Source organism: Anaeromyxobacter sp. Red801 (assembly GCF_049201065.2).
Lineage (GTDB): Bacteria > Myxococcota > Myxococcia > Myxococcales > Anaeromyxobacteraceae > Anaeromyxobacter.
Genome location: NZ_CM181236.1, coordinates 1065339 through 1178443 on the forward strand (window position 1 = coordinate 1065339; position 113105 = coordinate 1178443).

Here is a 113105-nt window from a genome sequence, read left to right on the forward strand (position 1 = left end):
GCGTGGTCGGCCACGGGCCGCGCATGCGCGAGGTGCTGCGGCTCGTCTCGCGCGTCGCGCGCAGCCGCGCGACGGTGCTGCTGCGCGGCGAGAGCGGCACCGGCAAGGAGCTGTTCGCCCACGCCATCCACGACGCCAGCCCTCGGGCCGAGCGGCCGTTCGTGGCGGTGAACTGCGCGGCGCTGCCGGAGACGCTGGTCGAGTCGGAGCTGTTCGGGCACGAGAAGGGCGCGTTCACCGGCGCGGCGGCGGCGCGGCCCGGGCGCTTCGAGCAGGCCGACGGCGGGACGCTCTTCCTCGACGAGGTGGGCGAGCTGGCGCCGGGCGCGCAGGCGAAGCTCCTCCGGGCGCTGCAGGAGCGGCAGTTCGAGCGCATCGGCGGGCGGCGGACGGTCACGGTGGACGTGCGCCTGGTGGCGGCCACCAACCGCGACCTGGAGGAGATGGTGCGGGCGGGGACGTTCCGCCTCGACCTGTACCACCGGCTGTCGGTGGTCGCGCTGGAGCTGCCGCCGCTGCGCGAGCGTCCCGAGGACCTGGCCGCGCTCGCCCAGCACTTCCTCGCCGGGCTGGCCGAGGAGCACGGCCGCGCGGCGGCGCTCGGGCCGGGCGTGCTGGACGTGCTGCGCGCCTGCCGCCTCTCGGGGAACGCGCGGCAGCTCCGGAACTGCCTGGAGCGCGCGCTGGTCTCCTCGACCGAGGACGCGCTCGGCCGCGAGGACTTCCCGTGCGCGCGCGCGGGGGGCATCCGGTGCATGCTCGAGCGCGTCCTCGAGCCCGTCGCGGCGCTCGGCCCCACGCCCCCTGCCCCGGTCGCCCCGCCGCCGCCGCCCCTCGCGTCCACGCCGGCCGATCCGCCGCCTGCGCCGTCCGCCGGCGAGGAGGCGGACCGGGCCCGCGTGCTGGCGGCCCTGGAGCGCTGCGGCTACGTGCAGGCGAAGGCGGCCCGGCTCCTCGGGATGACCTACCGGCAGGTCGCGTACCGCGTGCGCAAGTACGGCATCCCGATGGAGCGGCTGTAGCCGGTGCATGGAGCCGCCCACCTCGTTCAACCGCTGCAACCTCCCGCCCTGGGTGATCGCGTCGGCGGAGTTCAACGACGACCCCCGGCCGATCGAGGTGCAGGGGGTGCGGGCGTCCAACGCCTGGCTGTTCCGCGCGCTCGACGGCATCGACGATCCGGCCGAGCGCGCCCGCCGGCTGGACGACTGGATCACGGTGCGCTTCCAGCTCCACCAGTGGCAGGCGCAGGCGACGTCCTCGGCGCGGCGCAGCCTGCGGAACGGCTACCTGCGCTTCCTGCGCGGCTGGGGCCACGACTCCAGCTCGGTGGAGGGGGCGGTGCTCAAGGCCTGGGTGCAGAGCCGGATGGGCATCCCGCCCACCTGGCACCACGGCCGCCTGGACGATCCCGCGGGCGAGCCGGCGCGCCGCTTCGCCGTGGACCGGACCGCCGGCAGCGCGCGCACCAGCGCCATCTTCGACCAGTTCGACCTCGTCTACGCGTTCACGCAGTACGAGCTGGCCCGCACCCGGCCGGCGGCGCGCTGGGTCACGCTGTGGCGCGGCCAGCACGAGGTGGGCCCGGGCGAGGTGATCGCGGCGGGGCCCGGCCGCGAGCAGCTCGTGCGGCTCAACAACCTGTGCTCCTTCACCGACGACCCGGAGCGCGCCTGGGAGTTCGGCTCCACGGTATGGGAGGCGCGGGTGGCGGCGCCGCGGATCTTCTGCGCCTCCTGGCTGCTGCACGGGGTGATGCGCGCCGAGCGCGAGGCGCTGGTGATCGGCGGCGAGATGCGGGTGCGGCGGGTGATGGGGTAGTCAGCGGCGCAGCGCCACGAGGCGCGTGCGGCGCCAGCGGAGCCGTCCGTAGCAGGCCAGGGCGGGGGCATTCTCGCGGTCGGCGAGGAGCTGCAGGCGCGTGGCCCCGGCGCGCCGCGCCCAGGCCTCCACCTCCGCGAGCAGCGCCCGCGCGACGCCCCGCCCGCGCCAGGCCGGGGCGATCACCAGGTCCTCGACCCAGCAGCTCGGCGCGCCCTCGGCGGTGGAGATCACGAGCTGCCCGGTGACCATCCCCACCACCGCGCCGCCCGCGTCCGCCACCCGGACCGCGGCGCGGTCGGGGGCGGAGAGCAGCGCGGCGAGCCCGCGGAGCTGCCGGTCGCGGTCGGGGCGGAAGTCCGCCTCGATCGCGAACAGCGCCGCGAGCAGCTCGGCCATGGCGGCCAGGTCGTCCACGCCGGCGGCGCGGACGGTGGGCTCGACCGCGCTCATCGGCTCACGCGGCCAGCGGCTCGAACGCGAACGCGTCCTTCTTGCAGGTGCGCCCGCAGGCCTGGCAGCCGATGCAGTCGTCGGGGCTCGCCACGGTGGCGAACATCTTCGCCGACTCCTCCTCGTCCACCTCGGCCGGCGCCAGCACGTCGTGCGCGCAGATCTTGATGCAGCGCCCGCAGCCGATGCACAGCTCGGGGTCGATCGACTTCACGAACCTCGGGGTCCACGCCTTCTTGCCGCGGGTGAGTCCGGTCAGGTAGCTCATCTCATGCTCCTCGTCGGGCGTCCGTCTCGTCGGTGGCCTCGTCCTGCGCCAGCAGCCGGCGCAGCCAGGGCGGGGGCGTCCCCCGCAGCACCTCCTGCAGGCGGGTGACCGCCTCGGCGATGGGGACGTCGGCCTGGAGCTTCATGGGGTGGATCCGGCGCGCCGCGAGCTTCGCGGCGGCCGGGCCGCCGATCTGGCGGGTGAAGACGATGGCGCAGCCTGCGACGGCGGCGGCGCGGGCGGTGGTCCGGTCGTCCTCGTCGCCCGCGGCGAGCGCCTCGACCTGGCCGATCGGCGCGGCCGTGGCCGGGCCGACCTCCCAGATCCAGAACCGCCCGCACTGGCCGAAGTGCTGGTCGATGACGCTGCCGTTGCTGCTGGTGAACGCGACACGCATGCCGCCTCCTCAGTTGTGGGCCAGTTTCCGGGCCTCGCCCGCGCCCGCCTGGAGCAGGTTCGCGACCTCGAAGATCAGGCTCATGGTGCCGCGGTAGCCCACCCGGACCTCCTGGTGCGCGCCGAGGCGATCGAACACCGGGTAGCCGGTGCGCAGGTGTGCCCGTACGCCGAGCTTCTGCACCGCCTGGCGGCCGTTCGAGCTCGCCACCACCAGGTCTGCGCCGCGCGCGGCGTCCTCCAGGTCCTCGAGATCGCCCACCGCGACGCGGGCCGCGGGGAGGCGATCGAGGCCGCGCGTGCGCGTCGCGGCGAGCGCAACCTGCACCTCGCAGCCCATGCCGGCGAGGAACGGCACGAGCCCCTTCAGGTGGTCCGCCTCCAGCGCCAGCGCGACCCTCTTCCCGGCGAGCGCGTAGTGGCTGTCCACCATCGCGTCGAGCAGGCGGCTCCGCGCCCGCCGCAGCGCCTCGGGGACCGGCCGGCCGGAGATGGCCGAGAGGGTGGCCACGAGCGCGTCCGTCTCCAGCAGGCCCGTCGCGGAGGTGAAGCCGTGCGCCGGGACGCCGAAGCGCTCCTCCAGCCGCCGCGCGGCGCGGGCCAGCGAGTCCCCCACGTAGATCGTCGCGGCGCTGCGCCCGGCGCGCCGGATCGCCTCCACCGGTACGCCGCCGGTCGAGAGCGGCGAGACCTGGTCGTCCACGTGGCCGTCGAGCGCGCACGAGACGTCGGGGACGGCCAGGCAGTCGAGGCCGAACGCCTCCACGAGCTGCTTCAGCTCCTCGACCTCGGCGGGCGTGAGGTGGGCGCCGGCGAGCAGCGTCACCTGTGAGGGGAGCCGCTCGCCGCCCCCGGCGAGCGTGTCGAGCAGGGCCTCCACCGCCGCCGCGTAGCCCTCCTGCATCGAGCCGCAGTAGTCGGGCGTGGAGGCCCAGACCACCGGCAGCCCCTCGAGCTCCGGGTGCTCGGCGCGGAACTGGACGATCGCGCTGCGCACGTCGTCGCCCATCGTCTCGGTGAGCCCGCTCGTCATCACGCCGATGATGCCGGGGCGGAACTTGGCCGCGACGCGGGCCAGCCCCTGCTTCAGGTTCTCCCAGCCGCCGAAGATGGCCGAGTCCTCGCTCATCGCAGTGGAGTTGAGCGCGATGGACTCCTTGAAGTGACGCGAGAGCTGGAGCCGGATGAAGGTCGAGCAGCCCTGAGCCCCGTGCAGCAGCCCCAGCATCCGGTCCACGCCGAGGTAGGCGAGCGTCGCCCCCAGCGCCGGCGAGTTCTTCTGCGGGTTCACGGTGGCCGCCTTGGCCGGGACCTTCACGCGCGAGGCGGACAGGTCCTCGGCCTCGAGCCGCCCGGCGTGGCCGCGGGCGGTCCGGGCCGCCGCTGCCGCCCCGGCCTCGGTCGCCCAGGCCACCGGCGCGTCGAGGGCCTTCCAGATGGGGTCGTTGACGGTGAGGTCGAGCTGCCGCGCGAAGGTGACCATGCCGGCGTAGCCGGCGTAGGGGTGGGCGCGCCCGTGGTTGATGTCGAGGAACGGGGTGCGGGTCTTGAGCGCGAGGAACTTGGTCTTGCCGCCCGCCACCACCAGGTCCGGCGCCTTCTCGCCCATCACCTGCAGCAGCCCGGCCGTCGAGGTGTCCTCGATGATGTGCGCGTCGCGGTGCATGAGCGCCTTCATGCGGTGGAAGTCCTCGAGCGTGGAGTTCTGCGTCCCCGCGGCGAGCACCTCGACGCCCAGCTCGCGCAGCGCGTTCACCATCGACCAGGTCTTCACGCCGCCGGTGAAGAGCACCGCGCGCTTGCCCTCCAGGCGCGCCCGGTGCGGCGCGATGCGGGCGCGGCAGGCCGCCTCCTCCTCGCCGAGGAGCCGCTCGACGCGGTCGCGCAGGGTGGTGTCGGCCGCGTCGCCGTCCGCGAGGTCCAGCGCGCGCGCCATCTCGCGGAGCGCCCGGGCGGTGTCGGTCATCCCGTAGAAGGACGCCTCCAGGTACGGGATGCCCCAGCGCTTGCGCAGCTTCTTCGCGAGGTTGGTGAGGCTCTTCGAGCAGACGATCACGTTCAGCCGGGCGCGGTGGGCGTGCCGGAGATCCTCGAAGCGCGCGTCGCCGGAGATGCAGGAGAGGATGCGGATGCCGAGCCGCTCGAACAGCGGGAGCATCCCCCACAGGTCGCCGGCGATGTTGTACTCGCCGATGAGGTTGACGTCGTAGCGCGTGCGCACGGCCGGCTCGGCGGTGCCGATGACGTGGTCGAGCAGCACCTCCCCGGCCATGCGGTTGCCGATGTTCTTGTCGCCGACGAAGCCGGGGGCGTTCACCGGGATGACCGGGATGTCCACCTCGGCGGCGGCGCGCCGGCACGCCGCCTCCACGTCGTCGCCGGTGAGAGCCGAGACGCAGGTGGAGTAGACGAACACCGCCTTCGCCTCGCCGCGGTAGCGCGCGGCGAGCTCGACGATGGCCCGGTGCAGCTTCTCCTCGCCGCCGAACACCACGTCGTTCTGCACCAGCTCGGTGGTGAACCCGCGGCGGTAGAGCTGGCTGCCGGAGGAGCGCGCGCCGCGGTTGTCCCAGCTGTTGCCCGCGCAGGCGATGGGGCCGTGCACCAGGTGGATGGCGTCGGTGATGGGCATGAGCACCACCCGCGCGCCGTCGTAGGCGCAGCTCCGCTCGGTGCCCTCGCCGGGCTCCGACTTCTTGCAGAAGCGCGGGGCGCCCTTCTCCAGGGTCTCGCAGTCGGTGGGATCGAGGTAGCTGGGCCGCGCCATGGGTACGCTCCACGTCCGCCGGTGGGGCGCGCGCCCGGGGGGCGCGCCCCCGGCATCACCGCATCATCTCGAAGAACCGCTCCTCGCAGGTCTCGTCGCGCAGGTCGAGGAACTTGTTGCAGATCTCGGTGAGCATGTTGACGGCGCCCTGGTAGCCGACGATGGGCGAGCGGTGCTTGTTGACGCGGTCGAACACCGGGAAGCCGAAGCGGAACAGCGGCACCCGGGCGTCGCGCGCTGCGAACTTGCCGTGCGTGTCGCCGATCACCGCGTCCACCGGATCGGTCACCAGCAGCGAGCGCAGGTGCCACAGGTCGCGGTTCATCCAGACCTGCCCGTCCCTGCCGTACGGGGAGGCGTCGAGCAGCGCGCGCAGCTCCTTCTCGAGCTTCTTCGAGCCGCGGCTGCACAGCACGTGGCGCGGGGTGGCGCCCATCTCCAGCAGGAACGCCACGTAGCCGAGGAGCTGGTCCGGGTCGCCGTACACGGCGAAGCGCTTTCCGTGCAGATACTGCTGGGCGTCGGTCATCGCGTCCACCGCCCGGCCGCGCTCGGCGCGGATGGACTCGGGCACGGGCCGATCGAACAGGCGCGACAGCTCGAGCACGAGCGCGTCGGTCCGCGCGATGCCCATGGGCATGGGCAGGGAGACGTGCTCGCCGGCGTAGGCCTCCTTGATCCAGCCGAACGTCTTCGCGGTGGAGTAGGGGCCCACAGTCAGCGTGGCCTTCCCGTTGATCGAGTCGGCCGCGTCGGCGAGCGGGGTGCCGCCGGGGTAGAGCCGGTAGGTGCCGTCGTTGGGCGAGTCGAAGGTGTCGGAGATGTCGGCGAGGACGGTGGCGGGGATCCCGAACGCCGCGAAGATGCGCTTGTACTCGCGGTAGTTCCCGGTGTTCGCGTCGAAGCCGGTGAGGAAGTTCAGCCTGCCGGTGCAGCGCCCCTCGACCTTCCTGCCCTCGGTGAGCGTCTGGAGGATGGCCGCGAGCATGGCGTCGTAGCCGGTGACGTGCGTGCCGCTGAAGCTGGGCGTGTTGGCGTACGGCGCCGGCAGGTCCTTCGGCAGCGCGCCCTTCTGCCGGGCGTTCTTGATGAACGCGGTCAGGTCGTCGCCGATCACCTCGGGCATGCAGGACGTGAAGATGGCGAGCATCCTGGGCTCGTAGAGCGCGACCGCGTTCTCGAGCCCCTCGTGCAGGTTGTTCTGCCCGCCGAACACCGCGCCGTCCTCGGTCATCGAGTCGGACACCGCCGGGGCCGGCTCGCGGAAGTGCCGGTTGAGCGTGGAGCGGTAGTACGACGCGCACCCCTGCGAGCCGTGCACGAAGGGGAGGGTGCCCTCGAAGCCGTGCGCGGCCAGCTCCGCGCCGAGCGGCTGGCACGCGTGCACCGGGTTCACCACCAGCGCCTGCCGCGCGAAGTTCTTCTCGCGGTACTCCGGGGTGTCGATCCAGGCCGCCACCCGGGCCTCCTCCTCCGGCGTGGTGGGGGTGACGGGCTTCACGGTGAGGCCGAGGTTGTTCGCCATGTCCTGCTCCTCCGGACGCACGGGGACCCATCCGTCCCACGGGCGGCGTGCGCTGCGTGATCGCGGGTGGTGCGGGGAACGCCGGCTAGAACGGCGCCTTCACGAGCTTCCAGGTCGGGCTGTTGATGGCCATGTCGATGTCGCGGGCGAAGACCGGGAAGCCCTGGTAGGCGTGGTACGGGCCGGAGTAGTCCCAGCTGTGCATCTGCCGGAACGGCAGGCCCATCTTCTGGAAGACGTACTTTTCCTTGATGCCGGACGCGACCAGGTCGGGCTTCAGCCGGCTCACGAAGTGCTCCAGCTCGGCCTCGGACGCGTCGTCGTAGATGACGGTGGCGTCGGGCATCTCCGGCTGCGTGCGGTCGTAGTCGTCGGAGTGGGCGAACTCGTAGCCCGAGCCGACCACCTGCATCCCCAGGTCCTCGTAGGCGCCGACCGTGTGGCGCGGGCGGAGGCCGCCGACGTACAGCATCACCTTCTTGCCCTCGAGGCGCGGCCGGTAGGTGTCGATGACCTGCCTCGTCTCCACCTCATGCCGGGCGATCACCTGCTCGACGCTCTCCTTGATGCGGTCGTCGAAGCGCTCGGCGATCCTGCGCAGGCTCTCGGCGATCTTGGTCGGGCCGAAGAAGTTGAACTCCAGCCAGGGGATCCCGTACTTCTCCTCCATGACCCGGCACATGTAGTTCATGGACCGGTAGCAGTGGATGAGGTTCAGCTTCACCTGGTGGGTGGCCGCGATGCGCTCGAGCTCGCCGTCGCCGGTCCAGGTGGCCTTCACGTTCAGGCCGATCTCCTCGAGCAGGGCCCGCGCGCTCCAGACGTCGCCGCCGATGTTGTAGTCGCCGATCAGCGCGACGTCGTACGGGCCGGCGGGCTCGCCGAAGGTGCGGGTCTCGATGACGTAGTCGCGGATGGTGTCGTTGGAGATGTGGTGCCCGAGCGACTGCGAGACGCCGCGGAAGCCCTCGCAGTTGCACGGCACGACCGGCAGGTCCAGCTCGGCCGACATCTTCTTCGCGACCGCGTTGATGTCGTCGCCGATGAGGCCGACCGGGCACTCGGACAGCACCGAGATGCCCTTCGCGAGCGGGAACAGCTCCTTCACCTCCTTCAGCAGCACCGCCAGCTTCTTGTCGCCGCCGTAGACGATGTCCTTCTCCTGGAAGTCGGACGTCATCTGCATGGCGAACTGGGTGACGCCGTTCCTGCCGGACATGAGGTTGCGGCGGGTCCCCCACGAGTACCAGCCGCAGCCCACCGGCCCGTGGGAGACGTGGGCCATGTCGCGGATCGGCCCCCACACCACGCCCTTGGCCCCGGCGTAGGCGCAGCCGCGCGCGCTCATCACGCCGGGGACCGTCTTCCGGTTCGACTTCACGCAGGTCGAGCACGCGGAGGGATCGTTGGGCGCGAGGTGCGGGGCGCGCTTCTTCCGCCCCTTCTCCGGGTAGCGCGCGAGCGCCTCGTCGATCATCGCCTGCGTGGACTCCCGGGTGATGCCCTCGACCGTCTTCACCTTCACGTCGTCCGCCATGGTGCGATCCCTCCGTGCGTCCTGCGTGCCTGGCCTACGCGACCGCGGCGGCCTTGCCGACCTTCGACTCGTCCTCGGGGGCCATGATCCCGTACTCGAGCAGCAGGTCCTCGAGCTCCTCCATCTCCAGCGGCTTCGGGACCACCAGCATCCTGTTCTCGGCGATCTTGCGCGCCAGCTCGCGGTACTCGTCCGCCTGCGGGTGCTGCGGCGCGTACTCGATGACCGTCATGCGGCGCAGCTCGGCGCGCTGGACCTCGTTGTCGCGCGGCACGAAGTGGATCATCTGCGTGCCGAGGCGCTTCGCGAGCGCGTCGATGAGCTCGTACTCGCGATCGGTCTTGCGGCTGTTGCAGATGAGGCCCGCCAGCCGGACCTTGCCGGACGAGGCGTACTTGAGGATGCCGCGGGCGATGTTGTTGGCCGCGTACATGGCCATCATCTCGCCGGAGCACACGATGTAGATCTCCTCGGCCTTGTTCTCGCGGATGGGCATGGCGAACCCGCCGCACACCACGTCGCCGAGCACGTCGTAGAAGACGAAGTCGAGGTCCGGGGTGTACGCGCCCTGCTCCTCCAGGAAGTTGATGGCCGTGATGACGCCGCGGCCCGCGCAGCCGACCCCCGGCTCCGGGCCGCCGGACTCGACGCACTTCACGGCGCCGAAGCCGACCTTCATCACGTCCCCGAGCTCGAGGTCCTCGACGGTGCCGCGCTCGCGCACCAGGTCCATCACGGTGGCCTGCGCCTTCGCGTGGAGGATGAGCCGGGTCGAGTCGGCCTTCGGATCGCAGCCGACGATCATCACCTTCTTGCCGAGCGAGGCGAGGCCCGCCACCGTGTTCTGCGTGGTGGTGGACTTGCCGATGCCGCCCTTCCCGTAGATTGCGATCTGCCTCATGTCGTCTCCGTTCCCGTGGTCGCCTGGCGGCGACCGGCCCCGGTCGCGGTGAGCGTCGGCCGGTGGCCTGCCGCATTGCGAGCGGCGGGCCAGCCGGCGGCGGGGCGCGGAAGCGGCCGCGGGCGTGCGTTCCGCGCCGCCCACGCCGGAGGGGCGCCCGGGCTTGTCGGGTTCCGGACCCCGCCGTGGCCGGAACCGGACACGGGCGGGTTCGGGACGCGACATCGCGCTCCCGCGGCGCCGGCGATCGTCCGCTGCGCAGGCGGCGCCGGCGTGGAACGCCCGGTGCACTGCCGGCGCGCACGATGCGCTCCGCGTTCACCTGCTACGCCGAAGACGCCCCCGCGGGCTGCTCCCGCCCGCCCCCCGCCGCCCGCGCGCTGCCCGCCGACGTCGCGGCGCGCGTGCGCCAGCACCCCTGCTACAGCGAGGAGGCGCACCACCACTTCGCGCGGATGCACGTCGCGGTCGCGCCCGGCTGCAACATCCAGTGCCACTACTGCAACCGGAAGTACGACTGCGCCAACGAGAGCCGCCCCGGCGTGGTCTCCGAGCGGCTCACGCCGGACCAGGCGCTCGCCAAGATCCACGCCGTGGCGGCCGCCGTGCCGCAGCTCTCGGTGGTGGGCATCGCGGGGCCGGGCGATCCGCTGGCGAACCCGGCGCCGACCTTCGCGGTGCTGGAGCGGCTCCGCCGCGAGCTGCCGGACCTGACCCCGTGCCTCTCCACCAACGGCCTGGCGCTGCCCGATCACGTCGATCGCCTGGCCGCGCTGGAGGTCCGGCACGTCACGGTCACCGTGAACATGGTGGACCCGGCGGTGGGCGAGCGGATCCACCCCTGGATCGTCTGGAAGGGGCGCCGGGTGCGCGGGGCCGAGGCGTCGCGGATCCTCTCCGAGCGCCAGCTCGAGGGCATCGAGCGCCTGGTGGCCCGCCGCGTCCTCTGCAAGGTCAACTCGGTGGTGATCCCGGGCGTGAACGACGCGCACCTGCCGGGGGTGAGCCGGCGCCTCCGCGGGATGGGCGTGTTCCTCCACAACGTGATGCCGCTCGTCTCGGCCGCGGAGCACGGGACGCGGTACGGCCTCACTGGCCAGCGCGGGCCCACCGCCGCCGAGCTGGAGGCGGTGCAGCGGGCCTGCGCCGCGGACGGGCGGGTGATGCGCCACTGCCGGCAGTGCCGCGCCGACGCGGTGGGGCTGATCGGCCAGGACCGCGGCGCCGAGTTCGCGCTCGCGGCCCTGCCGCCGGAGCCCGCGCGCGACGCGGCGGAGGTGCGGGCCGCCCACCGGGCCGCGGCGGAGCGGGTGCGCGCGCGCGCAGAGGCGGCGCGGCAGGACGCGCTGGCCCGCGTGGCGGGGATCGACCCGGCCGTCCGGGCCCGCGTGGCGGTCGCGACGCGCGGCGGCGGCCTGGTGAACGAGCACTTCGGCCACGCGCAGGAGCTGCTGGTCTACGACGTGGATCGAGGCGGCGCGCGGCTGGTGGGCGTGCGGCGGGTGGAGCGGACCTGCCGCGGCGGCGCCGGCGAGGAGGAGGTGCTGGAGGGGGCGCTGCGCGCGATCGGCGACTGCAGGGCCGTGCTGGTCGCGCGCGTCGGCAGCTGCCCGAGGGAGCGGCTCGAGGCGGCGGGCATCGCGCCGGTCGTGGACCGGGCGCAGGAGCCCATCGAGGCCGCCGTGCTCGGCTGGTTCGAGGCCTTCGTGGCGGGCGGTGCGCGCGCGCGTTGACGGTGCACGGTGGGTCGCGCAGAGTGGCGCGGTGATCCCGCGCCGCGCCGCCGTCGTCGCCATCGGCCTCGCGATCCTGGCGCCGGTGGGCGCGCGCGGCGAGGGGCCTGCGCCGGCCGAGGCGGGCGGGCGGCCCGACGACCTGGTCGCGTTCACGGTGAGCGGCGGGGTCAGCCTGGGCGCCTACGAGGCGGGCCTGTCCTGGGCCACGGTCCGGTACCTCACCGCGGTCCGCGAAGGGAGGGGCGAGCTCGCGGCGCTCTTCCGGCCGCGGCTGGCGGCGGTGACCGGGACGTCCGCCGGCGCGGTGAACGCGCTCCTGGCCGCCGCGACCTGGTGCGCGCAGCCGGAGCGCGCCGGCGACGTGGACGAGAACCTGCTGCTGAGCGCCTGGATCCACCTCGACTTCGACGAGCTGCTGCCGCGCTCGGCGCGGGGTTACCGGCCGGGGGACGGCCTGCTGTCCGCGGCGCCGCTGGAGCGGACCGGCGCGCTGATCCGCTCGGCGCTGTTCGGCCCGGAGGCGGCCGGGGCCTTCCGCCCCGGCTGCCGGGTGCCGCTCGGGATCGCGGTGACGCAGGCCGAGCCGCGCCAGCGCGACGTGGCGGGGCTCACCACCTCGACGCAGCGGCTCGTCGTCCCGTGGCGCCTGGAGGTGGCGCCGGACGGCGCCGTCGCCGTGCGCCGCCAGCCGCTGCTGCCCGGCGAGCTGTCGGAGAGCGTGCTCGAGCTGGACGGCGTCCCCGCGGCCGGCGACGCGGCGCCGTTCCGGCCGCAGGTGATCGAGGACGCGCTGCTGGCGTCGGCGGCGGTGCCGATGGCCTTCGCGCCCCGGCGGCTGTGCGCGCCCGAGCGGGCCGACGCCCGGGGGGAGCGCGCGCCCGGGGAGTGCCACGACTACGTGGACGGCGGCGTCTTCGACAACGCGCCCATCGGGCTGGCGGTGGACCTGGTGGACGCCGGCGGCGGGGGCAGCGTGCTGCACCCGGTGGTCTTCTTCCTGGTGGACCCGGAGCTGCGGCGCCTCCGGCCGCCGCCCGAGGACGCGGTCGCGGACGCGCCGGAGCGCTTCACGCTCGGCCGCCACCTGCGGCTGTTCGGGAGGCTGCTCGCCACCGGGCGCAGCGCCGAGCTCTCGCGCGCCATCGGGTCGAGCGGCTGGAACCGGACCACCCAGCGCGTCCTGCGGGAGTTCGCCGAGGTCGCGGCGGAGTTCGCGGAGCTGAGCGCGACGTCGTCGGCGGCGTTCGCGCCGGAGCGCGCGCCACGGCCGCCCGCCGCGGGCCGCACGGCGCCGCCGGCCGTGAGCCGGGCGGCGTTCGGGCGCGCGCTCTCGGCCTGCATCGACCGGCTCGCGGCGGCGCCGGCCGGCGGCGGCCCGGAGCCGTGCGCGGGCGAGGTGGCGGCGCTGTCGCTCGCGGCGCCGGCCCCGCACGACGCCCCGCCTCCGCCGGCCGAGGTGGTCCGCCTCGCCGACGGGCTCGCCGCGCTGCTCCGCGAGGCCGCGGCCGCGTCGCCCGCGCTGCGCGCCTCGGCGCTCGGCGCCCCGGGGGCGTTCGAGGAGCGCTCGACGCTGGTCGCGACGGCGCTGCTGTTCCTCGCCGACGAGGTGCAGCGCGTCTCGGCGAGCGGCTTGCCGGAGGAGGTGCTGCACCGGTTCCGCGCCGCGGTCCTCGAGCCCATCCGGCGCTCCGACGGCCTCACGCACGCGGCGAGCCTGCTGCTCGGCGACCTGCTCGACGCCCAGCTCCTGCGCCTGGCCGCGGTGGCGCCCCCGGCGGTGGCGGCCGAGGCGCGCGGCGCCCGCGCGCGCCTCGCGGCGCTGCCGGAGGGCGCGCGGCTCGACGTGGACGCGCTCCAGGGGACGGTGGCCGCGTCCTCGCAGCTGCTGGCGCGCGGCGAGTGGGACGCGCCGGCGATGATCGAAGCGTGGCGCGGCGTGCTGGGCGTGCTGGAGGCGAGGACCCGCCTCCTCGGGCTGTCCGCGCGCGTCGCCGTGCTCCGCGCCGACGCCGTGGCGCTCGCCGATCGGGGCGCCACGGAGCGCCGGCTGGTGGCGCCGAGCCGCTTCGCGCCGCTCGCCGGCGCCCAGCTCTCGGGGTTCGCCGGCTTCCTCGACCGGCCGCTGCGCCGCTACGACTACTACGCGGGCGTCTACGAGGCGGCGCACGCGATCGCGGTGGCCGAGTGCGCCGGCGCCGCGCCGGGGCCGGGCGACGCCGGGCCGATCCGCCTGCGCGGGCGGCCCGCGGAGGTGGACCTCACCGCCCCCGCGAGCCAGCGCTGCATCGGCCGGGCGCTGCGGCGGACGGTGGACCTCCTGGGCGTTCGCGCGTCGCCGTACGCGAGCCACGTGGTCGCGCGCCTCGCCGAGCTGGAGCTCGCCGCGTGGATGGGCCGGTCCACGCGCGCGCAGCTGCTCCGGCAGGATCCGAGCTGGAGCTGGCTGGACGGCCTGGCGCCTCGCCCCGCGCCGGCCGGCGACCCGGTCCTCGCCACGCTGGAGGCGCTCACCGCGCGGCGGGTGCCGTGCCGCCCCGGCGACGCCGAGGCGCTCTGCCCGGCGGAGCTCGGGTTCGGCGAGTTCCTGGCCGCGCTCTCCGCCCACGGCTACCGGGCCGGCTCGGAGGGGCTGCGGCTCGCGATGCGCGATCAGGACGCCTGGTGGGCGGACACCCTCGACCGGCTGGCGGGTCGCGCGCTCGCCGTCGAGCGCGCCGCCACCGGCGCCGACCCGGGCCCGCTCTCCGGCGCGATGATCTCCGCGTTCGGCGCGGCCGAGCTGCTCTCCCGCCGCGAGGCCGAGCGCGGGCCGACCCCGCGCCTCGTGCTCGATCCCTCGACGCTCCCGGCCTCGGCGCCTCCCGGGCAGGCGGCGTGGCGGCCGCTGGTGGCGCGCCTCGTCCCGTACCGGGTCTCGCTCGACGTGTCGCGCGGCGGCTTCGCCCTGGCCTGGCTGGAGCCGGAGCTCCACCTCCGGCGCTGGCTCACCATCGCCTCCACGCTGGAGCCGGTCGGCTACCGGGCCAGCCACGACACCTGGTCGAGCGCGGCCGGCGTGGTGGTGCTCGGGCACGCCCGCGGCGTCTCCTTCGGCGCCGGGCCCCGGTGGTGGGCGGACTGGGACGGATCCTCCGGGCTGGGGGTCGAGGCGCGGCTGGCCGCGGTCCAGGATCGGTTCGCGGTGATCGTCGGGGCGCGCGAGCCCGGCGCGCGGCCGGGGCCGCAGGGCTGGTTCGTGGCGCTCTCGGTGGCGGACCTGAACGGCCTCGCCTACTGGCTCTCCCCGCTCGGCGCGGGGCCGTCGGGCCCCTGACCGCCGCCGCGCCCGCTCAGGACGCGGCCCGCCGACGGTCCCGGTCCCAGAGGTCGTCCGCCATCGCGCAGCCGTCGCAGCGCGGCTCGGGCGAGGCCGCCGTCGCCAGCCGGCCGCACCCGCCGCAGCGCGGCAGCCGCTCGCGCGCGTGCGCGACCACCGCGGCGATCACGCCGGGATCGCGCAGGATGCGGCGGTGGCCCAGGCCCTCGGTCGCGAGCAGCCGCGCGGTGGGCCAGCCCTCGGCGAGCGCCGCGCCGTCCGCGAACGGGATCTCGCGGTCGCCGGGGTCGTGGATGACGAGGAGCGGTGCCGCGCCCGGCGGCGCCAGCCGCGGCAGGTCGAGCGCGTCCGGCGACACGCCCAGGCGCCGCTCCATGTCGGCGCCGAGCGCCGCGGCGGAGACGCCCAGCTCGGCGGCCGCGTGCGACACGAACCCGGCCGGCCCGCGGGGCGGGGAGATCGCCACCGCCGCGTCGAGCCGCAGGCCGCGGATCATGGCGAGCACCACCGCGGAGCCGCCCAGCGAGTGGCCGACCGCCATGCGGGCGCCCAGCGCCGCGGCGGCCGCGCTCGCCGCCTCGGCGAAGTGGATCATCGACGCGAGGCACCCCGGCGACGCGCCGTGGGCGGGCGCGTCCACGGTGACCGCGCTGCACCCGGCCGCCGCGAGCGCCTCGGCGATCGGCAGGAGCTGGCCGGCGCGGCCGCCCCACCCGTGCAGCAGCAGCACCGCCGGCCCGCACCCGAGGCGCCAGGCCCGCAGCGCCCCGCCGCCGCCGGGGAGCGCCAGCGGCTCGGCGCGCGCCAGCGCCTCGCGCTCGGCCCGCGGGGCGGGGTGACGCGGCGGGGTCAGGATCAGCCGGCCGGCGGCGCGGGCGGCGAGGCCCGGCGCCACCCCCGAGAGCGCGGAGAAGCCGGCGCGGAGCGCGCGGCGGGCAGGAGAGCGAACGTTCGTGCTATTTTCGGGGCGGGACATGGACACCTCGGGCGCTGCGGGGGAGGGGGTGGTCAGGTGGGCAGCCGGCAGTCCGCCAGCAGCCGTTCGACGGCGTCGCGGGCGCGCCGGCGGGCGTGGCGATCGCCGAGGAGCCGCCAGGCGTGGTGGGTGGAGAGCATGATCCCGTGGAGCTCGAACGCGACCTGGTCCGGGTCCAGGTCCGCCCGGAACTGGCCGGCGTCCCGGGCGTCGCGCGCCACGCGGGCGAGCGTCCCGAGCCACGCGCGCTCCATCGAGACCAGCCGGTCGCGGGCGGGGCCGGGGCGGTCGTCGAGCTCCACCGCGGCCTGCACGAACACGCAGCCGCCCGGCTGCGGGACGAGCTCCGGCCAGCGCAGCCACCGCTCGACGAGGGCCCGGATGCGCGGGGCGCCGCGCGGCTCCGCCATGGCCGGCCGGATCACCGCCTCGACGAACAGCGCGCCCGCGTGCTCGAGGGTCGCGACCTGGAGCGACTCCTTGGACTGGAAGTGGGCGAACAGGCCGCTCTTGGAGAGGTCCATGGCCTCGGCCAGCCGGCCGATGGTCACGCCCTCCAGCCCGACCTCGCTGGCGAGCTGGACGGCGCGGTGGAGGATCGCCTCGCGCGTCTCGGCGCCCTTGCCCATGCCGCCAAAATAGAACGGTCGTTCGATTCGTGCCAGGCCCGGATCCGCCCGGGCCCCACCTGGGCGGCGCGGGCGGCGCCGGGCGCCCGCCGGCGCGGCGGCTAGCGCGGGCCTCGGGCCCGGGACGGCGCGCCGCGCGTGACCGCACGCGCGAACCACTCCGACGCCGGCCGGGCGTCGGCCTCCCGCCCCGCGGCGCACAGGCGGATCTGCTCCACCGCCCTCGCCACCATCGGCTCCACCCCCGGCAGCGCCGCCGCGCGCCCCGCGAACAGCGCCTCGACGCGCGCCGCGTCCTCCCCGGAGCAGGCGCCGAGCGCGACCGCCGGCAGGCGGGCGGCCAGGTACGGCGGGAGCCCCGCCGCCCACGCGTCCACCTCGTCCTCGAGCAGCGCCAGCCGGCGCGCGACGAAGGCGGCGTCGCCGCGCACCGCGTGCAGGTCCAGGACGGCGCCCACGCGCTCGAGCAGCGGGAACTCGTCGCCTGCGACCACCGCGGCGAAGCGGCGCGCCAGGCCGGGATCGTCCGCCGCGGCGAGCGCCGGGAGCAGCCGCTCGCGGGTCGCCAGGTCCGGCGCGCCGCGGGCGCGGGCGAGGACGGCCTCGAACGCCGGCGGACCGAGGTCCTGCACCGCGACCGCGAGCGCGATCGGCGCGAGCTCGGGATCCACCGCCTCGGGGTGGAGCTTCCCGTCGGCCACCCCGGCGTACGCCGCGCCCCGCCTCGCCGCCTCGCGCCGCACCGCCGGATCGCGCCCCGTGAACGCGAGCAGGCGCACCACGCGGGCGCGGAGGTCGCGCGTGGCGCTCGACTCCCCCGGCCGCGCCGCCCAGCCCAGCCGCGCGAGCACGGGCCGGTAGAGCCGGCGCGCCAGCGCCTCCACCGCCGGCCGGTCCGCCGCCGGCACCAGCCACTCGCGGGCGCGCTCGAGCGCCTCGATCGGCGCGGCGGCGACCTCGGGCTGCCGGTCGCGCGCCAGCGCGGTGAGCGCGTCCATCGCGTCCGCGTACGGCAGCGCCCCGGCGCGCTCGGCCGCCGCGACGGACCGCGCGTAGGAGAGCCGCTCCAGGGTGGAGAGCCGCGCCAGCCCCCGCGCGCGCAGCCGCGCCAGGTCGGCGGGCGCGAGCGCCCACGCGTAGTAGCCCGCCGCGCCGGCGTCGGGCATGAGCCACGCCGGGCAGCCCTCGGGGAGCGCCAGCGTCCCCTCGACCTCGTCCAGCAGCGTGCAGCGCTCGCGCACCGCGCCGGCGGCCTCGTAGCGCACGCACACCGGGATGCTCCAGGCGCCGCCCGGCGCGGCCGCGGAGCCGCGCGGCAGCGCCCGCGCCTGCCGGAGTCGGACCCGTGCGCCGGGGCCCCCGCAGTCGACGGCGGCCTCCACCCGCGGCACCCCCGGCTGCGAGAGGAACGTCCGGAACGGCCCGGCGACGTCGCGGCCGGCCGCCGCGGAGATGGCCGCGAGCAGCGCGTCGGTGGAGCCGGTCCCGTCCGCGTGGGCCGCCAGGTAGCGGCGGACGCCCTCGCGGAACGGCGCCTCGCCCACCCAGCGCTCGATCATGCCGAGGAGCGCCGCGCCCTTCTGGTAGCTCATCGCGTCGAACTGCCCCTCCACCTCCTCGATGCGCTCGAGCGGCTTCAGGATGGCGCGGGTGGTCGCGAGCTCGTCCTGGCGCATCGCCCGCGCCGTCCCGGCCGCGGCGGCCACGTCCGCCCCCCACGACGGCTGCCAGCGCTGGACCGCCCGCGTCCCCATCCACTGCGCGAAGGACTCGTTCAGCCAGATCTCCGTCCACCACGGCAGCGTCACGAGGTCGCCGAACCAGTGGTGCGACATCTCGTGGGCCATGGTGTCCGCGATCGACCGGCGCTCGTCGGGGCCCTGCCGGCGCGGGTCGAACAGGAGCGCGGACTCGACGTAGGAGATCGCGCCCGGGTTCTCCATGGCGAGCGGGAAGCCCGGGAGGGCGACGTGGTCGAGCTTCGGGTAGGGGAACGGCGTCCCGAACCACCGCTCCAGCTCCGCGAGCAGCGCCTGCCCGGCCTCGCGCGCGAACGCCGCGTCGCCGGCGCGGCCCCGCGGGACGAGGTAGCGCACCGGCAGCGGCGCCCTGCGGACCCCGTTCGCCGGCGCCGGCGCGTCCACGACGTCGTACGGGCCCACCGTCCAGAACACCAGGTAGGTGGGGATGGGGCGGGTGGCCGAGAAGCGGACGCGGCGGAGGCCGCCGGCGGCCGGCTCGCTGGCCTGCTCCGGGGCGTTCGAGATCGCGACCAGCCCGGCCGGAACGGTGAGCGTCACCTCGAACGGCGTCTTGAACCGGGGCTCGTCGAAGCACGGGAAGGCGCGGCGGGCGTCCACGGCCTCGAACTGCGTGGACGCGTAGAACGCGTCGCCATCGCGCGCGCGGAACGAGCCGGTGCCGGGGCCCCAGCGCGCCGACCAGGCGAGGCGGATCGTCGCCGGCCCGGGTCCCACCGCCCGCGGCAGGTCGAGCCGCGCGACGCCCGTGGGGTGGACCTGCGTCAGCCGTCCGGCCACGCGGGGGCCGCCGGCGACCTCGACGGTGACCTCCGCCACGGCGAGGTCGCGCGCGTGGAGCCAGATCCGGGCGAGGGACCGCTCCAGCACCACCGCGATCTCGGCCCGGCCGCGGATCCCGTCCTCGCGGTCCGGCAGCACCTCCACGTCGAGCGCGTAGCGGACCGGGCGCACCTCGCCGGGGAGCTGCAGCAGCGGAGGCCGGTGCGCGTCCCGGGGGGCCGGCGCCGCGCCGGGCGGCGACACGGGCGCCGCGGTCGCGCGCGAGGCGAGCGCCAGCAGGGCGGCTGCGAGGAGGGCGGGGTGGAGCCGGGGCGGAGCGGCGCGGCGCATCGACGTCACGGTTCACCTCCGGAGACGGAGACGATACGCCGCCCCGGCGCGCCGGGGAACCGCCTCGACGGCCGGCCGCCGGTCCCCGGACGAACGCCGGGCTTGATCGGCGGGGCGCAGTCGGGTACGAGCGCCCGGATCGCAGTGCGCGCGCCTCGACGGCGCGACGGAAAGGTGCCGAGATGCCGAAGACCGAGCTGCCCGTCCTCGAGTTCGTCCTCACGAACTTCAAGAACTTCAACGCGCGCCAGACCCGCGACGCGCTCGTCGCCTACTGGCGGCACGTCGAGGCGGGCGGGAAGATGTTCTGGGCCGTCGCCGGCGCCATGTCCTCGGCCCAGCTCGGCCTCACGCTCGCGCCCGCCATCCGGGCCGGGCTCATCCACGGGTTCTCCGTCACCGGCGCGAACCTGGAGGAGTCGCTGTTCCGGCTGGTCGCGCACCACAGCTACAAGGACTTCCCCGACTACCGGTACCTCACCAAGGCGGACGACACCCGCATCCTCGAGGACCGGATGCGCCGGGTGACCGACACCAGCATCCCGGAGGACGAGGCGTTCCGCGCGGTCGAGAAGTTCATCGTCCCGATGTGGACGCGCGCCACCGAGAAGGGCGAGCGCCGGTTCTGGCACGAGTACTTCTACGAGCTGATCCAGTCGATCGGGACGGACCTCTACGAGGGCGATCCCGAGGCCTGCTGGCTGCTCGCCGCCGCGCGGGCGAAGCTGCCCATCGTGGTCCCCGGCCACGAGGACTCGACGTTCGGCAACATCTTCGCCTCGCACGTGAAGACCGGCGAGTGCAGCCCGTCGATCGTGAAGTCCGGCATCGAGTACATGGCCGCCTTCTACGACCAGTACAAGGAGCTGTCGGCCGGCCAGGGCGTGGGGTTCTTCCAGATCGGCGGCGGCATCGCCGGCGACTTCCCCATCTGCGTGGTGCCGTCGATCAAGTACGACCTGGGCGAGCCGGTGAAGCCCTGGGCCTACTTCTGCCAGATCTCCGACTCGACGACGTCGTACGGCTCCTACTCCGGCGCGACGCCCAACGAGAAGATCACCTGGGACAAGCTCACCCAGGACACGCCGATGTTCGTGGTCGAGTCCGACGCCACCATCGTGGCGCCGCTGATGCTCACCGCGCTGCTCGAGTGCAAGCGCGCGCCCGCCGAGGCGAACGCGCTCATCGCGAAGCTCGCGAAGTGACGTCCGCTTTGGCGGACGGGGGGCGGGATCCCTGCTAGAAGGACGGCATGGAGATCCCGCAACCCCCGCGGACGGCGCCGGCCGTCCGCCGGCTCGGGCTGGGGATGGCCGCGCTGGGCCGCCCCGCCTACCACACCATCGGACACGGCACCGACTTCCCCGAGGGCCGCTCGCCCGAGCAGCTCCGCCGCCACGCGCACGCGGTGCTCGACGCGGCGTACGACGCCGGGATCCGCCACCTCGACGCGGCCCGCTCCTACGGCGCCGGCGAGGCGTTCCTGCGCGCCTGGGCGGACGCCCGCGGGCTCGGCCCCGGCGACGTCACCGTGTCGTCGAAGTGGGGGTACCGCTACGTGGGCGGCTGGCGGGTGGACGCCGAGAAGCACGAGGTGAAGGACCACTCGCTGGAGGCGCTGCGGCGCCAGCACGCCGAGTCGGTCGAGGCGCTCGGCCCGCTGCTCTCGCTGTACCAGATCCACTCGGTGACCGCGGACGGCCCGGTGCTCGGCGACGGCGCGGTGCTGGACGAGCTGGCCCGGCTGCGCGACGGCGGGCTGCGCATCGGGGTGACCGTGAGCGGGCCGGGGCAGGCCGAGGCGGCCGCGCGCGCGCTCGGCGTGGAGCGCGGCGGCCGGCCGCTGTTCACCGCGGTGCAGGGCACCTGGAACCTGCTCGAGCGCTCCTGCGAGGCCGTGCTCGGCGAGGCGCACGCGTCCGGCCGGCTGGTGATCGTGAAGGAGCCGCTCGCGAACGGCCGGCTCGGGCCGCGCGGCGACGCCGGGGCCGACGGGCCGCTCGCGCGCGTGGCGCGCGACGTCGGGACCACGCCGGACGCGCTCGCGCTCGCCGCCGCGCTGGCCCGCCCGTGGGCGGACCTGGTGCTGCTCGGCGCCGCCACCGTGGACCAGCTCCGCTCCAACCTGCGCGCGCTCGAGCTGCAGCCCAGCGCCGAGGCCCAGGAGCGGCTCGCCGCGCTGGTCGAGCCGCCGGCCCGCTACTGGGCCCGGCGCGCCACCCTGGCCTGGACGTAGGCTACGGGGCGGGCAGCGCCGCCAGCGCCGCCGCCACCGCGCTCGCGAGCGGCGTGCTCGGCCGCCCGATCAGCCGCTGGAGCTCGCCGCTCGCGTCGTCGAGCTCGCCCCGGGCGACGCCCAGGTCGGCGTCCACCAGCGCGTCGGCGTACGGGCCCGGGAGGCCGGCGCCGACCAGCACCGCCCGGTACTCGGCCGGCGGCAGGTCGCGGTAGGCGACGGGCTTGCCGGCCTGGCGCGAGACCTCCGCGGCGAGGTCGGCCATGGTGAACGGCGTGCCGGCCAGCTCGTACACCCGGTGCTCGTGGCCGGTGCCGGTGAGCACCGCGGCCGCGGCCTCCGCGTAGTCGGCGCGCGACGCCGCGGCGATCCGGCCGTTCCCGGCGGAGCCCGCGATCGCCCCGTGCGCCAGCGCCGGCGCCAGGTGCTCGGTGTAGTTCTCGAGGTACCAGCCGTTGCGGAGCAGCACGTACGGCACGCCGGAGGCGCGGAGCAGGGCCTCGGTCTCGCGGTGCTCCGTCGCGAGCAGCACGCGCGAGGTGTCGGCGTGCAGGATGCTCGTGTACGCGACCAGGCGGACGCCGGCGCGCCGGGCGGCGTCCACGACCGCGCGGTGCTGCGGCACCCGCCGGCCGACCTCGCTGCCGGAGATGAACAGGAGCTTCTCGACGCCGGCGAGCGCGGGCGCGAGCGTCTCCGGGCGGTCGTAGTCGCCCTCGCGGACCTGCAGCCCGAGGGCGGCGAGGTCGCCCGCCCGCTCGGGGTGGCGGACCAGCGCCACCAGCCCGGCGGCGGGGACGCGCTTCAGCAAGGCCTCGACGGCCCGGTGGCCGAGGTGTCCGGAGGCGGCGGTGATGGCGATCACGGGATCTCTCCTTCGGGCGCGGGGCGCCCGGGAATCGGGCCTTGCATACCGGGCCGCGGCACCGTTCGCCCGGCGCGGAACGGCCGCCCTTGACGCGGCGCGCATCGACGGCTATCGAAGGCCCGCCAGGAGCCTCTCCATGCCCGTCCAGCTCACCGACGACGAGTTCTGCAGCATCGCGCGGGCGCTCGCCGACCCGCAGCGCTGCGAGATCCTCCGCCGCGCCGCCGCCGAGGGCGAGGTGGCGTGCTCGCAGCTGGTGGAGGGCGTCGCCCTCTGCCAGTCCACCGTCTCGCACCACCTGAAGGAGCTGGTCGGCGCGCAGCTGCTGGAGCGCCGCCGGGAGGGGCACTTCGCGTACTTCCGGCTCCGGCGCGACGTGATGGAGGCGTACCTGGAGGAGCTGCGGACTCGCACCCTTGCGCCCCCGCCACCGCGCAAGCCCGCGGAATCGCGGGCGCGCGGCGCCTGATCTCCGGCCGCCCATCGCGGGACCCCGGCGCCCCCGCCCGCTTTCGGATGAAAATCGACGGGCGTCGAATTAAGTAGCGGGGGTGCCGATGAACACCTGGTCCCTCGTTCCCATGTTGCTGGTCGAGAACGCCATCCCCGCGGACGCGCGCCGCGCGCTGCACGCCTCGCTGCTGGTCCGCGACGCCCGCCGCGCCCGCGCGGCCCGGGCGCTCGCCGGGCGCATGCTCGTCGCCGAGCGCTGCCTCACGCCGGAGGAGGCGGGCGAGCTCGTCGGGGTGGATCCCGGCGACCTCCAGCCGCCGCTGGTCCCGCTCGCCGCCTGAGCCGAGCCCGCCGCCGGACGCGCTACGGGACGCGCTCGAACGCCTCGGCGGGCGAGAGCGACACCGGGCACGTCTCCGGCGGCTGGGCGCCGCGCGCCACGTGCCCGCACGTGCGGCAGACGTGGAGCGGCTCGGCGGGAGCGCGGAGCTGGTCGAGCCGGCCCACCGCGTCCTGGTAGAGCGCCACCAGCTCCCGCTCCACCGCGTGCGCCAGCGTGAAGCCGAGCGCCGCCTCCGCCAGCCCCTCGCGGCGCGCCTGCCGGACCGCGCGCGGGTAGGACCCGAACCGCTCGGCGCTCTCGTGCGACAGCATCGCGCGCAGGTTGAACGGGGTGTCTCGCACCGTCCCCACCGCGGCCGCGGCCGTCGTGACCGAGCCGCCCAGGCGGCGGAGCGCCGCCGCGTGCAGCTCCGCCCGGATCTGCTCGGAGCGCGCGGCCGCCCGGAACAGCGTCGCCGCGGCCGGGTAACCCTCGCGGTCGGCGGCGGCGGCGAACGCCTGGTACCGGGCGTGCGCGTCGAGGTCGCGCTGGTGCGCCGCCTGGAGGTTCGCCTGCGTGGGGGAGGGCTCGGCGCCGAGCGCCCCTCCCGCGAGCAGCAGCACACACGTCCCGACCGCGATCGCCATCGTCCTCATCGTGAGCCTCCGTCGCGCCTCCCGGACCAGCCCGGGGCGACGGTCACCATGGGAGGACCCGCGCGGCGGCGCCATCCGGCGCATGACGCATGGCCGGGTGCCCTGCGAGATCGGGAGCTTGCCGGCGCGCGGCCGGCGGATGCCGGAGGAGGCCCCCGGGGACGAGCCTAGCCCGGCTCGGGTGGGCCGAGCGCCAGCGCCCGCATCCGCTTCCAGAGCGTCCCGCGCGAGATGCCCAGCCGCCGAGCGGCCTCCGCCCGGCGCCCCCCGCAGGCCTCCAGCGCGGCCCGGATCTCCTCCGGCCCCGGCATCGCGCCGGGGCGGCGGGCCGGCGGCGCGCAGGCCCCGCGCAGCTCGGCGGGGAGGTGCTCCAGGCCGATGTCGCCGTCGCCCGCCTGCAGCGCCGCGAACTCGAGCACGTTCTGGAGCTCGCGCACGTTGCCGGGCCAGGTGCAGGCGGACAGCGTCGCCACCGCGGCCGCGGAGAGGGCGCGCGGCCGCCCGCCGGACGCCGGCGCGTGGCGCTCCAGGAACGCGGCGGCGATCTCGGGCAGGTCCTCGACGTGCTCGCGCAGCGGCGGGACGCGCAGCGGGAACACCGCCAGGCGGAAGTACAGGTCGGCGCGGAAGCGGCCCGCGTCCACCAGCGCGCGCAGGTCGCGGTGGGTGGCGCACACGATGCGCACGTCCACCGGGACCGGCGCGGAGTCGCCCACGCGCTCGATCTGGCGCTGCTCGATGACGCGCAGGAGCTTGACCTGCACCACCGGCGAGATGTCGCCGATCTCGTCCAGCAGCAGCGTGCCGCCGTCCGCCTCCTGGAAGCGGCCGCGCCGGTCGCGCAGCGCGCCGGTGAACGCGCCGCGCACGTGCCCGAACAGCTCGCTCTCCAGCAGGTTCTCGTTGAGCGCGGAGCAGTTCACGCGCACGAACGGGCCGGCGGCCCGGGCGCTGCCGGCGTGGATGGCCTCGGCCACCCGCTCCTTGCCCGAGCCGCTCTCGCCGTGGAGCATCACGGTCGCGTCGGAGCGCGCCACCAGGGCGATCATCCGGCGCAGCTCCTCCATCGCCGCCCCGCGCCCGAGCAGCCCCGAGGCCTGCGGTCGCGCGCACGGGTCCTGCCGGCGCCCGGCGGGCACCGGGTCCACCGGGCTGAAGGACTCGAGCGCGCCCACCGCGGCGCCGTCGGGCGCGAGCAGCGGGACGGCGCTCTTCACGATGACGAGCAGGCGGCCGTCGCGCGTGCGCACCGAGCAGGTCTTGGAGGTGCGCTCGCGCTCGGCCATGCCGCAGCGGATGGGGCCCTCGCCGCAGGCGCAGCCGTGCACCGGGTCGCCGGCCAGCAGCGAGCAGTCGCGCCCGACCGCCTCGCCGGGCGACCACCCGGTGATCCGCTCCGCGGCGCGGTTCCAGAAGGTGATGCGCCCCGCGGCGTCGGTGGTGAACAGGCCGTCGGGGAGCGCGTCGGCGACGGCGTGGAGCGCGTCCTCGCTGCCGAGGCCGAGGAACGGGAGGGGGGCGGCGCTGGGCGGGGACACGTCTCCTCCGGCGTTCACGTGAACGCCGGGTCGGAGCCGCGCGCCCCGTCGTGGGTTCCGCCCAGGGCTGCGGCAGATGGCCGCAGGGCCGGATCCCGGGGGATTCCGGCCCGCGTCGCCGGCGCGGCGGGCGGGCGTTCACGGGCGCCGGCGCGAACGAGACGGGAGACGTTCACGCGTGAACGCCCGGCGCGACGGCGCCCCGCGGGCGGCCGCGCCATCCGCCCGGGACGGCTCGGGACGTGGACGGAAGCGCGCAGGGCGCGGCGCGGCGCCCGGCGGGGCACGCGCGTTGCTCACCGGCCCCGCGCCGCCCGCCCGCGGGCGCGCGGCGCGCCGCCACCGGCGGTGAACCCCGTTCCGAGGAGAACGTCTTGATCCGAACCGTTTCCATCCGGGGCCTCGCCCTGGCCGCCGCGCTCGCCGCGGCCGCCGGGCTGGCCGCCTGCTCGTCGAGCGACGACAAGAAGTGCCAGGACTTCTGCGGCGAGGGCGCCGCCTGCGTGGGCGGCGCGTGCGTCGCGGTGGAGGCCTGCAGCCCCGCCTGCGACGCCGGGACCGTGTGCCAGGGCGCCGGCGCGTCGGCGAGCTGCGTGCCGCTCCTCTCCAGCGCCTGCGCCGCCGGGTGCGCGCAGGATCAGGTGTGCATCGCGGCCGGCGGCGCGGCCGCGTGCGTCGGCGTGTGCGGCGCCGGGCAGGCGTGGAACGCCGGCGCGCAGCGGTGCGAGGCCACGGCCTCCCTCTGCGGCCCGGGCCAGGCCTGGAACGCCACCGCGCTGCGCTGCGAGATCACGAACATCCACGCGGCCTGGCTCACCGGCCCGTTCACGAAGGGTGAGGAGGTCACCGCCGAGTGCCTCACCTGCCACGCCGGCGCCGGCGAGGAGATGCTGGCCTCGGCCCACTTCCGCTGGGCCGGCCCGACGCCGGGCCTCCGCGACGCCGCCGGCAACCCGGTGGACGACGGGACCATCGGCAAGAAGGGGCTCATCAACGACTTCTGCGTGGCCGTGCCCAGCAACGAGGGGCGCTGCGGCGAGTGCCACGCCGGCTACGGCGACCCCGCGCAGAAGAAGCTCGCCTACCAGCTCGCGCCCGACGCCGGCCGCGTGGACTGCCTCGTCTGCCACGCCGACCTGGCGACCGGCTACGTGAAGGCGCAGAAGAACTTCGGCATCGCCGACGTGAAGCCCGCGTCCGGCTGCACCCCGGCCTGCACCGCCGCGCAGGTGTGCCTGCCGCTCGCCGGCGGCCCGACCTGCGTCGCGCCCGGCTCGCCGGAGTACGCGGCGAAGCTCTCCGACGTCCTGCTCCAGGCCGCGCGCTCGGTGCGCCGGCCCGGCCGCGACAACTGCGGCAAGTGCCACTTCTACGCGGGCGGCGGCGACAACGTGAAGATGGGCGACCTCGCCTCGTCGCTGGCGGTCCCGGTCGGTCCGGAGGTGGACGTGCACATGGGCTCGGCGAACGCCGGCGCGCCCACGCTGTGCGTGGACTGCCACGCCGGCGACGGTTTCCGCCACGACCGGATGAAGGGCACCGGGCTCTCCGTCGCCATGGTGGAGGAGGCGCCGCTCGCCTGCGCCGACTGCCACGCGCCCACCGCGCCCATCCACACCGCGAAGCACCTCGCCGCGCTCGCCTGCCAGACCTGCCACGTGCCGGCGTTCTCGCGGCAGCTCGCCACCAAGACGAACTGGAACTGGGCGCAGGCCGGCTACAAGGACTGCAGGTACCCCGGGGCGCCGCAGGCCATCGTGGACGCGTGCGTCACCAACCCGGCCAGCGCGGCGTTCGGCACCTCCAAGGCGGTCATCGACGGCGTGGAGGTGGACTACAACTGGCAAAGGGCGTGTTCGTGATGGAGAAGGACGTGAAGCCTGCGTACCGCTGGTACGACGGCACCGCCCGCCACGCCACCATCTCGGGCGCCCTGGCCTCGTTCGATCCCGCCGACGGGCAGGCGGCGGCCGCCCCCATCGCGCTGTCCGAGCCCGCCGCCCGGCTCGGCGACGCCGGCGCGCGCATCACCCCGTTCAAGCACATGCAGGGCCGGCAGCCGGTCATGATCGACGGCTCGTTCGCGATCGTGCCGCACGTGTTCGGCCAGTGGTCGCTGTGGGGCGTGAAGCCCGATCCGACGACGGCGGGCGCGTCGATCCCGGTCATCCCGGCCACCTCGGCCGAGCCGACCGGGCCGAGGTACGGCGACCACGCCACCTACGCGGCGTTCCTCGACGCCATGTGGAACGACGTCGTCTCGTTCGGCGCCGCGACGGCCGGCCAGCTCCCGGCGCTCGTCACGGTGGCCGCCGGCCACGCCACGCGCGACGCCGCCGGCGACGTGACGCTCGACGCGCCCGGGCACGGGCTCGCCCCCGGCACCTACAACGTCATGACGCCGGACGCCGGGTTCGCGCCCGGCATCAAGGCCGTCACGGTGGTGGACGCGAACACGCTCCGCTGGCACGAGGCGGCGCTGCCGCCCCCGGCCGCGCCGGTGGTCTCGACGCAGCCGGTGCGCGTCTTCCGCGCGCTCGTCCGCGGCGTGGACTGGCGCTGGGGCTACACCGAGATGTTCATGAACGTGAACCACGAGGTGGCGCCGCGGGCGCAGGCGATCTCGGCGTGCATGGATTGCCACGCTCCGGGCGCGCGCGTCCCGGTGTGCGAGCTGTACCAGGGCGCCGCCACCCGGCCGGTCGGCTGTCCGTAGCGCGCGGGTGAGGGGGAGGGCCGCGGTCCCGGTGCGTCCGGGGCCGCGGCCCGCCGTCACCGCACCCTCGCCGTCGCCGCCGGCGCGGCGCGCGGCCGGCGCAGGCGCGGCACGGCCAGGAGCGCCAGCCCGAACAGCGCGAACGCGGGCACCAGCGTGGCCGGCCGGCCGTGCGGGACCGCGTCCACGAGCAGCTGCAACCCGGCGACGGCCAGCACCGGGTAGGTGAGCCAGGACGCCTCCAGCCACTCCGGCCGGCGGCCCAGCGCCGCCAGCGCGAGCACCCCCGCGACGAGCGCCGCGGTGCGCGCCGCGGACAGGCCCGCCGGCGATCCGGCGAGCGCCGGCGCGGCGAGGCCCACGGCGGCGCCGCACAGCCCGGCCGCCGCCACCCCCACCAGCACGAGCTGCGGCGCCCGCTCGGCGCGCGTGGCGCGCCCCACCGCGCCGGCGCAGCGCCAGGCCGTCGCGAGGACGAGCGCGAGCACCGCCAGCGCCGCCGCCCCGGGCGGCTCGGCCGGCCCGGCCAGCGCCACCGCGGCCCCGGTGACGAGCCCGCCGGCGAGCGCGGCCGCGGCGGCCGCCAGCGCCGCGTGGACCGCGAGCGTGGTCCGGCGGAGCCGCCGGGCGAGCAGCGCCGCGCCCAGGCCCAGCGCGGCCCAGGCGATGGCCCGCGCGGCGCCGGCGAGGAGCAGCCCGCTGCCGCAGAGCGCGAGCAGCAGCGCCACGCCGGCGTAGAAGCGGAAGTTGGCCCGGGCCGCGTCGCGCCGGTCGGCGAACGCGAACGCGACGCCGTAGGCGCCCGACGCGAGCAGGAGCGCCGCCACGCCGAAGCCGGCCGCGCCGCCCTCCGCCCGCGCGTCGAGCAGCGCCGCGCCGCCCAGGCCCACCGCGAGCGCGGCGGCCGCCTGGAACACCTCGAACGGCACCACCGCCCGCTGCAGCACCAGCGTCCGGACGGCGACGCTGCCGAGGTACGCGGCGAGCAGGATCCCGAGGACGAGCAGCGCGGTCCCGGCGTCCTCGGCGCCGCGGGCGGCGCGCACCGCGAGCGCCAGCGCCGCCAGATCGGCGGCGACCGCCACCGGCCAGCGCGGGCCGTACCAGTCGAGCACGTAGCCCATCCACAGCGTGGCGGTCCCCACCGCGACGAGCACCACGGTCGCCGGCGCGAACCGGCCGGAGGCAGCGGCGAGCGCGAGCGCGGTCCCGAGCGCGCCGAGCGCCGCGATCCAGGCGAGCGCGGGCAGGCGGCGGCGGGCCGAGACCGCCAGCGCCGGGCCGGCGAGCGCCGCCAGCGCGAGGGCCGCCGCACCGGGGCCGAGCAGCCGGAAGCGGGTGGCCGCCTCGAACACGAGCGGGAACCCCACCAGCGCAGCGGTGAGGCCGTGGGCGATGGCGCTCGCCCGGGCCGGCCCGCCCGCGGCCGCGCCGCGCCCGGCGCGGTCGCCGAGCGCGAGCAGCGCCAGCGCGAGCGCCAGCCCCAGGCCCACCCCGAGCCAGGGCGGGAGCCGGCCGGCGTCGGTGACGGCCCGCAGCACGAACGCGCCCGCCAGCACCAGGAAGCTGCGGCCGGCCAGGGTCAGCCCGCCGGCGAGCGCGGCCGCGTCGGCGGCCGGCCCGCGCCCGGTCGCGCCGTCCCCGGCGGCCCGCGCGGGCGCGCTCCGCGGCGCGATCGCCTGGCCCTCCAGCGCGCCCACCCGCCGCTCCAGCCGCTCGACCGCCGCGGTGAGCGCCTGCAACCTCGCCTCGATCGTCCCCGGCGCGCCGTCCGTCATGGCCCGCCTCCACGTCGTTCGCTAAGTGTGAACGTCTCCCAGCCCGGTCCCGGCGGCCGCGGCTCCCTCCGGCGCGGCCGGGGTCGCGTGCGCGGCGGCCCCGGCCCCGGCGGCCCCCGCCTCGGCCTCGCCGGGCGGGTCGATCCCGAGCACGCGGTCGAACACCCACAGGATCGCGAACGGCGCGAGCACCAGCGCGAGGGCCATGAGCACGCCCTCGCGCCCGAACAGCTCCGGCTCGTAGTGCGAGCGCAGCCCGCGCAGCGACTTCGAGAGGAGCTGCCCGCCGATCACGATGTTCCAGCGCATCGAGAACACCTGCAGCAGGCACAGCAGCGCCGCCACGGTGGAGAGCGTGTTGCGGACGCGCGCGTGCAGGTAGCGGTTCATCAGCACCACCACCGCGAGCAGGATGACCGGGATGAGCCCGCCCACGATCATCTGGACCGTCACGTAGGAGAGCTCGAGCCGGGTGGTGATGAGCTCCGAGATGATCAGCCACGAGTCGGAGCGCTCGTAGGCCATCACCAGGATCTCGAGCAGCTCCAGCGACAGCGTGAGGATGAGGAACAGCCACAGCCAGCGCGCCAGGGAGGAGACGCAGGGCTGGTCCGCGGGCCGGCCGCGGAGCTTCGAGACCGCCTGGTAGAGCACGAGCAGCAGCGCGATGCCCGACACCGCCGCCGAGACCAGGAAGATGATGGGCATGAGCGGCGTGGACCACCACGGGTTCGCCTTGATGGCGCCGAAGATGAACCCCACGTAGCCATGGAGCATGCAGGCGCCGGGGAGGCCGATGCCGGCCAGCACCGCGATGGCGCGGTGGTCCACCGCCAGCGCCTCCGGGCCGGTGTCGTAGGTGCCGAGCGCGAGCGTCGCGTAGAACGCGCGCGCCGCCCCGCGGCTGCGGCGGGCGCGGTCGATGATCTCGCGCCGCCAGACGAACCAGACCTCGAGCGCGAGGACGAGCAGGTAGCCGCCGTACAGCATCCCGAAGCCGGCCATGGCCGAGGTGAAGTGGGGCGTGACCAGCACGAGCGGGCCGCGCTCCGGGTGGCCGAGGTGGAGCTGGAGCGGCAGCGACGCCACCAGCAGGAACGAGAACGACGTCGCCATGGCGAGGCGCGCCACCGGCCGGAGCTCGGTGCGGCCGAACAGGTGGAACAGGCTGGTCACGATGAACGCGCCCGCCACGAAGCCCGTGATGTACGGGTACATCACGATCATCAGGCTCCACCACACGTGGACGTCGTTCGGGAACGCGAAGCCGCTGATCTGGGGCATCACCGCACCTCCCCGTCGAGGTGGAGGTAGAAGCACTGCGGCTCCGTGCGCAGGTGCGGCTGCAGCACCGCGACGCGGTCGTGCTCGATGGCGTGGCGCACCGGGTCGCCCTCGCGCCGCAGGTCGCCGAACGCGCGCGCGCCGGTGGGGCAGACCTCGACGCAGGCGGGGCGCAGCCCGCGGCTGATGCGGTGGTAGCACCAGGTGCACTTCTCGGCCGTGTGCGTCTCCGGCGAGAGGAAGCGGCTGCCGAACGGGCAGGCCTGGACGCAGTACGCGCACCCGATGCAGCGCTCGCCGTCCACCAGCACCACGCCGTCGGGCGTGCGATAGGAGGCGCCCACCGGGCAGACCTGGATGCAGGGGGTCTCGCGGCAGTGGTTGCACATCTTCGGCACGAAGAAGGACTTCGTCGCGACGAACGCGACCTGGAGCGCCGGGAAGCCGTCCTTGCCGCCGTTCGGCGAGTCCACGCTGGTCCCGTCCATGCCGGTGACGTAGCGCTCGACCCAGGTCCGGAAGAAGCCGTCGGGCACGTGGTTCTCGGCGCTGCACGCCCGCACGCAGGAGCCGCAGCCGATGCACTTCTCGGGATCCACCAGGTAGGCCCAGCGGTGCTCCCAGGGCTGGTAGCCCTCGGCGAGCGGCGACGCGCCGGCCGCGCCCTCCGCCGCCGCCGCGGGCGCCGCCGCGGTGGCGCCGGCGAGGAACGCCACCGCCCCGCCGGAGAGGATGAGGACGTCCTCCAGGAACGCGCGGCGGCCGAGGACGCGCGGGGTCGAGGGCCCTCCGGTCGGCGCGGGGCACGGCGTGCGTTCGTCCATGATCGCCTCCGCTACGGCGTGGGAGCGTGCGGGTCGTGACAGGCGAGGCAGGCGCCGGCGTCGAGCGGGCCGGAGACGTGCTCCTCGAGCACCACCTGCGGGAAGGCGGCGGGCCGGCCGAGCACCTTGCGGTGGCAGCGGGCGCACAGCGCGGGGGAGCGGTCCACCGCCGGCGCGGTCGTGCGCCCGTCGGCCGCGACGTGGGCGAGGAGCGGCCCGTGGCAGATCTCGCAGCTCACCGCGCGGTGCGCGCCGGCCGCGCGACGGCGCAGCTCGTCCTCGTGGCAGGTGCCGCAGGCCGCCGGTCCGCGGTGGGCCGGCGTCCGCGCGTTCATCTGCTCCGCCACGTTGGCCCAGCGGTACGGGCCGTGGAGCCCGTAGGTGGGCGGCACCAGGAAGCCGCGGGTGATCCCGACGCCGGCGAGCAGCACCAGGACCACCAGCGCGGCGCGGAAGACGTGGCGTGCGTGCTCCATCACCGCACCTCCGGTTCGGGACCCTCCCGGTCGAGCGGCTCCGGGAGGAAGAGCCAGGCGAGCCACCGCGCCCGCCGGCGCGGCCGGGGCGGCGCGAGCGGGAGGGGCTCGGGAAGGAACAGGAGGCCGAGGAGGCTGCGCCGCTCGCACCGCGGCGGCGCCGGGGGGGGCGCCGGGGGGAGGGTCTCGATCGCGACGATCCTGCGGAGGCCGGCGATCAGGGCCGCGGTGCGAGGCGGCATGTGCGGAAGCGAAGCATGCGGCGCGATGCCGCGGCAATCCCCCGGGTCCGCCGGCGCGCCGCGCGCCGCCGGCGGACGCGCCGCAGGTCCGCGGATCCAGGGCGCTCTCGGCGCGGCGGTGCGCGACGCTGCCGCACCGCGTCGCGGGAGGCGCGATTTGACGGCGATCAGGCGGCGGCGCGGATGGTGACTGTGGGTGAACGACGCGCGAGCGCCCGCCCGCCCGCTCCGGCGGGCCCGCCGCCCCGCCGCCGCCCCGCGCTGGAACACGGCCGGGATTTCTGCTACTTGGCCCCTCCCATGAGCCGGATCTACAAGTCGCTTCCTCCCAAGGGCACCGCCATCGGCATCGCGTTCAGCGGCGGCCTCGACACGCGCTGCGCGGTGGCCTGGATGTCCGAGCAGGGCATGGCGGTCCACGCCTACACCGCGGACCTCGCCCAGCCCGACGAGGCGAACCCGGCCGACATCCCGCCCATCGCGCTGCAGCACGGCGCGGCGAAGGCGCGGCTGGTGGACTGCCGCGAGGCCATGGTGCGCGAGGGCATCGCCGCCATCCAGTGCGGCGCGTTCCACCTGTCCTCCGGCGGCAAGAAGTACTTCAACACCACGCCGCTCGGCCGCGCGGTGACCGGCACCGCCATCGTCCGCGCCATGCGCGAGGACGGCGTGCACGTCTTCGGCGACGGCTCCACGCACAAGGGCAACGACATCCAGCGGTTCTACCGGTACGGCATCCTGGTGGACCCGCAGCTCAAGATCTACAAGCCCTGGCTCGACCAGGCCTTCGTGACCGCGTTCGGCGGCCGCAAGGAGATGAGCGAGTACCTGGAGCGCCGGGACCTGCCCTACAAGATGGGCAAGGAGAAGGCCTACTCCACCGACGCGAACGTGCTCGGCGCCACGCACGAGGCGAAGGACCTCGAGCGGCTCGACTCGAGCATGCGCATCGTCGAGCCGATCATGGGCGTCGCGCACTGGAAGCCGGAGGTCCAGATCGCGCCCGAGGAGCTCGAGATCACCTGGGAGCAGGGCCAGCCGGTCGAGCTGAACGGCAAGCGCTTCGCCTCGCCCTACGAGCTGTTCCTCGAGGCGAACCGCATCGGCGGCCGCCACGGCCTGGGGATGAGCGACCAGATCGAGAACCGGGTCATCGACGCGAAGAGCCGGGGCATCTACGAGGCCCCCGGCATGGCGCTGCTGCACCTCGGCTACGAGCGGCTGCTCTCCGCCATCCACAACGAGAACACGCTCGACCTGTACTTCACGCTGGGCCGCCGGCTGGGCCGCCTGCTCTACGAGGGCAAGTGGTTCGACCCCGAGGCGCTCATGCTGCGCGACGCGCTCACCCGCTGGATCGCGCCGGCGGTCACCGGCACGGTGAAGGTCGAGCTGCGCCGCGGCGACGACTGGACGGTCCTCTCGACCCGCGCCGAGTACATGAGCTACGCGCCGGAGAAGCTGTCGATGGAGCGCGTGGCCGACCCGGCGTTCACGCCGGAGGACCGCATCGGCGCGCTCGAGCTGCAGAACCTGAGCGTGGGCGACAACCGCGACCTGCTGCTGCACCACCTCGACGCCGTCCGGAAGCTCGGCGCCGCCACCCGCGGCCCCGGCCTCGGCGCGCTCCTCGGCTCCGGCGACGACGAGTGATCACCGGCGCGGCCGCGCGGCCGCGCCGGATCTGCTCCCTGCGCCCACATCGACGCCCCGGCGTCCCCTGCGACGGGAGCGCGCGCCGGGTTAGGACTGGGGTCCATGGCCCACGCACGCCCTCCCTCCGCGCGGACCGCCCGCAGCGGCCTCGCGCGCCTGCGCGACCTGAAGCTCCGCACGAAGCTGCTCGTCCTGCTCGCGGTCGTGAACGCGGCGTCGGCGGCCGCGTTCGTGACGATCTCGTACCGCGTGCAGGCCCGCGAGATCCGCGCGGCGGTGGACGACAAGCTCCTCACCGCCGCCCGCGCGGCGGCGCTCTTCCTGGTGCCGTTCCACGACCGGGTGGACGGGCCCGGCTCGATCGCGCCGGAGGAGCACCTCGAGGTGCAGCGGCGCCTCTCCGCGCTCGCGGAGGAGACCGACCTCGCGTACCTGTACACGGTCGTCGCGCACGGCTCCGGGAGCGTGTTCACCTCGTCCAGCGCCACGCGCGAGGAGCTCGCCTCGGGCACCGGCCCGCGCTTCTTCCAGGTCACCACGCACCCGAGCCCGGGGCTGGTGGCGGCGCTCGCGGACCACCGGATCCACTTCGACACGTACGTCGATCCCACCGACTCGCTGCGCTCGGTCTACGTGCCGCTCCGCTCCCGCAGCGGCAAGGAGTTCTTCCTCGGCGTGGACGTCCACACCGCCACGCTGGAGGGCGCGATCCGGGCGGCGCTGTGGCGCGCGCTCGCCACCGGGGCCGCGGTGCTCGCGCTGGGCCTGCTCGCCTCGGCGCTGCTGCTCGGCCCGCTGCTGGCGCGGCTGCAGCGCGTGGGCGCGGCGCTCCACCTGGTGGCGCGGGGGCGGCTCGACGTCGAGCTGGAGGAGGACGGCGGGGCGGACGAGATCGGCCGCGTGGTGGAGGCGCTCCGCGGGATGGTGGCCGCGCTCTCCGGCGCGGCCGGCAGCATCCGCGGGGCGGCGGACGCGCTCGCCGCCGGGAGCGGCCAGCTCGCCGGCGGCGCCGCGGCGCTCTCGCAGGCGTCCAGCGAGCAGGCCTCCGAGACCGAGCAGGCCTCGGCGGCCATGCAGGAGATCGCGCGGCACGCGCAGGAGAACGCGGCGGCGGCGGTGCGGACCGGCGAGGCCGCGGCGGGCGCGGCGCGGGGCGCGCGGGCCGGCGGCGACGCGGCGGCCCGGACCGCGGCGGCCATGCGCGAGGTGGGCGAGAAGATCTCGATCGTGGAGGAGATCGCCTACCAGACCAACCTGCTCGCGCTGAACGCGGCCATCGAGGCCGCGCGCGCCGGCGAGCACGGGCGCGGCTTCGCCGTGGTCGCGACCGAGGTGCGCCGGCTGGCCGAGCGGAGCCGGGCGGCGGCCGAGGAGATCGGCCGGCTCACCGCCGCGAGCGTGGACCTCGCCGCGCAGGCCGGGACGGCGCTCGACACGGTGGTGCCCGAGGTGGAGCGGACCGCCGCGCTGGTGCAGCAGATCTCCTCCGGCAGCGCCGCGCAGGGGACGAGCGCCGCCCGGGTGAGCGAGGCGCTCCGCAGCCTGGAGGAGATCGGCGGCCGGAACGCCGCCGCGGCGGAGGAGCTGTCGTCCACCGCCGAGGAGCTGGCCGCGCAGGCCGAGGCGCTGCGCGACGCGATCGGCTTCTTCCGCGGCGTCGCGACCGGGCCGCACGCGGCGCCGGCCTCCGCGCCGCCCGCCCCGCCGCTCCGGCTCGCGTCGGGGCGGTGAGCGCCGCCTGCGCTCGCGCGATGGACGCCGCTCATGGTTCGACGGGCTCACCATGAGCGGACGCCGAAGGGCGTGATGCGCTCGCCCTGAGCTCGTCGAAGGGCGAGCGGGGGCGCCGCTCAGCCCGCCCGCCCCAGCAGCGGCCCCAGCCGCGCCAGCGCCGCGCCGAGCGCGTCGGGCGCCACCGCGGTGAAGCAGAGCCGCACGTGCGTCCGGTACGCCGCGCCCGTCGCCGGCCCCGGCGTGAGCAGCACGCCGGCCTCGAGGCAGCGCGCGAGGAGGCCGTCGAGCGCCTCGCCCGGGCGGAGGTGCGGGGCCACGTCCAGGAACAGGAAGGTCCCGGCCTCGGGGGCGGGCACCCCGAGCGCCGCGGCGGCGGTGCGGCCCGCCTCGGCGTAGAGCGCGCGCGTCTCCGCCAGCCACGCGTCGGCCTCGCGGAGCGCCCGGGCGGCGGCGATCTGGAACGGGCGCGGCGCGCAGTACGTCTTGAACGTCTGCACCGCCCGCACCGCCCGCATGATCTCCTCGGGCCCGTGCGTGTAGCCCACCCGCGCCCCGGCGAGCGCGTACGCCTTCGAGAACGAGTGCGTGGCGATGGTGCGCTCGCGCAGCTCCGGCCGCGCCCACAGCGGCGGGCGCGGCGTGCCGTACTGGAGGTCCTCGTAGACCTCGTCCGCGATCACCCAGAGCGCGTGGCGCCGCGCCAGGCGGGCCAGCGCGGTCACCAGCTCGTCCGGGAGCGAGCGGCCGGTGGGGTTGTTGGGCGAGTTCACGTAGACGGCGGCGGTGCGCGGCGTCACCGCGGCGGCGAGCGCCGCCTCGGGGTCGAACCCCGGGGTGTCCAGCCGGTCGAAGAACGGGACCTCCACCGGCACCGCGCCGCGCGCCGCCACGATGCCGCGGATGAGCGGCCAGTAGGGCGCGAGCACGATCACCTCGTCGCCCGGGTCGAGCAGCGCGTCCACCACCACCCCCAGCCCCGCGGTGGCGCCCACCATGACCTGGAGCCCCTCGCGCGCGACCGGCGCGCCGCCGCGCGCCCGGAGCCGCTCCTGGACGGCCTCGAGGAGCGCCGGCTCGCCCTGCACCGGCGCGTACCCGTGCAGCCCCGGGTGATCGGCCACGCGCTGCGCCTCGGCCCGGGCGCAGGCGGGCGGCTCGCGCCAGGTGTCGCCCACGTTGAGCGCGTACACCGGGCCCTGCGGCAGGTGCACCGGGCCGCCGGTCGGGCTGTAGACGCGGTCGGAGAGGGTGGCGGTGGTGGGCGAGGGGGAGGGGTGGCGGGCCATGAGAACGCCGGCCAGGGCGTCAGCGGCCGCGCGTCGCGCGCGACTCGGGGCGCATCTCGCCGGTGCGGCGCTTCACGCGCATCTGGCTGTCGGTCTTCTGGCGGTTGGACGCCTTGCGGGTGGACTTGCGCGACGGCTTGCCCGCGGAGTCCTCCAGCGCGTACTGCGCCTTCTTCCCGGCGCGGACCGACTCGTGGCGCGCGCTCTTGCGGTGGGTGGCGCTGACGCCCGGCTGCGAGGTGTCCACCGGCGTGTCGCGCCGGGGCGGCCGGGGCTGCTTCGCCTTCTTCGGGCCGGAACGCTCGGTCTCGTAACGGAACCGCTCAGCCTTCGTGGCCATCGACCCTCCTCGGAAGTGAGCTGCGGCGTGGCGTGAACCCTCTGGAAGCGTGCGCGCCCGCGCCCCGCGGACTCAAGCCCCAATTCGGGCCCAGACGGGAGGGCGCGCGGCGCCCGGTCACGCGCCGCCACCCGGCGGCCGCGGGGCCGGCCGCTGCTCGCCGGCCGGGTTGGCCGGGATGCGGCTCATGACGTGCTCGGCGAGCGCGGTGATGGTGAGCGACGGGTTCACGCCCAGGTTCGCCGGCACCAGGCTGCCGTCGGCGACGAACAGGTCCTGGTAGCCGAACACGCGCCCCTGCGCGTCGCACACGCCCTCGGCCGGCGAGGCGCCCATGGTCGCGCCGCCCAGGATGTGCGCGGTGCTCGAGGCGCCCAGGAAGACCTCGTGGAGCCCGCTCTGCGCCACGCCGTCCATCTTCACCGCCATCCTCCGCGCCACGGCGTTCGCGAGCGGCATGTAGCTCGGCGGCCGGGGGCCGTCGAGCGCGCTGGTGAGCGACCGCCCCCACGGCCGGCGCGCCAGGCGCAGCCGCAGGTGGCTCGCGAGCGGCTGCATCACGAGCAGCACCGCGGTGCGGCGCGCCCAGCCGAACGGCCAGTGCGCGCGGAAGAAGTCCACCGGGTGCCGGAACAGGTTCCCGAGCCAGCGCAGCGGGCGCGGCCAGGGCGGGCCGCCGCCGGTGAGGTGCGTGGCGAGGAGCGACATGAAGTCGTGGCCCGCGCCGTAGCGGACCACCTCCATGTGCGTGTCGTCGTCCGCCTGCAGGCCCGAGGTGATGGCGAGGCCGTGGCTGTAGTCCACGTCGTCGCGGCGGGCCGTCACCGCCAGCAGCGCCTCGCTGTTGGTGCGCACGTGGTTGCCGAGCTGGCCGGAGAGCGCCGGCAGGCTCCCGCCGGCCTTGCAGCGGAGCAGCAGGCGCACCGTGCCGATCGCGCCCGCGGCCAGCACCACGCCGCGCGCGCGGAGCACGCGCCGGTTGCGCCGGACCACGTGCGTGGACGATCGCGTGTGGACCTCCCAGCCGCCGCCCGCCAGCGGGCGGAGGTCGGTGACCAGCGTCTCCGGCAGGATCTCCGCGCCGCGCCGCTCGGCCAGGTAGAGGTAGTTCCGGTCGAGCGTGTTCTTCGCGCCGTGGCGGCAGCCGGTCATGCACTCGCCGCAGAGCGAGCAGCCGATCCGCTCCGGCCCCTCGCCGCCGAAGTACGGGTCCGGCGCGGTGCGCTTCGCGTCGCCGAAGTGCACCGCCACCGTGTGGCGCGAGAAGGTGTGGCCGCGCCCGGTCTCCTCGTCCACGGCCTGGCGCAGCGCCTCGTCGCCGGGGAAGACCTCCGGCGCCTCCACCGCGCCCAGCATGAACTTCGCCATCGCGTAGTGCGGCGCGAGGCGCGCCCTCCAGCCGCCCCCCGGCCAGCGCGCGTCCTCGAACGCGCGATCCGGCGGGACCAGCAGCGTGTTCGCGTAGACCAGGCTGCCGCCGCCCACGCCCGCGCCGTGCAGCACCAGCACGTCGCGCAGCAGCGTGATCTGCTGGATCCCGAACAGCCGCAGCCTCGGCATCCACAGGAACTTGCGCAGGTTCCAGTTCGTGCGCGGGAAGTCCTCCGGGCGCCAGCGCTTGCCCATCTCGAGCACGCCGACGCGCCAGCCCTTCTCGGCGAGGCGCAGCGCGGAGACCGAGCCGCCGAAGCCGGAGCCGATCACCAGGTAGTCGTAGTCGAAGCGGGCGTCGGGCTCGGTGGGGCCGGGCATGGTCGGGCGCCCATCGTAACCGCCGCGGCGGCGGGCGGTCGAGCGGCGCGCGGCCCCGCGCTCGCGCCCTGCCGGGTTGGCGCGGTAGGTTCTCCCCCGTGGAACCCACCCTCGAGCTCCTGTCGCGCGACCCGGCCTGGCGCCCCACCGCCGAGGAGGCGGCGCCCTGGCTGCGGCTCGCGGAGGCCCCCGGCGCGCCCGAGGGGCTGCTGCGCGAGGTGCGCTGGTGGGGCGCCTTCGAGGCGGCCCGGCGTCGCGCCTGGGACGAGGTGAGCGCGCTCGCCGAGGCGGGCCTGGCCGAGCCGTTCACCGAGCGCGAGGCCATCCGGCTGGCGCTGCTGCACTGCATGTCCGGGAGCGTCGCCGAGGCCGAGCACGTGGTCGCGCAGGCGGTGCAGCTCGGGGCCAGCGACGAGGGGCTCCCCCGGCGCGTGGCCGAGGCGTGCGCGCGCGAGGGGCTGCGGGAGGCGGCGGAGCGGTTGGGGGGCCCGGGCGGCCGTCACGAACCGTGAAGGGCGGGGGCGGTGCGCCCGCCCGGAGCCGACCCTCCGCCGCGCGTGCCACGCGCCGCACGGTGCGGTAAGAGCGTGCGCATGGCCGACCGGAACGATGCCCTCCTCCGAACGCCCGCCTGGAGGGCGCTCGAGACCCACCTCGCCGAGCTCCGTCCCCTGCACCTGCGCGAGCTGTTCGCGCGCGATCCGGGCCGCGGCGAGCGGCTCGCGGCGGAGGGCGCCGGGCTGTACCTCGACTACTCGAAGCAGCGCGTGACCGAGGAGACCGTCCGGCTGCTGGTCGGGCTGGCCGAGGCGCGCGGCCTGCCCGGGCGGCGCGCGGCCATGTTCCGCGGCGAGAAGGTCAACGCCACCGAGGGCAGGGCGGCGCTGCACGTCGCGCTGCGCGCCCCGCGCGGCGAGCGGATCGAGGTGGACGGGAAGGACGTGGTGCCCGAGGTCCACGCGGTGCTCGACCGCATGGCGGCGTTCGCGGAGCAGGTGCGGAGCGGCGTCTGGACGGGCTTCACCGGACGGCGCATCCGCACGGTGGTGAACGTCGGCATCGGCGGCTCGGACCTGGGGCCGGCCATGGCGTACCGCGCGCTGCGGGCGTACGCGACCCGCGAGCTCGCGTTCCGCTTCGTCTCCAACGTGGACGGGACCGACCTGGCCGAGGCGGTCCGCGACCTCGATCCCGCCACGACGCTGTTCCTGGTGGCCTCGAAGACGTTCACCACGCTCGAGACCATGTCGAACGCCGCCTCGGCGCGGGCCTGGCTGCTCGCGGCGCTCGGCGACGAGCGCGCGGTGGCGCGCCACTTCGTGGCCATTTCGACCAACGAGGCCGAGGTGCGCCGGTTCGGCATCGATCCGGCGAACATGTTCGGCTTCTGGGACTGGGTGGGCGGGCGCTACTCGATGGACTCCGCCATCGGGCTCTCCACCATGATCGCCGTCGGCCCCGACGGCTTCCGCGAGCTGCTCGCTGGGTTCCGGGCCATGGACGAGCACTTCCGCGACGCGCCGCTGGCGCGCAACCTGCCCGCGCTGGTCGGCCTCATCGGCGTGTGGAACGCGAACCTGCTCGGCGCGGACACCGTCGCGGTGCTCCCCTACGACCAGTACCTCGACCGCTTCCCCGCGTACCTGCAGCAGCTCACCATGGAGTCGAACGGGAAGCGCGTGACGACCACGGGCGCGCCGGTGGAGGGCCACGGCACCGGCGCGATCTACTGGGGTGAGCCGGGCACGAACGGGCAGCACTCCTTCTACCAGCTGCTCCACCAGGGCACGCACCTCGTCGCCTGCGACTTCATCGGCTTCTGCCGGACGCTCAACCCGCTCGGCCGCCACCACGACCTGCTCATGGCGAACCTGTTCGCGCAGGGCGAGGCGCTCGCGTTCGGCAAGACCGCCGAGGAGGCGCGCGCGGAGGGCACGCCGGAGGCGCTCGTGCCGCACCGCACCTTCCCCGGCAACCGGCCCTCCAGCACGATCCTCGCCGACCGCCTCGCCCCGCGGACGCTCGGGGCGCTCGTCGCGCTCTACGAGCACGCCGTGTTCACCCAGGGCGTGATCTGGGACGTGGACTCGTTCGACCAGTGGGGCGTCGAGCTGGGGAAGGTGCTCGCGAACCGGATCGTGAAGGAGCTCGAGTCGCCCGGCGAGCCGCCGCTGGCGCACGACGGCTCGACGAACGCGCTCATCCGGCGCTACCGGGCGAGGCGGGGCGGGTAGGCGTCGGATCGCGTCAGCCGAGCAGCCGGCCGATCGCTCCGCGCAGCCCGCGCACGCGGGTGCGCGGGAGCACCAGCGTGTCCGGGCTCGAGACCAGCGGCGATGCGTAGAGTCGGTGGCCCACCGCGACCCGCGCCGGCGCGCTCCGCAGCCGGTGCACCCGCCGCTGCACCAGCAGCGCGACACCGTAGGCGGTCCCGACCAGCGTCAGGATGAGGACGAGATCGTCGAGCATGGCTGCTCCCCCCGAGCAGGAAGTTGCAGCAAGCCACGGGGCGCGCTTCCGTTGGAACACCACAAAGGGCGAGCACGGGCGCGGCTGCGCGCTGCAGCCGCAGTGCTCCCCGGCGTGTCGCGAACGCGCGGGACGCCAGGCGCGGAGGAACGGGACGGCGCTATCGCAGCGCGGTCAGCGTGACCGTCGGGCGGAGGGATCCCCGTGCCGGAGGCAGCGCGAGGTTCGCGCCGAGCCCGCTGATGGTGCGGACGTTGGAAGCGAGCGCCCGGATGCCCGCCGGGAGCGGAGCGACCGCCGAGCGCGCCCGGCGGCGGCGCCCGGCGACGAGCACGGCGGCCAGCGAGACCACCATCAGGGCAAGGATCGTGAGCGGGAGCGCGAGGCCGGTCATGGTCACCCCCGTGCGCGAAGCCGGCACGGCAATCGACCAAGCTCGATCCGTCGGCCGCGATGCGCCGCTCCCCCGAGAGGTGTCGCCGGCGCCGCTGCGTCCAGCGCGTCAACACGGACGGGTCACGGAGTTGACGCGCGGCAAGGAAGCCAGGGGCCGCGGGCTGATACCGGATGCCCCGGATCTCACAGACGGGGGAGGCTTCACCCATGTCCCGACGCACCGCCGGTCTGCCGGCCGTCGTCCTCGCGCTCGCGCTCGCGGGCTGCAACTCCGCGCGCAACGCAGCCACGGAGGATCGAGCCGAGGGTCCGGCGTGCACCCGCTGTCACGGCGGCGCGGAGAACGCGAGCGGCGCGCCGCCGCTCGACGCGCACGGCGAGAGCGACACCACGCGCATCTCGGTCGGCGCGCACACGGCGCACGTGTCCGGGTCGCACGGCGTCGCCGCGCCGCTCGGCTGCGAGGCCTGCCACGCCGTCCCGGATCCCGCGAATCCGCTCGGCCACGTGGACGGGAAGCCCCGCGTCGTCCTGGGGGTGGCCGCGAAGGCCAACGGCACCGCGGCCTCCTGGAACCCGGCCGACGCGACCTGCTTCGCGTACTGCCACGGCGTCTCGCTCGCCGGCGGCGCCGCGACGCGGCCGACCTGGACGCGCGTGGACGGGACGCAGGCCGCCTGCGGCGCCTGTCACGGCGATCCGCCGCCGGCGCCGCACCCCCAGTCCACGGACTGCGGGATCTGCCACCCGGCGACCATCCTCGCCGGCACGCTCCGCACCATCGACGTCGCCGGGGGCCGGCACCTGAACGGCACCGTGGACTTCTCCACCGGCTGCGCGGACTGCCACGGCGATCCCACGCGGCCACGCAACCCGGCCGCGCCGCCCCGGGGGACGCACGGCGAGACCGCCTCGTCGTCCGTCGCGGTCGGCGCGCACCAGGCGCACCTCGAGGCCGGTCCGCTCGCCGGACCGTTCGCGTGCACCGAGTGCCACGTCGTCCCCACCGGCCTCGAGCACCTCGACGGCACCGCGCGCGTCACGTTCGGACCGCTCGCGGCGCGCGGCGCGCAGCCGTCCTGGGATCGCGCCAGCGCCACCTGTGCCTCCACCTATTGCCACGGCGCGACGCTGCGGAACGGCGGCGGTGAGCGGACCACGCCGGTGTGGACCGGCGGTGCGAGCCAGGCCGCGTGCGGCACCTGTCACGGCGCGCCGCCCCCGCCGCCGCATCCCCGCGGCACCGGCTGCGCGATCTGCCACCCGGGCACGGTGAACGGCGACGGAACCGTCAACGTGGCCGGCGGCATGCACGTGGACGGCACGGTGCAGGTGAACCAGTTCCACCCGGTGAACTGGATGGAGCCGACCGCCCACGGCTACGCGGCGAACCGCGACCTGGCGAGCTGCCGGACCTGCCACGGCGAGGACCTGGCGGGCGGCGGCACCGGGATCTCGTGCGCCAGCTGCCACGGCGCCGGCTGGCAGTCGAACTGCACGTTCTGCCACGGCGACGCGAACCGGGCCGTGAACAAGCCGGCGCCGCCGGTGGGCACGCAGGGAGAGCTGGGCACCGACGCTCCCGCCGTCGGGGCGCACCTCGCGCACGTCCAGGCCGGGACGCTGCGCGGTCCGCTGCCGTGCGCGGAGTGCCACACGGTGCCCACGGACCTCACGCACGTGACGGGCGCGGTCGAGCTGGCCTGGGGCTCGCTCGCGGTGACGGACGGCGCCACCCCCGCGTACCAGGGCGGCGCATGCGCGTCGACCTACTGCCACGGGGCGACGCTCGCGGCCGGAGGGACGAACCACGCACCGCGCTGGACCACCGTGGACGGCACGCAGGCCGCGTGCGGCACGTGCCACGGCCTGCCGCCTCCTCCTCCGCATGCGCAGCTCTCCAACTGCGGCGCCTGCCACCCCGAGACCGTGGACGCGGCGGGCAACCTGAGGCTGGACGGCGGCAAGCACATGAACGGCCACCTGGAGCGCTCCGAGACGCACCCGGCGGGCTGGAATGATCCCGCGCAGCACGGCTACGCCGCGAACGCCGGGCTCGCGTCCTGCCGCACCTGCCACGGCGCCGACCTCGAGGGCGGCACGAGCGGCGTGTCGTGCAGCGCCTGCCACGGGACGGGCTGGCAGTCGAACTGCACGTTCTGCCACGGCGATCCGTCTCGCTCCGTGAACCGCGCCGCGCCGCCGGTCGGGACGCGCGGGCAGGCGCTCACCACCGATCGCGCGGTCGGCGCGCACGAGGCCCACGTCCTCGGCGGCCCGCTGGCGCGGCCGCTGGGCTGCGCCGAGTGCCACGTCGAGCCCACGGACCTGTCGCACGTGGACGGGGCGCCGGCCGTCACCTGGGGCACACTGGCGCGCACCGACTCCGCCGCGCCCGCCTGGAACGGCGCCACCTGCGCCGGGACCTACTGCCACGGCGCCACGCTCGGCGCCGGCGGCGCGAACGTCGCGCCTGCCTGGACGGTGGTGGACGGGACGCAGGCCGCCTGCGGCGCCTGCCACGGCGCGCCGCCCCCGCCGCCGCACGTCGCGAACGCGGACTGCGGCCGCTGCCACGACGGCTACACCGCCACCTCGGTGAACGTGGCAACGCACGTGAACGGCGAGCTCGACGTGAACGCCATGGCGTGCACCTCCTGCCACGGCGACGCCTCGCGCGAGGTCGGCGCGGCCGCGCCGCCCGTGGGCACCCGCGGCGAGACCGCCACCACGGACCGCGCCGTCGGCGCGCACCAGGCGCACGTGCAGGGCAGCGCCATCGCGCGGCCGTTCGACTGCGACGAGTGCCACCTGAACCCCTCCGACCTCCACCACATCGACGGCACGCCGGCCCTGGTGTGGAGCGCGCTCGCCAGCGGTGGCGGGTCGCCGCAGTGGGACGGCGCCACCTGCGCCTCGACGTACTGCCACGGCGCCACGCTGGCCGGCGGCGGCAGCAACGTCCGGCCGGCCTGGACCGTGGTGGACGGCAGCCAGGCGGCTTGCGGCACCTGCCACGGCGCGCCCCCGCCCTATCCGCACCCGGCGCGGACCGACTGCGGCACCTGCCACCCGGGCGCCGCCGACGGCGCGCCCGCGCGCGACGTGCACGTGGACGGCAAGGTGGACGTGACCGCGGCCGGCTGCGCGCTGTGCCACGGCGACGCCTCGCGCCCCGTCGGCGCCGCCGCACCGCCCGCGGGCACGCACGGCGAGACGGCCACGACCGATCGCGCGGTGGGCGCGCACCAGGCGCACGTGCAGGGCAGCGCCATCGCGCGGCCGTTCGACTGCGACGAGTGCCACCTGAAGCCCACGGGCCTGGGCCACATCGACGGGAATCCGGCCATCGTGTGGGGCACGCTCGCGTCCGCGAACGGGAACGTCTCGCCGATCTGGAGCGGCGCCACCTGCGCGTCCACGTACTGTCATGGCGGGACGCTGCGGGCCGGCGGGACCAACGTCGAGCCGGCCTGGACGCAGGTGGACGGGACGCAGGCCGCCTGCGGAACCTGCCACGGGACGCCTCCGCCCCCGCCGCACCCCGCGAACCCGGACTGCGGGGCGTGCCATACCGGCTACACCTCCACCAGCGTGAACGTGGCGACGCACGTGGACGGGCGGCTGGACGTGGGCGGCCTCACCTGCACGTCCTGCCACGGCGACGCTTCGCGCCCGACCAACGCGGCGGCCCCGCCGATCGGCACCGGCGGCGAGACCGACCCGTCCACCCGCGCGGTGGGCGCGCACCAGGCCCACCTCGCCGGCAGCCGCTGGTCGAACGGCTTCGCGTGCACGGAGTGCCACGTGGTGCCCACCGACATGCTGCACACCGACGGCGCCGCGCAGGTGTCGTTCGGAGTGCTCGCGACCGGCGGAGGCGTGCTCGCGCCGGTGTGGGACGGGAGCGGGTGCGCCACGGTCGCCTGCCACGGCGCCAGGGTGGGTGGCAGCGTGATCCCGTCGTGGACCGGCGGTCCGGGCCAGGCCGAGTGCGGCTCGTGCCACGGGCTGCCGCCGACCACGGGGCCGGCGCACGGGACCTCGACGTTCCGGCGCTACCACGGCGCCAAGGCCTGCGCCGAGTGCCACGGGGCCGGGTACCAGACGCAGGCGGGCTACGAGGCGGTGAACAAGGACCGCCACGTGAACGGGGTGGTCGAGGCGCTGGCCTGCACCGACTGCCACACCGACTGGTGAGCGGCGCCGGCGGGCCGGCTTGCCGGCCCGCCCGCCGCGCCGCGACCGGCCGCCGTGCTATCGTCGCGCGCCCGCGGTCCCGGACCGCGGGACTGCTCATGAACGCGACCGCGCCGCGAAAGCTCGCGAGGGCCCTGCCGATCGCCGCGATCCTCGCGCTGGGGCTGACCGCCTATGCGAATGCGCTGGGGGGGCCGTTCGTCCTCGATGACCACTCGTCGATCATCGACAACGCGGACATCGCCCATCCGGCGCGCTACCTGCCGGGCGGACCGGGCTACGCGTCCGGACCGAACCGCGCGTTCACGTACTTCACGCTTGCGCTGAACCACCGGCTCGGCGGGCTCGACCCGGCCGGCTACAAGGCGGTCAACGTCGCGATCCACCTGGCCGGCGCCCTACTGGTCTACGCGCTCGTCCTGCTGGCGCTCCGGACGCCGCGGCTCGCCGGGTCGGTCCTGGCCCGATCCCCGCGCGCCGTCGCGCTCTGCGCGGCGGCGCTGTTCGTGGCGCACCCGCTCCAGACGCAGGCCGTGACGTACGTGGTGCAGCGGCTCACGTCGCTCGCGACGCTGCTCTACCTCGCGTCCGTGGTGCTGTATGCGCGCTGGCGCGAGCGCCTCGACGGCGGTGCGGTGGCCGGCTCGCGGGCGGTGCTCGGCTACCTGCCGGTGATCCTGGCGGCGCTCCTCGCGATGCGATCGAAGGAGATCGCGCTCACGCTGCCGCTCGCGATCGCCGCGTACGAGCTCTGCTTCCTGGTCGCGACGCCGCGCCGGCGTCTCCTCTACCTCGCGCCCGTGCTGGCCACGCTGACCGTCATCCCCATGACCCAGCTCGGCGGCAGGATCGCGGAGGGCGGCGGGGCGGAGGCGGGCGCGACACGGCTCGCGTCGGCCGCGGCCGCCGCGGCCAACACGACGAGCGCCCGCCCCTACGCGGAGTACGTGACCTCGCAGCCGGCGATCATCGCTCGCTACCTCGGGATGGTGATCCTGCCGGTGGGCCAGAGCATCGACCACGGCTTCGAGACCTACCCCCTCGCGGATCCCGCGGTGCTCCTCGGCCTCGCCATCCTGGGCGGGCTCGCCGTGCTCACCGCCTGGCTGCTGGCCGCCACGCGGCGGCGGGCGGCGCGCCCGAGCGCCGTGGATCCGGCGGCGCGGCTCGTCGCGTTCGGCATCGTCTGGTTCCTGCTCGGCCTCTCCCTCGAGTCGCTGGTGGCGCTGCAGGACCTGATGGTCGAGCACCGCATGTACCTGCCTTCGGCCGGCCTGTTCGTCGCCGTGGCGGCCGCCGCCGGGCTCGCGGCCGAGCGCGTCGCGCCGCGGCGCTGGGGGCGAGGGCTGGCGGGCGGCGCGCTCGCGCTCGGGATCGGCCTCGCCGCGGCGACGTTCGCGCGGAACGAGGTGTGGTCGGACGACGTGCGCCTCTGGGCGGACGCCGCCGCCAAGGCCCCGTCCAACCCCAGGACGCACGGCAACCTGGGCTATGCGCTCGCGCAGCGCGGCGACGTCGCGTCGGGCATGGCCGAGATCGACACCGCGCTCCGCCTCAAGCCCGATTTCTACCAGGCGCACACGAACAAGGGCGTCCTGCTGCTGCAGCAGGGCCAGCTCGCGCCGGCGCTCGAGCACCTGCGATACGCCGTCGCGCTCGCGCCGGACGACGCGCCGTCGCGCTTCGCCCTCGCCCGGGCGCTGCATGCGGCCGGGGACCTCGCCGGCGCGGTCGAGGCATATCGGGCGGTCCTCGGCCGGTCGGGTCGCCACCGGCTGGCCCTGAACAACCTGGCCGTCGCGTACGCGCAGATGGGCCGCCTGGACCTCGCCGTCGAGCACTTCCGGCGGGCGGCCGAGCTGGATCCCGGCGATCCGGAGCCCGCGGTGAACCTCGGTCGCGCGCTGCTCTCGCTCGGCGACGCCGCCGGCGCGCGGGCCGCCGCCGAGGCGGCCCTCCGGACCGCCCCGCGGCACGCCGGCGCGCGCGCGGTGCTCGGGGGCGCCTACCTCGCCATGGACCAGGCGGCGCCCGCGGCGGAGCAGCTGAGCCTGGCGGTCCGGCTGGGCTCGCGCGACCCCGAGACCTTCGACCGGCTGGCCGCAGCGTACGCGAGGCTCGGTGCCGGTGAACAGGCCGACGCTGCCCGGGCGGCGGCGCTCAGGCTCAGAACCGGCGCGGGCCCGTGAGATGAGCGCCTCGGAGATGTCCGGCGCCTTCGAGGGGCCGGGCCGTCACGGACCGTACATCGCCGCGCTCCTGGCCCTGAGCGCGCTCGCGTGGGCCAACGCGCTCACCTGCGGGTTCGTCTTCGACGACCTCCCCTCGATCGTGCACAACCCCGACATCCGGCAGCTCGGGGGCTACCTGCCCGGCGGGCACGGGTACCTCGGCCGCCCGAACCGCTGGGTGGGCTACCTGACGTTCGCGCTCAACTACCGCGCCGGCGCGCTCGCGCCGGCCGGCTACCACGCCGTCAACGTCGCCATCCACCTCGCGACCGCGTGCCTGGTCTACGGGCTCGCCGTCCTGCTCCTCGGCACGCCCAGGCTGGCAGGGTCGCGGGTCGCGCGGTCGCCCCGCGCCTTCGCGTTCGTGACGGCGGCGCTCTTCGCGTGCCACCCGCTGCAGGCCCAGGCCGTCACGTATGTCGTCCAGCGGCTCACCTCGCTGGCGACGCTCTTCTACGTCGGAAGCGTGGTCCTGTACCTGTGGGCCCGGCTCGCCCCCCCCGGCGCGCGCGGGCGTCGCGTCGCCGCCTACGCCGGCGCGGTCGCTTCCGCCGCGCTCGCTGCCCGGACGAAGGAGATCGCCGTCACGCTTCCCGCTGCGCTCGCGCTCCTCGAGCTCGCGTTCCTCGACGGGCGTCCCTGGCGGCGTGCGCTCGCGCTGACGCCCTTCGCGCTGGTCGCGCTCTCGATCCCGCTGACCATGATCGGTGCGCGAACGCTCGCCGGGGCGGCGGTCTCGGACGTGCTCTCCGCCGCCGCGAGCGCGACCCGCGTGCAGACGACGCTCGGCCGGCTCGAGTACCTCGCGACCGAGACGACCGTGGTCGTCGAGTACGTGCGGCTGCTCCTGCTCCCGATCGGGCAGAACGTGGATCACGTGCACCCGATCCACCTCTCGTTCCTGGACGGGCCGGTCCTGCTGTCGAGCGCGGGGATCCTTCTCGCGGCAGCGCTCGCGCTCTACGCGGTCGTGCGGAGGCGCCGGGACGACGCGATGGCCGCCCTGGCCGGCTTCGGGGTGCTCTGGTTCCTCCTCGCGCTCACGGTGGAGTCGAGCGTCTTCCCCATCGTGGACGTGATCAACGAACACCGCGTCTACCTCCCGTCCGTGGGCTTCTTCCTGGCCGCGGCGGTCGCGATCGGCTGGGTGACGGCGTGGCTCGCCCCGGCGCGCGCCGGAGCGGCGAACGTCGTTGCCGGCGCGGTGCTCGCCGCCGTGCTCGCCGCCGGCACCCACGCGCGCAACCGGGTGTGGGAGAGCCAGTTCACGCTCTGGGCCGACGCGGCGCGGAAGTCGCCGCGGAGCCCCAGGCCGCTGAACAACGTGGGGGTCGCGCTGGAGGAGGCAGGGCGCCGCGACGAGGCGGAGGCGGCGTTCCTCGCCGCGATGCGGATCGATCCCGGGCACGCGGAGTCCTGCTACAACCTCGGGCGGCTCTATCTCGAGTCGGGCGGCGCCCTGGACGACGCGATCGCGCTGTTCCGGCGCGCCATCGCGCTCCGACCCGACTACCCCGAGGCGTACGCGAACCTCGGCGCCGCGCTGGTGCGGGCGCAGCGCTACGCCGAGGCGGCGCAGGTGCTGGGCGACGCCGGGGCGATGCTGGGGACGAGCGCGGAGGCGGCGTTCAACCTCGGGGTCGCGCGGGTGATGCTCGGCGACGCGGAGGGCGCGCGACGCCAGATCGAGGCGCTGCGCACCGCATCGCCGGAGCTGGCGCTCCGACTCGAGACCTTCGCGCGGCCGCTGCTGGAACGCGGCCGCTAGCACCTTGGCCGTCCGGAGCGACCCTCGCCGCGCAACGCGTGCGTCGAGCGCGCGCATCGCTTGCGTCCACGCTTGGCGCGCGCGAGGCGCTCGCGGGCCGCGGCTCGCGGCGTGGGGGCGCGGTTGGGGGTTCCGGTGTGGGTGCCTTCCCCCGGCCTGGGTGAAATCCCCCAGATCGCGAGCCGTGGTCGCTCGCGCAAGCCGCGGATCCGGCCGATTTCGCGCGATCCGGCCGGGCGCTCCGGCGGCACCGCGCATGCACAGAGGCGGCGCGACGTAGTGACGGGGACGCAGCACCGCCGCCGGAGCCGGGATGACCGACCCCGGGGCAGCAGGGAAGAAGGTTCGCAGCGGAGCAACTCAGCCGGGCCGCCAATGGATGGCGGCCCCATTGAACGGAGCAGAGGGGACACGATGAAGTTCACGCGTTTCGCAATCGTTGCAGCGCTCGCGCTCGTTTCGGGCCGGGCGTATGCGTTCCACGCCGGCGGCGTCGCCCAGTGCGAGGGCTGCCACACGATGCACAACTCGACGACGGCCGGCGCGGGCACCGCGTCGACGGTCATGGGCAACAACCCGACGATCGGGCAGGCCAGCGCCTACCTGCTCCAGGGCCAGGACCCGAGCTCCACCTGCCTCATCTGCCACGGCCGCGCCGGCGTGAGCAGCTACCACGTGTACGAGCCCAGCCTCGTGACGGCCACGACCGCGACGTTCGCGGCGTCGATGGTGAACTTCACCCCGGGCGGCGACTTCGGCTGGCAGGCGAACACCGGGTTCGGCGCGCGCAACCAGCGGCGCTTCGGCCACTCGGTCATCGCGGCTGCGTATGCCGGCATGGTCGCCGACACCCGTCCGGGCGCTCCGGCCGGTGACGCGGCTGGCGTGTACAACGGCGCGAACTTCTCCTGCGTCTCCTGCCACGACCCGCACAGCAAGGCGCGCTTCGACGCGACCGGCGCCCAGGTGACGGGCCTGCCGATCGCCGAGTCCGGCTCCTACCCGATCGGTGGCGCGCTCCCCGCCGGCACCGCGATGGGCGCGTACCGCCTCCTCGCCGGCGTCGGTTACCAGCCGAAGTCCTCGGCCACCCAGCCGGCCTTCACGGTGGCCCCGCCGGTCGCCGTGGCGCCGTCGAGCTACAACTCCTCCGAGCTCAACACCTTCAACGCCGGCACGCGCGCGGGCCAGGTCGTGGTCGCGTACGGCAGCGGCATGTCCGAGTGGTGCGCCACCTGCCACCCCGGCATGCACAACAACACCAACACCTCGGGCCAGATCTTCAAGCACCCGGCCGGCAACACCGCCACGATGAGCGCGACGGTGGCCGCGAACTACAACACCTACCTGAAGTCGGGCGACCTGACCGGCTCGAACGCGTACGACGCGATCGTCCCCTTCGAGCAGCACGCTGCCGACCGCGCCTCCCTCGAGGCCGAGGCCGTGGGCGTGACCGGCACGCCGTCCATCACCGCCGTCGCGGGCACCAGCGGCGTGATGTGCCTCTCCTGCCACCGCGCGCACGCGTCGCCGTACGAGTTCGCGCTGCGCTGGGCCGACAAGGAGTTCATCATCGAGGCCGGCGAGTACTACGGCGTCGAGGCCGGCGCCCGCGGCGAGTGGCGCAGCTCCGCGATCATCCAGGCGGCGCACCAGAACCGCCCGGCGACCGCGTACTCGACGTTCCAGAAGTCGCTCTGCAACAAGTGCCACGCGAAGGACTAGTGGTCGCTTGCTGACGTAGCTGGATCCGGAGGGAGCCGCGCAGCACGCGGCTCCCTCCTTTCTTTTTTTTGTCCGGATTGCCACCGGGACGCTCCGGCCCCGATGGAACGGGCTCGCGCGTCGTGGCAAAGTGTGGGGCGGGGGTCGCCCATGGTCCGACATCGAGGCGCCGCGCTCGCATTGCTGCTGGCCATCGGCGGCTCGGGGTGCTCGGCGGTGCGCGCACGGTCCGCGAACCCGGGGCCGCTCGGCGCCGATGGCGACCTCTACGTCTACCTGCAGCCGGTCGGCCGGGAGGTCGAGAACGTGACCTTCGGCGTGACCGGTGTCGAGATTCTCGGGCCGGGGGAGGGCGGCGCGCAGCCGATGCGGGTGGCGCTCTCCGAGGTGGGCCGCGACGGACGCGGGCGGCAGCGGCTCCTCGCGCACGGGCGGCTCCCCGCCGGCAACTACGCGGGGCTTCGCATCCACGTCGGCCGCGCTCGCCTCGAGACGCCGGACGGACCCGCCGATCTGCTGGTTCGCTCCGAGGCGGTGCAGGTGCCCGCCGCCTTGACGGTGACGCCCGGGCGGGCGCAGGTCTTGTGGCTCGTCTTCCGCGAGGCGCAGCCGGCCGGCGACGAGGTTGCGTTCGCGCCGCGCTTCTCGCTGCTGGCGCCGGAGACGACCCACCCGCAGCGGATCGGCTACTGCGCGAGCACGGCGGACAACGTGCTCGTCGCGTTCGACCGGTACGACCGCCAGGTGACCGCTGCGATCGCGACGGGCATGGGGCCCGCGGGCGTGGCCATGGACGAGGGCGCCAACCTCGCCTACGTGGCGCTCTCCCTCGAGGACCGGATCGAGGTCCTGGACCTCACGAACGGCCAGGTGCGCGAGCCGATCCGGCTGCGCCCGGGCGACGGACCGTACGACGTCGCCCTGGTCGAGAACGGCCGGACCCTGCTGGCCGTCAACCGGCGCTCCAGCACCGTCTCGTTCCTGGACACGAGCGCACGCGTGGAGGTCGGTCGCGTCACGGTCGGCGAGGAGCCCTGGTCGCTGCGGCTCGACCCGCAGCGCCACCGCGCCTACGTGTTCGGACGGCGCGCCAACACGGTCACCGCCGTGGACGTCACGCGCCGCGCCGCGGTCGGCTCGGCGGCGACCGAGCCCGAGCCGCTCCGCGGCGACCTCGACCGGAGCGGCTCCCGGCTGTTCGTGGTCCACGCGGGCTCGGCGTACCTGTCGATCTACACGCTCCCCGGGCTCGCGCCGGCGGGCCGGCTGTTCGTGGGGCTGGGGGCGAGCGCGATCCTCGTCGACCCCCGGACCGACCTCCTCTACGTCGCGCAGGCGGGCAGCCCCGCGCTCGCGGTGTTCGACCCGTTCTCGCTGGTGCCGCTCGGGGGCGTGGACGTGGGCGGCGCGGCCTCGTTCCTGGTGTTCGACGCGACGCAGAACCTGCTGTTCGCGCTCCTGCCGGAGCGGCGGGCCGTCTCGGTGGTCGATCTCACCGCGCAGCGCCAGGTCGGCCTGTTCGAGGTCGGGCGTGAGCCTTACGATCTGGCGCTGTCCGGGGAGCGGCGTTGAGGGGAGCGCTGCGAGCCATGACCATCCTGCTCGTCGCGGCCGCCGGGCTCGGGCCGGGCGCCACCCGCGCCGACGGGCTCTCGGTCGCCGCCGAGCCGACGTACGCGCTCACGCGGCTGCGGCTCACCGACGCGACGGGCCTCACCACCACGACCGACTCGCAGAGCCTCACCCAGCAGTACCGGCTCGGGCTGGACAAGGCCTTCACCGAGGCCCTGCTGTGGCGGGCCAACGGCATGCTCCTGCGAGACGAGATCTGGTCCGATACCGACGGTGCGTCCTCCGACAGCACGCGCCAGGAGTGGACGCTCTCGACGGGGCTCGGGTGGGGTGGGACGGTGCTGGGCGGCAGCTTCACGTACGATCGGGACACCGTGGACGCGAAGTACAGCGCCGAGGCTGCGGGCGGCGGCCGCCAGCGGACGCGCGTGCCGACGCTGGTGAGCGAGACCTACGGCGCGTCGATGAGGTGGAGCCCGGCGGACCTGCCCAACCTGAACCTCCGCCTGAGCCGGACCAACCAGTTCGACGAGGACCGCGCCCAGTACGACACGTCCAGCACGACCGCGGGGGTCACCGCCACGTACTCGCCGACGAACGAGGTGGGCCTGTCCTACGCGACGACCTACAGCACCGTCGACGACCGGGTCGACGACACCAGCACCTGGACGCTCGGCCAGGTCGCGACGGCGACGTACCGGCGCCGCTTCTTCGAGGGTCGCTCCAACGCGTATCTCACCTACGGCCTCCAGAGCGCGATCTCCGAGACCAAGGCCACCTCGGAGCTGGGGGCGGTACGAACGCAGCGCCCGCCGCTCTCCGGGCTCTCGCTCGTGGAGACCTTCCCGGACATCCCGTCCACCGACACGCTCAAGCCGAACCCGGCGCTGGTGGACGGGACGTCCAGGCGAGCGCCGGGATCGACCTCGGCTTCCAGCGAACGCTGGCCGGCGACACGGCGCAGCGCGACCTCGGCGTGCAGATGGGGGAGCCGCTCGAGCCCGTCAACGTGGTGCAGGTCTGGGTGGATCGACTGCTGCCGGAGTCGGTCTGGCGCGCGGTCGAGTGGTCCGCCTGGCGGAGCGACGACAACGTCAACTGGGTGCCGGTGCCCCTGGACGGCGCGGTGACGTTCGGGCCGTTCCAGAACCGGTTCGAGATCCCCATCCAGCGGACCCGGTCGAAGTACCTGAAGGTCGTGACCCGGCCGCTCGCCGCCACCGTGACCACGGACGCGGCGCTCGGGGCGATCCTCGTCACCGACGTGATGCTGTTCGAGGAGGTGTCCGCGGCGGCGGTCGCGGGCCGGAGCACCAGCCTCACGAACGCGGTGAGCGGCACGGTGACCACCCGGCTGCTGGATTCGCCGGCCTTGCAGCACGATCTCAGCTTCCAGCTGGCCAAGGCCAGCGGGACGTCGGCGGCGTGGACCATCGCGAATGGCCTCGGGCTCACGCAGCGGCTGCACCGGACGGCGACGCTCACCGCGCGCGTGGCGCGAACGGACAGCCGATCCGGCGGCGAGCACGTCGGCCAGTTCGACTGGGGCACCTCGCTCGGCGTCAACCCGATCCCGGCTGCGTCGGCAGGAGCCACCTATGCCGGCGCCTGGTCGCAGCTCAAGGAGGGCGACCAGCTCCGCAACTCGGCCAGCGTCTTCGCGCGCGCGGACCTGTACCAGGGGCTGAGCGTGACCGGGAACGCCGGCCAGTCCTACGTCTCGGGCCTGGGATCCTCGACCCGGACGACGTTCACCTCCGCGACCACCTCGATCGTCCCGAACCGCGCGCTGAACCTGTCGGGGACGTACGGCTACAACCGGACGCGCACGGAGGTCGGCGAGCGGGTGCGCGACTCGGAGGGGCAGCAGGCGTCCGGGCTGGTGACGTTCACCCCGTCCCCGCGCTGCTCGCCACAGCGGGCGCCACGAGGTCCACGCAGTCCGGAACGAGCCCCCGGTTGCTCTGGAACTACCTGGTCTCGTACGCGCCGCTGCGCGGGGGGGACCTGGTGTTGACGGCGCAGCACCAGGAGACCTCCGACGACGTCGCCGACGCGACCACCAAGTCCACGAGCGGGAGCGTTCGCTGGAACCTCCGGCCGAACGCGTACCTGGACCTCAACTACTCGAACATCGACAACCGTTCCCCGCAGAGCAGGACGAGAACGGACTCCCTGATGCTCCATCTCTTCCTGACGCTGTCCTGAACGCGACGCACGCTCGAGCATGCCATGACGACCCGAACCTCGATCTCGACCTGCCTGGCGATGACGCTGCTCCTCGCTGCCAGCGCCTGCCGCTCCTCCGGCCGCGTGTACCACGACGCCAACATGGACTTCGGCTCGATCCGGACCGTCGCGGTGATGCCGTTCTCGAACCTGACCCGCGAGGCGGCCGCGGCCGATCGCGTGCGCGACGTGTTCTCGAGCGCGCTCCTGGCGACCGGTGGCATCTACGTGCTGCCGCCCGGCGAGGTCGCCCGCGGGATCGCGCGCGCCGGCGTCGCGCTCCCGTCCAGCCCCTCGGTCGAGGAGGTGGTGAAGCTCGGCTCGGTGCTCAAGGCGGACGCGGTGATCGTGGGCGTGGTCAAGGAGTACGGGGAGGTCCGGTCCGGCACGACGGCCTCGAACGTGGTCTCGATCAGCGCGCAGATGCTCGAGGCCTCCACCGGGAAGGTGGTCTGGTCGGGGCAGTCGACCAAGGGAGGGGTCTCCCTCAGCGACCGCCTCCTCGGGAGCGGGGGGGAGCCGGTGAACCGGATCACCGAGGAGGCGGTCGATGACCTCCTGTCGCAGCTCTTCCACTAGGACGGCGCTGCTGCTGGCGCTCGCGGCGTGGGGCGCGGGGTGCGGCGGGGCGCGCGTACCCGTCGCCACGACCCCGGCCCCGGCGCGCGTCGCCGTCTTCCCCAGCGTGAACGTCGGCGGAGGACCCGCGCCGGCGGAGGACTTCGACCGCGCCGTCGAGGAGACCGTCGCGCGCGCCGGGCTCGAGGTCGTGCCCCGCCAGGCGCTCGACGAGTTCCTGGCCCGGCACCGGGTTCGCAGCACGGGCGGCGTGGACGCGGAGACCGCGGTCGCCGCGCGCGAGGAGCTCGGCGTCGACGCGATCGTCGTCGCCTCGGTGGGCGCCTACCAGCCGCAGTCCTTTCCCATGCTCGCGGTCACGCTCCGGCTCGTGTCCACGGGCGGGCCGCCGCGGATCCTCTGGATCGACGGGGCGGTGCGCTCCGGCGACGAGCGGCCCGGCCTGCTCGGCCTGGGGCTGATCCACGATCCGGCGCGCGTCCAGCGCATCGTGCTCGACCGGCTCGGGCGGTCGCTCCGGGCATTCCTGCACGGCGGCGCGCGAGCCAGCCGCTGCGAGCCCGAGCGGCGCTTCCGGCCGCGGCTGGTGTTCCGTTCGCCCCGGCTGCGGGAGGGGCCCTTCAAGATCGCGGTCCTGCCCTTCATGAACGAGACGCGGCGACGGAGCGCAGGCGATGCGGCGACGCTCGAGCTCGCCCGGCAGCTCTCGGCCTCGCCCGCGGTCGAGGTCGTCGAGCCGGGCCTGGTCCGGTCGGTGCTGCTGGAGAACCGCCTGCTCATGCCCGGCGGCGTCTCCGTGGACGTCGCGAGCACGGTGCTCGACAAGCTCGACGCCGACCTGGTGGTCGCCGGCGTGGTGCGTCGGTACGAGGACGGCGGAGGCGCGTCCGGCGCCGCGCGCGTGGAGTTCACGCTCCAGGTGCTCGATCGCGCCCACGAGGTCGTGGCGTGGAGCTCGGTCTCGGAGGGAGACGGCGCCGATGGCGTCTGGTGGTTCGATCTCGGCCTGGTGCGGAACTCCGCCGATCTCCTGTGCCGCGTCGCCGCGTCGGTGGTGGATCGGATGGACCTGCAGGTCGCGCGCGGCTCGGGCGGCGCCGACGAGGCTTCCCCTCGAAGCCGGACCCGGGGCTCCGTGCGCCGCGGATACGGGACCCGATGACCGGCGAGAACGCGCTCGCCGACGGCCGCTGCGGGAATCCGTCGCGCGGCGCAATCATTGCGCTCGGAGGGCTCGATCCACCTGAAAAGAGCCCGAAATTTCCGCATCTTACGATGTAGTCGCGAGGCACAACCGTTGCATCGAGGTCGGCCGCCCACATGACCATCCCGCACGTCACGTCCCGCTCCCTGCTCGTCGCCGTTCTCGCGCTCACCGCGCCCCGCGCCGTCTTCGCGGCGGAGCCATCCAAGCCGTCCGGCCCCGGCGCGGCGGCCCAGCCGGCGAAGGCAGCCGACCCGGCGGCCGCTGCCAAGGCGGCGCCGATGACGGCGCGCATCGAGGCGCCCCTGTTCTCGCCGCTCTTCGCGCGCATGCCGATCGCGCGCATCGACGACCAGGTCGTCCCGCTCTCCGAGCTCCAGGAGGCCCTGGCGTCCACGCACGGTGAGCGGAGCGCGGGGGCCGCCACGGCGCCGGACTTCAAGGCCGTGCTCCAGCGGATCATCGACTCGCGGCTCCTCATCATGGAGGCGCGCGAGATGGGGCTGGACGAGCTGCCCGAGCTGAGGGAGCAGCTGACGGTCTTCAAGGAGGTGACGCTGCGCGAGACGCTGCAGCAGCAGGTCACCAAGGACGTCAAGCCCGACGCGCTCGAGGTCGAGCGCATCTACAAGGAGTCGGTGCGGCGCTGGAAGGTGCGCTCCCTCCTCTTCAAGAAGGAGGAGGACGCGGCGGCGGTGAAGACCGCGCTCGCTGGCGGAAAGACCTTCCCCGAGCTTGCGAAGCAGCTCATCGCGGAGAAGAAGGCGGAGGGCAGCAGCGAGCCGGAGATCCTGTCGCCCGACCAGGCGTTGCCCGCCGTCGTGGCCGCGCTCCAGCCGCTGCAGAAGGGCCAGGTCACTGCGCCGCTGAAGCTGCAGAACGGGTCCGCCGTCCTCTACGTGGAGGATCTCGTCTACCCGGACGATCCGGCGAAGCGGGCCGAGGCGGAGGCGGCGTCGATCGATCGGCAGGGCGGGCAGCTCCTCATCGCGTTCCGGAAGGAGCTCGACCGCAAGTACGTGAAGATCGACGAGGCCCTGCTCCGGAAGATCGACTTCGACGCGCCGAAGCCGGGGTTCGCCGTGCTCGTCAAGGACAAGCGGCCCATCGCCCGCATCGCCGGCGAGGCGCCCATCACCGTGGGCGATCTCGCCAACGCGGTCGGCGAGAAGTTCTTCCACGGCGTGGAGAAGCCGCAGCAGGAGAAGCGGGTGGACAAGCTCAAGCGGCCGCGGCTCGACGGGCTCATCTACAAGCGGGTGTTCACGAAGGAGGCGCGGGTCCGGAAGCTCGACCAGTCCGAGGAGTACCTGCGGGCCGTCGCGGACCAGGAGAACTCGCTCGTGTTCGGCACGTTCGTCCAGCGCGTGCTGGTGCCGGACGTCTCCCTCAAGGACGAGGACCTGCGGGCGTACTACGACGGCCACCGCGACGAGTTCACCGCCGCGCCCCTGTATCGCCTGGACCAGCTGGCGTTCCCCGACATGAAGGGCGCGCAGCGCGCCGCCGAGCGGCTCGCCCGCGGCACCGACTTCAAGTGGCTCAAGGCGAACGCCGAGGGGCAGCTCACCCCCGGTCAGCGCGCGCTCGACTTCGAGGGCCAGCTCCTCTCCGCCAAGGGGCTCCCGGAGGATCTCGCAGGGGCGCTCGCGTCGGCGCAGGTCGGCGACTACCGCATGCACCAGGGGCCCAGGGGGCAGGGCTACGTGGTGCTGGTGGTGTCGCGCACCGACCCGCAGGTCCAGCCGTACGAGGAGGCCAAGAAGGACATCCAGAAGAAGCTGTTCGGGCAGGCGCTGAACCGCGCGGTGACCGACTGGGCCGCGAAGCTGCGCGCCGCGCACGAGATCGAGACGTTCATCACCCGCATCGGCAACTGAGGCTGGGTCCTCCAGCGAGGGAATGGCCGTGACGCGCACGATGAGACTCTGGCGGATCCTCGCGCTGGCGGCGTTCACCGCCGGCGTGCTCGCGGCGCCCGCGGGGGCGGGCGCCGCCGATCGCAAGTTCAAGCGGAAGGAGTGCCTCGACTGTCACACCGAGGAGGCGAAGAAGTTCTCCGCCTTCCGCTTCACCCACGAGGCGGTGAAGAAGGGCGAGTGCGAGGCCTGCCACCAGCGCCACGGCATCGTCCCGAAGCTCCTGCTCAAGGAGAGCGGCAACAAGCTCTGCTACTCGTGCCACAAGCCGGCGTCCATCGGCATGGACCAGCCGAACGTGCACGCGGTCCTGAGGACCGGGTCGTGCACGCAGTGTCACGCCGTCCACGGCTCGAACGCGCCGCACATGCTGAAGGCGGAGGGGAGCGCCGCCTGCTGGGAGTGCCACGACCGCAAGGCGTTCGAGCGGAAGAACGTGCACCCGGTGCTCGCCAAGGAGGGCTGCGGCGCCTGCCACGCGACGCACGCCTCGGCGCAGAAGTCGCTCCTCAAGGCCGAGGAGGGGCAGCTCTGCGTGAAGTGCCACGCGCCGACGTCGGGCGGGTTCGCCAAGGCGCACGGGGGGTACCCGGTCGCCGGGAAGCGCTGCAGCGCCTGCCACGAGCCGCACTCCTCCGACCAGCCGAAGCTGATGAAGGCCTCGGTCCACTCGGCGCTGTCCGGCGGCTGCGACCAGTGCCACGCCGCTCCGAGCAGCCCGAAGCCGTTCGCGGTGCAGGAGGCGGGGGGCAAGCTGTGCGCCAACTGCCATGACGCGAAGGACGTGACCAAGGGCCAGAAGGTGGTCCACGCGCCCGTGCGCAAGGAGGAGTGCGTCGCCTGCCACGACCCGCACGCCTCGAACAACCCCGCCATGACCCGGGCCGCGGGCGCCGCGCTCTGCACCGGCTGCCACGCGGGCAAGGACGCGAGGAAGCTGGTCGCGCACAAGCCCATGTCCGGGCCCAAGGCCTGCCTCGGCTGCCACCAGCCGCACGCGGCGCCGGTGAAGGGGCTCCTCGCGGCGGAGGTCTCGAAGAGCTGCGCCGCCTGCCACCCCAAGGTCGCCGAGCAGACCAAGCGCAAGGTCGTCCACGTGCCGTTCGCGGACGGCGAGTGCGCCACCTGCCACGATCCGCACGGCTCGGACTTCCCGGGCATGACCGGGTCGCGCCAGGACAAGCTGTGCTTCGGGTGCCACGCCGACGCCGAGACGCGGTTCGTGAAGGCGCACACGCACAAGCCCGTGCTCGAGGGCAAGTGCAGCGCCTGCCACGCCGGCCACTCGGCCGACCGGCCCAAGCTGCTGAAGACCGACGGCGCGAAGATGTGCCAGGGGTGCCACGGCGAGCTCATGAAGCTCGCCTCCGCCGGCGTCGTCCACAAGCCGTTCGCCGAGGGGGCCTGCCTGACCTGCCACGATCCGCACGGCTCGAACGCCGGCGGGATGATCGTGAAGGACCAGAAGGCGCTGTGCCTCTCCTGCCACGCCAAGGTGGCCGCGAACTCCGAGTCGGCGAAGAGCGTCCACGCGGCGTTCGCGTCGGGTGAGTGCACCAAGTGCCACAACCCGCACGGCGCCAAGCTGAAGGGCCTGCTCAACGCGGCCGGCCCGGACCTCTGCTTCTCCTGCCACACCAAGCAGAAGGAGAAGATGGCCGGGGAGACCCGGCACGCGCCCGCCGACGACTGCCTCTCCTGCCACTCGCCGCACCAGTCGGCGCAGCCCAAGCTCACCAGCGAGCCGGTGGGGGCGCTCTGCGAGCAGTGCCACGACGTGAAGGCGTCGCAGTTCTCGACCCGCCATGCGGGCATCGACCCGAAGGTGATGCACTGCGTGGCGTGCCACGACCCGCACTCGTCCAAGGACCCGAAGTTCCTCAAGACGGCGGTCCACCCGCCCTTCGCCGCGCGCCAGTGCGACAGCTGCCACCTGCCGGTGGCCGCGAAGTGAGAGGACCCATGCGCTCGCGAATCGCTCTCCTCCTCACGCTGATGGCTGCGGCCGGCCCCGCGGTGGCCGCGACCAAGGCGCCGCCGGCGAAGGCCCAGCCCACCGCGGCCGCGCCGAAGCAGGGCAACCCGTACCGCCTGAAGGCGGGCGCCGAGGGCAAGCTCTGCCTCGACTGCCACGCGGACTTCGAGCAGAAGCTCGCGCAGAAGTCGGTGCACACGCCCGTCCGGACGCGCGATTGCGTCGGCTGCCACAACCCGCACGCCTCGGACCACGGCAAGCTGCTCGCGGACACCGGCGGCCAGATCTGCGCCCGGTGCCACGGCGCGATGGTCCCCGCCTCGGCGAAGAGCCTCCACGCCCCGGTCAGCGAAGGCAAGTGCGCGAGCTGCCACGCGGCGCACGCCTCGAACTTCAAGAACAACCTGCTGAAGGGCGGCGCGGAGCTCTGCGCCGGCTGTCACAAGAAGCTGGTGGACGGCATCGCGGCGGCGAAGGTGAAGCACAAGCCGGTCGAGAACGACTGCGCGACCTGCCACGAGGTCCACGGCTCCACGGCTGCGCCGAGCCTGCTCAAGAAGGACGCGCCGGATCTCTGCGTTGGGTGCCACCGCCCCGACGGCGCCATCTTCCTGAAGAAGCACATGAACTACCCGGTCGGGAAGGCGCGCTGCACGACCTGCCACGACCCGCACGGCTCGAACAAGCCGGGCATGCTCTACGACCACGTCCACCCGCCGGTCGCGCGCGGGCAGTGCGCGCAGTGCCACGAGCCGCCCGGCTCCCCCAACCGCTTCAAGCCGAAGCAGGCGGGCGTCGAGCTGTGCAAGCTGTGCCACGCGCCGAAGATCGGCGAGTTCACCGCCAAGGCGCGGGTGCACCGGCCGGTCCTGGAGGGCGACGCCTGCCTGACCTGCCACGGTCCGCACGCGTCGAAGCAGGCGGGCCTGCCGCGGGCGAACCTGACGGTGGTCTGCGGCGAGTGCCACGCGGACACCATCAAGCGGCAGAAGCTCTCGCCCGCGAAGCACGAGCCGGTCGGCGCCGGGGAGTGCGGGGCCTGCCACGATCCGCACTCGTCCGACACGCCGCTCATGCTCACCGGGGCGAACCGGATCGAGATGTGCGGCAAGTGCCACGACTGGCAGCGCCACTCGTCCCACCCGATCGGCGAGAAGGTGAAGGATCCGCGCAACCCGAACCGGAACGTGGACTGCCTGAGCTGCCACCGAGCCCACGGGACCGAGTACGCGCAGATGCTGCCGTTCCCGACGACCACCGACCTGTGCACGAAGTGCCACGAGTCGTTCAAGAGGTGACGCCCGTGTCGAGAGCGATCGTGTTCCAGTCGGTGCTGGGCCTGGCGATGGTGTTCGGGCCGGCCGTGGGCGCCGCCCAGGCCTTCCGCCACCAGACCACCGTCTACTCGGATCCGAAGGAGGGCCAGCTGAGGCGGCCCGAGGGCGTGGCCTGCGGGGCGGGCGGCGCCGTCGTGGTCGCCGACACCGGCAACGCCCGGCTGCTGCTGTACACGTACCGTGACGGAAGCCTCAGCGGCGGCACGCAGGTGAAGCTCGCACAGGTGCCGTACCCGTACCGGGTGCAGCTGGATCCCAAGGGCGAGGTGCTGGTGCTGGACGAGAAGCTGCGCAAGATCGTGCGGCTCGACGCGAAGGGCGCCTTCCTCGGCAACGTCGACCTGCAGGGCGCGCCGGCCGGCACGCTCCCCGGCGCCTTCAAGGTGGACGGCGCGGGCAACCTCTACGTGCTCGACGTCCTCGGGCCGCGGGTGCTCGTCACCGACCCCGCCGGCAAGGTGACCCGGCAGGTCGAGCTGCCGCGCGAGGGGGCGCAGTTCACCGACGTGGCGGTGGACGGGGGCGGCACGCTCTACGCCGTGGACGCGGTGGGCGCCGGCATCTGGACCGCGGACAAGGGCGCCACCGCGTTCAAGCGCCTCACCGAGTCGCGCAAGGACGTGATGAGCTTCCCGACCTACCTGGCGTTCCACCAGGGCAAGCTGTACGTCGTGGACCAGCACGGCGGCGGGATCGCGATCCTCGGCTCCGACGGCTCGTTCCAGGGGCGGCAGCTCGCGCTCGGCTGGAGCCCCGGCCTGGTCTACTACCCCGCCCAGATCTGCTTCGAGCCGGACGGCGCCGTGTTCGTGGCGGATCGCGGCAACGACCGCATCCAGGTGTTCGACACCGGCCGGTGAGGAGGCGAGTGGCTCGCATCCCGATCACCCTCGTCGCCGCACTCGCGATCGCGCAGGCGCTCCCTCGTGCGGCCCGGTCGGCGGAGCCCGCGCCCGGCGAGGGCGACGCACGGCGTCCCGTCTCGCTGGCGTACCTCTACGACGTGGCGGCGCTGGACGGTCCCATCGCGATGAGCTGGGCGACGCTCGGCTACGACGCCGCCCGCCGCGAGCTCTACGTCATCGCGCCGGGCGAGGGGGTGCGCGTCTTCAACCGGACCGGGGTCGAGGTGTACCGCTTCGGCGACGAGGGCCAGCTCGGCTGGGTGCGCGGCGTCGCGGTGATCGAGAACGGCGATCTGCTGCTGCTCTCCGAGCGAGACGGGCCCCGGGTGCTGCGGGCCGACTTCCGGGGCACGCAGACGGGCGAGCTGCAGTTCTCGGCGCCGGCGAGCCTCGGCGCGTTCACGCCGACCAGGCTGGCGTACCGGGACGGGCTCGTCTACCTCGCCGACACCGTGAAGCTCAAGCTGCTGGTGACGGATCTCCGGGGCGCGACGGTCCGCGCGGTCGACCTCGCCAAGCTGGCGCTGGAGGGCGCCTCGGCGGACGGCAACGAGCTGCACGGCTTCAGCGTGGACCCGCGCGGCAACGTCCTGTTCACCATCCCCACCCTGTTCCACGCATACGTCCTCGCGCCGGACGGGACGGTGCGCGTCTTCGGCCAGCGCGGCAGCCGGCCCGGGCTCTTCAACGTGGTGGGGCCGATCGTGGCGGACGAGGAGGGGAACATCTTCGTGGCGGACCAGCTCCGGCGCGTCGTGATGGTGTTCGGGCCGGACCTCCAGTTCGCCGGCGAGTCCGCCGGCGGCGCGGCGGGACTGGTCATCCCCAGCGAGATGGCGGTCGGCAACGGCGTGCTCTTCGTATCGCAGGGAGGAAACCGGGGCGTCAGCGCGTTCCTGGTGCATGGCCGCTGAGCGTGGCCTCGCAGGGTGCGGAACGCCGCGACGTAACCCGGTCGCGGGACGCAGGCGAAGACTGGATGGACAGCAAGCCGCAGGACGGCGGCAGAGGGATCGTGTCAGCGTCGAAGCGAGTGCCAGGGGTTCGTCGACTCGCGGCCGCGGCGGTCGCGCTGCTCGCGGCAGCGCCGGCCCTGGCGTTCCATTCCGGCGGCGCCGCCCGCTGCGAAGGCTGCCACACGATGCACGGCAGCACGACGAAGACCTCCGGTTCGGCCCTGGTCCAGGGGGCGGACGCGAGCTCCACCTGCCTCCTCTGCCACGCGGGCGTGGCCTCCGCGCCGCACTCCGTCTACTCGCTCTCGGTCCAGCCCGGCGCCGCGCCGCTCAACATGACGCCGGGCGGCGACTTCGCGTGGCTGGCGAAGTCGTGGTCCTGGGCCGGCACGGCGGGGCTCGAGACGAGCCCGGGCGACGCCCACGGCCACAACATCGTGGCCGCCGACTACGGCCGCTTCGCAGATCCCAGGCATCCGACCGCGCCCGGCGGCAGCTATCCCTCGAACCAGCTCTCGTGCATCAGCTGCCACGATCCGCACGGGAAGTACCGCGTGCGGGATGGCGGGGTCGTGGCCACCGGCGGCGCGCCCATCGTCGCCTCCGGTTCGTACGGCGACCGCACCGCGTACGTGGCGCCGACCCAGACCACCGCGATCGGCACCTATCGCATGCTGGCCGGCGTGGGCTACCAGCCGCGGACGCTCGCGGGCGTCAACGCGTTCTCGGCGGATCCGCCGGTCGCGCTCGCGCCCAGCACCTACAACCAGGGCGAGCGGATCTCCGACGTCCGGGTGGCGTACGGGAGCGGGATGTCCGAGTGGTGCGGCAACTGCCACGGCGCGATCCACACCCCGGCGAACCCGACGCGCCCGGGGGAGTTCATGCACCCCTCCGGCAGCAGCGCCAAGCTCGGGATGCTCGCCAACGTGTACAACGCCTACGTGAAGACCGGTGACCTCGGCGGGAGCTACGCGCTCGCCTACACGTCGCTGGTGCCGTACGAGGAGGGCACCGCGGATCGGGCGACGCTCGCCGCGAGCACGTCCAGCGACGGGATGGTGCGCACCGGGCCGGTGCGCGGTCAGGAGAACGTGATGTGCCTCTCCTGCCATCGCGCGCACGCCTCGGGCTGGGACGGATCGCTACGCTGGAACGTGAAGAGCGAGTACGTGGTGGCGAGCGGGCAGTGGCCGGGGATCGACGCCATCGGGGAGGCCGGGCGGGCGGCGGTGGCCCAGGGGCGCACCCGGGCCGAGACGCGCGGCGCGATGTACGACCGCGAGCCGACCGCGTTCGCCACCTTCCAGACCAGCCTGTGCAACAAGTGTCACGCGAAGTGACGGCGAGGACCGCATGAGCGCGCAGGCAGGACGAGCGGGGACGTGGCTTCGGCGCGCGGGCGGGCCGCTGGCGGGCGCCGCCGTCCTCGCGCTGCTCGCCGCCTGCGGCGCCGGCGGCGGATCGAGCTCGTCCGGGAAGGGCTACCCGCAGCCGTCGCCGAAGGGTCGGGTGCTCGGCCTCTCCTCGGCGGCGACGATCGGCGGGCAGGGCGGAACCCTCGTCTCGCCGGACGGCCTGCTCACGGTCACGGTCCCCGCCGGTGCCGTGGCTTCGCCGGTGGCCTTCACCGTGGACGAGATCACGAACACGGCCCCCGGCGCGATCGATCCGACCAAGGCCTACCGCCTCGGCCCGGAGGGGACGATCTTCTCCGCGCCGGTGCAGCTGACGTTCGTGGCGGGGCCGGCGGGCACGCCGCTCGACGGCATCGCCGTCGCGTATCAGGAGCGCCAGGGCTTCTGGCTGCGGTACCGCGACCGCGACATCGCCCGTGACCTCGCCGCCGGGACGTTGACGGTCGCCTCGCTGCACTTCAGCGACTGGAGCCTGGTGGGAAGCTCCGCCCGCGATCTCGACGGCACCGTCACGGTGGACTCGACCCTGAGCAAGACCTACACCGCGACCGGGAGCCTCGCGCTCAACTACGCGGCCGAGGACCCGGGCGGCGCCTACTTCCTGCAGTGGGGGACGCTCGCGCTCGACTCCGCGACCGTGACCGCGCCCGACGTCGCCTGCACCGCGGCGGACACGGCGTTCGAGCTCGAGGCGACCATCGCCGAGGTGATGGCCTCGCCCGCGTTCCGGTTCGGCATCACCGCGCGGTGGCCGCTCTCGTGCAGCTACGCCGGCGGCCCCGCGTACGACGAGCTGCTGTCGCTCCAGTTCGACACGCTCGGCATCTACCACCCGACCTGCAAGCGGACGCTCGCCGCCGGGTCGGTGATCTCGCAGGACCACCTGCAGGGCCAGTACACGCTGGACTGCGCCACGGCCGGGGTGGTGCAGCTGAGCTGGGACCTGACCACCGCCGCGATGCGCGTGCCCGTGGCGGTGGACGACGCCGCCACGGTGTCCGAGGGCTCGTTCGTGGTGGTGAACGTGCTCGCGAACGACACGGTCGCGGATGGCGTGGCGGGCCTGGCCATCCTCACGGGCCCTGCGAACGGAGCGGCCGTCCTGAACCCCGACCGGACGGTCACCTACACCCCGTCGCCGGGCTACTTCGGCCCGGACGCGTTCACCTACCAGGTGACCGACTCGGACGGCCAGACCGGCTCGGCGACGGTGAGCGTCGCGGTGACCGCGGTGGACAGCGGCTCGCCGGTGGCGGTGGACGACGCGGTCACGACGCTCGAGGACACCGCGGCCACGGTGAACGTGCTCGCCAACGACACGGTGCAGGATCCGCCCGCCACGGTCACCATCGCGACCGCGCCGGGGAAGGGCACCGCCCGGTGAACGCCGACGGGACGATCACCTACACGCCGTCCGCCAACGCGTTCGGCGCGGACGCGTTCAGCTACCAGGTGAGCGACTACGACGGGCAGGTCGCGACTGCGACCGTCTCGGTCACGGTGACCCCGGTCGACGACGGGCCGCCCACGGCCGCGGGCGAGGCGGTGACGGTCGCGGAGGGCGGCGTGGTCGTCATCGGCGTCCTCGCGAACGACACGGTGGTGGACGGCGTCTCCGCGCTCGCGGTGACCGCCGGGCCGGCCGGCGGCACGGCGGTCGTGAACGCCGACCACACCATCACCTATACGCCGGCCCCGGCGTTCAACGGGGCGGACGCCTTCACGTACCAGGTGACCGACGGCGACGGGCAGACCGCCAGCGCGACGGTGAGCATCACGGTGACGGCCGTGGACAGCGGCGCGCCGGTCGCCGTGGCGGACTCGGCCTCGACGCCGGAGGGGGCCGCGCTCGTGGTGCCGGTGCTCGCGAACGACACCGTGCTCGATCGGCCCGCCACGGTGATCGTGATCGCGGCGCCGGCGCACGGGAGCGCGATCCCGAACGCCGACGGCACGGTGACCTACACGCCGGCAGCGGGATGGAACGGCGCGGACGGGTTCACGTACCAGGTCGCCGACGCCGACGGGCAGACCTCGTCCGCGACGGTGAGCGTGTCGGTCACGCCGGTGGACAGCGGCGCGCCCGCGGCGGTGGCGGATTCGGTGACCACGGCGGAGGGGAGCGCGACCACGGTTGCCGTGCTCGCGAACGACACCGTCCAGGATCCGCCGGCGACGGTGACCGTGGTCTCGGCGCCGGCGCACGGCACCGCGGTGGCGAACGCGGACGGCACGGTGACGTACACGCCCGCCGCGGGGTGGAACGGCGCCGACGGGTTCACGTACCAGGTCGCCGACCTCGACGGGCAGACCGCCAGCGCGACCGTGAGCATCACGGTGAGCGCCGTGGACAGCGGCGCGCCGGTGGCGACCGCGGACGCTGCCACGACGGCCGAAGGCACCGCGACCACGGTCGCCGTGCTCGCGAACGACACGGTCCAGGATCCGCCGGCGACGGTGACCGTGCTCTCGGCGCCGGCGCACGGGAACGCGGTGGCGAACGCGGACGGCACGGTGACCTACACGCCGGCGCCGGGCTGGAACGGCACCGACGCGTTCACCTACCGGGTGGCCGACCTCGACGGCCAGACCGCCTCGGCCACGGTGAACGTGACGGTCACGCCCGTCGACAGCGGCGCGCCCGTGGCGGTGGCCGACGCGGTCACCACGGCGGAGGGCACCGCCACCCTCGTCGCGGTGCTCGCGAACGACACGATCGTCGATCCCCCCGCGACCGTGACCGTCCTGGTCCCTCCGGCGAACGGCACCGCCATCGCGAACGCCGACGGGACCGTCACCTACACGCCGGCGGCGGGGTGGAATGGTGCGGACGCGTTCACCTACCAGGTGGCCGACCTCGACGGGCAGGCCGCCAGCGCGACGGTGAGCATCACGGTCACCGCCGTGGACAGCGGCACGCCCGTCGCGCTCGCCGACTCCGCGAGCACGGCGGAGGGGAGCCCGGCCATCGTCCCGGTGCTCGCGAACGACGTCGTCCTCGATCTCCCGCCCACCGTCACGATCCTGTCGGCGCCCGCCCACGGCGCGGCGGTGGCGAACGCGGACGGTACGGTGACCTACACGCCCGTGGCGGGCTGGAACGGCACCGACGTGTTCACCTACCAGGTGGCCGACCTCGACGGGCAGACCGCGCAGGCGGACGTCACGGTCACGGTGACCCCGGCCGACAGCGGCGCGCCCGTGGCGGCGGCGGATGCGGCGACGACGGCGGAGGACACGCCGGCCGCGGTGGCGGTCCTCGCGAACGACACCGTGGTGGATCCGCCCGCCACCGTGAGCTTGCTGGTTGCGCCGGCGCACGGAGCGGCCGCGGTGCAGGCGGACGGCAGCATCGTCTACACGCCGGCCGCGAACTGGTTCGGCGAGGACGCGTTCACCTACCAGGTGGCCGACCTGGACGGCCAGGTCGCGTCGGCGGCGGTGTCGGTCACCGTCACGCCGGTGGATGACGGACCGCCGGTCCCGGTGGATGATGCGGCGACCGTGCCGGTGGACACCGCGGCGATCATCGCCGTCCTGGCGAACGACGCCGTCGTGGACGGGGTGGCCTCGGTGACCGCGGGCACGCCGGCGAACGGGACCGCGGTCGCCAACGCCGACGGGACCATCACCTACACGCCCGCCGCCGGCTACGTGGGCGCGGACACGTTCACGTACCAGGTCACCGACACCGACGGGCAGTCGGCCTCGGGCATCGTCTCCATCACCGTCACGTCTCCCTGAGCTCGCGGTCGAGCGGTCGCCGCCGGATCCGGCGTCACGGGATCCGGGGCGACGCCACCATGGACGGCACATGCGCTTCCTCGTGTTCTTCCTCTTCTTCGTGTCCGGAGCGGCGGGCCTGGTCTACGAGGTCGCCTGGGCTCGTTCCCTCGGCGTCGTCTTCGGTGCGTCGCACCTCGCGGTCACCACGGTCCTCGCGGTCTACATGGGCGGGCAGGCGCTGGGCGCCGCGCTGCTCGGCTCCCGGGCGGACCGCAGCGAACGGCCGCTCAGGCTGTACGGCCTCCTGGAGCTCGGGATCGGCCTGGCCGCGCTCGCGTTCGTCGGGCTGATGCGCATCTATCCCGCGCTGTACGTTCCGCTGGCGCGGGTCGCGGAGGAGAGCCCGCTCTACCTGACCGTGGTCCGGACCACGTTCGCCGCGCTCGCCATCATCGTCCCGACGACGCTCATGGGGGGCACGCTCCCCACCTTGAGCCGGTTCTTCGCGGCCCCGGAGGGTGGGGTCGCGAGGCAGCTCTCGCTCCTGTACGGGCTCAACACCCTGGGTGCCGTCGTGGGCGCCCTGACGGCCGGCTTCGTGCTGCTCCCGCGGCTCGGGGTCACCACCACGCTGCTGATGACTGCGGGCGTGAGCATCGCGGTGGGCGCGGCATCCATGGTGTTGCAGCGAATGGAGTCCCTGGTGCGGGTCTCGCCGGCGCGACGCGCAGCGGCAGGCGATGGCGCGGGCGCGGCCGAGCCGGCGCGCGGGAGCTCGGACGACTTCGCCGCCCGGCTCACGCTCCTCGGGATCGGCCTGTCCGGCTTCTGCGCGCTGGGATACGAGGTGCTCTGGACGCGGATGCTCACGCTGGTGGTCGGGACCTCGGTCTACAGCTTCACGGTCATGCTGGTGGCGTTCCTCGTCGGCATCGCGCTCGGCAGCTACGCGTTCGGCCTGGTCCGCCGGCTGTTCGTCGGTGGCAGGCACGCTGGCGTCCTCCTGTTCGGGGGCATCCAGGTCCTGATCGGCCTGTCGGCGCTCGCCGTCACGATCCTCATGCGCGACCTGCCGCTCACGGCGGGGCACGCGCGCGAGCTGCTCTCCGGGCTGGCGCTGACCGGGTTCGCAGAGCGCGTCGGCTCCTCGTTCGGGATCGCGTTCGCGTACCTGCTGCTGCCGTCGTTCCTGATGGGCCTGGCGTTCCCGGTCGCGGGGGCCGTCTGGTCGGCCGGCCGTGCCGGGACGGGGGCGGCCGTGGGTCGGCTCCTCACCGTGAACACCGTCGGCGCCATCCTCGGCTCGGCGACGACCGGGTTCGCGCTCGTCTATCTGTTCGGGATCGAGCGCTCCCTGCAGATGCTGATCATCGTGAACGTCACGTGCGGCCTGGCGATCGCGGCGAGCGCCTCGATGCGGCGGTGGGCCGTCGCGTCCGTCGCAGCGCTCGGTGCAGCGCTCCTCGTCGCACGCGGCGCCGCGCCGGCCTGGGGGCGCGTCTGGGATCAGAAGTTCTTCGCGACCTTCTCCAACATGCGCCGGACCGTGGAGGCCCCGGAGCGCGCCATGGCGCGCCTGCAGGACGCGGAGGTCCTCTACTACCACGAGGGCGTCGACGAGACCGTGAGCGTGATCCGCGCACGGGGGGACGTCCAGCAGACGTTCATCGTGAACGGGAGGCCGGAGGCGTCCAACGCGCCCATCGACGTGCAGCTCCAGCGCGCGCTCGGACACCTTCCGATGCTGCTGCACCGCGACCCGCGCAGCGTCTTCGTCCTCGGGACCGGCAGCGGGATGACCCTGGGCGCGACGTCGATCCACCCGGAGGTCCAGCGGATCGTCCTCGCGGAGATCGAGAAGGGCGTGCTGGGCGTGGCGCGTACGTTCTCCGAGTGGAACGCGCACGTCCTCGACGACCCCAGGCTGCACATCGTGTTCAACGACGGCCGGAACCACCTCGCCAGCACGCGGCAGAGGTTCGACGTCATCACCTCCGACCCCATCCACCCGTGGTCCGGCGGCGCGGCCTACCTCTACACGGTCGAGTACTTCCGCACCGTCGCCGACCACCTCGCGCCGGGCGGCATGGTCAGCCAGTGGCTCCCGCTCTACGAGCTGTCCACCGACGACGTACGGACGGTGCTGCGGACGTTCGCCGAGGCGTTCCCGCACGTCCAGGTCTGGCTCACCTACTACGACGCCGTGCTGATCGGCTCGAACGAGCCGATCGTGGTGGACGAGGCCGGCCTGGAGCGGCGCCTCGCGAACCCCGCGATCCGCGACGATCTCGCGGCCGTCCACATGGGGTCCGTCCGGGATCTGCTCGCCTACTTCGTGCTCGGGGACGCCGGCGCCCGCGAGTTCGCCCGGGGTGGCAGGATCAACAGGGACGACAACCTCACGCTCGAGTTCTCGGCGCCGCTGTCGCAGGGTGCGCTGACGGCGGGCGGCAACGTGCTCGCCCTCGCCGCCGCCCGCGAGAGCCTGGTGCCCTACCTCGCCGCCGCCTCGGCGGCCGAGCAGCGGCAGGCTGCGGTCGACCGCTGGTCGCGCAACCTGGAAACGGCGCGGCTGTTCGACCTCGCGCACGCCCAGTACCTCGCGGGCGAACAGTCGAGCCAGGGGTTCGCGGAGCTGCTCGCCACCGTCCGCGTACGCGATCCGGGGTACGCACCGCTCCTGTTCCTGCTCGACGAGGCGCAGTACGAGGATCGGCGCCAGCCGGTCGTCGTGGCGGAGACTCCACTCGACCTGCGCGAGGAGTCGGGGACCGCGACGCGCGTACGCCTCGCCGCAATCCGCACGTTCCTGGGACGCGGACGCGTGCTCGTCTCGTTCGCCGACATGGAGGGAAGGGAGGTGTGGGCGAAGCGCATCCTCTGCGGTCGTTACGAGCAACTCGAGGACGCCACCGCGCGGTATGCCGACCGGGTTCTCGGGGCTGCGAGAACCGCGTCGTCCGAGAGGGCGGCCAGGACGCCGGGGGCATCGGCCGGCGCCGTTCGCGAGGTACTCCAGCGGGAGGCGGACCGGGGCGCATGCCTGCGGGCTCCATGACGCACCGGCGGAGACTTCGCGGTGGCCGAGGTGCCGCTGATGTGGCGGATTCGCCCGGTTCGCGTGGTGTAGACTGCGGGCTTTCCAGCCGATCAGGGGTCCAGAGATGACGTCCATCCCCGTCGCCGCGCCCGACCTGACCGGGAACGAGGAGCGCTACGTGGTCGAGGCGCTGCGTTCCAGCTGGATCTCGTCCACCGGCCCGTTCGTCGGCCGCTTCGAGCGAGCCTTCGCGGAGCAGTGCGGCACGCGCGCGGCGATCGGGGTCGCGAACGGCACGCTTGCGCTCCACCTCGCGCTGCTCACCATGGACCTGCGGCCGGGCGACGAGGTGCTGGTCCCGTCGCTGACGTACATCGCCACCGCGAACGCGGTCCGCTACTGCGGCGCCGAGCCGGTGTTCGTGGACGTGGACCCCGCGACCTGGTGCATGGACCCGGAACGGCTGGAGGCGAGCATCACGCGGCGCACCAAGGGCATCATCCCGGTGCACCTGTACGGCCACCCGGCGGACATGGACGCCATCGGCCACATCGCCGCGACGCACGGCCTGTGGGTGGTGGAGGACGCCGCCGAGGCGCACTTCGCGCGGTACAAGGGCCGGCCGACCGGGTCGCTGGCGCGCATCGGCGTGTTCTCCTTCTACGGCAACAAGGTGCTCACGAGCGGCGAGGGAGGAGCGGTGACGCTGGACGACCCCGCCCTGGAGCGCCGGGCGCGGCTGCTCCGCGGGCAGGGGGTCGATCCGGACCGGCGCTACTTCTTCCCCATCACCGGGTACAACTACCGGCTCACGAACATCTGCTGCGCGCTCCTGTGCGCCCAGCTGGAGCGCGCGCCGCAGCTCCTCGCCCGGCGTCGGGCCATCTACGCGCGGTATCGCGCCGCGCTGGAGGGGGTGCCGGGCATCGGGTTCCAGCCGCAGGCGAGCTGGGCGGAGCTCTCGCCGTGGCTCTTCAGCGTCACGGTGGACGCGGCCGAGTTCGGGCGCTCGCGCGACGAGCTGGCGGCGCGCCTGGCCGAGCTCGGCATCGAGACGCGCCCGTTCTTCCGGCCGCTGCACCGGCTCCCGCCGTTCTGGGAGGAGTCGCGCCGGCGCGGCGAGGCGCTCCCCGTCACCGATCGTCTCGGCGCGATCGGGCTGAACCTTCCCACCCACACGCAGCTGACCGACGCGGAGGTCGACCGGGTCGCCGCCGCCATCGTGGAGGCGCGCCGTTGAGCGCCGACCTGCTACGCGAGCAGCTCGAGCTCCGGCGCGTCGGCCCTGACCTCGAGGCAGCGCTCGCCGAGCTGTTCTCGGCCCTGGTCGCGGCGGGGGACGACCGGTCCTTCCACCCGCACCCGTTCACGCCCGAAGCGGCGGCCGAGCGCGCCCGCTACGCCGGGCTCGACGTGTACTGCGCGGCCGTGGTCGCCGGCCGGGTGCTCGGGTACGGCATGCTGCGGGGCTGGGACGAGGGCTACGCCGTCCCGAGCCTCGGCATCGCCATCCACCCTGCGGCGCGCGGGCTCGGCCTGGGGCGCCTCGTGATGGAGTACCTCCACTGCGAGGCTCGCCGCCGCGGCGCCCCGCGGATCCGGCTCAAGGTCTACCCTGCCAACGCCGCCGCCGTGGCGCTGTACCGGTCGCTCGGGTACGAGTTCCAGGGCGAGGAGCGCGGTCAGCTGGTGGGCTACAAGGCGCTGCCGGCGCGCCCCTGACCGCCGTCGCCTCCATGCCTACGCCACCGCCAGCCAGCGCTCCGGAGACCAGTGCTCGACCCGCCAGGCGCGAGGGTGCCCGCGCCGGCGCGTTCGCGCGCAGCTGGGCATGGTGGCGCGAGGGCTGGTCGATGGTACGGCTTCGGCCGTTCGAACAGGACACTCCGCACGGGCGCTCGCAGGAACGGTACCGTCGTATCGCGCTCACGACCCTCTCCGGGTTTGCAGTGCGCGGCCTGGGCACCGCGGTCGGCCTGGTCACCGTGCCGCTGCTGCTCGCCTATCTCGGCAAGGAGCGCTTCGGGCTCTGGAGCACCGTCACGACGGTCGTGGCCTGGGCGACGCTCTTCGACCTCGGGATCGCGAATGGGCTCGTGAACTGCCTCGCGAAGGCACATGGGCGCGGCGAGCGCGATCTGGCTGCTAAGTATGTCTCGACGGCGCTGGCCGCGCTCGTCGCGATCGCGGCGGTGCTGGCCGCCGGGGTGGCGGCGAGCGCGTGGAGCATCCCATGGGAGCGAGTGCTCGCAGTCCGCGGGGCCGTGGACGCGCAGACGGTCCGCTGGTCGGTGGTGGCTGCCCTGGCCACCTTCATCATCGGGTTGCCGCTCTCGGTGGGGGGGCAAATCTACGCAGCGTACCAGCGTGCGTACGTCGCGAACGCCTTCGCCATGATCGGCGCCGTGGTCGGCGTCGTCGCCCTGCTCGCCGCGCTCGGCCTCGGCGCCGGCCTGCCCGCGCTCGTGCTGGTCTTCGGCCTGGGCGGGCTCGTCGCCTCGGCGCTGGGGCTGGGATACGCGATGCGTGTCGCCATGCCCTGGCTTCGCTTCCGCGTCGGAGCGGTGGATCGCGAGGCGTTGCGAGAGGTGATGGCCCGCTCCATCCCGATGTTCCTGTTCCAGGTGGGCGCACTCGTGGTGAATGAGACGCAGGCGATCATCCTGGCGCATCGCTGCAACCTGGCAATCGTGGCCGAGTACGCGATCCTCATGCGGCTCTACCTCATCGCGCTCGGGGTGGTGCAGCTCAGCACCTCCTCATTCGTCCCGAGCTTCCGCGAGGCGGTCGAGCGGGGTGAGCACGCGTGGGTCCGCGCAAGCTTCGCGCAGTTCGTGAGGGTGCGCGTCGGCCTGGCACTGCTGGGCGGCGCTGCGCTGGTCCTCGTCGGGAATCCGTTGCTACGAATCTGGCTGCGCAGGTCCGACGTGTCGTTCTCTCCGTCCACCTGGATCGTACTCTGGGTGATGATGGTCTCGGTGACATGGGTCGGCGCTCACTCGGATCTGCTCGCCATCACCGATCGGCTCTGGGGCCTCGTCGCTCTCGTGTTCGTCAACGCGACCGCGACCGTGTTGCTGACCTGGTGGCTGGCGCCCCACCTGCAGGTGCTCGGGGTGGTGATCGCGTCGGGCGCCGTGACGGCCCTGGCCTTCACCTGGATCCTTCCCTGGATGGCGCGCCCCGTCCTCAGGGGAGGCAATGACGTCGGAAAGTGAGTCCCTGATGCTGCTGCGCGTCATCGATTACGTGGCCAACCCGGGCGGCGGGGTGCGCTTCACCATCGAGATGCTGCGCGGGCTGCAGCGCCTGCCTGGGCTGCAGATCGAGCTCGTGAGCCACGCCGAGGCGCTGGAGCGCTACGGATCGCTGCTGAGCAGGGATCCAGGCGTGCGCCTCGTGGATTTTCCCCCAGTGGATGCATGGCGCTCGCGGACGCTCATGGCCGGGATCCCGGGCGCGGGGCCGCTCAACCTGTTGCTCGGCACGGCGCGTTTCCACCACGCGGTCGCGGGCGACCTGCTGGACGGCGCCGACGTAGTGTGGTTTCCGTGGCTGCACCGACACCGCATCCCATGGACGCGTGCGGGACGGGTGGTCGCCACGTTGCACCGTCATCACGCTGCAGTTTCCCGAGATCGCCGCTGCGTGGATTCGCCGCGACGAGCGCGAGACGGTCCGGGCCTGGCTCTCGTCCGAGGCGCGCATCGCCATCACCTCGAACGCGACCGCCGGGACCCTGTACTCGATGTTCGGAACCCCCAGGGAACGCCTGGAGCTGATCCCGCTCTCCGGCAGTCACGAGCGCCCGCCCGGCCCGGCCGAGCGAAGCAGCCGTGCCTTCACGCATCGAGAGTACCTCCTTGCGCCCATCAACATCACGCCTCACAAGAACGCTGAGGTACTCCTGCGCGCCCTCGGGAGGACCGGAGCACGGCACCCCCTGGTCCTCACGGGAAGCGGGATGGACCTGTGGCCGCCTCGGAGCGCGCGCGCTCGCAAGCTGACGGAGCTCGCGGAAGCATCGGGTTTCGCGCGCGACGCATCGCTCTTCGCGCTCGGCTACGTGGACGATCGAGCGTACGAGCAGCTCCTCGATGAGGCCTGGGCGCTCGTGATGCCGACGCTCGCCGAGGGCGGCGGTAGCTTCCCGGTGCTGGAGGCGCTGACCGCGGGAATCCCCGTGATCGCCTCCGACATCCCGGTCATGCGGGAGATGCTCGAGCGGACCGGTGGGCAGGTCCTCTGGTTCAATCCCAGGGACCCCGCTGATCTTGCGGCCAGGCTCGCCGAGCTCGAGGCGGGATACCCCGAGTACCGGCGCAGGGCCGAAGCGCAGGCGAAGACACTGCGTCTGCGAACTTGGGACGACGTCGCCGCCGAGTACGCGCGCCTGCTGCGGCTCACCTAGCTCCCTTCCGAGAGCAACCGCGCATCGACGCGGTCCAGCGGGCGCCCGGCGGCAGCACGGTACAGCGCGCGATAGGCGCGCGCAGTTCGGTCCCAGGTGAACCTGGCGACCTGCCGTGTCCCGTGATCGACCAGGGCGCTCGCGCGAACGGGATCGGTCCAGACCCGCTCGATCGCGGTCGCCATGGCCGCAACGTTCGTCGGGTCGAACATCTCGGCCGCACTCCCGGCGACGTCGGGCAACGATGACGTTCCGGAGCACGCGACCGGCACGCCCGACCGGAACGCCTCGAGGACGGGCATGCCGAAGCCTTCGAAGAGGCTCGGGAACACCAGCAACGATGCGAGCCGGTAGAGGCCGACGAGGTCGAACGGCTCGACGAAGCCTACGAAGCGGACCATGCCGGTGAGATCGAGGCGCCGGAGCTCCGCCACGAGCGAGGGGTGACACGCATCGCGATGCCCCGAGCAGACGAGCGGAACCTCAACCCCACGCGCTCGGAGCAAGGCGAGCGCCTGGAACAGCCGGACGTGGTTCTTGTGCGGGAACGTCTGGGCCGGGAACAGCGCGAAGCGCCCGGGGAGCGCCAGGCGATCACGCAGCTGCCGCAGGTCCGCCTCGTCGGGTGCCGGGTACGCGTCGAGCACCGGCGCCCAGCCGATCACGTGGACCCTGGACGCGTCGAGTCCGAGGTGCTCGACCAGATCCCGCTTCCCGTAAGGTGTCAGCGCGACGACCGCGGCCGCCTGCCGGGCAAGCGTGCGGTAGGTCACCGCGCGCCACCGGACGTGCTGGCGCGAGAAGAACGCCGGGAAGTGTACGTGCTGCAGGTCGTGCGGCACGTAAATGGAGGGCACGGAGGTGCGGAACCCGTGCTGCAGCGCGAAGTGCACAACGTCCGCACGGAGCGACTCGACGAAGCCGTCGGACGGTGGAACCCGGACCGGCATCCACCGCACCACCGCGCGAGCGAGCCGGTCGTAGACGGCAGGAGAGAGCAGCGCGCTCCCCGCGACGCGCCTCGGCGTGCGCGGCCATGCAAGCATGTGACAGGCACCCGCGACATGCGGCGCCAGCCAATCCGCCGAGTCGTCGTTGACGAGGAAGATGTACTCCTCCTCCCCATCCCGGAGCGCCGCGAGGCCAGAGGCGAGGCCGATGAGCGCCTGCTGCACGCCGCCCTGCTCACCTGCCCGCAGCCGGGCGTCGATGCAGATTCGAAGCGTGCTCATCCGGTCACCGCGGCCGGCGCGGCGGACTCGCGTCCCGCCGCGGGCTCGTAGACGCGTTCGAGCCAGTCCAGGAACACGCCGGGATCCCGATGGCGGTCGACCAGGCCGGTGCGCAGCACGTCGAGCAGAACGTCCTTCCGCCGGTCGAACCCCGGCCAGAAGTCGACGAAGTCGAGGCGGACGGGATTCATGATGCCTCCGCGTGGCCGGTCCGCGCCGCCCGGCCCGAGAGTGCCGACGCGTACGCAGCGCGCAGCGCGCGGCCCACCGCGGTCGTCGAGAAGCGATCGGCAACCAGCCGCCGGCCGGCAGCGCCCATGGCCGTGCGCCGGCTAGGGTCGCGCAGCAAGCGTAGGATGGCCTCCGCGAGGGCGCCCGCATCGAGCGGGACGACCTCGCCCGCGCTGGCGCGCTGCACCTCGCGGGCGAGGTTCACCCGGTCCGACACGACCACGGGGAGCCCGGCCGCCATGCCCTCGGCAACCGACATGCCGAAGTTCTCCTGGTGAGAAGGCGCCGCCAGGACGGCGGCGCGCGCGAGCGCGCGCGCGCGGCCCTGGGCATCGAGTAGGCCGGTGAAGGTGACGGCGCCCTGAAGTCCAGCCTCCGCGACCTGCCGCTCCACCACGGCGCGGTGCCCCCCCTCGTCCGGCCCGGCGATCACCAGCCGCGCGCGCGGCTCGTGCTCGCGGACCCGCTTCATGGCAGGCACCAGCAAGTCGAATCCCTTCACGGGGTGGATGCGCGACAGCAGCAGCACCTCGAAGCTGCGCGCCCGATCAGCCTCGTCCCCCAAGCTCAGGAACTGCTCGGCCTCGACCACGTCCGGAACGACGACCGCCGGCCGCATCCGCACCCACGCCGGCGTCTCCTCCTGTTCCGCCGCCGTCGTGAAGTGCAGGAACGCGGCCCGCTCGAGGCTGCGCCTCTCTGCGACGGCAAGGAAGACGCGCTTCTCGAGCGAGCGCTGGCGCAGCGCCCACGGGTTCAGCGCGCCGTGCAAGGTGACGACATACGGGATGCCGCGCGCCTGGCAGTGACGCGCCGCGACGATCCCGGCCGCCGTCCAGAGCATGTGGAGGTGGACGAGATCGAACGCCTCCGCGTGAGCCCTGAGTGCCCGGCCGAGCGCGGGCGCGTAGAACGCGCGGCCAAGCCGGTGCACCGAACGGAAGTACGACACCGGCACGCCGTCCACGTCGCGCCGGCCGGACGCGATCGCCGGCAGATCGCTTCGGGACCGCTGCGTCGTCGTGAACAGCTCCACGTCGACCCCGGCGCCGGCGAGCGCGTGGAGCATGCCTTCGACGGCGGTCACGACGCCTCCCCACTCCGTCGCCGGCGCATAGCAGCCGCTGACGTGCAGGACCCTCATCCCGGCGCGCCTCCGGCGCTGCGCTCGCGGGAGGACAGCAGTTCGACCGCCGCCCCGGCGAGCACGGCGGCCCGCCCGGCGACCTGCGCGATTCGCTGGGCGGGTCCACCCGCCGGCAGCGCGCGGTTCGGTGTATGCGGGGCGTCGCTGGCGAGCACGCCGGGCGAACCGACCAGCCGGCTCGTCCGGACGTGGCTTCGCCCTGCCCAGTAGAGCCGCGACAGGTAGTAGCGCGGCGTGAGCTTCGCGGACGATACGTGATGCAGGGCCGCGGCCCCCGGCTCGTAGAGGACGCGGAGACCGGCGCGACGAACGCGGAGGCCAAGCGCGGTGTCCTCCCCGGCAACCAGCGATCCGGAACGGCTCGCATCGAAGCCCAGCGTCACCTCGAAACCGCCGACCCGCCGCAGCACGTCCGCCGGGATCGCGAAGTTCGCGCCGATCGGCAGGTCCCGCGGCGGGAACTCGCAGCGCGCGTCGCCCAGGTCGTAGAGCCCGAGGAGGAAGGCGTGCGCCGCGGGAAACCAGGCGGGGCGCGGTGCGTCCCAGAGCGGACGGAGGCGCCCGCCGACCATCCCGGGGCGAGGGAGGGTGGCGAAGGCGGCCGAGTACGCCGTCAGCCATGCTGGGTCAGCCACGGCGTCGTCATCCAGGAAGGCGAGCAAGGAGCCGCGCGCGTGCGCTGCGCCGAGGTTGCGGGCGCGGCTCAGCCCGGTCACGTCGGAGTGGAGATAGACGACGCGCGGGTCGCCGAGCGCAGTCACCGCCTCGCGAGTGCGGACGTCGCGGCTCTGGTCCACGACGAGGATCTCGAGGTCGGCCCACGTTCCGCCGAGCACGGAGCGCACCGCCGCCACGGCGAGCTCGGGCCGATGCACGGTGGCGAGGATCACCGAGAAGGCCGGCGCGGTCATCTCGGTCGCCTGCCGAGCGCGTCCAGGAACGGCCGCACCCACAGGTTGAGCTGCGTCTTCAGGCGAACGGCCGGGTGGCGGGCCAGGATGTCCTCGCGCTGCTGAAGGGCTTCGCCCATCCGCTCGAGAGCGATGCGCTCGAATCCATGGCGGATCTGGATGAGGTGGACCTCGGCGAGCGAACGGCCGCGCTGGCCGAAGCTCTTGGTGGCGTCGTGCATCGTCTCCTCGGCCCAGATCTCACCGCTGAGGGCGAATCGGCCCAGCGCCGACATCCTGAGCCAGAGGTCGAAGTCCATCGCGTAGTGGTAGGACTCCTCCACCCCGCCCAGGCGTTCCCAGGCGTCACGTCGGAAGAAGCAGGCCGGCTGCGAGATCCTCCCTGTACGGCCCCAGTCCGCCAGTTCCTCGCGCGTCGCGCCCCGCGGCGCGTTCGTGTAGTACGAGCGACCATCCACCGTGACCGTGCGACACGCGCCAGCCCAGGCGATCGCGTCGGGGTTCGCGGCACGGAAGCGGGCGACGGCGTGCAGCGCGCCCGGAGCGAGCCGATCGTCGCTGCACAGCCAGTTCACCACGTCTCCGCCGGCGCGCGCGAGGCCCTGGTTCAACGCGTCGCTCTGGCCGCGGTCCTTCTGCGAGACCCATCCGGCCAGCCACGGCTCGTACTTCCGGATGATCTCGACCGACCCGTCCGTGGAGCCGCCGTCCATGATCACGTACTCGAGCGATGGATATCCCTGCAGGAGCACGGAGCGGATCGTCGCCTCGAGGAAGCGCGCCTGGTTGAACGACGGGGTGACCAGCGTGATCGTGGGCAACGGCACCGGCGCGGGCGGTACTGCGGTGCCGGTGGTCCAGGGCCAGCCCCTCGCGCCGTCGGGCGGCGGAGGAAGCTCGTCAAGGCTGGGGCAGGCGCGGAATGGCATCGGATGGCGGTACGGGCGATCAGTCGCGCTGGAGCGGCGGGGCCTGGGCCGTCGGGCTCCGAACCGCCTCGTCCCGCTCCGCCGAGAGGATGGCCAGCTCCTGCGTGAGCTGACGCACCTGCTGCGTCAGGCGGGAGAGCACGGTCGAGAAGTGCACGCTGATGAGCAGCAGGAAGAGCAGGCCGAACAGGAACAGCGTGGTGGTGACGGTCACCGCGCCGATGAGCGCGGTCACCCGCTCGACCAGCCCGTACCAGGAGGCCAGCAACAGCATGGCGACGCCGGTGACGATCCAGAGGAACGAGTACTCCTCCTTCAGCTTGCGGCGCCGGACCAGCTCGAGGATCACGCCGAAGGTGACCAGGCTGGCCGTGACCGCGAACACGCGCTGGGTGGGGGTCATCGCGTCTCCCTCCGGAGCGGGACCAGGAACAGCGCCAGCGACATCCGGAACACGTAGTAGAGCGGCTTGACGACGCCGCCGTGCATGCTCTTGCCCTCGGGCGACGGGAGCATCCGGACCGGCACCTCGGTGAGCCGGAGGCCGGCGCGCGCGACCATCGCGAGCACGTCGGCGTCGGGGTAGTCCACCGGGTACCGCTCGTGCGCGTAGAAGCGCAGCGCCTCGCGCGAGATGGCCTGGAACCCGCTGGTGGGGTCGGTGATCCGCTGGCCGGACAGCGCGCTCGCCACCCTCCCGAACAGCCACATGCCGATGCGCCGCGCGAGCGGCGGGCGGTAGGAGCCGGGCTCGAGGAACCGCGACCCGACGACCACGTCGGCGTCGTGGAGCGCGGTGAGCAGCCGCGGGATCGACGCGGGATCGTGCTGGCCGTCCGCGTCGAGCTGGAGGACGGCGTCGTAGCCGTGGCGCAGCGCGTACCGGTAGCCGGTCTGGAGGGCGGCGCCGTAGCCGAGGTTCACCGGGTGCACCGCCACGCGGGCCCCTCCCGCGCGCGCCTCGGCGGCGGTCTCGTCCGCGGAGCCGTCGTCGACGACGAGCACGTCGCCGGCCACCTGATCGCGCACCGCCTCGACCACCCGCCGGATGCCCCGGGCCTCGTTGAACGCGGGCATCACGACCAGCAGACGGGCCGGGTGGGCGTGCGGCGTCTCGGCGACGAGTGCGTGCGTCAAGGCAGGAATGACGTAGCATACGCCCGGGACCGGGAAAAGCGGGCACCATCCGGCCGGAACGCTGCCTGGGAGGGCGGTTGCGAGTCTCCATCATCACGCCGTCGTTCAACCAGGGCGGCTTCATCGAGCGCACCGTCGAGAGCGTGCTCGCGCAGCGGGGTGACTTCGAGCTCGAGTACCTGGTGGTGGACGGAGGCTCCACCGACGCGACGCTCTCGGTGCTGCGACGCTACGAGGGGCGGCTCCGCTGGATCTCCGAGCCGGACCGGGGGCAGTGCGACGCCATCAACAAGGGCCTGCGGATGACCTCCGGCGAGATCGTCGCCTGGCTCAACTCCGACGACACCTACGAGCCGGGCGCCCTCCAGGCGGCGGTCGAGGCGCTCCGGGCTGACGCGCGCTGGTGCTTCGGCGAGTGCCGGATCGTGGACGAGCAGGACCGCGAGATCCGCCGCGGCGTCACCGCCTACAAGAACGCGCAGGCCCGTCGGTACGAGCTGCGGCGCCTGCTCGGGCGGAACTTCATCTCGCAGCCGGCGACGTTCTTCCGGCGCGAGCTCGTCGCCGAGGTGGGCCCGCTCGACGAGGGGCTGCACTTCGCCATGGACTACGACCTCTGGCTGCGCTTCGCCCGGGTAGCGCGGCCGGTGTTCGTGCCGCGTCCGCTCGCGGCGTTCCGCTGGCACGCCTCGTCCAAGACCGGCGCCCGCTACCGCACCGGCGCGTGGGAGGCGTTCCGCATCGCCTGCCGCCGCGCGCGCGGGACGGAGCGCCTGGCGCTGCCGGGGCACCTGGCGCGGTACGCGGCGCAGGTCGCGGTCTACCAGGCGCTGGACCTCGCCGCGGCGCTGCGCCGGCGGTGACCCCGGCCGCTCACTTCTCGATCGCCACGTCCACCAGCACCGGCGCGAGCACCCGCACGATCTCCGCCGGCGCGAGCCCGACCAGGAAGCCGCGCGAGCCGCCGTTGATGTAGACCTTCTCGAGCTCGAGGATGGACCGCTCCAGGTACACCGGCAGCTTCTTGCGGGTGCCGAACGGGCTCGTCCCGCCGACCTGGTAGCCGGAGTGCCGGTTCGCCACCTCCGGCCTGCAGGGCTGGACGGTCTTCTTGCCGATGGTGCGCGCGAGCGCCTTGGTGGAGACCTCGCGGTCGCCGTGCATGAGGACCACCAGCGGCTCGCGGTCCTCGTCCTCCATGACGAGCGTCTTGATGGTGGCGTGCTCGTCCACCCCGAGCTCGCGGGCGGAGACTCGCGTGCCGCCGTGCTCCTCGTAGCGGTAGGGGTGCTCGGTGTACGCGACGCCCTGCTCGCGGAGGAGGCGCGTGGCGGGCGTCGACGGGATCTTGCTCATGCGCGCGGAGGATACCGCAGCGCCGGCGCGGCGGGAGGGCTCACGCGCACTCCTTCTCCACCAGCTCCAGCGCGCAGTCGAGCTCCAGCGCGAAGCGGCCGCGGCGCACCGGCACGAGCCGGACGTCGGGGCACTTCTCGAGCAGCCGCCGGCGCAGCAGGATGAGCCGGCTCTCCAGGTTGTCCTTCACCGGCGGCAGGCCGAGGCCGGGGTCGAGGCGCAGCTCGCGGTTGGTGAACTCGGTCCGTCCCTCGGCGCGGTGGAGCCCGAGCACCTTCCACAGGATCTTCCCGGGCACGTTCCGGATCAGGTACTCGCCGTCCACGAACACGCAGTCGTCGTTCCGGTAGTAGACGAGCGTGCGGCGGCGGGCGTGGGGCGCGGCGCGGGCCGGCGGCGGCGCCGGGACCGGCGTGGCGGCAGGCGCCGCGTCCTCCTCCAGCGCCGCCATGCGCTCCATGCCCATGGCGATCTGGTTCGCCACGATCTGCAGGAAGGCCTCGTCCCACTCGTCGAACTGGAGCGGGTCCCGGCTCTCCACCGCGAGCACGCCGACCAGCCGGTCGCCCACGAGCAGCGGCAGCGCGAGCTGGGCCTGCGCGTCGGGGAGGCCGGGCAGGGGAATCTCGGGCGCGAGCCCGGCCGCCTCGCCGGCCTCGGCCACCCGCGCGCGGATGGCGCGCCCGTACCGAAGCTCCCCGCCCACCCCGGCCACGCGGATCATCCGCCGGCGCTCGGCCACGGTGCCGAGGATGCCGGCCCCGAGCGCCACCTCCGCGCCGATGCCGCCGGGCCCGTAGCCGCGGCTGGCGATCGCGACGAGGTGGCCGGCCTCGCAGGGCACGAGCACCATGGCGTGCTGGAAGCCGAGCAGCTCGTCGAGCGCGGCCATGGCGCCGGAGAGGAGCGTCTCGAGGTCCGCGGCGCGGTTGATCCGCTCCGACACGGCCTGGAGCCCGCGCAGCTCGGTGAGCGGTCCGGACGCGATCGGCGCGGCGGGCTCGGCGTCGAGCATCGGGTCGGGCGGCATCAGGAAGCCGTCCAGCCGCTCGACGCCGAGGACCTCGTAGACGTCGGCGGAGAGGAGCCGGAACACTCCGGCCATCCCGGTGTACGAGGCGATGGCCTGGATGCGGAGCGCCATCCGGTCGAACAGCGGCCCCTCGGTCTCGGCGTGGTCGTACCGGAGCCGCAGGCGCCAGCTGTCGAGCGTGAGGGGATCGAGCAGCAGCACGGTGGCGTGCGGGTGCTCGAGCACGTTGCGCTTGGTCTTGTTGAAGAACTGGCAGGAGAGCGCCACGTGACGGTCGTCGACCTGGTGCACCTGCGACAGGTAGGTGACGTTGGGCTCGCCGGCGCGCGAGCAGGTCGCGATCGCCGCGGGGACGATGCCCTGGAAGCAGGTGGGCGGCAGCCCGGCCAGCGGCGCGGGGGCGGTCACGGCGCACGCTCCGGCGGGACGGCGGCCCCGAGCGGCGCGCCCGCGCCCGGGCCGGGCGTCTGCACGAACAGGCCGTCCACCCGGAGCCGCACCGCCAGGCACGGCCAGCGGTTCACCCGCAGCGTGAGGCGCGGCGGCACGCCGACGAGCGCCAGCTCCCGCGCGAGCGCGCACGTGTAGCGCTCGACCAGCGGTCGCTCGTCCGCGGTCGCCGGCGCGAGCGCCGCCACCTGTCCCTTCACCTGGATCGTCTGATGGTCGGTGGGCCGCGAGAACATCACCGCCACGCGGCCGCTCTCGCGGAGCGCGGACGGGCAGCGGCCCGCGCTCGCCTCGGGGACGAGCACGGTCAGCTCGGCCCCGCCCGCCTCCACGCGCGCCCCGACCGCCCGCACGCACTCGGGCAGGAGCCGGGCGTCGCGGCTCGCCAGCAGGATGGAGACGCCCGACTCGAGGAACGCGGAGAGGTCGTGGGAGATCACGCTGGGCGCGCATTCTAAGGGCACGCGCCGATCCGCCGCACGCGCGCAGGCCCGCCCTGTCGGGACGACCAGGAAGTGCGTCCCACGCGCGCGGGGCAGGCACGGCGCGAAGCGCACCCGCCGTGCGGCCTCCCCCCGGGGCGCCGGCCCCGGCTACGCGGCGATCCCGGCCGCCGCGGTGGCGGCGGCCCACGCCTCGGCTCCGAGCGCCGCCCGGATCGGCGCGGTGGCCTGGGCGAACGCGGCGGGCGGGATCTCCCCGGCCATGCCACGCAGCAGGCCGGCGCGCTCGGGCAGGTTGAGCGCCTGGACGATCACGGCGGACCACTCGCCCCGCCGCGGCGGCGGGATGCTCTCCAGCAGCGCCCGGTGCAGGCCGCCCAGCGCGGCGTCGTCGAAGTGCGCGTGGAGCACGCGCATGGCCTCCGCCTCCTCGCGCTCCATGTGCCGCAGGTGCTCGGCCGCGAGCCCCCAGATCCGGTCGTGCAGCCGGCGCCCCAGCGCCGCGCGCTCGGCGGCGGACGCCCCGGCGAGCCGGGCCGCGAGCTGCCCGGCCTCGCGCGCCAGCCCCTCGGTGCGCGCGTGGTCGGCGGCGAGCGCGGCGTGCAGCTCCGGCGCGAGCCGCGCCAGCTCGGGCATGAACCAGCGGTCCTCGTGCGCGGCGTGCTCCTCGAGCATCCCGAGCAGCCGGTGCACCAGCTCGGCCGCCGCGGCGGCGCCGGCCTCGTCGGCGAAGTCGGTGCGCCCGAGGCGCGTCCCGGCGTCGAACAGCAGCGTCCGGATGCCCTTGTGGACGGGGCCGAACAGATCGATGCGCGACATGCGTGCTTCCTCCAGGTCGGTGTGGGTCCGGACACCAATCTGGCGGAGCGCGCCGCGCGGGCGTGCTCAAACTTCGCTAGCGGAATCCTAAGTTGTCCCTAAGGCCGCGCGCCCATCCGGGATACGCTGCGGGGGCGCACGCCGATCCATGCTGGACGGCGACCGCGACCCGGAGCACGCCATGAACGCCTCGCCGAACCCGCCCAACCACCTGCTCGCGTTCGTCGTCCGCCTGGTCGTCTCGGCGGGCGTGCTGTGGCTCGCGGTGGCGTGGGTCTCGCCCGGGAACCCGTTCAACACGTTCGGCCGCGCGGTGGTGGTGTCGATCGTCCTGTCGATCGCCTACTACATGACGCTCGCGAAGTTCCTCTGGTTCCTGGTCCTGCCGTGGCTGCTGTACGTGCTGGTGTGGCTGAGCGTGATCGCGGCGAGCTACGGCCTCGGCTTCTGGCGCTCGCTCCTGCTCGCGCTCGCGCTCGCGTTCCTGTCCTGGGTGGTCTCGGCGCTGTTCGGGATCCGGACGTTCAGGTCCGAGTGACCGGGCGGCGCGCCCGCGGCGGGCGCTCCCCGCCGGCTGACGCGCGGTGCTCGCCGTGCGCGCGCCCCTCGCGCACGGGCTCGATGCGCACGCCGGGGGCGCGCGGGTCCGGCCGCCGGGCGGCGGCGCCGAACTGCGGCGCGGCGGCGCGGGCCACCTCGAAGCGCGTCTCGGCGGCGCCGATCACGATCTTCCCGATCTCGTCGCGGGTGACGCCTCCGCGGCGGCAGAGCAGCGGCAGCAGCCACTTGGGATCGGCCTTCTTCTCGCGGCCGATGTTGATGCGGAACCAGGCCACCTCGGCGGGCGGGCCGCGCCGCGGGGCGCGCTCGCCGCGGGGCGGGGGCGCCTGGCGGGCGGCGTGGGCGGTCTCGGTGAGGTCCTCGGGCGAGGGCAGGCGGGCCCGCGTGGTGCGGACCAGCGCCGCGGCGACGACCAGAGGGTCGCGGCCGGAGAGCAGGCGCGCGGCGGCGGCGCGCTCGTCGTCGCTCACGTCCTCGGACAGCGCGTCCACCTCGCCGGCGAGCCGCGCCTCGTCGGCGGCCCGGATGGCCTCGGCGGCCGGCACCGGCGCCCACTCGACCCGCACGCCGGCGTCGCGGAGCATCCGCTCAAGCTTGTAGCGCTCGGGCGGCGCGGCCAGCAGCACGGCCAGCCCCTTGCGCCCGGCGCGGCCGGTGCGGCCGCTCCGGTGCTGCAGCGCCGCGGGGTCGCGGGGGAGATCGGCGTGGAGCACGAGGTCGAGGCCGGGCAGGTCGAGCCCCCGGGCGGCCACGTCGGTCGCGACCAGCACGCGCGCGCGCCCGTCGCGGAGCGCCACCAGCGCCCGGTTGCGCTCGGCCTGCGTCAGCTCGCCGGAGATGGGCACGGCGGCGAAGCCGCGCTCGGACAGGCTGGACGCGGTGTGGTGCGCCGCCTCGCGGGTGGCGCGGAACACGAGCGCCCGGGGCGGCTCCAGCGCGCGCAGCACGTTGACCACCGCCAGCTCGCGCTCGCTCGGCGCGACGAGGTGGGCGCGGAACGCGATGTCGGCGTGCGCCCCGCCGGCGGGCGTGGCGGCGACGCGCGCCGGGTCCGTCGTGTACCGCCGGGCGAGCTCCACGATCGGCTTCGGGAGCGTGGCGGAGAACATGATCGTGCGGCGCCCTTCGGGCGCGGCGGCGAGGATGGCCTCCAGCTCGTCGCGGAAGCCCATGTCCAGCATCTCGTCCGCCTCGTCGAGCACCAGCGCGCGCAGGTCGGACAGGTCGAGCGCGCCGCGGCGGTGGTGGTCGAGCAGGCGGCCGGGGGTCCCGACCACCAGGTGCGCGCCGTCGGCGAGCGCGCGCGCCTCGCGGCGGGCGTCCATGCCGCCCACGCAGGCGACGACGCGCCCCTCGGCCTCGGCGAGGAGCCAGGAGAGCTCGCGCTGCACCTGCATGGCGAGCTCGCGGGTGGGCGCGACCACCAGGCCGAGCGGCAGGCCGGCGGGCCCGAACGCGGGGGCGTCGCCGAGCAGCGAGCCGCCCAGGACGAGGCCGAACGCGACGGTCTTGCCCGAGCCGGTGGCCGACGAGACGAGGAGGTCCCGGCCGCGGAGCCCGGGCGTGAACACCGCCTCCTGGACGGCGGTCGGCTCGGAGTAGCCGCGCCGCTCCAGCGCGCGGGCGAGGGCAGGGTGGGCGCCGAGCTCGGTGAAGGTCACGGGCGCGTTCTAGCAGGTTCCGCGGCCTTCCGCTCGCCGCCTGCGCCGGGGGACGCGACCGCCATCAATGGTCGATCCGCACGCTCCGGACCGCCAGCAGCACCTCGGCGAGGAACGCGAGCAGCGCGCCGATGAACGCCACCATCGCGGCGATGAACAGCCCGGCGACGGGGTGCGAGAAGTCCCAGTGCAGGAGCGAGGCGACGAACGCGACCGCGATGAGCAGGCACACCAGCAGCGCGGCGGCGGTCGCGAAGGTGATGGCGGTGTTGACGAGCTGGCGGCGGCGGAACTGGAGCGCGAGCTCCTCGCGCACGCCGGGCTGGCGCTCCGGCGGCAGCGCCGGGAGGCGCTCCAGCAGGCGGCGCGACCGGTCCACGATGCGCCCGAGCCGCGTCGAGAACACCCCGAGCAGCGTCCCGGCGGCGGTCAGCAGGAACACGGGCGCGACGGAGAGCTGGATGACCCGGGTGATGTTGGCGATCGCGGGATCGGGCGGCATGCGCGGAGTCTCGCCTCGGCCCGCGCCGGGCACAAGAACGCGGCGGCGCCGGCCTCACCCGCCGGCGTGCGGCAGGATCCGCCCGGCCCGGACCGCGAGCGGCCAGGTGACGCGGAGCGGCCGCTCCGGCGTGCCCCACGCGACCCGCAGCGCGGGGCCGATCTCGGCGAGGGGATCGGCGCCGGTGCGCCGGCGGTGCGCGGTCACCGCCGACCAGGTACCGAGGTAGCCGAGGAAGACGTCCAGCGGCCACCGCTCCTCGATCTCGAGCGGCGGCGCCTCCAGCTCGGGGAAGGGGAAGGGCAAGGTCCGGTACCCGCTCTCCACGTGCACGCGCTCGGGCGGCCAGTCGCCGGCGAGCAGCCCGTGGTAGAGGCGGTCCACCACCGCGTCCACCTCGGGGTCGATGCGCGAGAGCCCGTAGGTCACCGCCGCGAACACCGTGCCGGGCCGCGCCACGCGCCGCAGCTCCGCGTAGAACCGGTCGAGGTCGAACCAGTGCATGGCCTGCGCGGCGATCGCGAGGTCCACCGACGCGGGCGGCAGCCCGGTGTCCTCGGCCGGCGCCACCGAGTAGGTCACCCGCGGGTGGAGGAGCGCCTGCCGGACCTGCGCCTCGCCGGGATCGACGGCGTGCACGCGCTCGAAGACCTCGGCGAGGCCGAGCGACGCCTGCCCGTTGCCGCAGCCGCAGTCGAGCGCGTCGCCGCGCGCGGGCGCGACCTCGCCGAGCCAGCGGAACAGCGCGCGCGGGTAGCGCGGGCGGAAGGCGCGGTACGCGTCCGCGACCGGGGTGAAGTGGTCCTTGAACGCGGCCATGGGAGAGGTCTAGCACTCCCACGCCTCGCCCGCCGCTCGCCCTTCGACGGGGCTCAGGGCGAGCGGAATCCCCAACTCCGCTCGGGGTGAGCCCGTCGAACCCCGAGCGGAGGGGGCGACGGCTCAGATCCCCGCGCCCTGCTCCGCGCCGGCCGAGTCGTCGGGCCGCGCCCGCGCCTCCTCGCCCAGGTGGCGCAGGATGGCGTCGGAGAACGCCTCGAGGTCGTCGGGCTTCCGGCTGGTGATGACGTTCCCGTCCTCGACCACCTGCCGGTCCACCCAGCGGGCCCCGGCGTTGATGAGGTCGGTCTTGAGCGACGGCGAGGAGGTCACGGTCTTGCCGTCGATCGCGTCCGCCTCGATCAGCATCCACGGCCCGTGGCAGACCGCGGCCACCGGCTTCCCGGCGGTGAACGCGGTCCGCACCAGCCGGACCATGTCCATGTCGGTCCGGAGGTGATCGGGGGGGAGTAGCCGCCCGGCACCACCACCGCGTCGAAGTCGTCGGCGGTGACGTCCCGCGCGGCCGCGTCGGTGGTGACCGTCTCCCGCTGCTTCTTGCCGCGGATCTGCTTGCCCTTCTCGAGCCCCACCAGCACGGTCTCGTGCCCGGCCTGCCGCAGGCGGTCCCAGGGGACGCGGAGCTCCGAGTCCTCGAACAGATCGTCCGCGATGAATGCGATGCGCGCCATGGCCTTCCTCCGAGTGGAGGTTCGGCACAGGCTGCGCGCGGCACAAGGCGCCGGCGGGGAAAATCGTCAGGCGCCGGGCCGCTCCGGTGGGTTCCACCAGACGGCTCCCTTGCCCTGCACCGCCTCGGCCGCACGCAGGCGCGTCTCGGCAAGCTCCGCCTCGTCCATCGGCCGGAACGCCGCCGCGGCGGCGAACGCGGCGTCCTGCTCGTTCGGGAACGAGAGGCCGAGCAGCGCCACGTCGGGATCGCAGGTGAGCGTGTACCGGACGCATGCCTCGACCGGGAGCCGCGGCAGCGTCGGGACGGCCGCGTCCTGCCCGCCCGACGAGAGCTTCCCGCGCGGGCGCTCCGCCAGCGCCCGGCCGTAGCCCTCGGTGTCCCCGAGCAGCTTGCCGGCGCCGAACGTCTTGAAGCAGATGGTCCCGACGCCGAGCGCGCGGGCGCGCGGCAGGAGCTCCTGCACGTACCGCGGGTGCACGTACGGCCCCACCGGGAACATGACGACGTCGCACAGGACGGCGTCGAGCGCGGCGGCGAGGACGTCGGGGTGGTGGCTGGAGATGCCGCGGAAGCGCGCCCGCCCGCGCCGGATCTCCTCGGCGAGCTCCTCCATGCCGCCGCCCGGCGCGGCGAGGCGCGCCCACGCGGCCGGCTCGGACACCGAGTGGAAGACCAGCAGGTCCACCGCCCGCACGCCGAGCCGCCCCAGGCTCTCGTCGAGCTGCGGGGCGACGGGCCGGTCGAGGTGATCGATCTTGTCCACCACGAACACGCCCTCGCGCCGGCCGCGGAGCGCCTCCCCGACGATCTCCTCGGAGTAGCCGTCCTCGTACATCGGGGCGGTGTCCACCACGTTCACGCCGGCGTCGAGGGCGCGGCGGAGCGTGGCGACGCAGCGCTCCTTCGGGACGCTGCGATCGGCGAGGTCGCCGGCGCCGATGCGGGTGACGGGGACGCCGGTCCGGCCGAGGGAGCGGCGCGGCTGGAAGCGGGGGAGCGCGGTCATGGCGCCATCCTAACGCCAGGGCCCCGGCGCGCGCGTCCGGCGCACCGGGGCCCCGCGTCCCCCCGCCCCCGCTACTTCGCCTTGGACGGCGTCACGTCGATCTGCACCGCCTGCGGCGTGTCGCCGCTGCGGTCCAAGCGCGCGCGGACCGCGGCGCCCTGCCGGATGTCCGCCAGCGTGGCGGACCGGCCGTCCACGGTGATGCGCGCGCCGTCGGCGACCTTCACCTGCGTGGTCGCGTCGCCCGAGTCGATGGCGATCTCGTGCTGCTCGCGATCGATGAGCGCGACGCGCCCGGAGAGCTCGCTCGGCCCGGTCACGTCCGTCCCCGCGCCCGTGCCGGTGGCGGCGCCCGGCGTGCCGGTGCCGGCCACGCTGCCGGTCGCGCCCGGCTCCATCGTCTCGGGCACGCGGCCCTGCTGGCCCGCCGAGCCCGCGCCCGGATCGCCCGAGTACCGCGGCGTGGCGTCCGCGCCCTCGGTCGGGAGCGGGTGCGGATCCTTCCCGCCCACGCCCTGCTGCGCGCGCGCGCTCGGCGCGGCCTCGGCCGCCTGGGCCTCGGCGACGTCTCGCTCGCTCTGGCCCTCCTGCGGCGCGGCCTGCGCGGTGCGCTCGCGGCCGCTCATCTCGGTGGTGGCCTTGTCGTCGCCCGACGCGTTCGCCGTGCGGGTCTTGCTGCTCGTCCCGGTCTTGCAGCCGGCGGCGGCGAGCAGCAGCGCCGCCGCGACCGCGGTTCCTCTCACTTGCATGCCTCGGTCCCCCCTTCGCGAAAGGATGGGGGCAGGCGGCGCGAGGCGCACGCCCGGCTGCCGCTGGGCGCACGACCGCCCGCCGCCCGGGCCGGTGCCCGGGCGCCGGACGGCCCGCCGCGGGGAGCTTCACTCCCCGCGCAGCGTCCCGAGGAGGAACAGCGCGAAGAAGATCGGGACCGACAGCGCCACCAGGCCGCCGATCACCAGCCCGGCGATGGTGGCCCACCGGGCCGCGCCGGCGGGCGGGAGGGGCGCGTCGATGGCGAACGGGTTCTTCTTGCCGCGGAAGAGCTTGCGCTTCACGGGTCGCATTCTACACGCCGGCGCGGGCGCTGGTGTGGCGGGCCTGGTCGCCTCGCGGCTTGACGGCCGGGCGCCCGGTCGGATAACCATGAAGGCGATGCATTCGCAGCGCGCGACCGGTCGACTTCTTCGCCAGGCGAGAGAGCTCGCCCGGCTCGACTGACCGCGCGACCTCTCTCGCCGTCCCACGGCCGGAGAGGTCACCGCTCCCAGCAAGACGAACAGAGACCTCCCGGCCCCCACCCGCCGGAGGAATCACGTCATGCCGAGGATGCCCGCCCACAAGTACCGCCCGTTCCCGCAGGTCGCGCTGCCCGACCGGCGCTGGCCGTCGCGCCGTATCGAGCGCGCGCCCCGCTGGTGCTCGGTGGATCTCCGGGACGGGAACCAGGCGCTCGAGGATCCGATGGGCCCGGATCGCAAGCGGCTGCTGTTCGACGCGCTGGTCCGCGCGGGCTTCCGCGAGATCGAGGTGGGCTTCCCGTCCGCCTCGCGGCCGGAGCGGGAGTTCGTCCGCGAGCTCGTCGAGCGCGGCATCCCCGAGGACGTGACCATCCAGGTGCTCACGCAGGCGCGCGAGCACCTCGTCCGCGCCACCTTCGACGCGATCCGCGGCGCGCCGCGCGCGGTCGTGCACCTCTACAACTCGACCTCCGAGCTTCAGCGGCGCGTGGTGTTCGGCAAGGATCGCGCCGGGATCCGGCAGATCGCCGTGGACGGCACGCGCCTCGCGCGCCAGCTGGCGGAGGAGCTGCCCGAGACCGAGGTGGTGCTGGAGTACACGCCGGAGAGCTTCACCGGCACCGAGCTCGACTTCGCCGCCGACGTCTGCGAGGCGGTGATGGACGCGTGGGGCGCCTCGGCGGAGCGGCCGGTGATCCTCAACCTGCCGGCCACGGTGGAGATGTCCACGCCGAACGTGTACGCGGACCAGGTCGAGTGGTTCGGGCGCCACGTGAAGGGGCGCGAGCGCTACGTGCTCTCGGTGCACCCGCACAACGATCGCGGCACCGCGGTGGCGGCGGCGGAGCTGGCGGTGATGGCCGGGGCCGACCGGGTGGAGGGCACGCTCTTCGGGAACGGCGAGCGCACCGGCAACGTGGACCTGGTGACGCTCGCGCTCAACCTGCACACGCAGGGCGTCGATCCCGGGCTCGACCTCGCGGACCTCGACGCGCTGGTCGAGGTGGCCGAGCGGGCCACGCGCATGCCGGTCCACCCGCGCCACCCGTACGCGGGCGCGCTCGTCTACACCGCCTTCTCCGGCTCGCACCAGGACGCGATCAAGAAGGGCTTTGCCGCGCTCCGGCGCACCGACGGCGAGCGCTGGGAGATGCCGTACCTGCCCATGGACCCCGCGGACGTGGGCCGCACCTACCAGGCGGTCATCCGGGTGAACAGCCAGTCCGGGAAGGGCGGGGTGGGCTGGGTGCTGGAGGAGCACGGCGGGATCCGGCTGGGGCGCGAGGAGCTGACCCGCTTCGCGGCGGTGATCCAGGCGATGGCCGAGGCGCGGGGGACCGACCTCACGCCGGCGGAGATCCTGGAGGTGTACGCGCGCACGCACGGCGGCGCGCCCGGCGTCCGCGCGCTCGCGCAGGGATGAGGCGGCGGGCCGCGGCGAGGGCGATTATGAGTCGCCCCGCCGCGCGCCCACCTGCGCGGCCGGAGGCACCGCATGGAGCAGCGGAAGCTGGGCACGCAGGGGCTCTCGGTCTCGGCCGTGGGGCTGGGCTGCATGGGCATGAGCGACTTCTACGGCGGCGCCGACGAGCGCGAGTCCGTCGCGACCATCCACCGCGCGCTCGAGCTCGGCGTCACGTTCCTCGACACGGCCGACATGTACGGTCCGTTCAAGAACGAGGAGCTGGTGGGGCGGGCCATCCGGGATCGCCGCGACCAGGTGGTGCTCGCCACCAAGTTCGGGAACGAGCGCCGCGCCGACGGCACCTTCGTCGGCATCAACGGGCGGCCCGAGTACGTGCGCGCCGCCTGCGACGCCTCGCTGCGGCGGCTCGGCGTGGACCACGTGGACCTCTACTACCAGCACCGCGTCGACCCCACCGTGCCGATCGAGGACACCGTGGGCGCCATGGCCGGCCTGGTGAAGGACGGCAAGGTCCGCTACCTCGGGCTCTCGGAGGCCGCGCCCGCCACCATCCGCCGCGCGCACGCGGTGCACCCCATCACCGCGCTCCAGACCGAGTACTCGCTGTGGAGCCGCGATCCGGAGGACGAGCTGCTGCCCACCCTGCGCGAGCTCGGCATCGGCTTCGTCCCGTACAGCCCGCTCGGGCGCGGCTTCCTCACCGGCCGGTTCCGCTCGCCCGACGATCTCCCCGAGGGCGACTTCCGGCGGACCTCGCCGCGCTTCCAGGGCGAGAACTTCCAGCGGAACCTCGATCTCGTGGACCGCATCCGCGAGATGGCGGGCGCGAAGGGCGTCTCGGCCTCGCAGCTCGCGCTGGCGTGGGTGCTCCGGCGGGGAGAGGACGTCGCGCCGATCCCCGGGACCACCACCCGCCGCCACCTCGACGAGAACGTGGCCGCGGCCTCGATCCGGCTCACGCCGGCGGACCTCGCCGCCATCGATCAGGTGGCGCCGAAGGGCGCGGCCGCCGGCGAGCGCTACCCGCCGTCCGGCATGGTGCGGGTGAACCTGTAGCGTTCCGTCACCGCGCGCCGGCGCCGGTGCCGGTGCTGGCCCCGAGGCCCATCTCGCCGGCCAGCTCGGCGAAGCGGGTCGCGAACGCCGGCCCGCGCGCCTCGTCCTCGTGCTTGAAGTACGCGTACGCCTCCGCCCAGGGCTGCGCCGCGATCGCCTGCAGCGCAGACCGCAGCGCGGCGTCGCCGTACTCGGTGCGCCGGAGGCGCAGGTAGCCGAACCCGGCGGTCGCGGCCAGCGGCGTCGAGCCCTCGTCCGCGTCGGTGATGCACAGCGCGGCCCCGGCGCCGGCCAGCGCGGACCGCACCGCGTCGGCGTGCCAGCTCGGGTGGCGCAGCTCGAACGCGAACCGGCCGCCCCGCGGCAGCAGCGCGAGGAAGTCCTGCAGCAGCGCGAGGTCGAGCCGGATGGAGGGCGGCAGCTGGAACAGGATCGGCCCCAGCGCCGGGCCGAGCTCCGCCGCCGCCCGCAGGAACCAGGCGAGCGCGGCCTCGGCGTTCGCCAGCTTGAGACGGTGGGTGATCCGCTGGGGCGCCTTCAGCGCGAAGGTGAAGCCGGGCGGGACCGCCGCGCGCCAGCCGGCGAGCAGCTCGGGGCCGGGCATCCGGTAGAAGGTGTTGTTCACCTCCACCGTCCGGAGCCGCGCCGCGTAGGCCGGGAGCATTTGCGCGGCGGGGAGGCCGGCCGGGTAGAACGCCCCGCGCCAGGCCGGGTAGCTCCAGCCGCTCGTGCCGGTGAGGAGGCGCACGCGTGGGATCTGCGCACGCGCGGGGTGATGCGCCCGCCCGGTGCGGGGCGCGTCGGCCGGCGAGCGCCCGCCCGTGCACCCGCCGCCAGGGCTCGCTCGGCGCGCCGTCCGGGCGCACATTCCACGGTCTCCCGGCCAACGGAGGTTCGACCGGGTTCCCCGCATGTGAGGGAACCCCGTCGGACGCTCCATCGCGGGTCAGCCCGCCGTACGGTGTCCCCCATGTCCGATCCCCTCGAGCTCACGCCCGTCCAGCGCCTGGTCCTCGCGTTCTGGGCGCTGTTCGCCGTCCTCTTCCGGCCCGACGTGGCCCGCGCCGTCCACATGCTCCGCGTGACGCGCGGTGCGCAGGGGCTGCCGCCGTCACCCGTCGCCCCCGAGCCGTGGCACGCGGCCCCTCCGCCCGTCGCGACGCCGCCCGCGCCGATGCCGACGCCGCCCGAGCGGGCCCCCGCGCCGCCGCCCGCGGCCGCGGCGCCGCCGTCGGCGCGCACGCCCGCGCCGGCGCCCGAGCCGGCGAAGCCGGGCGCCACCGGCCCCATCCCGCCGCCCGCGGCCGCGCCCGCGAAGCCCGCCGCAGCCGAGAAGGCGGCGCCCGAGAAGCCCGCGCCCGCCGCGGTCCGCGCGCCGGAGCCGCCGCGCGCCGACCCGCGCGCGCCGGCGCTCCAGCTGCTCGCCGCGCTCCAGCGCGAGGGGCGGCTGGTGGACTTCCTGGAGGAGGACCTCACCGGCTTCCCCGACGCGTCGATCGGCGCCGCCGCGCGGACCGTTCACGCCGGGTGCAAGCGGGCCATCGAGGCGATGTTCCAGCTCGAGCCGGTGTTCCGCGAGGCGGAGGGCGCGCGCGTCACCGTCGCGCCCGGGTTCGACGCGGGGGCGATCCGGCTCAGCGGCAACGTGGTGGGCCAGCCGCCGTTCCAGGGCGCCCTGCGCCACCACGGCTGGCGCGCGCGCGAGGTGAAGCTGCCGCCGCCGCCCGACGGCAAGGACCTGACCGTCGTCGCGCCGGCAGAGGTCGAGCTGTGAGGAACGGCTGATGGCGGACGCCCCGCTCGCGGTCGGCATCGACCTCGGCACCACCAACTGCGCCATCGCCTGGCGCGCGGTGGAGGCCGGCCCGGGGCCGGACGGCGCGCGCGCGGAGGCGCTCTTGGTGCCGCAGCTCGTCCGGCCGGGCGAGGTGGAGCCGCGGCCGCTCCTCCCGTCGTTCCTGTACCTCCCGCACCCGGCCGAGCTGCCCCCCGGCGCGGCCGCCCTGCCATGGGCGCAGGGCGGGGCGGCGGAGGCGGCGGGGGAGATCGTGGGCGAGCTGGCGCGCGACCTGGGCGCGCAGACACCCATCCGCCTCGTGTCGTCGGCGAAGAGCTGGCTCTCGCACCCCACGCTCGACCGGCGCGCCGCGACGCTCCCGGCGGGCGCGCCGCCGGAGGTCCCGCGCCTCTCGCCGGTGGAGGCCTCCGCGCGCTACCTCGCGCACCTGCGCGCGGCCTGGGACCGCGAGGTGGCCGCCGGCGATCCCGCCCGCGCGCTCGCGGCGCAGCGGGTCACGCTGACGGTCCCGGCCTCGTTCGACGCGGTGGCGCGCGAGCTGACGGCGGAGGCGGCGCGGCTCGCCGGCCTGCCGCAGGTGGTGCTGCTGGAGGAGCCGCAGGCCGCGCTCTACGCCTGGGTGGAGGCCATGGGCGAGGGCTGGCGGAAGGCGGTCCGGCCCGGCGACCTGGTGCTGGTGGTGGACGTGGGCGGCGGCACCACCGACCTCTCGCTCGTCGCGGTGGTGGACCGCGGCGGCGACCTGGGCCTCGAGCGCGTCGCGGTGGGCGACCACATCCTGCTGGGCGGCGACAACATGGACCTCGCGCTCGCGCACGCGCTGGCGAGCCAGCTGGAGCGCGAGGGGCGCACGCTGGATCGCTGGCAGCTGCTCGCGCTGGGGCACTCCGCCCGGCGCGCCAAGGAGGCGATGTTCGCCGACCCGTCGCTGGCGGAGCTGCCGGTGGCCATCCCCGGGCGCGGCTCGTCGCTGGTGGGCGGGGCGCTGCGCACCACGCTCCGCCGCGCCGAGCTGGAGGCGGTGCTGACCGACGGCTTCTTCCCCCGCGTGGACGCCGCCGCCCGGCCGCAGGCCCCGCGCCGGGCCGCGCTCACCATGCTCGGCCTGCCGTACGCCTCGGACCCGGGCATCACCCGGCACCTGGCCGCGTTCCTGGCCCGCCACCGCGCCGCGCTGGGGTCGGGCGGGCACGCCGAGGTCCCGCTCGCGGGCGGCGCGTTCCTCCACCCGACGGCGGTGCTCTTCAACGGCGGCGTCATGAAGGCCGCGCCGCTCGCCGCGCGCGTGGTGGAGGTGCTGGCGGGCTGGCTCGCGGGCGAGGGCGCCCCGCCGCCGCGCGTGCTCCCGGCCGCCGATCTCGACCTGGCGGTGGCGCGCGGCGCGGCGGTGTACGGGCGCGTCCGCGCCGGCCACGGGATCCGGATCCGCGGCGGCACCTCGCGCGCGTACTACGTGGGCGTGGAGGCGTCGATGCCGGCGGTGCCGGGCGTCGCGCCGCCGCTCCGGGCGGTGTGCCTCGCGCCCATGGGCATGGAGGAGGGGACGCGCGCGGAGCTGCCGGGCGAGCCGCTCGGGCTGGTCGTGGGCGAGCCGGTGGACTTCCGCCTGTTCAGCTCCTCCGTGCGCCGCGACGACCGGCCCGGCGACGTGGTGGAGGACGCCGGCTCGCTGGAGGAGGGGCCGCCGGTGACCGCCACCATCGCCGCCGGCACGCGCCCGGCGGGCGAGGTGGTGCCGGTGCGGCTCCGCGCCCACGTCACCGAGATCGGCACGCTGGAGCTGGACTGCGTCGGCCCGGACGAGCGCTGGTCGCTCGAGTGGAACCTGCGCCAGTCCGCGGACCCGCCCGCCGGCGGCCCGGGGGCGGCCGCCCGGCCCGCCTGATCCGGCGCCATGCCCGGCCCGCGCCACGTCGTCGGCATCGACCTCGGCACGGTCAACTCCGCGCTCGCCTCGGTGGACCTCGCGCGCGAGGGCGATCTCGCCGAGGCGGTCGAGGCGCTGGCGATCCCGCAGCTGGTCCGGCCGGGCGAGGTCGAGGCGCGGCGCCTCCTGCCGTCCTCGGCCTACCTGCCCGGCCCGGAGCTGCCGCCCGCCGCCACCCGGCTGCCCTGGGGGGAGCGCGCCATCGTGGTGGGCGAGCTGGCGCGCGAGCAGGGCGCCCGGGTGCCGGGGCGGCTGGTGACGTCGGCGAAGAGCTGGCTCGCGAACCCCCGCGCCGACCGCACCGCGCCGATCCTGCCGTGGGGCGCGCCCGAGGGCGTGCCGCGCCTCTCGCCGGTGGACGCCTCGGCGCTGTACCTCGGCCACCTCCGCGACGCCTGGGAGGCCGCGCACCCCGGCGCGCCGCTCGCCGAGCAGGAGCTGACGCTGGCGGTGCCCGCGTCGTTCGACGCCGCCGCGCGCGAGCTGACGCTCGCGGCGGCGCGGGAGGCCGGGCTGCCGCGCGCAGCGCTGGTGGAGGAGCCGCAGGCCGCGTTCCACGACTGGGCCTCCCGCCACCGCGCCGACCTGGGCGCCGCGCTGGGCCTCCCCGGCGGCGAGGGCGCCGCGCTGGTGCTGGTGGTGGACGTGGGCGGCGGGACGACCGACCTCACGCTGGTGCGCGCCGAGGCGCGCGACGGGCGGCCCGCGCTCACCCGCATCGCCGTGGGCGATCACCTGCTGCTCGGCGGCGACAACGTGGACCTGGCGCTGGCGCGGGCGGTGGAGGGGCGGCTGGGCGGCCGCCTCGACCCGGCGCGCTTCGGCGCGCTGGTTCAGGCGTGCCGGCTCGCGAAGGAGCGACTGCTCGCGGCGGGCGGTCCGGAGCGCGTCCCGGTGGCGGTGGCCGGCGCGGGGAGCCGGCTGGTCGCGGGCGCGGTGTCGTCGGAGCTGTCGCGCGACGAGGTCCGGGCGCTGGTGCTGGACGGCTTCTTCCCGCGGGTCGGCCCCGGGGACCGCCCGCGCCGCGCGCCGCGCACCGCCGGGCTGGCGGAGCTGGGGCTGCCCTACGAGCCGGACCCGGCGGTCACCCGCCACGTCGCCGCGTTCCTGGCGCTGCACGCGGCCGAGGCGGGCGCCGCGGCGGGCGGGCCGGCCCGGCCGGACGCGGTGCTCCTGAACGGCGGCACCTTCGCCGCGCCGGAGGTGCGCGCGCGGCTGGCCGAGGCGGTGTCCGCGCTGTTCCCCGGCAAGCCGCCGGTGCGCGCGCTCGCCAGCCCCGCGCTCGACCTCGCGGTGGCGCGCGGCGCGGCGCTCTCGGCGCTCGCCCGGCGCGGGGTGGGCCTGCGCATCGGCGGCGGCACCCCGCGGGCGTTCTACGTGGGCATCGCCGCGCCCGAGGGCGAGCGGGCGCTCTGCGTGGTGCCGCGCCACGCCGAGGAGGGCACCCGCGTCGCCGTGCCGCGCACCTTCCGGCTGGCGCTGGGGCGGCCGGTCCGGTTCGCGCTGCTCGCGTCGTCCGCGCCGCGGCTGGAGCGGCCGGGCGACGTGGTCGAGCCCGGCGACGACCTGGTGCCGCTGCCGCCGGTCGAGACCGTGCTCTCCGCGCCGGGGCAGGGCGACGCCGAGGTGCCGGTGCGGCTCGAGGCGGCGCTCACCGAGATCGGGACGCTGGAGCTGTGGTGCGCCGCCACCGATCGCGACGCGCGCTGGCGCCTGGAGTTCTCGCTGCGGGCGGGCGCCGCCGACGCGGGCGGGCCGGACCGCCCCGCGGAGACGGCGGCGGTGCCGCGCCGGCTGGAGGAGGCGCGCGCGCTCGTCGAGGTGTTCTACGGGAAGAAGGCGGCGGTCGAGCGCAAGGAGGTGAAGGGGCTGTTCCGCGCGCTGGAGAAGGTCCTCGGCCCGCGCGACGGCTGGTCCACGCCGGTGGTGCGCGACCTGTGGGCGGCGCTGCACGCCGGGCGCGGGCGGCGGCGGCGCAGCGCCGACCACGAGCGCACCTGGCTGCAGCTCACCGGCTTCTGCCTGCGCCCCGGCTTCGGCGCGCCGCTCGACGCCTGGCGGGCCGCCGAGACGTGGAAGGCGTTCGGCGAGGGGCTGCAGTACCAGGGCGACGCGCGGGCCTGGGCGGCGTGGTGGATCACCTGGCGGCGCATCGCCGGCGGCCTCGACGCCGCCGCGCAGCGCCGCCTGCTCGAGGCGGTGCGGCCCTTCCTGCGGCCGCGCGACGCGCGCCGCCCGCCGCCCAGGGTCGCCGGCGTCCGGCCCATGGCGGAGGACGAGATGGTGCGGCTCGCCGGCAGCCTGGAGCGGATCGATCCGGCCGAGAAGGAGGAGCTGGGCGGGTGGCTGCTCGCGCGGGCCGAGGCGGACGGACCGGCGCCGCACCTGCTCTGGGCGCTCGGCCGGCTGGGCGCGCGCGTGCCGTTCCACGCGAGCGTGCACCAGGTGGTCCCGCCCGCGGTCGCCGAGGCCTGGATCGACCGGCTGCTCGCGGTCGCGCCGCCGCGCGAGGTGGCGTTCGCGCTGGGGCAGCTCGCGCGCCGGAGCGGCGACCGGGCCCGCGACGTGGGCGAGACCGCGCGCGCGCGGGCGCTGGCGGCGCTCGCGGCCGCCGGCGTCCCGGACGAGCAGGCGCGCCCGGTGCGCGAGGTGGTGGAGGCGAGCGCCGAGGCCGACCCGCGCATCTTCGGCGAGAGCCTGCCGGCCGGGCTCCGGCTGGTCCCGGAGGAGACGGACCCCGCCTCGCCGGATCCCGCCACCCCGCCCGCGTGAGAGACTGCGCCCGTGCCGCTCCACGACGCCGCCGCCCGGGGGTTCGAGGCCGGCGCCGACGCGTACGCGCGCGGGCGACCGGGCTACCCCGACGCCGCGGTGGACGCGGCGCTCGCGGCGCTGCGGGTCGGGCCCGGCGAGCTGCTCCTCGAGCTCGGCGCGGGGACGGGCTCGCTGACGCGGAGCCTCGCCGAGCGCGGGGTCCGCGTGCTGGCTCTGGAGCCGGTCGCCGCCATGCGCCGCCGCCTGGCGGGCGTGGCCGGCGCGCTGCCGGTGGCCGCGGCCGCCGAGGCGCTCCCGGTGCGCGACGGCGGCGTCGCGGGCGCGATCGCGGCCACCGCCTTCCACTGGTTCGACGGCCCGGCGGCGCTCCGCGCGCTGCACCGCGCGCTGCCCCCGGGCGCGCGCCTGGCGCTCCTGTGGAACCGGCGCGACCTCGCGGTGGACTGGGTGGCCCGGCTGGACGAGATCCTGAACGCGGCCGAGCCGCCCGGCACGCCCCGGTACCGCACCGGCCGGTGGCGCGCGGCGTTCGACGCGGCCCCGGCTGCGTTCGGGCCGCTGCAAGCCTCCCAGCACCGGCACGTCCACGTCCTCTCGCCGGAGGGGGTGGTGGATCGGATCGCCTCGGTGAGCTACGTCGCCGCCATGGACGCCGCCGGCCGCGCGCGGGTGCTCGCCGAGGTGCGCGCGCTGCTCGCCGCGCACCCGGACACCGCCGGGCGCGACGCGCTGGAGCTCCCCTACGTCGCCGACCTGTGGTGGTGCGAGCGTGCGTGACATCGGGTGAACCGCGCCGGCGCCCGGGCGAACGGCGCGCCGCCGCGCCGGCCGGCGGGGTAGGATGCGCTCCATGGTTCGCATCAGCTGGCCGCTCGCGCTCCTGCTCGCGGTGGTGATCGCGGTCGTGGCGCGCAGGCCGCGGCTGATCCTGCCCATGCTGATCGTGCTCGGCGTCTGGTACCTGGTCGAGACCGCGCGCGCCCGCCGCCGGTGAGGCGCGCCGGGCCGGGGCACGCCCGCAGGGCTGCCCATCCGCCCGCGCCGTGCGCGCCCGCTCCCCCGCCCGCAGCGCGCGGGGCCGGCCCCGCGTCCTCCACCCGCGTGACGCATCTTCAGCGGGCGAGGGGGATGCGGCATGCGGCTGCCCGGGAACGGCATGAGCTGGAAGGAGTTCGGCAAGGGCCTCTACCAGGAGATCTCCCACGACAACGTCACCGACCTGGCCGCCACGGTCACCTACTACGGCGTGCTGGCGCTGTTCCCGTTCCTGCTGTTCCTGGTGGCGCTCGCGAGCGTGGTGATCACGCCGGCCCAGGCGCAGCAGCTGGTGGACCAGCTCGCGCAGGTCGCGCCGGGCGAGGTGACGAAGATCGTCGGCGACCGCATCCAGCAGCTCGGCTCCCAGCAGAACGTGACGCTGCTCGGCTTCGGCGCGCTCGGGGCGATCTGGGCGGCGTCGGGCGCCACCCTGGCGCTCATGCGCGCGCTGAACACGGCCTACGACGTCGGCGAGTCGCGGCCGTTCTGGAAGGTGAGGGCCATCGGCCTGCTCATGACCGTCATCGCCGGCGTGCTCGCCCTGGCGGGCGCGCTGGCCGCGGTCGCGACCGAGCCGCTGGCGAACGCGATCGGCGGTCCGGTGGGCGCGGCCATCCTCTGGCTGCGCCTCCCGGTCGCGGCGCTGGTGATGATGTTCCTGTGGGCCCTGCTCTACTACGTGCTGCCCGACGTCGAGCAGCGGTTCAAGTTCATCACCCCGGGCTCGGTGTTCGGGGTGGTGCTCTGGGTGCTCGCCTCCTGGGGGTTCGGCAAGTACGTCGCGAACTTCGGCAACTACGACAAGACCTACGGCTCCATCGCGGGCGTCATCGTGCTGCTCTTCTGGATGTGGATCTCCTCGCTGGTCCTGCTCGTGGGGGCGGAGATCAACGCGCTCATCGAGCACCGCTCGCCGGAGGGGAAGCGCGAGGGCGCGAGGTCGATGCGGGACACCGGGCTCACCCCCGTCGAGCGGGCGCCCGCGCCCGGCCCGCCGGCCCGGGCCGTCCCGGCGCCCCTGCGCGCGCCGCCCCGCCGCCGGCGCATCGGGGGCCTGACCGCGCTCGCCGCCGGGCTGGCGGCGGGGATCCTGCTCGGCCGCCGCGAGGCGTGACCGGCGGTCGCGCCCGTCCGGCGCCACCACCCGGGCGCGAACCGGGCTACAATCCGGCGCCCCGCGGCCCTCCGGCCCGGACCCGATGCCAATGGAACCCACCGCGCCCGCCGCCACGCGCAACACCGAGTCCACCGCCAAGATCGTCTACGTGCTGTACCTCCTGTCCTTCGCGGCCGGCATCACCACGCTCATCGGCGTGGTGATGGCGTACGTGAACGAGGGCGACGCGCCGGAGGGGCTGCGCACGCACTACCGGTTCCAGATCCGGACGTTCTGGATCGGGCTGCTCTACGCCGTCGTGGGGGGCCTGCTCACCATCGTCGGGATCGGCGCGCTCGTCCTGCTGTTCCTGGCGGTCTGGCTGGTGGTCCGCTGCGTGAAGGGGCTGAAGTGGCTGGACCAGCGCCAGCCCGTGCCGAACCCGGCCACCTGGCTCTGGTAGCGCCGCCGCGCGCTCCCCCGGGCGGCGCACGCGCGCCGCGGCCGGTGCGGCCGAGCCTCACCTGGTCTAGGCTCTGCGCATGGCGGCTCGCCCGAAGCTCCGCATCGGCGTCTCGTCCTGCCTGCTCGGTCAGAAGGTCCGCTACGACGGGCAGCACAAGCGCGACGACTTCCTCACCGAGGTGCTGGCGCCGTTCGTGGAATGGGTGCCGGTGTGCCCGGAGCTGGAGCTCGGGCTGGGCGTGCCGCGCGAGCCCATCCGCCTGGTGGGCCGGCCCGCGGCGCCGTCGCTGGTGGCCGAGCGGAGCGGGCTGGATCACACCGAGGCGATGCGCCGCTTCGCGGAGCGCCGCGTGGCGGAGCTCGCCCGCGAGGACCTCTCCGGCTACGTGACCAAGAAGGACTCGCCGTCGTGCGGGATGGAGCGCGTGCGCGTCCACCCGGCGAAGGGCGGCCCGCCGCGGCGCGAGGGGGTGGGCGCGTTCGCGCGCGTGCTGATGGAGGCGTTCCCGCTCCTGCCGGTCGAGGAGGAGGGCCGGCTGAACGACCCGGCGCTGCGCGAGGGGTTCGTGGAGCGGGTGTTCGCGTACGCGCGCTGGAAGGCGGCCGTCGGCGAGGGCATGACCCGCGGCGCGCTGGTCGCGTTCCACACCGCGCACAAGCTGACGCTCCTCGCGCACAGCCCCGCCGCCTACCGGGCGCTGGGCGCGCGGGTGGGCGGCCTGCGCAAGGGCGCGATCCGCGCGGACGTCGAGGCGTACGGCGCCGGCCTGATGGCGGCGCTGAAGGTGCCCGCCACCCGCGGCCGTCACGTCAACGTGCTGCAGCACGCGGCCGGCTACCTCCGCGACCGGCTCCCGGCGGCCGACCGCAAGGAGCTGGAGGAGAGCATCGCCGACTTCGGGCGCGGGCTGGTGCCGCGCATCGTGCCGCTCACGCTGCTCCGCCACCACGTGCGCAGCCAGGGCCTGGAGTACCTCGCCGGCCAGGTGTACCTCGACCCCGATCCCAAGGAGCTCATGCTCCGCAACCACGCGTGAGCCGCATGCCCGTCCCCGCCGAGCGGATCCGCGTCCTGAACGCCGCGCCGCTCCGGCCGGAGCGGGCCGTGGTGCTCCACTGGATGACGAGCGCCCGGCGGACCCGCTCGAACCCGGCGCTGGAGCGCGCCGCGGAGCTGGGGCGGGCGCTGGGACGGCCGGTGCTGGTGCTCGAGCCGCTGCGGTGCGGCTACCCGTACGCGAGCGACCGGCTCCACGCGTTCCTGCTGGAGGGCATGCGCGACAACGCCGCGGCGCTCGCCGGGCGCGCGCTGTACCACCCGTGGGTGGAGCGGCGCGCCGGGGAGGGCGAGGGGCTGCTCGAGGCGCTCGCGGCGCGCGCCTGCGCCGTCGTCGCCGACGACTTCCCCACCGGCTTCCCCGCGGAGGCGCTCCGCGCGGCGGCGGCCCGCCTCGATGTGCGCCTCGAGGCGGTGGACGCGAGCTGCGTGGTCCCGTTCCGCCTGGCCGGCAAGGACTTCCCCACCGCGCACGCCTACCGCCGCCACCTCCAGCGCACGCTGCCGGCGTGGCTGGACCGCCTGCCGGCGGACGACCCGCTCGCGGGCGCGCCGCCGCCGGGCGGGGCGCCGGTGCCGGCGGAGATCCGGCGGCGCTGGCCGGCGGCGAGGGCCTCGGAGCTGGACCGCCCGGCCGCGCTCGCCGCCGCGCTGCCCGTCGACCACCGCGTCCCGCCCGCCGGCCGCGGGGGGAGCGTCGCGGCCCGGCGGCGGCTCGCGGCGTTCCTGCGCGACGGGCTGGACGCCTACGCCGAGCGCCACAACGCGCCGGACGAGGCGCGGGGCGCGAGCGGGCTCTCGCCCTGGCTCCACTTCGGCCACCTGAGCAGCTTCGAGGTGCTGCGGGCGGTGCTGCGGCGGGAGGGCTGGACCCCGCCGCCCGTCGCCGCGCCGCCGCGTGGCGCGCGCGCCGGCTGGTGGGGCCTGCCCGCCTCCGCCGAGGCCTTCCTCGATCAGCTCCTCACCTGGCGCGAGCTGGCCTTCGTCACCTGCGCGCACCTCCCGGATCACCGCGCGTACGCGTCCCTCCCTGCCTGGGCGCGGGCGACCCTGGCCCGGCACGCCGCCGATCCGCGGCCGGCGGTCTACGCGCGGGCGGCGCTGGAGGCGGCCGGGACGCACGATCCGCTCTGGAACGCCGCCCAGCGCCAGCTCCTGCGCGAGGGCGTGGTGCACGGGTACCTCCGGATGCTCTGGGGGAAGAAGATCCTGGAGTGGAGCGCGACGCCCGAGGAGGCGCACGCGACCATGCTGGAGCTGAACGACCGGCACGCGCTGGACGGGCGGGATCCGAACTCGGTCGCGGGCATCGCCTGGTGCCTCGGCCGCTACGATCGACCGTGGGGGCCGGAGCGGCCGGTGTTCGGGACGGTGCGGTACATGTCCTCCGCGAACACCGCCCGGAAGTGGCCGGTGCGCCGGTACCTGGAGCGCCACGGTCCGTGAACGTCGCGCGGCCCCCCTCCCGACGGGAGTGGCGCGGGCCGGCCGCGACGCGGAAGGATGCTCGAATGCCCCCAGTCCACCGCACCGTGCTCGTGACCGGGGCGACCGGCTTCGTGGGGAGCGCGCTGGTGCCGGCGCTCGCCGCGGCCGGGCACCGGGTCCGCGCCACGAGTCGCCGCCGCCGCGCCGGGCCGGGCGGGACGGTGGACTGGATGGCGGTGGACGTGCGGCGCCCGGCCGACCTCGAGCGCGCGCTGGAGGGCGTGGATGCGGCGTACTTCCTGGTGCACGGGATGGCCGCGGGCCGGGGCGACTACGTCGAGGAGGAGCGCCGCACCGCCGCCGGCTTCGTGCGGGCGGCGGAGCGGGCCGGGACGGGACGCATCGTGTACCTGGGCGGCGTCGCGCCGCAGGGAACGCCCTCCCGGCACCTCGCCAGCCGCCTCGCGGTCGGGGAGGTGCTGCGCGCCGGGCGCGTGCCCGCCCTGGAGCTGCGCGCGTCGATGATCGTGGGCGCGGGCAGCGCCTCCTGGCAGGTGGTGCGCGACCTGGCGATGCGCCTGCCGGTGATGCTGCTGCCGGCATGGGCCCGCTCGCGCACCTGTCCGGTCTGGATCGGCGACGTGGTGGGTGCGCTGGTGGCCGGGCTCGACCTGCCGCTGCCGGCGAGCGCGGTCCACGACGTGCCCGGCCCGGACGTGCTGGCGGTGCGGGAGATCCTGGAGCGGGTGGCCGCGCTCCGCGGGCGGCGCCTGCCCGCCGCGCGCGTGCCGCTGCCGGTGCCACGCGTCTCCATGCTGTGGCTGAAGCTGATCTCCGGCGCGGACTGGCGGGTGGTGCGCGAGCTGGTGCAGGGGCTGGCGACGGACCTCCTCCCGCGTGACACCCGCTTCTGGGAGCTCGCCGGGCTGCCCGCGCCCCTGCCGTTCGACGAGGCCGCGCGCCGCGCGCTGGCCGGCGAGGCCGCCGGCGAGGGGCTGCGGGGCGCGCTGGCGGCGATCGAGGAGGCGCTGGTGGACCGCTGCGCGCCGCGCCTCGGGCCGGTCAACCCGGGGGAGCCACGGTCGCGATGAGCACGCTCCAGACGGCGTGCGACACGAGCGCCGGCACCAGGCTGCCCCGCCACGCCGCCAGCGCACCCCACGCGGCGTAGGTGGGCAGCGCGGCGAGCGCGAGCAGCCCCTCGCCGGTCGCGAGCGCGAGCGCAGCGGCGAGCGCGGTCGCGGCCGCCACGGCCCGCGCCGGACCGAGCCGCCGGGCGAGGCGCGCCTGCACCAGCCCACGCCAGAACGCCTCCTCGGCCGGCGCGATGGCGAGCGCGAGCGCCAGCCCGGGCCCGAGCGCGCGGGTGCGGAACCGCTCGAAGATGGCGGCGGTGGGCGCGCACAGCGCGTCGGTGGCCCCGCCGCAGCCGGCCCACAGGAACGCGCGGGCCCCGGCGTAGAGCGCGCCCGCCACGGCGAGGCCCAGCAGCACGTCGGTGCCGCGCGGACGCAGCCTGGCCCGCAGCCCGGGCGGCGCGCCGGCGAAGGACAGCGCCATCCAGGCGAGCGCGAGCGGCGTGGCCCAGGCGAAGAACCGGGGCGGGCTCGCCGCCACCAGCAGCGCCCAGCCCAGCGCCGCGAGCACCGCCGCCGTCGTCCAGGCGCGGTCGCCGGCGCACCGCCCGCCGGACGCCTCGCCGGGCGGCCGGCGGCCCGCGGGCGTGGTATCTGTGGGCATCCGCGCCACATTACCATCCGCGCAGCACGCTCCACGAAAGGAAGGGACGCCCATGGCCACCATGTCGTCGGTGAACCCCGCCACCGGTGAGGTGCTCGCCCGCTTCGACGAGATCACGGACGCCGAGCTGGAGCGGCGGCTCGCGCTCGCCGCCGCGACGTTCCGGTCCTGGCGCCGCGTCCCGTTCGCGGACCGCGCGCAGCGCATGGGCCGCGCCGCCGAGGTCCTGGAGGCGCGCAAGGACGCGCTCGGCCGGACCATGACGCTGGAGATGGGCAAGACGCTCCGCTCGGCGGTGGCCGAGGCCGAGAAGTGCGCGTGGGTCTGCCGCTTCTACGCGGAGCACGCGGAGCGGTTCCTGGCCGACGAGGTGCTCCCCTCGAGCGCGGCGCGGTCGTACACCCGGTGCCTGCCCATCGGGCCGGTGCTGGCGGTGATGCCCTGGAACTTCCCCTTCTGGCAGGTGTTCCGCTTCGCCGCGCCGGCGCTCATGGCCGGCAACGTCGGCGTGCTGAAGCACGCCTCCAACGTGCCGCAGTCGGCGCTCGCCATCGAGGCGGTGTTCCGGGAGGCCGGGTTCCCGGAGGGCTGCTTCCAGACGCTGCTGGTCGGCTCGTCGCGGGTGCAGCGCATCGTGGAGGATCCGCGCATCGCGGCCGCCACCCTCACCGGCAGCGAGGGCGCGGGCAGCGCGGTGGCCTCCGCGGCCGGCCGGGTCATCAAGAAGACCGTGCTGGAGCTGGGCGGCAGCGACGCGTTCGCGGTGATGCCGTCCGCCGATCTCGACGCGGCGGTCGCGACGGCGGTCACCGCCCGCACCATCAACAACGGCCAGTCCTGCATCGCCGCGAAGCGCTTCGTGATCCACGAGGCCGTCTACGACCGCTTCGAGCAGGCGTTCGTGAAGCGCATGGCCGCGCTGAAGGTGGGCGACCCGCTCGACGCGGGCACCGACGTCGGGCCGGTGGTGAGCGAGGCGGAGCTCCGGAAGCTGGCGGAGCAGGTGGACGCCGCGGTGAAGGCGGGCGGCCGGCTCCTGCTCGGCGGCGCGCCGGCCGGCGGGCGGGGCTTCTACTACCCGCCCACCGTGATCGCCGACGTGCCGCCCACCTCGCCGTCCTACCGCGAGGAGATCTTCGGGCCGGTGGCGCTGCTGTTCCGCGCGCGCAACCTCGACCAGGCGATCTCGATCGCGAACGACGTGCCGTTCGGCCTGGGCTCGAGCGTCTGGACGCGCGAGCCGGCCGAGCGCGACCGCTTCGTGGACGAGCTGGAGGCGGGCGCGACGTTCGTGAACGCCATGGTCGCCTCGGATCCGCGGCTCCCGTTCGGCGGCGTGAAGCGCTCGGGGTACGGGCGCGAGCTGGCGCGCGAGGGGATCCGCGAGTTCGTGAACCTGAAGACGGTGGTGCTGCAGGACGCCGCCGCCGCCGCGGGCCAGCCCGGCGCCGCGATGGAGTAGCGTCAGGCGTCCGCCCCGGCGACGAGCAGCGCCGAGTCCTCCAGGTCCTCGCCGGCGGGGCCGAGCAGGTCCACCCCGTTGCGGGCGAAGCGCCGCGCCGCGGCCGCCGCCCGCCGGCCGCGCCCGGCGTCGAGCGCCCACTGCGCGTGCGCGGCGAGGTGGGCGAGCGCGAGCGTCCGCCCCAGCGTGAGCGCCAGCCGGCGCGCGCCCGCCTCCCGCAGCTCCGGCGCCTCGCCCCCCGCGAGCGCCGCCCTCGCCCGGGCCAGCGCGCCGGTGGCGGCCTGCATCGCCGGGCGGAGCGACGGGTCGCGCGCCTGCGAGAGCCGCTCCTGGATCTCCGCCGCGAGCGCCTCGGCCGCGCCCTCGGTGGCGAGCGCGCGCTGCGCCTCGAGCGCGAGCACGTTGGTGGTCCCTTCCCAGATTGGCAGCACCTGCGCGTCGCGCAGCAGCCGCGGCAGGCCGGTGTCCTCCACGTAGCCGGCGCCGCCGAACGCCTCCACCGCCTCGGAGGCGACCGCCACCGCCTGCTTCCCGGTGGTGAGCTTCGCGAGCGGCGTGACCGCGCGGAGCAACGTCCGCACCCCCGGATCGGCGTCGCCCGCCTCGGCGCGGCCGAGCAGCTCCACCGCGCGGAACGCGAGCAGGAACCCGGCCTCGCGCTCGGCCTCGAGCCCTGCCAGCGTGTCGGCGTGGAGCGGGCGCGCCCGCAGCGGCGTCCCGAAGGCGCGCCGCCGCCCGGCGTAGTCGCGGGCCAGCGCCACCGCGCGCCCCATGTACGCGGCCGCGACGAGCGCGTTCCAGGTGCGGGTCACGTTCAGCATGGGGGTGATCGCGCGGACGCCGCCGGAGGTCCCCGCCACCGGATGCGCCAGCGCTCCCTCCAGCGTCAGCTCGGCGGTGGGGAGCTTGCGCGTGCCGAGCTTGTCCTTCAGCCGGTTCACCAGGATCCCGTTGGCCGCGCCGTCCGGCCCGCGCGTCTCCAGGTAGAACAGGGCCAGGCCCGCCGAGCCGGGCGGGTTGCCCTCCGGCCGCGCCAGGGCGAGCGCCATCTCGGCGGTGGTGGCGGAGCTGAACCACTTCGTGCCCCAGAGCCGGAACGCCTCGCCGTCGCGGCGGGCGACGGTCTCCGTGCCCGACACGTCCGAGCCGCCGGCGCGTTCGGTCATCCACTGCCCGCTCGTCCACATGCGCGCCGGATCGCGCGAGGTGAGCCGCGGGACGGCCCGCTCCACCAGCGCCCCCGGGGCGAGGTCGAGCAGCGTGCGCGCCGCGCCGTCGGTCATGGCGAGCGGGCACGCGTACACGTCCATGGAGGGCTCGAGCAGGTAGACCATCGCCATCTGGTGCACGCGCGAGTGCGGGCCGTGGTGCCGCTCGTAGGCGGCGGCGACCAGCCCGTGGCGCGCGGCCAGCCGGGCCGCCTCGCGCCACAGAGGCGTCGGCTCGATGCGGTCCACGCGCCGACCCCAGGGATCCCACTGCACCAGCGCGGGCTCCACCAGCCGCTCCGCGAGCTGCTGCGCGGCGAGCGGGCCGGACGCGAGCGCGCCCAGCTCGCGCAGCTCCGGGGAGATCGCGGACAGGACGTCGGGCGGCAGCGTCCTCGCGAGGTACTCCTGCAGGAGCGGGTCGGCGTCGAAGGCGTGCGGCAGGACCGGGGGATCCTGGAGGAAGGCGGTCATGGTGAGCCGATAACGCGGGACAGCGCGCGGGGCAGCGCCTGGCCCGGCCGCCCCCTCTGCGCGCGCCCGAAAGGAACCGCATCCGCCCGGGGCGAGCCTGCTAAGGGTGGGGGCTCGCGGGCAGGAGGATTCACGGTGCGTCCGTCGCAGGACCGGCTCCGGCTGGAGCGGCTCGAGCGCCTGCAGGAGGTGACCGCTGCGCTGGGCGCCGCGGCCTCCTCGGACGCCGTGGCCGGCGCGCTGGAGCGCCTCGCGCTGCCGCTGCTCCGCGCGAGCGCCGCGACGATCTTCTGGGAGCGCGCGCCGGGCGAGCTGGAGCTGGTGCACGCGGTGGGGCTCGACCCGGCGTTCACGACGCGCCGCCGCGTGATCCGCGTGGACGAGCGGCTCCCCAGCGCCGACGCGTTCCGCACCGGCGCCGCGGTGTGGGTTCGCACCGGCGCCGAGCTGCGCGATCGCTTCCCGGGGCTCGGCGCCGCGGACGGGGCCGACCTGCCCGGCGCGCTCGCGGCCATCCCGCTCGCGACCGATCGCTCGCGCGGCACGCTCGGCCTGCGCTTCGAGGAG

Annotated in this window: 95 protein-coding genes and 1 pseudogene (2 of these 96 cut by a window edge); 53 read left to right on the plus strand and 43 right to left on the minus strand. The window is 75.1% G+C overall.

Annotated elements, in window-relative coordinates; genetic code table 11:
• Positions 1-1022, plus strand: the 3' portion of a protein-coding gene (nifA, locus tag ACOQFB_RS04905; RefSeq protein WP_059436474.1) for a nif-specific transcriptional activator NifA. It extends 583 nt beyond the left edge of the window; the window shows 1022 of its 1605 coding nt (coding positions 584-1605); its start codon lies off the left edge, out of view; the stop codon is at positions 1020-1022.
• A gap of 7 nt (positions 1023-1029) precedes the next feature.
• On the plus strand, positions 1030-1821 hold the full coding sequence (locus ACOQFB_RS04910) for an NAD(+)--dinitrogen-reductase ADP-D-ribosyltransferase (RefSeq protein ID WP_421608830.1): 792 nt from the start codon (positions 1030-1032) through the stop codon (positions 1819-1821).
• On the opposite strand, the gene ACOQFB_RS04915 is transcribed toward ACOQFB_RS04910, so the two are convergent.
• From ACOQFB_RS04915 to nifH, 7 genes are all read right to left on the minus strand, one after another.
• The gene (locus tag ACOQFB_RS04915; protein WP_059436476.1) at positions 1822-2274 is read right to left on the minus strand and encodes a GNAT family N-acetyltransferase; all 453 of its coding nucleotides are present in this window, start codon (positions 2272-2274) and stop codon (positions 1822-1824) included.
• Between the two features lie 4 nt (positions 2275-2278).
• Positions 2279-2542: a ferredoxin III, nif-specific gene (fdxB, locus tag ACOQFB_RS04920; protein ID WP_059436477.1), complete on the minus strand. Its 264-nt coding sequence runs from the start codon at positions 2540-2542 to the stop codon at positions 2279-2281.
• Position 2543: 1 nt separating this feature from the next.
• Complete coding sequence (locus ACOQFB_RS04925; RefSeq protein WP_421608831.1) at positions 2544-2939, minus strand: NifB/NifX family molybdenum-iron cluster-binding protein; 396 nt, start codon at positions 2937-2939, stop codon at positions 2544-2546.
• Positions 2940-2948: 9 nt separating this feature from the next.
• Positions 2949-5705 carry a bifunctional nitrogenase iron-molybdenum cofactor biosynthesis protein NifEN gene (locus tag ACOQFB_RS04930; protein ID WP_059436479.1) on the minus strand — a complete coding sequence of 919 codons (2757 nt, stop codon included), beginning with the start codon at positions 5703-5705 and terminating at the stop codon, positions 2949-2951.
• 55 nt (positions 5706-5760) lie between these two features.
• On the minus strand, positions 5761-7230 hold the full coding sequence (gene nifK / locus ACOQFB_RS04935; protein ID WP_421608832.1) for a nitrogenase molybdenum-iron protein subunit beta: 1470 nt from the start codon (positions 7228-7230) through the stop codon (positions 5761-5763).
• Positions 7231-7315: 85 nt separating this feature from the next.
• On the minus strand, positions 7316-8767 hold the full coding sequence (gene nifD, locus ACOQFB_RS04940) for a nitrogenase molybdenum-iron protein alpha chain (RefSeq protein WP_059436481.1): 1452 nt from the start codon (positions 8765-8767) through the stop codon (positions 7316-7318).
• Positions 8768-8801: 34 nt separating this feature from the next.
• On the minus strand, positions 8802-9668 hold the full coding sequence (nifH, locus tag ACOQFB_RS04945; protein ID WP_059436482.1) for a nitrogenase iron protein: 867 nt from the start codon (positions 9666-9668) through the stop codon (positions 8802-8804).
• Positions 9669-9973: 305 nt separating this feature from the next.
• Here nifH and nifB point away from each other — a divergent pair, with 305 nt between their 5' ends.
• Together nifB and ACOQFB_RS04955 are read left to right on the plus strand one after the other, a co-directional pair.
• Positions 9974-11401 carry a nitrogenase cofactor biosynthesis protein NifB gene (nifB, locus tag ACOQFB_RS04950; protein ID WP_421608833.1) on the plus strand — a complete coding sequence of 476 codons (1428 nt, stop codon included), beginning with the start codon at positions 9974-9976 and terminating at the stop codon, positions 11399-11401.
• 31 nt (positions 11402-11432) lie between these two features.
• Entirely contained in the window at positions 11433-14717 is a 3285-nt protein-coding gene (locus tag ACOQFB_RS04955; protein WP_421608834.1) for a patatin-like phospholipase family protein, read from the plus strand.
• Between the two features lie 16 nt (positions 14718-14733).
• Here ACOQFB_RS04955 and ACOQFB_RS04960 read toward each other — a convergent pair whose 3' ends face one another.
• The 3 genes from ACOQFB_RS04960 to ACOQFB_RS04970 form a co-directional block, all read right to left on the minus strand.
• Positions 14734-15696, minus strand: coding sequence for an alpha/beta hydrolase (locus ACOQFB_RS04960; protein WP_421608835.1), 963 nt, complete (start codon positions 15694-15696; stop codon positions 14734-14736).
• A gap of 32 nt (positions 15697-15728) precedes the next feature.
• Complete coding sequence (locus ACOQFB_RS04965; protein ID WP_421608836.1) at positions 15729-16325, minus strand: TetR/AcrR family transcriptional regulator; 597 nt, start codon at positions 16323-16325, stop codon at positions 15729-15731.
• 101 nt (positions 16326-16426) lie between these two features.
• Positions 16427-19198 (minus strand): M1 family metallopeptidase, encoded by a 2772-nt coding sequence (locus ACOQFB_RS04970; protein WP_421608933.1) that lies wholly within the window; start codon positions 19196-19198, stop codon positions 16427-16429.
• Between the two features lie 182 nt (positions 19199-19380).
• Between ACOQFB_RS04970 and ACOQFB_RS04975 the strand changes: the two genes are divergently transcribed.
• Complete coding sequence (locus ACOQFB_RS04975; protein WP_059438724.1) at positions 19381-20403, plus strand: deoxyhypusine synthase family protein; 1023 nt, start codon at positions 19381-19383, stop codon at positions 20401-20403.
• Positions 20404-20450: 47 nt separating this feature from the next.
• Positions 20451-21434, plus strand: a complete 984-nt coding sequence (locus ACOQFB_RS04980) for an aldo/keto reductase (protein ID WP_059438725.1) — start codon at positions 20451-20453, stop codon at positions 21432-21434.
• A gap of 1 nt (position 21435) precedes the next feature.
• Here ACOQFB_RS04980 and ACOQFB_RS04985 read toward each other — a convergent pair whose 3' ends face one another.
• Positions 21436-22299 carry an SDR family oxidoreductase gene (locus tag ACOQFB_RS04985; protein ID WP_421608837.1) on the minus strand — a complete coding sequence of 288 codons (864 nt, stop codon included), beginning with the start codon at positions 22297-22299 and terminating at the stop codon, positions 21436-21438.
• Positions 22300-22438: 139 nt separating this feature from the next.
• Between ACOQFB_RS04985 and ACOQFB_RS04990 the strand changes: the two genes are divergently transcribed.
• Positions 22439-22771 (plus strand): ArsR/SmtB family transcription factor, encoded by a 333-nt coding sequence (locus ACOQFB_RS04990; protein WP_059438727.1) that lies wholly within the window; start codon positions 22439-22441, stop codon positions 22769-22771.
• An 88-nt stretch (positions 22772-22859) separates the two neighbouring features.
• Positions 22860-23096: a hypothetical protein gene (locus ACOQFB_RS04995; protein WP_059438728.1), complete on the plus strand. Its 237-nt coding sequence runs from the start codon at positions 22860-22862 to the stop codon at positions 23094-23096.
• A gap of 22 nt (positions 23097-23118) precedes the next feature.
• Here the strand turns inward: ACOQFB_RS04995 and ACOQFB_RS05000 are convergent, their stop codons facing one another.
• Together ACOQFB_RS05000 and ACOQFB_RS05005 are read right to left on the minus strand one after the other, a co-directional pair.
• A complete protein-coding gene (locus tag ACOQFB_RS05000; RefSeq protein ID WP_059438729.1) occupies positions 23119-23733 on the minus strand; it encodes a rubrerythrin family protein in 615 nt (204 codons plus the stop codon).
• A 167-nt stretch (positions 23734-23900) separates the two neighbouring features.
• Entirely contained in the window at positions 23901-25271 is a 1371-nt protein-coding gene (locus ACOQFB_RS05005; RefSeq protein ID WP_059438730.1) for a sigma-54 interaction domain-containing protein, read from the minus strand.
• 374 nt (positions 25272-25645) lie between these two features.
• On the opposite strand from ACOQFB_RS05005, the gene ACOQFB_RS05010 reads away from it, so the two are divergent.
• Positions 25646-27133, plus strand: coding sequence for a hypothetical protein (locus ACOQFB_RS05010; RefSeq protein WP_494492479.1), 1488 nt, complete (start codon positions 25646-25648; stop codon positions 27131-27133).
• Positions 27133-27987 (plus strand): hypothetical protein, encoded by an 855-nt coding sequence (locus tag ACOQFB_RS05015; protein WP_494492574.1) that lies wholly within the window; start codon positions 27133-27135, stop codon positions 27985-27987. The genes ACOQFB_RS05010 and ACOQFB_RS05015 overlap by 1 nt, the downstream gene beginning before the upstream one ends.
• 56 nt (positions 27988-28043) lie before the next feature.
• On the opposite strand, the gene ACOQFB_RS05020 is transcribed toward ACOQFB_RS05015, so the two are convergent.
• From ACOQFB_RS05020 to ACOQFB_RS05035, 4 genes are read right to left on the minus strand one after another with little or no spacing between them, the layout of a single operon-like run.
• A complete protein-coding gene (locus tag ACOQFB_RS05020) occupies positions 28044-29765 on the minus strand; it encodes a hypothetical protein (protein WP_421608839.1) in 1722 nt (573 codons plus the stop codon).
• Between the two features lie 21 nt (positions 29766-29786).
• Positions 29787-31049: an NrfD/PsrC family molybdoenzyme membrane anchor subunit gene (nrfD, locus tag ACOQFB_RS05025; RefSeq protein ID WP_059436718.1), complete on the minus strand. Its 1263-nt coding sequence runs from the start codon at positions 31047-31049 to the stop codon at positions 29787-29789.
• Positions 31049-31873 carry a 4Fe-4S dicluster domain-containing protein gene (locus tag ACOQFB_RS05030; RefSeq protein ID WP_059436719.1) on the minus strand — a complete coding sequence of 275 codons (825 nt, stop codon included), beginning with the start codon at positions 31871-31873 and terminating at the stop codon, positions 31049-31051. Before ACOQFB_RS05030 ends, nrfD begins: the two co-directional genes overlap by 1 nt.
• Before the next feature lie 11 nt (positions 31874-31884).
• A complete protein-coding gene (locus ACOQFB_RS05035; RefSeq protein WP_059436720.1) occupies positions 31885-32349 on the minus strand; it encodes a hypothetical protein in 465 nt (154 codons plus the stop codon).
• 542 nt (positions 32350-32891) lie between these two features.
• Here ACOQFB_RS05035 and argG point away from each other — a divergent pair.
• Positions 32892-34244, plus strand: a complete 1353-nt coding sequence (gene argG / locus ACOQFB_RS05040) for an argininosuccinate synthase (protein ID WP_059436722.1) — start codon at positions 32892-32894, stop codon at positions 34242-34244.
• Between the two features lie 105 nt (positions 34245-34349).
• Entirely contained in the window at positions 34350-35978 is a 1629-nt protein-coding gene (locus ACOQFB_RS05045; RefSeq protein ID WP_421608840.1) for a methyl-accepting chemotaxis protein, read from the plus strand.
• Between the two features lie 119 nt (positions 35979-36097).
• Here the strand turns inward: ACOQFB_RS05045 and ACOQFB_RS05050 are convergent, their stop codons facing one another.
• From ACOQFB_RS05050 to ACOQFB_RS05060, 3 genes are all read right to left on the minus strand, one after another.
• Positions 36098-37267, minus strand: a complete 1170-nt coding sequence (locus tag ACOQFB_RS05050) for a pyridoxal phosphate-dependent aminotransferase (RefSeq protein ID WP_421608841.1) — start codon at positions 37265-37267, stop codon at positions 36098-36100.
• Between the two features lie 19 nt (positions 37268-37286).
• Complete coding sequence (locus tag ACOQFB_RS05055) at positions 37287-37607, minus strand: hypothetical protein (RefSeq protein WP_059436725.1); 321 nt, start codon at positions 37605-37607, stop codon at positions 37287-37289.
• A 117-nt stretch (positions 37608-37724) separates the two neighbouring features.
• Positions 37725-39359 carry a GMC oxidoreductase gene (locus ACOQFB_RS05060; protein WP_059436726.1) on the minus strand — a complete coding sequence of 545 codons (1635 nt, stop codon included), beginning with the start codon at positions 39357-39359 and terminating at the stop codon, positions 37725-37727.
• A gap of 98 nt (positions 39360-39457) precedes the next feature.
• Between ACOQFB_RS05060 and ACOQFB_RS05065 the strand changes: the two genes are divergently transcribed.
• Both ACOQFB_RS05065 and pgi read left to right on the plus strand, forming a co-directional pair.
• Positions 39458-39871: a hypothetical protein gene (locus ACOQFB_RS05065; RefSeq protein WP_421608842.1), complete on the plus strand. Its 414-nt coding sequence runs from the start codon at positions 39458-39460 to the stop codon at positions 39869-39871.
• Positions 39872-39952: 81 nt separating this feature from the next.
• Positions 39953-41593 carry a glucose-6-phosphate isomerase gene (pgi, locus tag ACOQFB_RS05070; RefSeq protein WP_421608843.1) on the plus strand — a complete coding sequence of 547 codons (1641 nt, stop codon included), beginning with the start codon at positions 39953-39955 and terminating at the stop codon, positions 41591-41593.
• A 13-nt stretch (positions 41594-41606) separates the two neighbouring features.
• Here pgi and ACOQFB_RS05075 read toward each other — a convergent pair whose 3' ends face one another.
• The gene (locus tag ACOQFB_RS05075; protein WP_059436729.1) at positions 41607-41828 is read right to left on the minus strand and encodes a hypothetical protein; all 222 of its coding nucleotides are present in this window, start codon (positions 41826-41828) and stop codon (positions 41607-41609) included.
• Positions 41829-41988: 160 nt separating this feature from the next.
• Positions 41989-42222 (minus strand): hypothetical protein, encoded by a 234-nt coding sequence (locus ACOQFB_RS05080; protein ID WP_059436730.1) that lies wholly within the window; start codon positions 42220-42222, stop codon positions 41989-41991.
• A gap of 209 nt (positions 42223-42431) precedes the next feature.
• Between ACOQFB_RS05080 and ACOQFB_RS05085 the strand changes: the two genes are divergently transcribed.
• The 23 genes from ACOQFB_RS05085 (at position 42432) to ACOQFB_RS05195 (ending at position 77419) form a co-directional block, all read left to right on the plus strand.
• The gene (locus ACOQFB_RS05085; RefSeq protein WP_421608844.1) at positions 42432-46424 is read left to right on the plus strand and encodes a CxxxxCH/CxxCH domain c-type cytochrome; all 3993 of its coding nucleotides are present in this window, start codon (positions 42432-42434) and stop codon (positions 46422-46424) included.
• Positions 46425-46522: 98 nt separating this feature from the next.
• On the plus strand, positions 46523-48613 hold the full coding sequence (locus ACOQFB_RS05090; RefSeq protein ID WP_421608845.1) for a tetratricopeptide repeat protein: 2091 nt from the start codon (positions 46523-46525) through the stop codon (positions 48611-48613).
• A gap of 16 nt (positions 48614-48629) precedes the next feature.
• Positions 48630-50423 (plus strand): tetratricopeptide repeat protein, encoded by a 1794-nt coding sequence (locus ACOQFB_RS05095; RefSeq protein ID WP_421608846.1) that lies wholly within the window; start codon positions 48630-48632, stop codon positions 50421-50423.
• 414 nt (positions 50424-50837) lie between these two features.
• Positions 50838-52148: a cytochrome C gene (locus ACOQFB_RS05100; RefSeq protein WP_421608847.1), complete on the plus strand. Its 1311-nt coding sequence runs from the start codon at positions 50838-50840 to the stop codon at positions 52146-52148.
• Between the two features lie 150 nt (positions 52149-52298).
• Positions 52299-53720: a YncE family protein gene (locus tag ACOQFB_RS05105; RefSeq protein ID WP_421608848.1), complete on the plus strand. Its 1422-nt coding sequence runs from the start codon at positions 52299-52301 to the stop codon at positions 53718-53720.
• 17 nt (positions 53721-53737) lie between these two features.
• The gene (locus ACOQFB_RS05110; protein WP_494492480.1) at positions 53738-54850 is read left to right on the plus strand and encodes a hypothetical protein; all 1113 of its coding nucleotides are present in this window, start codon (positions 53738-53740) and stop codon (positions 54848-54850) included.
• Entirely contained in the window at positions 54745-55737 is a 993-nt protein-coding gene (locus tag ACOQFB_RS05115) for a hypothetical protein (protein WP_494492481.1), read from the plus strand. The genes ACOQFB_RS05110 and ACOQFB_RS05115 overlap by 106 nt, the downstream gene beginning before the upstream one ends.
• Complete coding sequence (locus ACOQFB_RS05120) at positions 55734-55928, plus strand: hypothetical protein (RefSeq protein WP_494492482.1); 195 nt, start codon at positions 55734-55736, stop codon at positions 55926-55928. Before ACOQFB_RS05115 ends, ACOQFB_RS05120 begins: the two co-directional genes overlap by 4 nt.
• Before the next feature lie 24 nt (positions 55929-55952).
• Positions 55953-56528, plus strand: a complete 576-nt coding sequence (locus ACOQFB_RS05125) for a GNA1162 family protein (RefSeq protein WP_421608850.1) — start codon at positions 55953-55955, stop codon at positions 56526-56528.
• The gene (locus ACOQFB_RS05130; RefSeq protein WP_421608851.1) at positions 56500-57690 is read left to right on the plus strand and encodes a hypothetical protein; all 1191 of its coding nucleotides are present in this window, start codon (positions 56500-56502) and stop codon (positions 57688-57690) included. The genes ACOQFB_RS05125 and ACOQFB_RS05130 overlap by 29 nt, the downstream gene beginning before the upstream one ends.
• A 158-nt stretch (positions 57691-57848) precedes the next feature.
• Positions 57849-59612, plus strand: a complete 1764-nt coding sequence (locus ACOQFB_RS05135; RefSeq protein WP_421608852.1) for a peptidylprolyl isomerase — start codon at positions 57849-57851, stop codon at positions 59610-59612.
• Positions 59613-59634: 22 nt separating this feature from the next.
• Complete coding sequence (locus ACOQFB_RS05140) at positions 59635-61605, plus strand: cytochrome c3 family protein (RefSeq protein ID WP_421608853.1); 1971 nt, start codon at positions 59635-59637, stop codon at positions 61603-61605.
• Between the two features lie 41 nt (positions 61606-61646).
• Complete coding sequence (locus ACOQFB_RS05145; RefSeq protein ID WP_494492483.1) at positions 61647-62924, plus strand: cytochrome c3 family protein; 1278 nt, start codon at positions 61647-61649, stop codon at positions 62922-62924.
• Positions 62925-62929: 5 nt separating this feature from the next.
• The gene (locus tag ACOQFB_RS05150; RefSeq protein WP_421608854.1) at positions 62930-63823 is read left to right on the plus strand and encodes an NHL repeat-containing protein; all 894 of its coding nucleotides are present in this window, start codon (positions 62930-62932) and stop codon (positions 63821-63823) included.
• Between the two features lie 8 nt (positions 63824-63831).
• Complete coding sequence (locus ACOQFB_RS05155) at positions 63832-64782, plus strand: NHL repeat-containing protein (protein ID WP_421608855.1); 951 nt, start codon at positions 63832-63834, stop codon at positions 64780-64782.
• Between the two features lie 227 nt (positions 64783-65009).
• The gene (locus ACOQFB_RS05160) at positions 65010-66167 is read left to right on the plus strand and encodes a cytochrome C (RefSeq protein ID WP_421608856.1); all 1158 of its coding nucleotides are present in this window, start codon (positions 65010-65012) and stop codon (positions 66165-66167) included.
• A 13-nt stretch (positions 66168-66180) separates the two neighbouring features.
• Positions 66181-67626 (plus strand): Ig-like domain-containing protein, encoded by a 1446-nt coding sequence (locus ACOQFB_RS05165; protein WP_494492484.1) that lies wholly within the window; start codon positions 66181-66183, stop codon positions 67624-67626.
• Positions 67623-69986, plus strand: a complete 2364-nt coding sequence (locus tag ACOQFB_RS05170) for an Ig-like domain-containing protein (RefSeq protein WP_494492485.1) — start codon at positions 67623-67625, stop codon at positions 69984-69986. Before ACOQFB_RS05165 ends, ACOQFB_RS05170 begins: the two co-directional genes overlap by 4 nt.
• A gap of 70 nt (positions 69987-70056) precedes the next feature.
• The gene (locus ACOQFB_RS05175; protein WP_421608858.1) at positions 70057-73026 is read left to right on the plus strand and encodes a fused MFS/spermidine synthase; all 2970 of its coding nucleotides are present in this window, start codon (positions 70057-70059) and stop codon (positions 73024-73026) included.
• A gap of 106 nt (positions 73027-73132) precedes the next feature.
• Entirely contained in the window at positions 73133-74248 is a 1116-nt protein-coding gene (locus tag ACOQFB_RS05180) for a DegT/DnrJ/EryC1/StrS family aminotransferase (protein ID WP_421608859.1), read from the plus strand.
• Positions 74245-74730 (plus strand): GNAT family N-acetyltransferase, encoded by a 486-nt coding sequence (locus ACOQFB_RS05185; RefSeq protein ID WP_421608860.1) that lies wholly within the window; start codon positions 74245-74247, stop codon positions 74728-74730. The genes ACOQFB_RS05180 and ACOQFB_RS05185 overlap by 4 nt, the downstream gene beginning before the upstream one ends.
• A 131-nt stretch (positions 74731-74861) precedes the next feature.
• Entirely contained in the window at positions 74862-76226 is a 1365-nt protein-coding gene (locus ACOQFB_RS05190) for a lipopolysaccharide biosynthesis protein (protein ID WP_421608861.1), read from the plus strand.
• A gap of 365 nt (positions 76227-76591) precedes the next feature.
• Entirely contained in the window at positions 76592-77419 is an 828-nt protein-coding gene (locus ACOQFB_RS05195; RefSeq protein WP_494492486.1) for a glycosyltransferase, read from the plus strand.
• On the opposite strand, the gene ACOQFB_RS05200 is transcribed toward ACOQFB_RS05195, so the two are convergent.
• Genes ACOQFB_RS05200 through ACOQFB_RS05230 form a run of 7 tightly spaced genes read right to left on the minus strand, consistent with a single transcriptional unit; the run spans position 77416 to position 83006 of the window.
• A complete protein-coding gene (locus ACOQFB_RS05200; protein ID WP_421608863.1) occupies positions 77416-78651 on the minus strand; it encodes a glycosyltransferase family 4 protein in 1236 nt (411 codons plus the stop codon). The genes ACOQFB_RS05195 and ACOQFB_RS05200 overlap by 4 nt on opposite strands.
• Complete coding sequence (locus ACOQFB_RS05205; RefSeq protein WP_421608864.1) at positions 78648-78842, minus strand: hypothetical protein; 195 nt, start codon at positions 78840-78842, stop codon at positions 78648-78650. Before ACOQFB_RS05205 ends, ACOQFB_RS05200 begins: the two co-directional genes overlap by 4 nt.
• On the minus strand, positions 78839-79969 hold the full coding sequence (locus tag ACOQFB_RS05210) for a glycosyltransferase (protein WP_421608865.1): 1131 nt from the start codon (positions 79967-79969) through the stop codon (positions 78839-78841). Before ACOQFB_RS05210 ends, ACOQFB_RS05205 begins: the two co-directional genes overlap by 4 nt.
• 53 nt (positions 79970-80022) lie before the next feature.
• Positions 80023-80940 (minus strand): glycosyltransferase family 2 protein, encoded by a 918-nt coding sequence (locus ACOQFB_RS05215; RefSeq protein ID WP_421608866.1) that lies wholly within the window; start codon positions 80938-80940, stop codon positions 80023-80025.
• A complete protein-coding gene (locus tag ACOQFB_RS05220) occupies positions 80937-81869 on the minus strand; it encodes a glycosyltransferase family 2 protein (RefSeq protein WP_421608867.1) in 933 nt (310 codons plus the stop codon). The genes ACOQFB_RS05215 and ACOQFB_RS05220 overlap by 4 nt, the downstream gene beginning before the upstream one ends.
• A 19-nt stretch (positions 81870-81888) precedes the next feature.
• Positions 81889-82272, minus strand: a complete 384-nt coding sequence (locus ACOQFB_RS05225) for a DUF2304 domain-containing protein (RefSeq protein ID WP_421608868.1) — start codon at positions 82270-82272, stop codon at positions 81889-81891.
• Positions 82269-83006, minus strand: a complete 738-nt coding sequence (locus ACOQFB_RS05230) for a glycosyltransferase family 2 protein (protein WP_421608869.1) — start codon at positions 83004-83006, stop codon at positions 82269-82271. Before ACOQFB_RS05230 ends, ACOQFB_RS05225 begins: the two co-directional genes overlap by 4 nt.
• A gap of 77 nt (positions 83007-83083) precedes the next feature.
• Here ACOQFB_RS05230 and ACOQFB_RS05235 point away from each other — a divergent pair, with 77 nt between their 5' ends.
• The gene (locus ACOQFB_RS05235; protein ID WP_421608870.1) at positions 83084-83869 is read left to right on the plus strand and encodes a glycosyltransferase family 2 protein; all 786 of its coding nucleotides are present in this window, start codon (positions 83084-83086) and stop codon (positions 83867-83869) included.
• Positions 83870-83879: 10 nt separating this feature from the next.
• Here the strand turns inward: ACOQFB_RS05235 and ybaK are convergent, their stop codons facing one another.
• The 4 genes from ybaK to ACOQFB_RS05255 all read right to left on the minus strand — a co-directional run bounded on the left by ybaK (position 83880) and on the right by ACOQFB_RS05255 (position 87107).
• Positions 83880-84362 (minus strand): Cys-tRNA(Pro) deacylase, encoded by a 483-nt coding sequence (ybaK, locus tag ACOQFB_RS05240; RefSeq protein WP_059437497.1) that lies wholly within the window; start codon positions 84360-84362, stop codon positions 83880-83882.
• Between the two features lie 40 nt (positions 84363-84402).
• A complete protein-coding gene (locus tag ACOQFB_RS05245; RefSeq protein WP_059437495.1) occupies positions 84403-85803 on the minus strand; it encodes a GAF domain-containing protein in 1401 nt (466 codons plus the stop codon).
• Entirely contained in the window at positions 85800-86285 is a 486-nt protein-coding gene (locus ACOQFB_RS05250) for a hypothetical protein (RefSeq protein WP_421608871.1), read from the minus strand. Before ACOQFB_RS05250 ends, ACOQFB_RS05245 begins: the two co-directional genes overlap by 4 nt.
• A 153-nt stretch (positions 86286-86438) precedes the next feature.
• Positions 86439-87107, minus strand: a complete 669-nt coding sequence (locus ACOQFB_RS05255) for a hemerythrin domain-containing protein (protein WP_421608872.1) — start codon at positions 87105-87107, stop codon at positions 86439-86441.
• Between the two features lie 148 nt (positions 87108-87255).
• On the opposite strand from ACOQFB_RS05255, the gene ACOQFB_RS05260 reads away from it, so the two are divergent.
• Entirely contained in the window at positions 87256-87645 is a 390-nt protein-coding gene (locus ACOQFB_RS05260; RefSeq protein ID WP_421608873.1) for a hypothetical protein, read from the plus strand.
• On the opposite strand, the gene ACOQFB_RS05265 is transcribed toward ACOQFB_RS05260, so the two are convergent.
• The 7 genes and pseudogenes from ACOQFB_RS05265 to ACOQFB_RS05295 all read right to left on the minus strand — a co-directional run bounded on the left by ACOQFB_RS05265 (position 87632) and on the right by ACOQFB_RS05295 (position 93414).
• Positions 87632-89329: a DEAD/DEAH box helicase gene (locus ACOQFB_RS05265; protein WP_421608874.1), complete on the minus strand. Its 1698-nt coding sequence runs from the start codon at positions 89327-89329 to the stop codon at positions 87632-87634. The two genes, ACOQFB_RS05260 and ACOQFB_RS05265, sit on opposite strands and share 14 nt — an antisense overlap.
• Before the next feature lie 64 nt (positions 89330-89393).
• Entirely contained in the window at positions 89394-89831 is a 438-nt protein-coding gene (locus tag ACOQFB_RS05270) for a DUF2721 domain-containing protein (RefSeq protein ID WP_421608875.1), read from the minus strand.
• A 54-nt stretch (positions 89832-89885) separates the two neighbouring features.
• On the minus strand, positions 89886-90650 hold the full coding sequence (locus tag ACOQFB_RS05275) for a class I SAM-dependent methyltransferase (RefSeq protein ID WP_421608876.1): 765 nt from the start codon (positions 90648-90650) through the stop codon (positions 89886-89888).
• A gap of 123 nt (positions 90651-90773) precedes the next feature.
• A pseudogene (locus tag ACOQFB_RS05280) lies at positions 90774-91342 on the minus strand (type 1 glutamine amidotransferase domain-containing protein).
• Between the two features lie 66 nt (positions 91343-91408).
• A complete protein-coding gene (locus ACOQFB_RS05285) occupies positions 91409-92350 on the minus strand; it encodes an aldo/keto reductase (RefSeq protein WP_421608878.1) in 942 nt (313 codons plus the stop codon).
• 71 nt (positions 92351-92421) lie between these two features.
• Positions 92422-93099: a hypothetical protein gene (locus tag ACOQFB_RS05290; protein ID WP_421608879.1), complete on the minus strand. Its 678-nt coding sequence runs from the start codon at positions 93097-93099 to the stop codon at positions 92422-92424.
• A 129-nt stretch (positions 93100-93228) separates the two neighbouring features.
• Positions 93229-93414, minus strand: coding sequence for a hypothetical protein (locus ACOQFB_RS05295; RefSeq protein WP_059437485.1), 186 nt, complete (start codon positions 93412-93414; stop codon positions 93229-93231).
• Between the two features lie 253 nt (positions 93415-93667).
• On the opposite strand from ACOQFB_RS05295, the gene ACOQFB_RS05300 reads away from it, so the two are divergent.
• Entirely contained in the window at positions 93668-95011 is a 1344-nt protein-coding gene (locus tag ACOQFB_RS05300; RefSeq protein ID WP_421608880.1) for a 2-isopropylmalate synthase, read from the plus strand.
• Between the two features lie 72 nt (positions 95012-95083).
• Positions 95084-96070, plus strand: coding sequence for an aldo/keto reductase (locus tag ACOQFB_RS05305; protein WP_059437483.1), 987 nt, complete (start codon positions 95084-95086; stop codon positions 96068-96070).
• A gap of 7 nt (positions 96071-96077) precedes the next feature.
• Here the strand turns inward: ACOQFB_RS05305 and ACOQFB_RS05310 are convergent, their stop codons facing one another.
• Entirely contained in the window at positions 96078-96818 is a 741-nt protein-coding gene (locus tag ACOQFB_RS05310) for a DUF72 domain-containing protein (RefSeq protein WP_421608881.1), read from the minus strand.
• Positions 96819-97040: 222 nt separating this feature from the next.
• Between ACOQFB_RS05310 and ACOQFB_RS05315 the strand changes: the two genes are divergently transcribed.
• From ACOQFB_RS05315 to ACOQFB_RS05360, 10 genes are all read left to right on the plus strand, one after another.
• A complete protein-coding gene (locus ACOQFB_RS05315; RefSeq protein ID WP_421608882.1) occupies positions 97041-97844 on the plus strand; it encodes a DUF2760 domain-containing protein in 804 nt (267 codons plus the stop codon).
• A 10-nt stretch (positions 97845-97854) separates the two neighbouring features.
• Positions 97855-99753, plus strand: coding sequence for an Hsp70 family protein (locus tag ACOQFB_RS05320; RefSeq protein ID WP_421608883.1), 1899 nt, complete (start codon positions 97855-97857; stop codon positions 99751-99753).
• Between the two features lie 9 nt (positions 99754-99762).
• Complete coding sequence (locus ACOQFB_RS05325) at positions 99763-102567, plus strand: Hsp70 family protein (RefSeq protein WP_421608884.1); 2805 nt, start codon at positions 99763-99765, stop codon at positions 102565-102567.
• A 12-nt stretch (positions 102568-102579) separates the two neighbouring features.
• Complete coding sequence (locus ACOQFB_RS05330) at positions 102580-103347, plus strand: class I SAM-dependent methyltransferase (protein ID WP_421608885.1); 768 nt, start codon at positions 102580-102582, stop codon at positions 103345-103347.
• 73 nt (positions 103348-103420) lie between these two features.
• On the plus strand, positions 103421-103564 hold the full coding sequence (locus ACOQFB_RS05335; protein WP_193388363.1) for a hypothetical protein: 144 nt from the start codon (positions 103421-103423) through the stop codon (positions 103562-103564).
• Positions 103565-103705: 141 nt separating this feature from the next.
• Entirely contained in the window at positions 103706-104722 is a 1017-nt protein-coding gene (locus ACOQFB_RS05340; protein WP_421608886.1) for a YihY/virulence factor BrkB family protein, read from the plus strand.
• Between the two features lie 91 nt (positions 104723-104813).
• The gene (locus ACOQFB_RS05345; RefSeq protein WP_059438077.1) at positions 104814-105167 is read left to right on the plus strand and encodes a DUF4870 family protein; all 354 of its coding nucleotides are present in this window, start codon (positions 104814-104816) and stop codon (positions 105165-105167) included.
• 79 nt (positions 105168-105246) lie between these two features.
• On the plus strand, positions 105247-106206 hold the full coding sequence (locus ACOQFB_RS05350; protein WP_421608887.1) for a YbgA family protein: 960 nt from the start codon (positions 105247-105249) through the stop codon (positions 106204-106206).
• A gap of 5 nt (positions 106207-106211) precedes the next feature.
• The gene (locus tag ACOQFB_RS05355; RefSeq protein ID WP_421608888.1) at positions 106212-107672 is read left to right on the plus strand and encodes a deoxyribodipyrimidine photo-lyase; all 1461 of its coding nucleotides are present in this window, start codon (positions 106212-106214) and stop codon (positions 107670-107672) included.
• Between the two features lie 65 nt (positions 107673-107737).
• Complete coding sequence (locus ACOQFB_RS05360) at positions 107738-108745, plus strand: NAD-dependent epimerase/dehydratase family protein (RefSeq protein ID WP_421608889.1); 1008 nt, start codon at positions 107738-107740, stop codon at positions 108743-108745.
• Here ACOQFB_RS05360 and ACOQFB_RS05365 read toward each other — a convergent pair.
• Positions 108717-109394 (minus strand): CPBP family glutamic-type intramembrane protease, encoded by a 678-nt coding sequence (locus ACOQFB_RS05365; protein WP_059438074.1) that lies wholly within the window; start codon positions 109392-109394, stop codon positions 108717-108719. The genes ACOQFB_RS05360 and ACOQFB_RS05365 overlap by 29 nt on opposite strands.
• Before the next feature lie 52 nt (positions 109395-109446).
• Here ACOQFB_RS05365 and ACOQFB_RS05370 point away from each other — a divergent pair, with 52 nt between their 5' ends.
• Positions 109447-110856: an NAD-dependent succinate-semialdehyde dehydrogenase gene (locus ACOQFB_RS05370; RefSeq protein WP_421608890.1), complete on the plus strand. Its 1410-nt coding sequence runs from the start codon at positions 109447-109449 to the stop codon at positions 110854-110856.
• A gap of 2 nt (positions 110857-110858) precedes the next feature.
• Here ACOQFB_RS05370 and ACOQFB_RS05375 read toward each other — a convergent pair whose 3' ends face one another.
• Entirely contained in the window at positions 110859-112538 is a 1680-nt protein-coding gene (locus ACOQFB_RS05375) for an acyl-CoA dehydrogenase family protein (protein WP_421608891.1), read from the minus strand.
• A 135-nt stretch (positions 112539-112673) separates the two neighbouring features.
• On the opposite strand from ACOQFB_RS05375, the gene ACOQFB_RS05380 reads away from it, so the two are divergent.
• Positions 112674-113105 carry the 5' end (the start) of a GAF domain-containing protein gene (locus tag ACOQFB_RS05380; protein WP_421608892.1) on the plus strand. Its footprint extends 978 nt past the window's final position, so the window shows 432 of its 1410 coding nt (coding positions 1-432); its start codon is at positions 112674-112676; its stop codon lies off the right edge, out of view.

Excerpts from the sequence above, each read along its gene's own strand:
- ACOQFB_RS04910 (WP_421608830.1), top strand. The coding sequence starts at position 1,030 with ATGGAGCCGCCCACCTCGTTCAACCGCTGCAACCTCCCGCCCTGGGTG.
- ACOQFB_RS04915 (WP_059436476.1), bottom strand. The coding sequence starts at position 2,274 with ATGAGCGCGGTCGAGCCCACCGTCCGCGCCGCCGGCGTGGACGACCTG.
- fdxB (WP_059436477.1), bottom strand. The coding sequence starts at position 2,542 with ATGAGCTACCTGACCGGACTCACCCGCGGCAAGAAGGCGTGGACCCCG.
- ACOQFB_RS04925 (WP_421608831.1), bottom strand. The coding sequence starts at position 2,939 with ATGCGTGTCGCGTTCACCAGCAGCAACGGCAGCGTCATCGACCAGCAC.
- ACOQFB_RS04930 (WP_059436479.1), bottom strand. The coding sequence starts at position 5,705 with ATGGCGCGGCCCAGCTACCTCGATCCCACCGACTGCGAGACCCTGGAG.
- nifK (WP_421608832.1), bottom strand. The coding sequence starts at position 7,230 with ATGGCGAACAACCTCGGCCTCACCGTGAAGCCCGTCACCCCCACCACG.
- nifD (WP_059436481.1), bottom strand. The coding sequence starts at position 8,767 with ATGGCGGACGACGTGAAGGTGAAGACGGTCGAGGGCATCACCCGGGAG.
- nifH (WP_059436482.1), bottom strand. The coding sequence starts at position 9,668 with ATGAGGCAGATCGCAATCTACGGGAAGGGCGGCATCGGCAAGTCCACC.
- nifB (WP_421608833.1), top strand. The coding sequence starts at position 9,974 with ATGCGCTCCGCGTTCACCTGCTACGCCGAAGACGCCCCCGCGGGCTGC.
- ACOQFB_RS04960 (WP_421608835.1), bottom strand. The coding sequence starts at position 15,696 with ATGTCCCGCCCCGAAAATAGCACGAACGTTCGCTCTCCTGCCCGCCGC.
- ACOQFB_RS04965 (WP_421608836.1), bottom strand. The coding sequence starts at position 16,325 with ATGGGCAAGGGCGCCGAGACGCGCGAGGCGATCCTCCACCGCGCCGTC.
- ACOQFB_RS04970 (WP_421608933.1), bottom strand. The coding sequence starts at position 19,198 with ATGCGCCGCGCCGCTCCGCCCCGGCTCCACCCCGCCCTCCTCGCAGCC.
- ACOQFB_RS04975 (WP_059438724.1), top strand. The coding sequence starts at position 19,381 with ATGCCGAAGACCGAGCTGCCCGTCCTCGAGTTCGTCCTCACGAACTTC.
- ACOQFB_RS04980 (WP_059438725.1), top strand. The coding sequence starts at position 20,451 with ATGGAGATCCCGCAACCCCCGCGGACGGCGCCGGCCGTCCGCCGGCTC.
- ACOQFB_RS04990 (WP_059438727.1), top strand. The coding sequence starts at position 22,439 with ATGCCCGTCCAGCTCACCGACGACGAGTTCTGCAGCATCGCGCGGGCG.
- ACOQFB_RS04995 (WP_059438728.1), top strand. The coding sequence starts at position 22,860 with ATGAACACCTGGTCCCTCGTTCCCATGTTGCTGGTCGAGAACGCCATC.
- ACOQFB_RS05000 (WP_059438729.1), bottom strand. The coding sequence starts at position 23,733 with ATGAGGACGATGGCGATCGCGGTCGGGACGTGTGTGCTGCTGCTCGCG.
- ACOQFB_RS05015 (WP_494492574.1), top strand. The coding sequence starts at position 27,133 with ATGGAGAAGGACGTGAAGCCTGCGTACCGCTGGTACGACGGCACCGCC.
- ACOQFB_RS05020 (WP_421608839.1), bottom strand. The coding sequence starts at position 29,765 with ATGACGGACGGCGCGCCGGGGACGATCGAGGCGAGGTTGCAGGCGCTC.
- nrfD (WP_059436718.1), bottom strand. The coding sequence starts at position 31,049 with ATGCCCCAGATCAGCGGCTTCGCGTTCCCGAACGACGTCCACGTGTGG.
- ACOQFB_RS05030 (WP_059436719.1), bottom strand. The coding sequence starts at position 31,873 with ATGGACGAACGCACGCCGTGCCCCGCGCCGACCGGAGGGCCCTCGACC.
- ACOQFB_RS05035 (WP_059436720.1), bottom strand. The coding sequence starts at position 32,349 with ATGGAGCACGCACGCCACGTCTTCCGCGCCGCGCTGGTGGTCCTGGTG.
- argG (WP_059436722.1), top strand. The coding sequence starts at position 32,892 with ATGAGCCGGATCTACAAGTCGCTTCCTCCCAAGGGCACCGCCATCGGC.
- ACOQFB_RS05045 (WP_421608840.1), top strand. The coding sequence starts at position 34,350 with ATGGCCCACGCACGCCCTCCCTCCGCGCGGACCGCCCGCAGCGGCCTC.
- ACOQFB_RS05050 (WP_421608841.1), bottom strand. The coding sequence starts at position 37,267 with ATGGCCCGCCACCCCTCCCCCTCGCCCACCACCGCCACCCTCTCCGAC.
- ACOQFB_RS05055 (WP_059436725.1), bottom strand. The coding sequence starts at position 37,607 with ATGGCCACGAAGGCTGAGCGGTTCCGTTACGAGACCGAGCGTTCCGGC.
- ACOQFB_RS05060 (WP_059436726.1), bottom strand. The coding sequence starts at position 39,359 with ATGCCCGGCCCCACCGAGCCCGACGCCCGCTTCGACTACGACTACCTG.
- pgi (WP_421608843.1), top strand. The coding sequence starts at position 39,953 with ATGGCCGACCGGAACGATGCCCTCCTCCGAACGCCCGCCTGGAGGGCG.
- ACOQFB_RS05075 (WP_059436729.1), bottom strand. The coding sequence starts at position 41,828 with ATGCTCGACGATCTCGTCCTCATCCTGACGCTGGTCGGGACCGCCTAC.
- ACOQFB_RS05080 (WP_059436730.1), bottom strand. The coding sequence starts at position 42,222 with ATGACCGGCCTCGCGCTCCCGCTCACGATCCTTGCCCTGATGGTGGTC.
- ACOQFB_RS05085 (WP_421608844.1), top strand. The coding sequence starts at position 42,432 with ATGTCCCGACGCACCGCCGGTCTGCCGGCCGTCGTCCTCGCGCTCGCG.
- ACOQFB_RS05090 (WP_421608845.1), top strand. The coding sequence starts at position 46,523 with ATGAACGCGACCGCGCCGCGAAAGCTCGCGAGGGCCCTGCCGATCGCC.
- ACOQFB_RS05095 (WP_421608846.1), top strand. The coding sequence starts at position 48,630 with ATGTCCGGCGCCTTCGAGGGGCCGGGCCGTCACGGACCGTACATCGCC.
- ACOQFB_RS05100 (WP_421608847.1), top strand. The coding sequence starts at position 50,838 with ATGAAGTTCACGCGTTTCGCAATCGTTGCAGCGCTCGCGCTCGTTTCG.
- ACOQFB_RS05105 (WP_421608848.1), top strand. The coding sequence starts at position 52,299 with ATGGTCCGACATCGAGGCGCCGCGCTCGCATTGCTGCTGGCCATCGGC.
- ACOQFB_RS05110 (WP_494492480.1), top strand. The coding sequence starts at position 53,738 with ATGACCATCCTGCTCGTCGCGGCCGCCGGGCTCGGGCCGGGCGCCACC.
- ACOQFB_RS05125 (WP_421608850.1), top strand. The coding sequence starts at position 55,953 with ATGACGACCCGAACCTCGATCTCGACCTGCCTGGCGATGACGCTGCTC.
- ACOQFB_RS05130 (WP_421608851.1), top strand. The coding sequence starts at position 56,500 with ATGACCTCCTGTCGCAGCTCTTCCACTAGGACGGCGCTGCTGCTGGCG.
- ACOQFB_RS05135 (WP_421608852.1), top strand. The coding sequence starts at position 57,849 with ATGACCATCCCGCACGTCACGTCCCGCTCCCTGCTCGTCGCCGTTCTC.
- ACOQFB_RS05140 (WP_421608853.1), top strand. The coding sequence starts at position 59,635 with ATGGCCGTGACGCGCACGATGAGACTCTGGCGGATCCTCGCGCTGGCG.
- ACOQFB_RS05145 (WP_494492483.1), top strand. The coding sequence starts at position 61,647 with ATGGCTGCGGCCGGCCCCGCGGTGGCCGCGACCAAGGCGCCGCCGGCG.
- ACOQFB_RS05160 (WP_421608856.1), top strand. The coding sequence starts at position 65,010 with ATGCACGGCAGCACGACGAAGACCTCCGGTTCGGCCCTGGTCCAGGGG.
- ACOQFB_RS05165 (WP_494492484.1), top strand. The coding sequence starts at position 66,181 with ATGAGCGCGCAGGCAGGACGAGCGGGGACGTGGCTTCGGCGCGCGGGC.
- ACOQFB_RS05175 (WP_421608858.1), top strand. The coding sequence starts at position 70,057 with ATGCGCTTCCTCGTGTTCTTCCTCTTCTTCGTGTCCGGAGCGGCGGGC.
- ACOQFB_RS05180 (WP_421608859.1), top strand. The coding sequence starts at position 73,133 with ATGACGTCCATCCCCGTCGCCGCGCCCGACCTGACCGGGAACGAGGAG.
- ACOQFB_RS05190 (WP_421608861.1), top strand. The coding sequence starts at position 74,862 with ATGGTACGGCTTCGGCCGTTCGAACAGGACACTCCGCACGGGCGCTCG.
- ACOQFB_RS05200 (WP_421608863.1), bottom strand. The coding sequence starts at position 78,651 with ATGAGCACGCTTCGAATCTGCATCGACGCCCGGCTGCGGGCAGGTGAG.
- ACOQFB_RS05205 (WP_421608864.1), bottom strand. The coding sequence starts at position 78,842 with ATGAATCCCGTCCGCCTCGACTTCGTCGACTTCTGGCCGGGGTTCGAC.
- ACOQFB_RS05215 (WP_421608866.1), bottom strand. The coding sequence starts at position 80,940 with ATGACCGCGCCGGCCTTCTCGGTGATCCTCGCCACCGTGCATCGGCCC.
- ACOQFB_RS05220 (WP_421608867.1), bottom strand. The coding sequence starts at position 81,869 with ATGCCATTCCGCGCCTGCCCCAGCCTTGACGAGCTTCCTCCGCCGCCC.
- ACOQFB_RS05225 (WP_421608868.1), bottom strand. The coding sequence starts at position 82,272 with ATGACCCCCACCCAGCGCGTGTTCGCGGTCACGGCCAGCCTGGTCACC.
- ybaK (WP_059437497.1), bottom strand. The coding sequence starts at position 84,362 with ATGAGCAAGATCCCGTCGACGCCCGCCACGCGCCTCCTCCGCGAGCAG.
- ACOQFB_RS05255 (WP_421608872.1), bottom strand. The coding sequence starts at position 87,107 with ATGTCGCGCATCGATCTGTTCGGCCCCGTCCACAAGGGCATCCGGACG.
- ACOQFB_RS05260 (WP_421608873.1), top strand. The coding sequence starts at position 87,256 with ATGCTGGACGGCGACCGCGACCCGGAGCACGCCATGAACGCCTCGCCG.
- ACOQFB_RS05270 (WP_421608875.1), bottom strand. The coding sequence starts at position 89,831 with ATGCCGCCCGATCCCGCGATCGCCAACATCACCCGGGTCATCCAGCTC.
- ACOQFB_RS05275 (WP_421608876.1), bottom strand. The coding sequence starts at position 90,650 with ATGGCCGCGTTCAAGGACCACTTCACCCCGGTCGCGGACGCGTACCGC.
- ACOQFB_RS05285 (WP_421608878.1), bottom strand. The coding sequence starts at position 92,350 with ATGACCGCGCTCCCCCGCTTCCAGCCGCGCCGCTCCCTCGGCCGGACC.
- ACOQFB_RS05290 (WP_421608879.1), bottom strand. The coding sequence starts at position 93,099 with ATGCAAGTGAGAGGAACCGCGGTCGCGGCGGCGCTGCTGCTCGCCGCC.
- ACOQFB_RS05295 (WP_059437485.1), bottom strand. The coding sequence starts at position 93,414 with ATGCGACCCGTGAAGCGCAAGCTCTTCCGCGGCAAGAAGAACCCGTTC.
- ACOQFB_RS05300 (WP_421608880.1), top strand. The coding sequence starts at position 93,668 with ATGCCGAGGATGCCCGCCCACAAGTACCGCCCGTTCCCGCAGGTCGCG.
- ACOQFB_RS05305 (WP_059437483.1), top strand. The coding sequence starts at position 95,084 with ATGGAGCAGCGGAAGCTGGGCACGCAGGGGCTCTCGGTCTCGGCCGTG.
- ACOQFB_RS05315 (WP_421608882.1), top strand. The coding sequence starts at position 97,041 with ATGTCCGATCCCCTCGAGCTCACGCCCGTCCAGCGCCTGGTCCTCGCG.
- ACOQFB_RS05320 (WP_421608883.1), top strand. The coding sequence starts at position 97,855 with ATGGCGGACGCCCCGCTCGCGGTCGGCATCGACCTCGGCACCACCAAC.
- ACOQFB_RS05325 (WP_421608884.1), top strand. The coding sequence starts at position 99,763 with ATGCCCGGCCCGCGCCACGTCGTCGGCATCGACCTCGGCACGGTCAAC.
- ACOQFB_RS05335 (WP_193388363.1), top strand. The coding sequence starts at position 103,421 with ATGGTTCGCATCAGCTGGCCGCTCGCGCTCCTGCTCGCGGTGGTGATC.
- ACOQFB_RS05340 (WP_421608886.1), top strand. The coding sequence starts at position 103,706 with ATGCGGCTGCCCGGGAACGGCATGAGCTGGAAGGAGTTCGGCAAGGGC.
- ACOQFB_RS05345 (WP_059438077.1), top strand. The coding sequence starts at position 104,814 with ATGGAACCCACCGCGCCCGCCGCCACGCGCAACACCGAGTCCACCGCC.
- ACOQFB_RS05350 (WP_421608887.1), top strand. The coding sequence starts at position 105,247 with ATGGCGGCTCGCCCGAAGCTCCGCATCGGCGTCTCGTCCTGCCTGCTC.
- ACOQFB_RS05355 (WP_421608888.1), top strand. The coding sequence starts at position 106,212 with ATGCCCGTCCCCGCCGAGCGGATCCGCGTCCTGAACGCCGCGCCGCTC.
- ACOQFB_RS05360 (WP_421608889.1), top strand. The coding sequence starts at position 107,738 with ATGCCCCCAGTCCACCGCACCGTGCTCGTGACCGGGGCGACCGGCTTC.
- ACOQFB_RS05365 (WP_059438074.1), bottom strand. The coding sequence starts at position 109,394 with ATGCCCACAGATACCACGCCCGCGGGCCGCCGGCCGCCCGGCGAGGCG.
- ACOQFB_RS05370 (WP_421608890.1), top strand. The coding sequence starts at position 109,447 with ATGGCCACCATGTCGTCGGTGAACCCCGCCACCGGTGAGGTGCTCGCC.
- ACOQFB_RS05375 (WP_421608891.1), bottom strand. The coding sequence starts at position 112,538 with ATGACCGCCTTCCTCCAGGATCCCCCGGTCCTGCCGCACGCCTTCGAC.